100 protein-coding genes and 1 pseudogene (2 of these 101 running past the window's edge) are annotated in these 113,191 nt (G+C 74.3%); 52 read left to right on the forward strand and 49 right to left on the reverse strand.

Features of this window, described 5'->3' with window-relative positions; translation table 11 throughout:
- Positions 1-528 carry the 3' portion of a hypothetical protein gene (locus AB0C76_RS08825; protein WP_359961820.1) on the forward strand. 48 nt of this gene lie to the left of the window's left edge, so 528 of the gene's 576 nt are visible here — the last part of the coding sequence; the start codon falls outside the window, past its left edge; the stop codon is at positions 526-528.
- Positions 529-538: 10 nt separating this feature from the next.
- Here the strand turns inward: AB0C76_RS08825 and AB0C76_RS08830 are convergent, their stop codons facing one another.
- The 6 genes from AB0C76_RS08830 to AB0C76_RS08855 form a co-directional block, all read right to left on the reverse strand.
- Positions 539-1,438 carry a Gfo/Idh/MocA family oxidoreductase gene (locus AB0C76_RS08830; protein ID WP_359961823.1) on the reverse strand — a complete coding sequence of 300 codons (900 nt, stop codon included), beginning with the start codon at positions 1,436-1,438 and terminating at the stop codon, positions 539-541.
- A 26-nt stretch (positions 1,439-1,464) separates the two neighbouring features.
- On the reverse strand, positions 1,465-2,133 hold the full coding sequence (locus AB0C76_RS08835; RefSeq protein WP_359961826.1) for an O-methyltransferase: 669 nt from the start codon (positions 2,131-2,133) through the stop codon (positions 1,465-1,467).
- 92 nt (positions 2,134-2,225) lie between these two features.
- Positions 2,226-2,885, reverse strand: coding sequence for a DedA family protein (locus AB0C76_RS08840; protein ID WP_359961828.1), 660 nt, complete (start codon positions 2,883-2,885; stop codon positions 2,226-2,228).
- Positions 2,886-3,048: 163 nt separating this feature from the next.
- Positions 3,049-3,909 (reverse strand): class I SAM-dependent methyltransferase, encoded by an 861-nt coding sequence (locus AB0C76_RS08845; RefSeq protein WP_359961831.1) that lies wholly within the window; start codon positions 3,907-3,909, stop codon positions 3,049-3,051.
- A gap of 119 nt (positions 3,910-4,028) precedes the next feature.
- Complete coding sequence (locus tag AB0C76_RS08850) at positions 4,029-4,823, reverse strand: fused MFS/spermidine synthase (RefSeq protein ID WP_359962122.1); 795 nt, start codon at positions 4,821-4,823, stop codon at positions 4,029-4,031.
- Between the two features lie 53 nt (positions 4,824-4,876).
- A complete protein-coding gene (locus tag AB0C76_RS08855) occupies positions 4,877-5,848 on the reverse strand; it encodes an alpha/beta hydrolase (protein WP_359961833.1) in 972 nt (323 codons plus the stop codon).
- A gap of 274 nt (positions 5,849-6,122) precedes the next feature.
- On the opposite strand from AB0C76_RS08855, the gene AB0C76_RS08860 reads away from it, so the two are divergent.
- Positions 6,123-7,559 carry a selenium-binding protein SBP56-related protein gene (locus tag AB0C76_RS08860; protein WP_359961836.1) on the forward strand — a complete coding sequence of 479 codons (1,437 nt, stop codon included), beginning with the start codon at positions 6,123-6,125 and terminating at the stop codon, positions 7,557-7,559.
- An 18-nt stretch (positions 7,560-7,577) separates the two neighbouring features.
- On the opposite strand, the gene AB0C76_RS08865 is transcribed toward AB0C76_RS08860, so the two are convergent.
- Positions 7,578-8,543 carry a globin domain-containing protein gene (locus AB0C76_RS08865; RefSeq protein ID WP_359961839.1) on the reverse strand — a complete coding sequence of 322 codons (966 nt, stop codon included), beginning with the start codon at positions 8,541-8,543 and terminating at the stop codon, positions 7,578-7,580.
- An 82-nt stretch (positions 8,544-8,625) separates the two neighbouring features.
- Positions 8,626-9,537, reverse strand: coding sequence for a helix-turn-helix transcriptional regulator (locus tag AB0C76_RS08870; RefSeq protein ID WP_359961842.1), 912 nt, complete (start codon positions 9,535-9,537; stop codon positions 8,626-8,628).
- 174 nt (positions 9,538-9,711) lie between these two features.
- On the opposite strand from AB0C76_RS08870, the gene AB0C76_RS08875 reads away from it, so the two are divergent.
- On the forward strand, positions 9,712-10,797 hold the full coding sequence (locus tag AB0C76_RS08875) for an NAD(P)-dependent alcohol dehydrogenase (protein WP_359961845.1): 1,086 nt from the start codon (positions 9,712-9,714) through the stop codon (positions 10,795-10,797).
- A 67-nt stretch (positions 10,798-10,864) separates the two neighbouring features.
- On the opposite strand, the gene AB0C76_RS08880 is transcribed toward AB0C76_RS08875, so the two are convergent.
- The 3 genes from AB0C76_RS08880 to AB0C76_RS08890 form a co-directional block, all read right to left on the reverse strand.
- A complete protein-coding gene (locus tag AB0C76_RS08880; protein WP_359961847.1) occupies positions 10,865-11,452 on the reverse strand; it encodes a DUF6114 domain-containing protein in 588 nt (195 codons plus the stop codon).
- Positions 11,452-12,096 carry a DUF6230 family protein gene (locus AB0C76_RS08885; RefSeq protein WP_359962125.1) on the reverse strand — a complete coding sequence of 215 codons (645 nt, stop codon included), beginning with the start codon at positions 12,094-12,096 and terminating at the stop codon, positions 11,452-11,454. Before AB0C76_RS08885 ends, AB0C76_RS08880 begins: the two co-directional genes overlap by 1 nt.
- Before the next feature lie 257 nt (positions 12,097-12,353).
- Positions 12,354-13,085, reverse strand: a complete 732-nt coding sequence (locus tag AB0C76_RS08890; RefSeq protein ID WP_359961850.1) for a TetR/AcrR family transcriptional regulator — start codon at positions 13,083-13,085, stop codon at positions 12,354-12,356.
- Between the two features lie 363 nt (positions 13,086-13,448).
- On the opposite strand from AB0C76_RS08890, the gene AB0C76_RS08895 reads away from it, so the two are divergent.
- On the forward strand, positions 13,449-14,120 hold the full coding sequence (locus AB0C76_RS08895) for a Tat pathway signal sequence domain protein (RefSeq protein WP_359961853.1): 672 nt from the start codon (positions 13,449-13,451) through the stop codon (positions 14,118-14,120).
- Positions 14,121-14,259: 139 nt separating this feature from the next.
- Here AB0C76_RS08895 and AB0C76_RS08900 read toward each other — a convergent pair whose 3' ends face one another.
- Positions 14,260-14,643, reverse strand: a complete 384-nt coding sequence (locus AB0C76_RS08900; RefSeq protein ID WP_359961856.1) for a hypothetical protein — start codon at positions 14,641-14,643, stop codon at positions 14,260-14,262.
- Positions 14,644-15,086: 443 nt separating this feature from the next.
- Here AB0C76_RS08900 and AB0C76_RS08905 point away from each other — a divergent pair, with 443 nt between their 5' ends.
- Positions 15,087-15,959 carry a MoxR family ATPase gene (locus AB0C76_RS08905; protein WP_359961859.1) on the forward strand — a complete coding sequence of 291 codons (873 nt, stop codon included), beginning with the start codon at positions 15,087-15,089 and terminating at the stop codon, positions 15,957-15,959.
- Positions 15,956-17,380, forward strand: a complete 1,425-nt coding sequence (locus AB0C76_RS08910) for a VWA domain-containing protein (RefSeq protein ID WP_359961862.1) — start codon at positions 15,956-15,958, stop codon at positions 17,378-17,380. Before AB0C76_RS08905 ends, AB0C76_RS08910 begins: the two co-directional genes overlap by 4 nt.
- Here the strand turns inward: AB0C76_RS08910 and AB0C76_RS08915 are convergent.
- From AB0C76_RS08915 to AB0C76_RS08925, 3 genes are all read right to left on the reverse strand, one after another.
- Positions 17,377-18,360 carry an alpha/beta hydrolase gene (locus tag AB0C76_RS08915; RefSeq protein WP_359961865.1) on the reverse strand — a complete coding sequence of 328 codons (984 nt, stop codon included), beginning with the start codon at positions 18,358-18,360 and terminating at the stop codon, positions 17,377-17,379. The two genes, AB0C76_RS08910 and AB0C76_RS08915, sit on opposite strands and share 4 nt — an antisense overlap.
- A 133-nt stretch (positions 18,361-18,493) precedes the next feature.
- On the reverse strand, positions 18,494-21,931 hold the full coding sequence (locus AB0C76_RS08920) for a S8 family serine peptidase (protein ID WP_359961868.1): 3,438 nt from the start codon (positions 21,929-21,931) through the stop codon (positions 18,494-18,496).
- A gap of 545 nt (positions 21,932-22,476) precedes the next feature.
- Complete coding sequence (locus AB0C76_RS08925; RefSeq protein ID WP_359961871.1) at positions 22,477-23,328, reverse strand: siderophore-interacting protein; 852 nt, start codon at positions 23,326-23,328, stop codon at positions 22,477-22,479.
- A 92-nt stretch (positions 23,329-23,420) separates the two neighbouring features.
- Between AB0C76_RS08925 and AB0C76_RS08930 the strand changes: the two genes are divergently transcribed.
- Positions 23,421-24,185 carry a TetR/AcrR family transcriptional regulator gene (locus AB0C76_RS08930; protein WP_359961874.1) on the forward strand — a complete coding sequence of 255 codons (765 nt, stop codon included), beginning with the start codon at positions 23,421-23,423 and terminating at the stop codon, positions 24,183-24,185.
- Positions 24,186-24,240: 55 nt separating this feature from the next.
- On the opposite strand, the gene AB0C76_RS08935 is transcribed toward AB0C76_RS08930, so the two are convergent.
- On the reverse strand, positions 24,241-24,438 hold the full coding sequence (locus AB0C76_RS08935; protein WP_359961877.1) for a hypothetical protein: 198 nt from the start codon (positions 24,436-24,438) through the stop codon (positions 24,241-24,243).
- Between the two features lie 183 nt (positions 24,439-24,621).
- On the opposite strand from AB0C76_RS08935, the gene AB0C76_RS08940 reads away from it, so the two are divergent.
- The 3 genes from AB0C76_RS08940 (at position 24,622) to AB0C76_RS08950 (ending at position 27,136) form a co-directional block, all read left to right on the forward strand.
- A complete protein-coding gene (locus AB0C76_RS08940) occupies positions 24,622-25,929 on the forward strand; it encodes a D-alanyl-D-alanine carboxypeptidase (protein WP_359962128.1) in 1,308 nt (435 codons plus the stop codon).
- Positions 25,930-25,961: 32 nt separating this feature from the next.
- Positions 25,962-26,375, forward strand: a complete 414-nt coding sequence (locus tag AB0C76_RS08945) for a PPOX class F420-dependent oxidoreductase (RefSeq protein ID WP_359961879.1) — start codon at positions 25,962-25,964, stop codon at positions 26,373-26,375.
- 368 nt (positions 26,376-26,743) lie between these two features.
- The gene (locus AB0C76_RS08950) at positions 26,744-27,136 is read left to right on the forward strand and encodes an NTP pyrophosphohydrolase (RefSeq protein WP_359961881.1); all 393 of its coding nucleotides are present in this window, start codon (positions 26,744-26,746) and stop codon (positions 27,134-27,136) included.
- A 12-nt stretch (positions 27,137-27,148) separates the two neighbouring features.
- On the opposite strand, the gene AB0C76_RS08955 is transcribed toward AB0C76_RS08950, so the two are convergent.
- Positions 27,149-27,757 (reverse strand): hypothetical protein, encoded by a 609-nt coding sequence (locus tag AB0C76_RS08955; RefSeq protein ID WP_359961884.1) that lies wholly within the window; start codon positions 27,755-27,757, stop codon positions 27,149-27,151.
- Positions 27,758-28,008: 251 nt separating this feature from the next.
- On the opposite strand from AB0C76_RS08955, the gene AB0C76_RS08960 reads away from it, so the two are divergent.
- Genes AB0C76_RS08960 through AB0C76_RS08970 form a run of 3 tightly spaced genes read left to right on the forward strand, consistent with a single transcriptional unit; the run spans position 28,009 to position 30,898 of the window.
- Complete coding sequence (locus tag AB0C76_RS08960; protein ID WP_359961887.1) at positions 28,009-28,170, forward strand: hypothetical protein; 162 nt, start codon at positions 28,009-28,011, stop codon at positions 28,168-28,170.
- Positions 28,167-30,419: a heavy metal translocating P-type ATPase gene (locus AB0C76_RS08965; protein ID WP_359961890.1), complete on the forward strand. Its 2,253-nt coding sequence runs from the start codon at positions 28,167-28,169 to the stop codon at positions 30,417-30,419. Before AB0C76_RS08960 ends, AB0C76_RS08965 begins: the two co-directional genes overlap by 4 nt.
- Positions 30,419-30,898, forward strand: coding sequence for a copper chaperone PCu(A)C (locus AB0C76_RS08970; protein WP_359961892.1), 480 nt, complete (start codon positions 30,419-30,421; stop codon positions 30,896-30,898). The genes AB0C76_RS08965 and AB0C76_RS08970 overlap by 1 nt, the downstream gene beginning before the upstream one ends.
- Positions 30,899-30,940: 42 nt before the next feature.
- On the opposite strand, the gene AB0C76_RS08975 is transcribed toward AB0C76_RS08970, so the two are convergent.
- Positions 30,941-31,795 carry a universal stress protein gene (locus AB0C76_RS08975; RefSeq protein ID WP_359961894.1) on the reverse strand — a complete coding sequence of 285 codons (855 nt, stop codon included), beginning with the start codon at positions 31,793-31,795 and terminating at the stop codon, positions 30,941-30,943.
- A 323-nt stretch (positions 31,796-32,118) separates the two neighbouring features.
- On the opposite strand from AB0C76_RS08975, the gene AB0C76_RS08980 reads away from it, so the two are divergent.
- The 11 genes from AB0C76_RS08980 to AB0C76_RS09030 all read left to right on the forward strand — a co-directional run bounded on the left by AB0C76_RS08980 (position 32,119) and on the right by AB0C76_RS09030 (position 46,061).
- A complete protein-coding gene (locus AB0C76_RS08980; protein ID WP_359962131.1) occupies positions 32,119-33,816 on the forward strand; it encodes a GAF domain-containing sensor histidine kinase in 1,698 nt (565 codons plus the stop codon).
- A gap of 225 nt (positions 33,817-34,041) precedes the next feature.
- A complete protein-coding gene (locus AB0C76_RS08985; protein ID WP_359961897.1) occupies positions 34,042-35,574 on the forward strand; it encodes an amino acid adenylation domain-containing protein in 1,533 nt (510 codons plus the stop codon).
- 62 nt (positions 35,575-35,636) lie between these two features.
- Entirely contained in the window at positions 35,637-35,879 is a 243-nt protein-coding gene (locus AB0C76_RS08990) for a phosphopantetheine-binding protein (RefSeq protein WP_359961900.1), read from the forward strand.
- Entirely contained in the window at positions 35,876-37,204 is a 1,329-nt protein-coding gene (locus AB0C76_RS08995; RefSeq protein ID WP_359961903.1) for a flavin monoamine oxidase family protein, read from the forward strand. The genes AB0C76_RS08990 and AB0C76_RS08995 overlap by 4 nt, the downstream gene beginning before the upstream one ends.
- A gap of 71 nt (positions 37,205-37,275) precedes the next feature.
- Positions 37,276-38,976, forward strand: coding sequence for a class I adenylate-forming enzyme family protein (locus AB0C76_RS09000; RefSeq protein WP_359961906.1), 1,701 nt, complete (start codon positions 37,276-37,278; stop codon positions 38,974-38,976).
- A gap of 19 nt (positions 38,977-38,995) precedes the next feature.
- A complete protein-coding gene (locus tag AB0C76_RS09005) occupies positions 38,996-40,399 on the forward strand; it encodes a lysine 2,3-aminomutase (RefSeq protein ID WP_359961909.1) in 1,404 nt (467 codons plus the stop codon).
- Positions 40,396-41,430 (forward strand): hypothetical protein, encoded by a 1,035-nt coding sequence (locus tag AB0C76_RS09010; RefSeq protein WP_359961912.1) that lies wholly within the window; start codon positions 40,396-40,398, stop codon positions 41,428-41,430. Before AB0C76_RS09005 ends, AB0C76_RS09010 begins: the two co-directional genes overlap by 4 nt.
- Positions 41,427-42,650 (forward strand): AMP-binding protein, encoded by a 1,224-nt coding sequence (locus AB0C76_RS09015; protein ID WP_359961914.1) that lies wholly within the window; start codon positions 41,427-41,429, stop codon positions 42,648-42,650. The genes AB0C76_RS09010 and AB0C76_RS09015 overlap by 4 nt, the downstream gene beginning before the upstream one ends.
- The gene (locus AB0C76_RS09020) at positions 42,647-43,921 is read left to right on the forward strand and encodes an MFS transporter (protein WP_359961917.1); all 1,275 of its coding nucleotides are present in this window, start codon (positions 42,647-42,649) and stop codon (positions 43,919-43,921) included. Before AB0C76_RS09015 ends, AB0C76_RS09020 begins: the two co-directional genes overlap by 4 nt.
- The gene (locus AB0C76_RS09025; protein ID WP_359961920.1) at positions 43,918-44,790 is read left to right on the forward strand and encodes an SDR family NAD(P)-dependent oxidoreductase; all 873 of its coding nucleotides are present in this window, start codon (positions 43,918-43,920) and stop codon (positions 44,788-44,790) included. Before AB0C76_RS09020 ends, AB0C76_RS09025 begins: the two co-directional genes overlap by 4 nt.
- Before the next feature lie 14 nt (positions 44,791-44,804).
- Positions 44,805-46,061 carry a phenylacetate--CoA ligase family protein gene (locus AB0C76_RS09030; RefSeq protein WP_359961923.1) on the forward strand — a complete coding sequence of 419 codons (1,257 nt, stop codon included), beginning with the start codon at positions 44,805-44,807 and terminating at the stop codon, positions 46,059-46,061.
- An 18-nt stretch (positions 46,062-46,079) separates the two neighbouring features.
- On the opposite strand, the gene paaI is transcribed toward AB0C76_RS09030, so the two are convergent.
- Positions 46,080-46,493, reverse strand: a complete 414-nt coding sequence (gene paaI, locus AB0C76_RS09035; RefSeq protein ID WP_359961926.1) for a hydroxyphenylacetyl-CoA thioesterase PaaI — start codon at positions 46,491-46,493, stop codon at positions 46,080-46,082.
- Between the two features lie 70 nt (positions 46,494-46,563).
- Between paaI and AB0C76_RS09040 the strand changes: the two genes are divergently transcribed.
- Complete coding sequence (locus AB0C76_RS09040; RefSeq protein ID WP_359961929.1) at positions 46,564-46,854, forward strand: hypothetical protein; 291 nt, start codon at positions 46,564-46,566, stop codon at positions 46,852-46,854.
- A 313-nt stretch (positions 46,855-47,167) separates the two neighbouring features.
- Here AB0C76_RS09040 and AB0C76_RS09045 read toward each other — a convergent pair whose 3' ends face one another.
- The 3 genes from AB0C76_RS09045 to ctaD all read right to left on the reverse strand — a co-directional run bounded on the left by AB0C76_RS09045 (position 47,168) and on the right by ctaD (position 50,277).
- On the reverse strand, positions 47,168-47,851 hold the full coding sequence (locus AB0C76_RS09045; RefSeq protein ID WP_359961931.1) for a response regulator transcription factor: 684 nt from the start codon (positions 47,849-47,851) through the stop codon (positions 47,168-47,170).
- Positions 47,852-47,963: 112 nt separating this feature from the next.
- A complete protein-coding gene (locus AB0C76_RS09050; protein ID WP_359961934.1) occupies positions 47,964-48,497 on the reverse strand; it encodes a hypothetical protein in 534 nt (177 codons plus the stop codon).
- 91 nt (positions 48,498-48,588) lie between these two features.
- Positions 48,589-50,277, reverse strand: a complete 1,689-nt coding sequence (ctaD, locus tag AB0C76_RS09055; RefSeq protein ID WP_359962134.1) for a cytochrome c oxidase subunit I — start codon at positions 50,275-50,277, stop codon at positions 48,589-48,591.
- Between the two features lie 625 nt (positions 50,278-50,902).
- Between ctaD and AB0C76_RS09060 the strand changes: the two genes are divergently transcribed.
- Positions 50,903-52,741 carry a BTAD domain-containing putative transcriptional regulator gene (locus tag AB0C76_RS09060; RefSeq protein WP_359961937.1) on the forward strand — a complete coding sequence of 613 codons (1,839 nt, stop codon included), beginning with the start codon at positions 50,903-50,905 and terminating at the stop codon, positions 52,739-52,741.
- 13 nt (positions 52,742-52,754) lie between these two features.
- Here AB0C76_RS09060 and lanKC read toward each other — a convergent pair whose 3' ends face one another.
- From lanKC to AB0C76_RS09075, 3 genes are all read right to left on the reverse strand, one after another.
- Entirely contained in the window at positions 52,755-55,262 is a 2,508-nt protein-coding gene (lanKC, locus tag AB0C76_RS09065; protein ID WP_359961940.1) for a class III lanthionine synthetase LanKC, read from the reverse strand.
- Between the two features lie 71 nt (positions 55,263-55,333).
- Entirely contained in the window at positions 55,334-56,518 is a 1,185-nt protein-coding gene (locus AB0C76_RS09070) for an MFS transporter (protein ID WP_359961943.1), read from the reverse strand.
- A 106-nt stretch (positions 56,519-56,624) separates the two neighbouring features.
- The gene (locus AB0C76_RS09075) at positions 56,625-56,900 is read right to left on the reverse strand and encodes a hypothetical protein (protein ID WP_359961946.1); all 276 of its coding nucleotides are present in this window, start codon (positions 56,898-56,900) and stop codon (positions 56,625-56,627) included.
- 335 nt (positions 56,901-57,235) lie between these two features.
- Here AB0C76_RS09075 and AB0C76_RS09080 point away from each other — a divergent pair, with 335 nt between their 5' ends.
- The 3 genes from AB0C76_RS09080 to AB0C76_RS09090 are packed head-to-tail and all read left to right on the forward strand — an operon-like array spanning position 57,236 to position 61,768.
- The gene (locus AB0C76_RS09080) at positions 57,236-60,376 is read left to right on the forward strand and encodes an adenylate/guanylate cyclase domain-containing protein (protein WP_359961949.1); all 3,141 of its coding nucleotides are present in this window, start codon (positions 57,236-57,238) and stop codon (positions 60,374-60,376) included.
- Positions 60,373-61,227 (forward strand): S8 family serine peptidase, encoded by an 855-nt coding sequence (locus AB0C76_RS09085; protein WP_359961952.1) that lies wholly within the window; start codon positions 60,373-60,375, stop codon positions 61,225-61,227. The genes AB0C76_RS09080 and AB0C76_RS09085 overlap by 4 nt, the downstream gene beginning before the upstream one ends.
- Positions 61,211-61,768, forward strand: a complete 558-nt coding sequence (locus AB0C76_RS09090; protein ID WP_359961955.1) for a GAF domain-containing protein — start codon at positions 61,211-61,213, stop codon at positions 61,766-61,768. The genes AB0C76_RS09085 and AB0C76_RS09090 overlap by 17 nt, the downstream gene beginning before the upstream one ends.
- Here the strand turns inward: AB0C76_RS09090 and AB0C76_RS09095 are convergent.
- From AB0C76_RS09095 to AB0C76_RS09130, 8 genes are all read right to left on the reverse strand, one after another.
- On the reverse strand, positions 61,759-62,028 hold the full coding sequence (locus tag AB0C76_RS09095) for a hypothetical protein (RefSeq protein ID WP_359961958.1): 270 nt from the start codon (positions 62,026-62,028) through the stop codon (positions 61,759-61,761). The genes AB0C76_RS09090 and AB0C76_RS09095 overlap by 10 nt on opposite strands.
- A 5-nt stretch (positions 62,029-62,033) precedes the next feature.
- Positions 62,034-62,918 carry a virginiamycin B lyase gene (locus AB0C76_RS09100; protein ID WP_359961961.1) on the reverse strand — a complete coding sequence of 295 codons (885 nt, stop codon included), beginning with the start codon at positions 62,916-62,918 and terminating at the stop codon, positions 62,034-62,036.
- 131 nt (positions 62,919-63,049) lie between these two features.
- A complete protein-coding gene (locus AB0C76_RS09105) occupies positions 63,050-64,162 on the reverse strand; it encodes an AI-2E family transporter (RefSeq protein ID WP_359961964.1) in 1,113 nt (370 codons plus the stop codon).
- A gap of 95 nt (positions 64,163-64,257) precedes the next feature.
- Positions 64,258-65,337 carry a winged helix DNA-binding domain-containing protein gene (locus tag AB0C76_RS09110; RefSeq protein ID WP_359961967.1) on the reverse strand — a complete coding sequence of 360 codons (1,080 nt, stop codon included), beginning with the start codon at positions 65,335-65,337 and terminating at the stop codon, positions 64,258-64,260.
- A complete protein-coding gene (locus AB0C76_RS09115) occupies positions 65,334-66,089 on the reverse strand; it encodes a glycerophosphodiester phosphodiesterase (protein ID WP_359961970.1) in 756 nt (251 codons plus the stop codon). The genes AB0C76_RS09110 and AB0C76_RS09115 overlap by 4 nt, the downstream gene beginning before the upstream one ends.
- The gene (locus AB0C76_RS09120; protein ID WP_359961973.1) at positions 66,086-66,532 is read right to left on the reverse strand and encodes a hypothetical protein; all 447 of its coding nucleotides are present in this window, start codon (positions 66,530-66,532) and stop codon (positions 66,086-66,088) included. The genes AB0C76_RS09115 and AB0C76_RS09120 overlap by 4 nt, the downstream gene beginning before the upstream one ends.
- A 68-nt stretch (positions 66,533-66,600) precedes the next feature.
- Positions 66,601-67,017 carry a TOBE domain-containing protein gene (locus AB0C76_RS09125; RefSeq protein ID WP_359961976.1) on the reverse strand — a complete coding sequence of 139 codons (417 nt, stop codon included), beginning with the start codon at positions 67,015-67,017 and terminating at the stop codon, positions 66,601-66,603.
- Positions 67,018-67,174: 157 nt separating this feature from the next.
- Positions 67,175-68,365 (reverse strand): ROK family transcriptional regulator, encoded by a 1,191-nt coding sequence (locus tag AB0C76_RS09130; RefSeq protein WP_359961979.1) that lies wholly within the window; start codon positions 68,363-68,365, stop codon positions 67,175-67,177.
- Between the two features lie 133 nt (positions 68,366-68,498).
- Between AB0C76_RS09130 and AB0C76_RS09135 the strand changes: the two genes are divergently transcribed.
- From AB0C76_RS09135 to AB0C76_RS09170, 8 genes are all read left to right on the forward strand, one after another.
- A complete protein-coding gene (locus tag AB0C76_RS09135; protein WP_359961982.1) occupies positions 68,499-69,728 on the forward strand; it encodes an MFS transporter in 1,230 nt (409 codons plus the stop codon).
- A gap of 97 nt (positions 69,729-69,825) precedes the next feature.
- Complete coding sequence (locus AB0C76_RS09140) at positions 69,826-69,978, forward strand: hypothetical protein (RefSeq protein ID WP_359961985.1); 153 nt, start codon at positions 69,826-69,828, stop codon at positions 69,976-69,978.
- 18 nt (positions 69,979-69,996) lie between these two features.
- Positions 69,997-70,692, forward strand: coding sequence for a VTT domain-containing protein (locus AB0C76_RS09145; protein ID WP_359961988.1), 696 nt, complete (start codon positions 69,997-69,999; stop codon positions 70,690-70,692).
- A gap of 58 nt (positions 70,693-70,750) precedes the next feature.
- Positions 70,751-71,005: a DUF664 domain-containing protein gene (locus AB0C76_RS09150; RefSeq protein WP_359961991.1), complete on the forward strand. Its 255-nt coding sequence runs from the start codon at positions 70,751-70,753 to the stop codon at positions 71,003-71,005.
- Positions 71,002-71,265, forward strand: coding sequence for a DUF664 domain-containing protein (locus AB0C76_RS09155; protein ID WP_359962137.1), 264 nt, complete (start codon positions 71,002-71,004; stop codon positions 71,263-71,265). The genes AB0C76_RS09150 and AB0C76_RS09155 overlap by 4 nt, the downstream gene beginning before the upstream one ends.
- Positions 71,266-71,537: 272 nt before the next feature.
- Positions 71,538-71,930, forward strand: a complete 393-nt coding sequence (locus AB0C76_RS09160) for a cell division protein SepF (RefSeq protein WP_359961994.1) — start codon at positions 71,538-71,540, stop codon at positions 71,928-71,930.
- Positions 71,931-72,075: 145 nt separating this feature from the next.
- Positions 72,076-72,675, forward strand: a complete 600-nt coding sequence (locus AB0C76_RS09165) for a helix-turn-helix domain-containing protein (protein WP_359961996.1) — start codon at positions 72,076-72,078, stop codon at positions 72,673-72,675.
- A 73-nt stretch (positions 72,676-72,748) separates the two neighbouring features.
- Positions 72,749-74,341: an MFS transporter gene (locus AB0C76_RS09170; protein WP_359961999.1), complete on the forward strand. Its 1,593-nt coding sequence runs from the start codon at positions 72,749-72,751 to the stop codon at positions 74,339-74,341.
- Positions 74,342-74,402: 61 nt separating this feature from the next.
- Here AB0C76_RS09170 and AB0C76_RS09175 read toward each other — a convergent pair whose 3' ends face one another.
- The 3 genes from AB0C76_RS09175 to AB0C76_RS09185 form a co-directional block, all read right to left on the reverse strand.
- Positions 74,403-76,871, reverse strand: a complete 2,469-nt coding sequence (locus AB0C76_RS09175) for a SpoIIE family protein phosphatase (protein WP_359962002.1) — start codon at positions 76,869-76,871, stop codon at positions 74,403-74,405.
- 148 nt (positions 76,872-77,019) lie between these two features.
- Positions 77,020-77,640 carry a TetR/AcrR family transcriptional regulator gene (locus AB0C76_RS09180; RefSeq protein ID WP_359962005.1) on the reverse strand — a complete coding sequence of 207 codons (621 nt, stop codon included), beginning with the start codon at positions 77,638-77,640 and terminating at the stop codon, positions 77,020-77,022.
- Positions 77,641-77,710: 70 nt separating this feature from the next.
- The gene (locus AB0C76_RS09185; RefSeq protein ID WP_359962008.1) at positions 77,711-79,300 is read right to left on the reverse strand and encodes a 4-coumarate--CoA ligase family protein; all 1,590 of its coding nucleotides are present in this window, start codon (positions 79,298-79,300) and stop codon (positions 77,711-77,713) included.
- A 236-nt stretch (positions 79,301-79,536) separates the two neighbouring features.
- Between AB0C76_RS09185 and AB0C76_RS09190 the strand changes: the two genes are divergently transcribed.
- Positions 79,537-80,220: a hypothetical protein gene (locus AB0C76_RS09190; protein WP_359962010.1), complete on the forward strand. Its 684-nt coding sequence runs from the start codon at positions 79,537-79,539 to the stop codon at positions 80,218-80,220.
- Positions 80,207-80,896: a class F sortase gene (locus AB0C76_RS09195; RefSeq protein ID WP_359962013.1), complete on the forward strand. Its 690-nt coding sequence runs from the start codon at positions 80,207-80,209 to the stop codon at positions 80,894-80,896. The genes AB0C76_RS09190 and AB0C76_RS09195 overlap by 14 nt, the downstream gene beginning before the upstream one ends.
- 7 nt (positions 80,897-80,903) lie before the next feature.
- Here AB0C76_RS09195 and AB0C76_RS09200 read toward each other — a convergent pair whose 3' ends face one another.
- The 4 genes from AB0C76_RS09200 to AB0C76_RS09215 are packed head-to-tail and all read right to left on the reverse strand — an operon-like array spanning position 80,904 to position 87,375.
- The gene (locus AB0C76_RS09200) at positions 80,904-82,076 is read right to left on the reverse strand and encodes an acyl-CoA dehydrogenase family protein (protein ID WP_359962016.1); all 1,173 of its coding nucleotides are present in this window, start codon (positions 82,074-82,076) and stop codon (positions 80,904-80,906) included.
- Between the two features lie 13 nt (positions 82,077-82,089).
- The gene (locus tag AB0C76_RS09205) at positions 82,090-84,015 is read right to left on the reverse strand and encodes a biotin carboxylase N-terminal domain-containing protein (RefSeq protein ID WP_359962019.1); all 1,926 of its coding nucleotides are present in this window, start codon (positions 84,013-84,015) and stop codon (positions 82,090-82,092) included.
- 13 nt (positions 84,016-84,028) lie between these two features.
- A complete protein-coding gene (locus AB0C76_RS09210; RefSeq protein WP_359962022.1) occupies positions 84,029-85,627 on the reverse strand; it encodes a carboxyl transferase domain-containing protein in 1,599 nt (532 codons plus the stop codon).
- Positions 85,624-87,375 carry an acyclic terpene utilization AtuA family protein gene (locus AB0C76_RS09215; RefSeq protein ID WP_359962025.1) on the reverse strand — a complete coding sequence of 584 codons (1,752 nt, stop codon included), beginning with the start codon at positions 87,373-87,375 and terminating at the stop codon, positions 85,624-85,626. Before AB0C76_RS09215 ends, AB0C76_RS09210 begins: the two co-directional genes overlap by 4 nt.
- A 232-nt stretch (positions 87,376-87,607) precedes the next feature.
- On the opposite strand from AB0C76_RS09215, the pseudogene AB0C76_RS09220 reads away from it, so the two are divergent.
- Positions 87,608-87,760, forward strand: a pseudogene (locus tag AB0C76_RS09220) (Tn3 family transposase); the annotation flags it as partial.
- 193 nt (positions 87,761-87,953) lie between these two features.
- Here the strand turns inward: AB0C76_RS09220 and AB0C76_RS09225 are convergent.
- Positions 87,954-88,964 (reverse strand): quinone oxidoreductase, encoded by a 1,011-nt coding sequence (locus AB0C76_RS09225; protein ID WP_359962027.1) that lies wholly within the window; start codon positions 88,962-88,964, stop codon positions 87,954-87,956.
- Between the two features lie 304 nt (positions 88,965-89,268).
- Between AB0C76_RS09225 and AB0C76_RS09230 the strand changes: the two genes are divergently transcribed.
- The 3 genes from AB0C76_RS09230 (at position 89,269) to AB0C76_RS09240 (ending at position 91,587) form a co-directional block, all read left to right on the forward strand.
- Positions 89,269-90,642: an FAD-dependent oxidoreductase gene (locus AB0C76_RS09230; RefSeq protein WP_359962030.1), complete on the forward strand. Its 1,374-nt coding sequence runs from the start codon at positions 89,269-89,271 to the stop codon at positions 90,640-90,642.
- A 216-nt stretch (positions 90,643-90,858) separates the two neighbouring features.
- Positions 90,859-91,284 carry a hypothetical protein gene (locus tag AB0C76_RS09235; protein ID WP_359962032.1) on the forward strand — a complete coding sequence of 142 codons (426 nt, stop codon included), beginning with the start codon at positions 90,859-90,861 and terminating at the stop codon, positions 91,282-91,284.
- 78 nt (positions 91,285-91,362) lie between these two features.
- Positions 91,363-91,587: a helix-turn-helix transcriptional regulator gene (locus AB0C76_RS09240; RefSeq protein WP_359962035.1), complete on the forward strand. Its 225-nt coding sequence runs from the start codon at positions 91,363-91,365 to the stop codon at positions 91,585-91,587.
- Here the strand turns inward: AB0C76_RS09240 and AB0C76_RS09245 are convergent.
- From AB0C76_RS09245 to AB0C76_RS09255, 3 genes are all read right to left on the reverse strand, one after another.
- On the reverse strand, positions 91,584-93,173 hold the full coding sequence (locus tag AB0C76_RS09245; protein ID WP_359962038.1) for a CocE/NonD family hydrolase: 1,590 nt from the start codon (positions 93,171-93,173) through the stop codon (positions 91,584-91,586). The two genes, AB0C76_RS09240 and AB0C76_RS09245, sit on opposite strands and share 4 nt — an antisense overlap.
- Positions 93,174-93,303: 130 nt before the next feature.
- Positions 93,304-94,233 (reverse strand): Gfo/Idh/MocA family oxidoreductase, encoded by a 930-nt coding sequence (locus tag AB0C76_RS09250; RefSeq protein WP_359962041.1) that lies wholly within the window; start codon positions 94,231-94,233, stop codon positions 93,304-93,306.
- Positions 94,234-94,444: 211 nt separating this feature from the next.
- Positions 94,445-95,356, reverse strand: a complete 912-nt coding sequence (locus AB0C76_RS09255; RefSeq protein ID WP_359962044.1) for a LysR family transcriptional regulator — start codon at positions 95,354-95,356, stop codon at positions 94,445-94,447.
- A 263-nt stretch (positions 95,357-95,619) separates the two neighbouring features.
- Here AB0C76_RS09255 and AB0C76_RS09260 point away from each other — a divergent pair, with 263 nt between their 5' ends.
- Positions 95,620-96,252, forward strand: coding sequence for a hypothetical protein (locus AB0C76_RS09260; RefSeq protein WP_359962047.1), 633 nt, complete (start codon positions 95,620-95,622; stop codon positions 96,250-96,252).
- Between the two features lie 318 nt (positions 96,253-96,570).
- Here AB0C76_RS09260 and AB0C76_RS09265 read toward each other — a convergent pair whose 3' ends face one another.
- Together AB0C76_RS09265 and tdh are read right to left on the reverse strand one after the other, a co-directional pair.
- The gene (locus tag AB0C76_RS09265) at positions 96,571-97,764 is read right to left on the reverse strand and encodes a glycine C-acetyltransferase (RefSeq protein ID WP_359962050.1); all 1,194 of its coding nucleotides are present in this window, start codon (positions 97,762-97,764) and stop codon (positions 96,571-96,573) included.
- Between the two features lie 86 nt (positions 97,765-97,850).
- Complete coding sequence (tdh, locus tag AB0C76_RS09270) at positions 97,851-98,879, reverse strand: L-threonine 3-dehydrogenase (RefSeq protein ID WP_359962053.1); 1,029 nt, start codon at positions 98,877-98,879, stop codon at positions 97,851-97,853.
- 471 nt (positions 98,880-99,350) lie between these two features.
- Between tdh and AB0C76_RS09275 the strand changes: the two genes are divergently transcribed.
- Entirely contained in the window at positions 99,351-100,769 is a 1,419-nt protein-coding gene (locus AB0C76_RS09275) for a serine hydrolase domain-containing protein (RefSeq protein ID WP_359962056.1), read from the forward strand.
- 64 nt (positions 100,770-100,833) lie between these two features.
- Here the strand turns inward: AB0C76_RS09275 and AB0C76_RS09280 are convergent, their stop codons facing one another.
- Entirely contained in the window at positions 100,834-101,895 is a 1,062-nt protein-coding gene (locus AB0C76_RS09280) for an ATP-dependent DNA ligase (protein WP_359962059.1), read from the reverse strand.
- Positions 101,896-102,113: 218 nt separating this feature from the next.
- Here AB0C76_RS09280 and ligD point away from each other — a divergent pair, with 218 nt between their 5' ends.
- Genes ligD through AB0C76_RS09295 form a run of 3 tightly spaced genes read left to right on the forward strand, consistent with a single transcriptional unit; the run spans position 102,114 to position 104,666 of the window.
- Positions 102,114-103,121 (forward strand): non-homologous end-joining DNA ligase, encoded by a 1,008-nt coding sequence (gene ligD, locus AB0C76_RS09285; protein WP_359962062.1) that lies wholly within the window; start codon positions 102,114-102,116, stop codon positions 103,119-103,121.
- A gap of 28 nt (positions 103,122-103,149) precedes the next feature.
- Positions 103,150-103,800, forward strand: coding sequence for a GNAT family N-acetyltransferase (locus AB0C76_RS09290; RefSeq protein ID WP_359962065.1), 651 nt, complete (start codon positions 103,150-103,152; stop codon positions 103,798-103,800).
- On the forward strand, positions 103,797-104,666 hold the full coding sequence (locus AB0C76_RS09295) for an aminoglycoside phosphotransferase family protein (protein ID WP_359962068.1): 870 nt from the start codon (positions 103,797-103,799) through the stop codon (positions 104,664-104,666). The genes AB0C76_RS09290 and AB0C76_RS09295 overlap by 4 nt, the downstream gene beginning before the upstream one ends.
- Positions 104,667-104,982: 316 nt before the next feature.
- On the opposite strand, the gene AB0C76_RS09300 is transcribed toward AB0C76_RS09295, so the two are convergent.
- On the reverse strand, positions 104,983-106,191 hold the full coding sequence (locus AB0C76_RS09300) for an 8-amino-7-oxononanoate synthase (RefSeq protein WP_359962071.1): 1,209 nt from the start codon (positions 106,189-106,191) through the stop codon (positions 104,983-104,985).
- A 175-nt stretch (positions 106,192-106,366) separates the two neighbouring features.
- Here AB0C76_RS09300 and AB0C76_RS09305 point away from each other — a divergent pair, with 175 nt between their 5' ends.
- Positions 106,367-108,877: a DUF3516 domain-containing protein gene (locus tag AB0C76_RS09305; RefSeq protein WP_359962074.1), complete on the forward strand. Its 2,511-nt coding sequence runs from the start codon at positions 106,367-106,369 to the stop codon at positions 108,875-108,877.
- A 72-nt stretch (positions 108,878-108,949) separates the two neighbouring features.
- On the opposite strand, the gene AB0C76_RS09310 is transcribed toward AB0C76_RS09305, so the two are convergent.
- Positions 108,950-109,795, reverse strand: a complete 846-nt coding sequence (locus AB0C76_RS09310; RefSeq protein WP_359962077.1) for a hypothetical protein — start codon at positions 109,793-109,795, stop codon at positions 108,950-108,952.
- 271 nt (positions 109,796-110,066) lie between these two features.
- On the opposite strand from AB0C76_RS09310, the gene bioB reads away from it, so the two are divergent.
- The 3 genes from bioB to bioD form a co-directional block, all read left to right on the forward strand.
- Positions 110,067-111,314, forward strand: coding sequence for a biotin synthase BioB (bioB, locus tag AB0C76_RS09315; protein WP_359962080.1), 1,248 nt, complete (start codon positions 110,067-110,069; stop codon positions 111,312-111,314).
- 97 nt (positions 111,315-111,411) lie between these two features.
- Positions 111,412-112,719, forward strand: a complete 1,308-nt coding sequence (locus tag AB0C76_RS09320) for an adenosylmethionine--8-amino-7-oxononanoate transaminase (protein WP_359962083.1) — start codon at positions 111,412-111,414, stop codon at positions 112,717-112,719.
- Positions 112,716-113,191 carry the 5' portion of a dethiobiotin synthase gene (gene bioD / locus AB0C76_RS09325; RefSeq protein WP_359962086.1) on the forward strand. Its footprint extends 289 nt past the window's final position, so the window shows 476 of its 765 coding nt (coding positions 1-476); the start codon lies at positions 112,716-112,718; the stop codon falls past the right edge of the window. The genes AB0C76_RS09320 and bioD overlap by 4 nt, the downstream gene beginning before the upstream one ends.

Genomic DNA, 113,191 nt, shown 5'->3' on the forward strand with positions numbered 1-113,191 from the left:
ACCGCCCTCGCGCGGGGCAAGCGCGGCGGCTACCTCTACCGGGGACCGCACGGCACCGGCCTGCTGTTCGACCCGCCGAAGCCGCGCTTCGGCCGGATCAGCCGCAGCCGCATCATGGACCCGGCCTGGATGCTCGCCGTCGACTCCAAGACGACGGTGTGGCTGCTGGAGGACGCCGAATGGGGCCTGTGCGTCACCGTCTGCTTCCCCGGCGGCGGGTACGAGAACATGGGCTGGGCCCGCGACTGGACCCCGCCGGCCGACCCGGCCGAGTACGCCGCCCACCGGGCCGACTGGGACTCCTACTGCGGGAGGATCGCGCGCAAGGCCGGTCTCGCCGACCCGGCCGCGCTCGCCGGGCTGCGCAACGACCCGGCACCGGACGGCAGCCGGACCTCCGGGGAGGAGCTGATGCGCCGCCTGTGCGAGCTCGTGGGCGCGCCGACCGTGGTGATCGGCCAGTCCCTCGGCCTCCAAGCGGGGCCCGCCGGGCGGGACTTCGTCCGCTTCGAGGCCAAGGGACGCTAAGCCGAGGGGGTCACACCTCGACGGGCGCCGACGAATCCAGCGAGCGCTCGGCGGCCGCGAGGATCTCCACCACGCGCAGCCCGAACTCCGCGCCGCACGCGTGCGGTTCGCCCGTGCGCGCGGAGTCCCGGAGGGCGTCCAGGGCGCGGTGCAGGGCCGCGATCGGGCCCTCGCCGCGCTCCGGCAGGTGGGACACGCCGTGCTCGCCGCGGATCTCCATGCCCGTGCCGCCGGCCGCGACCGGCGCCGTCAGGCTGAGCGCCAGCGTGCTGGACGCGCCGCCCGCGTGGCGCAGCACCAGGTGGATGGTGTCGAGCGGGCCCGCGACGGCCGTCACCTGCGTCGCGTCGCCGAGCACCGGCAGCAGCACGGACAGCGCGTGCGGGCCGACGTCCCACAGCGCGCCCTTCTCCTGCCGCCACGGCGACGCCGCGTACGGGCTGCCGCTGCCGGGGGCGAACACCGAGCCGAGCCAGTCCGAGCGGCCGGTGAACCAGCCGCCCAGCGCGGCCTGTTGCTCGATCCACGGGATCTGGTCGCCGCCGAAGCGGACGGTGAAGAACACGACGGACGCGACGCGGTGCCGCTCGACGGCCCCGGCGACGCGCCGCGCGTCCGGGACGGTCAGCGCGACCGGCTTGTCGAGCAGCAGGTGGCAGCCGGCCTCGGCGGCGCGCACCGCGAGGTCGGCCTGGACGGTCGGCGGCAGCGCGATCGAGACCGCGTCCACCTCGGCGAGCAGCTTGTCGAGGTCCGCGTACCCGGGCACGCCGTGCGCCGCGCCGAGCGCCGTGGCGGCCTCGGGACGGCGCCCCCACACGCCCGCGAACTCCAGCCCGGGGTGGTCGGCGAGGACGGGCGCGTGCACGCGCTCCGCCCAGGGGCCGGTGCCCAGCAGTCCGATTCGCACAGGGTCCTCCAAGGTGTTGCGGTGGTTCAGTTCTGCACGCGCGCCAGCGTGAAGCCGTCGTACCCCTTGCTGCCGACGGTCTGCACGGACGTCGCGGTGACGCGCGGCTCGGCCGCGATCACGTCGTGCAGCCTACGCGTGGCGACGACGGCGGCGTCGGTGCTCGCGGCGTCCGCGACGGCGCCGCCGCGGACCACGTTGTCGACCACGATCAGCGAGCCGGGCCTGGTCAGCTCGAGCGCCCACGCGAAGTACGCCGGGTTGTTGACCTTGTCGGCGTCGATGAAGACGAGGTCGAAGGGCTCGCCGCCCTCCGCGCCGATCACGGCCAGCGAGTCGAGGGCGCTGCCGAGCCGCACCTCGGCCACCTTGTCCAGCCCGGCCCGGGCGAGGTTCCCCCGGGCGACCTCGGCGTGCTTCGGGTCGATCTCCAGGGTGATCAGCGTGCCGTCCGCCGGCAGGGCGCGGGCCAGCCAGATCGCGCTGTAGCCGCCGAGCGTGCCGACCTCCAGGATCCGCCGGGCCCCGACCGTCAGCGCCAGCAGGTGCAGCAGCTTGCCCTGGTTCGGGGCGACGGCGATGGGCGGCAGGCCCGCCGCGTCGGCGGCGGCGGCCGCGGCCTCCAGGACGGGGTCGTGACCGACCAGCGTGTCCGAGAAGTACGCGTCCACGGCGTCCCAGGTCGGCTGCGTCATCGGGGCCTCCAGTGCTCGGTGCGGTGCGGGCGGTGCGTGATCACACGCTACTCCGCACCGCCACTGACACAGGTGACCCCGCGGACGGAACGTCAGTCCGCCACCGGCTCCTTGACGCTCCCCGATGCCGCCTCCGCCGCCTCGTGCGCGGCGTGCGCCTTCGCGGCGCGCCGCTTCATGAACCACGCCGAGCCGGCGCCCACGACGACGGCCGCCGCCAGACCGGCCCACGAGAAGCGCGACAGCCACGGCTCGATGCTCTTGCCGACCTTGTAGACCAGCAGGGTCGTGCCGCCGGCCCAGACCACGCCACCCAGCACGTTCGCGATCAGGAACTTCCAGTACGGCATCTTCAGCGCGCCCGCCAGCGGCCCCGCGAAGATGCGCAGCAGCGCGATGAAGCGGCCGAAGAAGACCGCCCACATGCCCCAGCGCTGGAACGAGCGCTCGGCGGTGGCCAGGTGGGACGGGCCGAAGTGCTTGGGGAACCTGCGGCCGAGCTTCTCGAACAGCGGCTTGCCGCCCTTGCGCCCGATCGAGTAGCCGATCGAGTCGCCGATGATCGCCCCGGCGATCGCCACGCCGGCGATGCCCCACGGACTCACGACGCCCTTAACGGCCATCAGCGTCGCCGTGACCAGCGCGATCTCGCCGGGCAGCGGGATGCCCAGCGACTCCAGACCGATGATCAAGCCCACGAGGCCGTACACGGCCCCCGGGGGGACGCTCTCGATCCAGGCGTCGATGTGCAAGGCCAGTACCTCCGTGGCAGGTCGGTGCGGGCGCGCCCCTGTGCGGTGCGCCCGTCCCGGCGGTCTTCCGATGGCGGCACGCGGGCCGCTCCCCCTCTGAGCAGGCAGCCTAACGTGCCGGCCGGGCGTGTTCTCCCCGCCGATCGCCTGGTCTTACCCGGTCTTACGACGTACGGGCCGCGACGGAGGTTCCGGTACCTTCGGCCGATTCCCTCTTTTCGGCAAAGCGCAGTGCGACCACGGACGGCCTGCCGTTGACGCGGGCCGCGAGGGGCAGCAGCGCCCGGACGAGCCCGCGCCCGCCCTCCGGGTACACCTCGCGGACGTCCGTCACCGCCGGGTGCGCGGTGGTGAGCTTCCCTCGCTCGTCCGCGTCCATGCCGAACGGCATGGCCGGCGCCCGGTAGTGCTTGTCCCGCAGCTTCCCCCGGACGGCCCGCGCGCTGAACCAGCGCGGCACGGCGTCGAGGACGAAGGTCGCGCCGGGGAAGCGCTCGGCGCAGGCCGCGATCAGCCCGCGGACCTCGGGCGGGCGGAGGTACATCAGGAGGCCCTGGGTGCTGATCAGCACCCCCTGCGCCGGGTCCACCTCGTCCATCCAGCGCGGGTCCGTGGCGGAGCACACGACGATGCGGTGGCGCTCGTCCGGCGGGAGCAGGCGCTCGCGCAGCGCGGCCGTCTCCGGCAGGTCGACGGAGATCCAGCGGGCGCGCCCGTTGTCGACCCGCCAGGCCTGCGTCTCCAGGCCCTCGCCCAGGCAGACGACGGTGCCGCGCGGGTGCCGGGCCAGGAAGTCCGCCACCTCGCGGTCGAAGCACGCCGCCCGCAGCGCCTGGAGCTGTGCGACCGCCGCCCGGCGCCCGAACCGCTCCTCGAAGGGGAAGTCGATCCGCCCGACCAGCTCGACCGCCTTCGGATCGTGCAGGACCGCGTCCGGCCGCTGGGCCTCCACCGCCCGGTGCCACAGCGTCCACAGCGCCGTCTCCGGCACCTCCCCCAACTCCGGCCGCTCCACGCCGCCCATCGCCCACTCCCTCCGCCGTCCACCGAGCACCCGCTCGAACCCGCCGATTCTCACACCCCGGGACGACGGCCGCGCGAGCCGACGCGCGGCCGGGCCCGCCGGAGCGGGCCGGCGCCGCCTCAGCCGACGCTGAAGGCGCCGTCCGGGGGTGGCGGGGAGTCGGTGGCGTCGGCGTCCGTCACCGGGGGTGTGCGGCCGACCAGGGCGGCGAGGTCGGTGCCGTCCGTCAGGCGGGCCGGGAAGATGTCGGCGGCCAGGGCGCGGGAGAGGTCCGCGACCGGGAGCGGGGCGGCCGAGCCGGCCAGCAGGATGTTGCCGTAGCGGCGGCCGCGCAGCACCGGGGCCTCGGCGATCAGGCAGACCTCGGGGAACACCGCCCGCAGGGTCGCCGCCTGGGCGCGGGCGAAGGCCAGCGGCGGGCCGTCGGCGAGGTTCGCGGCGTAGCAGCCGCCGGGGCGCAGCGCGGCGGCTGCCAGGCGCAGGAACTCCACCGACGTGAGGTGCGCGGGCGTGCGGGAGCCGTGGAAGACGTCGGCGACGACGAGGTCCAGCGATCCGCCGGGTACGGCGGCCAGGGCGGTGCGGGCGTCGCCGACCGTCGCCGTGATGTCGACGCCCGGTCCCTGCCACGGCAGGTGCTCCTCGACCAGGGCGAGCAGGGGGCCGTCCACCTCGACGACCTGCTGCCGCGACCCGGGCCGGGTCGCGGCGACGTACCGGGGCACGGTGAGCGCCCCGCCGCCGAGGTGGAGCACGTCGAGGGGACGCCCGGCGGGGGCGAGCGCGTCGGCGAGGTGGCCGAGGCGGCGGGTGTACTCGAACTCCAGGTGCGTGGGGTCGGCGAGGTCGACGTACGACTGCGGCGTGCCGTCGAGGGTGAGCAGCCAGCCGCCGTCGCGGTCGATGTCCGGCATGAGCTTGGCGAACCCGAGGTCGGTGGGCCGCCCGACCGGCACCGGCTCGTCGGTCACGCGGGCTCCCCGACCGGCACGGCCGGCAGGTAGGCGTCGAGCCAGCGGTCGAGCTCGGCGAAGACCTGCGTGCGGGCGCTCTCGCCGGACAGGACGAGGTCGTGCATGCCGCCCTCGATCCGGACGATGGTGACGTGCCGGCCGAGGTGCGGGCCCTGGGCGGCGATGTCGTCGGCGCGCAGGACCCCGTCGGCGTGGTGCAGGGCGTTGTGCCACTTGGTGGTGGAGATCGACGCGGTGGAGGCCATGAGCAGCACCGGCACGTCGATGCCGAGCCCGCGCCGCACCCGCCGGTGCCCCTGGTGGATGGCCGCGAGCCAGCCGGCGAACAGCGGGAAGCCCTCGGGCCGCTTGAGCCGCAGGTCGAAGTCCCACTCGCCGCGGTGGTCCTTGTGGAGGCTGTGCGTGTAGTGCGGGTTCAGCGCGGACGGCAGCACGCGCGTCGGCGCGACCCGGGCGATGGCCGAGACGGCCGGCCCGCCGAAGGTCACGGCGGCGGCCGAGGCCGGCATGGAGAGGAAGGGGCTGTTCAGGAACAGCCCGTCGATCAGGCCCCGCCCGGAGCGCCGACCGGCCCACAGCGCTCCGATCAGGCCGCCGGTGGAGTGCCCGTTCAGCAGCACCTGCCGGTGCCCGTCCACCTCGCGGACGATCCGCACCGCCTCGTCGATCTCCTCGTCGTACTCGACGAGGTCGCGCACGAAGTTCGGCGACTGGTGCGGGCGCAGCGAGCGCCCGTACTTGCGCAGGTCGAGCGCGTAGAAGGAGAACCCGAGCGCGGCGAAGTGGTCGGCGAGGTTGGTCTGGAAGAAGTAGTCGTTGTACCCGTGGACGTACAGCACGGCCTTCTCGGAGCCCGGCACGAGCCGGCGCACGAGCGTCGCACAGACCTCGCCCTCGTAGTCGCGCCGCAGCGGCAGCTCGGCCGCCTCGTAAGGGGCACCCAGGATGTCTTCCCGAAACTCCATCGCTTCTCGCCGCACCTATCCGCACTCGGGCCCGCCGCAGCAGGTCTCCACCGTTCCCGAGCCCCGACGATACCGGCCGGTAGCCCCGTCCCGCGCGGCGGTGTCCACCCGGCGGGTGGTAGCCGGGTGCCCGGGCGTCGCACCACCGGACCGCTCCCCGTGCGCCTGTGGTGCGCCGGTGAGGGTGTGGAACGCTACCCGGATGCGCGTCACTTCCCGTGACCGGCAGGCGAGTTGAGGGGGCCCGTAGATGGTGCGGCAGGGTGGGGGTTCGATGGCGGGGCAGGCCGGGGCGACGGGGCACGGAGGGGCGGCCGGGCACACCGATCCGTCCTTGTACCGGTCGGCCGCGGAGGCGATCGCCGCGCCGGCCGAGACGCTGGCGTACGTCGCCGGGTTCGACCGGGCGGGGCGGCGGCCGGACGCGCTGCTGACGGTGGACGTCGACCCGGCCTCGGCGAGCTACGGGCGGGTGCTGAACTTCGCCGAACTGCCCACCCTCGGGGACGAGTTGCACCACTTCGGGTGGAACGCCTGCTCCAGCGCGCTCGCACACGCCTGCCACGAGAACCCGGAGCGGCGCTACCTGCTGCTGCCCGGGCTGCGGTCGTCGCGGGTGCACGTGATGGACACCCGGCCCGATCCGGTGCGGCCGCGGCTGGTGAAGACGGTGGAGGCGGCGGAGCTGGCGGCCAGAGCCGGGTACTCGCGGCCGCACACGCTGCACTGCGGGCCGGGCGGGGTGTTCCTGTCCTGCCTCGGCGCGGGCGACGGGACGGACGGGCCGGGCGGGGTGGCACTGCTCGACCACACCACCTTCGACGTGCTGCGCCCGTGGGAGACCGAGCGCGGGCCCCAGCACCTCGCGTACGACGTGTGGTGGCACCTCGGGACGAACGTCGGCATCACCAGCGAGTGGGGCACACCGCGGATGGTCGAGGACGGGGTGGTGCCGGAACTGCTGCTCGGGCGCAAGTACGGGCACGCCCTGCACTTCTGGGAGCTGGACTCGGGCCGCCACCTCCAGCGGGTCGACCTCGGCGACCGGTACCAGATGGTCCTGGAGCTGCGCCCGGCCCACGACCCGCAGGCGGAGTGGGGCTTCGCGGGCGTCGTGGCGAACGTCGAGGACCTCTCGTCCTCCGTCTGGCTCTGGTACCGGGACGGGCCGGCGTTCACCGCGCGCAAGGTGATCGACGTCCCGGCCGAGCCGGCCAAGACCGAGGACCTGCCGCCCGCGCTCCAGCCGTTCGGCGCGGTGCCACCGCTGGTCACCGACATCAACCTGTCGGTGGACGACCGCTGGCTGTACGTGTCGGCGTGGGGAACCGGCGAGATCTTCCAGTTCGACGTGTCGGACCCGTTCCACCCCCGGAGGACCGCCTCGGTGCGCCTCGGCGGGGTCACCGCCCGCACCCCTCACCCGGCCGAGCCGCGGCGGCCGCTCAGCGGGGCGCCGCAGATGGTCGAGATCAGCCGGGACGGACGGCGGCTCTACCTCACCAACTCGCTGTACGGCGCGTGGGACGACCAGTTCTACCCGGACGGCATCGAGCCGTGGATCGTCAAGCTGGACGCGGACACCGAGACGGGCGGGCTCACCGTGGACGAGCGGTTCTTCCCGCACGGCGAGGAGTTCCGCGGGCTGCGGGTGCACCAGACGCACCTCGCGGGCGGCGACGCCTCGTCCGACTCGTACTGCTACCGGTAGACGCTCCGGTGCACGGCACTAGCGACAGCCGCCGCCAGGGGTGAGCACCTGGTCGTGGCGGATCCGGGCGGCGGGGAGCCCGGTCGCGACCAGGAGGAGGTCACGGTCGCCTGCGGAACGGTCCTCCCCGGCCGGCAGCACGGCGCCGCGCGGCGGGCCGAGGCGCAGCGTGTCGCCGACGGCGGTGCGCTCGACGAGCGCCGCGCTGACGCCGCCGGGGCCGGTGCGGCGGACCTGGAACTCCAGCTCGTTGTCGTCGCGCGGCGCGCAGCCCATCGGGTACTGCCGCCAGGTGTGCGGAAGCAGCGGATGCTCGACGGTGCCGTACTGTCCGGCGCGGTACGGGTAGGGCTCGCCGGTGCGCACGCGCAGGACGGCGAGGTCGGGGCGGCGGCGCTCGTGCCCGGTCACCACGGCGTGCCAGTAGGGGGGTTCGGTGAGCGCGGAGTCGGCGCCGGCCGTCATGGCGTCGACGGCGAAGCGCAGCATCCGGATCCAGGCCTCCTCCGGTTCCGCGCTCCACCGGCTGCCCGCGCGGTGGCGCAGGGCTTCGCGCAGGGCCTCCTCGAATGCCTCGTAGTGCACCGGGCGGACGCCCAGTTTCCGGTGCTCACGGCCGAGTTGACGGAGCATCAGGTGAAGCTCGGCCGGGCGGTGAAGATGGTCGACGAGGTGCCGGAAGATCCGCTCCAGATGGGCCTGCTGGAACCCCATCGAGGCGGGGAAGAGCGCCCGCAGGTAGGGGCGACGGTGGAACATGACGGCGTAGAGGCGGTCGATCAGGGCGGCGAGCGGCTCGACGAGCGGGAGGTCGCGCCGGATCAGGAGCTGATCGGCGGCGCCGTCGTACCCGTGGGCCTCGGCGTTCGGTTCGAAGGAAGCCGAGGGGGTGAGGAGTTGACGCCGGAGGCGCATCGCGTGGTGGCGCGCGATCAGCCGGTCGTACTCGGCGGTGGTGGTCGTGGGGCTGCTGCTGATCTCCATAACCAGCCCAGTCAACGGCCTGCCCCGGCCCGGCCGGAAGGGCCGATGGCCCCGGGGAAACCCGGGACCATCGGACCGGACGTCAGCCCTTGGGTTCCGAGGTGCGGCTCCCGGCGACCGGACGGGACTCCCCCTCGGTCCGCGCCGCGAGCTCCGTCGCCGCCCAACTGGCCAGCAGCCGCAGGGATTCGGCCGACGCGGAGCCGGGCTCGGCGTGGTAGGTGACGAGGACCTGGTCGGAATCGTCGCCGGCCGGACGCAGCGTCTCGTACTGGAGGCTGAGCCGGCCGACCACCGGGTGGTGCATCTCCTTGGTGCCGTGCCCCTTGTCCTGCACCCGGTACGCGGCCCACATCCGGCGGAACTCCTCGCTCTTGAGGGAGAGTTCGCCGATCAGGGAGGCCAGACGCGGGTCGTCCGGGTCGCGCCCCGCGTCCAGCCGCAGGATGCCGACGACGTCGCTCGCCTTGCCCTCCCAGTTCAGGTACAGCTCGCGGGCGGCCGGGTCGAGGAAGACGTGCCAGGCCATGTTGCGCTGCTCGGGCGGCATGGCGCCGAAGTCGCCGAGCAGGGCGGTGCCGAGCCGGTTCCAGGCGACGATGTCGAGCCGCCGTCCGAGGACGTACGCGGGCACGCCCTCCATCGCGTCGAGCAGTTGCTGCAGCGCGGGCCTGACCTGCTGGATCCGGACGGCGGCGCGGCCGGCGCGGCGGCGGGCGGGCCTGGTGAGCCGGCCGAGGTGCTCGCGCTCGGCCGGGCCGAGCCGCAGTGCGCGGGCGATGGCGTCCAGGACGGCGGAGGAGACGCTCTCGCCGTGGCCCTGCTCCAGCCGCGTGTAGTACGCGGTGCTGACCCCGGCCAGCTGGGCCAGCTCCTCGCGGCGCAGCCCCGGCACCCGGCGGCGGGTGCCGAGGTCGGGCAGGCCCACGTCCTCGGGCCGCAGCCGGGCGCGGCGGGATCGGAGGAACTCGCTGAGTTCGGTGCGCTGGTCCATGTCTGCAGTATGCGGGCGAGCAGCCGCTCCGGGGGGCGGGCGAGGGTGATACTGCCGTGCGTAGGTTGCGCGCTACTACGTTCCGCTTCCGTACGTCGGGGTTGCGTACGCCCGGGTTGCGTACGTTGATCGTTGGTCTGGTTGGCCCGCGCGGCCCGGCGCAGCCTTGAGGGCATGACGAACACGGCCATCACGAACGACGCGACCCAGGCTCCCACCCGCACGGTCGCCGCCTACGCGGCGCCCGCCGCGAACTCCCCGCTCCGCAGGACCACCGTCGAGCGCCGGGCGGTCGGCGAGCACGACATCGTGATCGACGTCCGGTTCTCCGGCATCTGCCACTCCGACATCCACCAGGTCGGTGAGGACTGGGGCACCGGCATCTTCCCGATGGTGCCGGGCCACGAGATCGCCGGCGTCGTGAGCGAGACCGGCCCCGGCGTCACGAAGTGGAAGGTCGGCGACCGCGTCGGCGTCGGCTGCTTCGTCGACTCCTGCCGCGAGTGCGACAACTGCGTGTCCGGCCTGCAGCAGTACTGCACCGGCGGCGGCATGACCCCCACCTACAACGGCATCGGCCGCGACGGCCGGCCCACCTACGGCGGCTACTCGGCGGAGCTGGTCGTCGACGAGGGGTACGCGCTGCGCATCCCCGACAACCTGCCGCTCGACGCCGCGGCGCCGCTGCTGTGCGCGGGCATCACGCTGTACTCGCCGCTCGCCCACTGGGGCGCGGGCCCGGGCAAGAAGGTCGCGATCGTCGGCCTCGGCGGGCTCGGTCACATGGGTGTCAAGATCGCCCACGCCCTGGGCGCGGACGTCACCGTGCTCAGCCAGTCCCTGCGCAAGCGCGAGGACGGTCTGAAGCTCGGCGCGGACGACTACCGGGCCACCTCCGACCCGGCCACCTTCACCGAGCTCGCGGGCCGCTTCGATCTGATCGTCAACACCGTCTCGGCCGACCTCGACCTCAGCGCCTACCTCGGACTGCTGCGCGTCGACGGCACCATGGTCCAGGTCGGCGCGCCGGAGAAGCCGGTCACGGTGAACGCGCACGCGCTGCTCACCGGCCGCCGCTCGCTGGCGGGCTCCATGATCGGCGGGCTGCCGGAGACCCAGGAGATGCTGGACTTCTGCGGCGAGCACGGCATCGCCGCAGAGATCGAGCTGATCGGCGCCGACCGGATCAACGAGGCCTACGAGCGGGTGCTGGCCGGCGACGTCCGCTACCGCTTCGTGATCGACGCCGCGACCATCTGACCCCGCCCGGCCGCAGAACGCGACGCCCCGCCCTCGGTGCTCTCCCGACGCCGAGGACGGGGCGCTGTCACGCCCCGGCCGGACCGGCCGCCTCCCCGCTGCCCGCCGCCCGCCGCTCCGCCCTGCGCCGCTCACGCCGGGCCCGGCCGCGCCGCAGCGGCTGGTCGGGCACCCACCCGAAGGTGACGCAGGCGCCGATCACGCCGAGCAGCATCCCGAACAGGAAGCCGCCCATGTTGGACGTCAGCCAGCTGCCCAGCGCGGCGAGCACGGCCACGAACGAGTAGAACAGCCGCTGCGCCGGGTTGAAGACGATCAGCAGGCCGCAGAGCACCATCACCGCCGGCACGAGGTAGCCGGCGATCCCCTGCATCCCCATGTGCAGGACGACCGGCAGCGGCGCCCGCAGGGTGAAGAGGATCTCGGCGCCCCCGAGCGTCACCAGCAGACCGCCCCAGAACGGCCGCTGTCCCCGCCAGTCGCGCTTGACCGGCCGGGCGGGCGCGACGGCTGCCGCGGCCCCCGCGGTCGGTGCGGACCCGGGGGCGGGCGCGACGTCGGGACCCGGACCCGCGCTCGCCGCGGCGGGAGTGGGGGCCGTCCCCTCGGCCCCGCCCCCTCCGCCACGGGCGCTCGGCGGTGTGGGCTCCGTCATCAGCAGCCCTTCGAGCCGAAGCTCAGCTTCAGGTGCGGCAGCTTGAAGCTGGCCGCGGTGCTGGCGTAGTTGTGCTGGTTCACGTTCACGATGTCGATGGTGTCCGCCTGCTGGCCGAAGACGCCGGGCCGGCCCTGGACCCCGGCCTTGGTGTACTCGCTGGCGTCCCCGCCGATCTCGATGTTGCCGAACGAGGCGTCGCCGGACATCATGTCGGAGTCGGTGGTGAGGTTCTCCGCACTGACCGGGGTTCCGGCGTCACCGGCGTGGATCACCAGGTTGATGCCGCCGAGGTCGACGCTCTGGCAGAGGTTGGTGATCTGGGCCGACTTGATCGCCGTCACCGCGACCAGCACCTGGCCGCCGGTGTGCCCCTGGTTGGGGCTGTTCTTGATCATGTGGTCGAGGCTCCCGAACTGCTCGAAGCCGTCACCGTGGATCTTGTCGGCGGTGATCGTGAACGGCATGCCGGAGATGGAGAACTGCGTGGCGAGTACGCCCTGTGCGGTGAGCGTCATCAGCACGCCGCCCGCGATGACGGCCGGGACGGCCATCAGGGCGGCCCGCTTGAGCCGGACGCGTCCTCTTCCGGGTCCGGCCGGGGTGTCGGGTGCCTCCGCCCCGGCGGCGGCTTCCTCGGACATGGCCATGTGCGCTCCCTGGAGTGGGTGGATTGGGCAGTCACTGGCACGTTGCCCTGGCGCGGACAGCGTTCGGCGGCCGACCGGTCGGACGCCCCTCGGCAGCGGGTCGGAACCGGTCGGACCGTGGTTGGAGCAACCGTGAAGCTACTGCCCGGTATTCGCCCGGTCAATAGAAGTGCACGAAGGGATCTTCACCGAACGATCCACCCCATGAAACACTTTGAGCAAACGTCAAATGATCCTTCCTGCAACGGAATTCATGATTCCGCAGCCGAACCATCGGATTCCGGTCCGAGGCCGAGCCGCCGTGCCGCCTCGGCCGGACCGAGGAACGGGGCGAGGCAGAACAGGCTCAGCGCCGTGAGGAGTTGCGGCAGCTCGGCTGTCCGTCCGGAGTTCACCCGCCGGTAGACCGCGCTGTGGACACCGCCCACCACCGCGTCCACCAGAGCCTCCACCGCGACACCGCAAGGGAGTTGGGGCACCTCGGCGAAGAACGCCCGGAACCGCTTGAGCAGCTGCTCGCGCTCCCGGCGCCCGGCCGGGCCGACCGCCTCGATCTCGATCACCGCCATGGTCGCGAACGCCGGTACGCCGGCCAGAAGTTGGAGCATCGCCTCCAGCGCCCGCCGGATCCCCGCGCACCAGTCCGGTTCGGCCGCGAAGGCCGCCGCCATCCGCCGGATCACCACGCCGGTGCCGAACCGGTGGGCGGCGAGGAAGGCGTCCTCCTTGCCGCTGAAGAGCTCGTAGAACACCGGTCTGGTCACGCCGGCCGCCCGGCAGATGTCGCTCACGGTGGCGTGCCGGTAGCCGTGCTCGGCGACGGTGTGGACCAGCCCGTCCAGCAGCCGCTCGCGCTGGGTCGCGGCGACCACGGCCGGGGGCAGCCGGCTCGGGCCGCGCTTGATCGAACGGGCCGGGTCACGGCCGGTGCGCGCCCCCGGCAGCAGGATCACGTCGGCCCCCCGGACGGTATTCCACTCCATCACCAACTCCTGTGTCCCGTATTGACATTGATGCAACACCGGGTTTACAACACTGGCAGGTTTCCAACCGGTGGGCGATCAGCCGCCGGAGAATCCGCCAGGGCCCGCCGGCGCCGACTGCGCCACCCGGGCCCGGGACCACGGGCGGACGCACGCACGGCGGTGGCAGCCGCCGGCCTGCACCCCACTGCACCGCGCACCTCCGCACTCCTTCCGCCGCACGGCGGGCCCGTGGCGCCGGGCCCGCCCCGGCGCGGCCCGCTGGGAGCCGCACCGCCGTGCCCCCGCATCTCCCCCGCCGTGCACGCCACCACACCCGCACGCGGGCAACCCCCACCCGACTCCGTACGGAGAGGCACCTTCATGCGCATCCGCCGCACCCTCGGGACAGCCGCCCTCGCCGCCCTCGCCCTCGCCGCCACCGCCGTCGCCCCCGCCCAGGCCGACGCCACCGCGGTACTCACCACAGGCAGCCTCGGTGGCCCGGCCGCCTCGGTGGGCGACGTCCTCAACGCCAGTCTCGTCGCCGGCACCACCGCCAACTTCTACGACAGCGCCACCAGCACCAACGGCATCAGCTGCAGCACGTCCTCGTTCTCCGCGACCGTCAGCGCCAACCCTGCCGCGCCCGGCAACGCCGTCGAGTCCCTCAACACCCAGACCTTCGACAACTGCAGCTCCAGCGTCCTCGGCGTCATGGGCGTGCAGAGCATCACCGTCGACAACCTCGCCTACACCAACACCGTCGGCGACGGCGCCGGCAGCCCGGTCACCCTCTCCCCGGGCGCGGCCGGCCCGATGCAGACCACGGTGGTGCTCAACACCATCCTCGGCAGCGTCACCTGTGTCTACCAGCAGGCGACCAGCATCTCCGGCACCACGTCCAACGGCAACAACAGCATCTCCTTCGCCGCCCAGCCGTTCAACCTCACCTCCGGCTCCGGCCTGTGCTTCCAGACCGGCTACTTCACCGCCGCCTACGGCCCGGTCACCGACACCTCGGTGGCGGGCAGCCCGCTGATCTACGTCAACTGACCAGGAACACAGACGAAGCGGCGTCCGGCGACCCCGAGACCACCGGACGCCGCCCAGGTCCGCCCTGGTGCCAGATCGGCCGGGACCTGGTCCGAGGACTGCGGGATGCAGTCGAACTGGACAATGACGGATGCGGCCGTCAGACGATCATGAACGCAGCGACACAGAACACGACGAGGGAGACGAGGACCTGCGCCGTCATGGCGACGGACCAGGTGGCGTCCTCCGGCTCGCCCTCGCGCTTCGCCTCCATCAACCGCCGCGCCAGTTCCCTGCGGTGGCCGACCATGCCCACCGCGAACGCCAGCATGGCGGACGTGTAGAACACGATCACCTTCGCCTGGTCGTGGTGCCCCACGCGGTAGTAGGCGTAGGCGGTGAGCGCCCCGACGACGGGGGCCAGGGCGGTCCTGATCCGGTACTCACGGGTGGGCATCCCCGGCACCGCGACCGCCCAGAACACACCCGCCGCCAGAACGGCGATCCACAGCCACGACGCGACGCTCAGCCCCAGCGGAGTCACCGCACACCCCTTCGTTCGGGCTGCGGGGCCCACGCCGGGCGCGGACCCCGCAGCTCTGTGCCATCAGGTTCGTTCGATCACCGACAGGCTAGTCGTCGCCGGGGCGAGTTGCCCGCTCTCCTCCTCTCGCCCTGCATCCTCCGGACCATCAGAAACGGCTGTCACCAGAGCTGTTGCTGCGATGCCGAGAGGAAGCCTGTGGAGAAGACACCCGAAAGAAGGGTCCGGAAGGAGTTCCTCTTGATCGCATGCCAACTGGCCGGCTCGCGGGGGCACTCGGCTTCGGTGACATAGACACGCAACAGATCGGGCCAACTCTCGACAAAGGAGAGATTCCTCCCTCCCACCCGGTTCGTGCACCGGCCCGCCCGACCCCGCGACAGCGAAGTGACCGGCCGGTAGGGTGCTGGCGGACGGTCGGCGCGGGTGGAGGCGGAGCGGGAATGAACAGTGACGGAACCGGGTTCTTCACGTCGGTGGCGGACGCCGCAACGCAGTTGGCCGGCGTCGGGTACCTCGCGTCCACGGCGGTGGCGACGACCGTGTTCCTCGCCGACCGGCTCGGCAAGCCGCTGCTCGTCGAGGGGCCGGCCGGGGTGGGGAAGACGGAACTCGCCAAGGCGGTGGCCGAAATCGGTCGTGCCCGACTGGTTAGGCTTCAGTGTTATGAAGGCATCGACGAGTCCCGCGCCCTCTACGAGTGGAACCACGCCAAGCAACTGCTGCGGATCACCGCCGGACGCGACGAGGGCTGGGACGAGGCGCGCACCGACATCTTCGGCGAGGAGTTCCTGCTCACCCGGCCCCTGCTGACGGCGATCCGCGGCGACGAGCCGACGGTGCTGCTGGTCGACGAGATGGACAAGGCCGACATCGAGGTCGAGGCGCTGCTGCTGGAGGTGCTCAGCGACTTCCAGGTGACGGTGCCCGAGCTCGGCACCATCACGGCGAGCCGCCGGCCCTTCGTGCTGCTCACCTCCAACGCCACCCGCGAGCTGTCGGAGGCACTGCGCCGGCGCTGCCTCTTCCTCCACCTCGACTACCCGGACGCCGAGTTGGAGCGCCGGATCGTCCGCGCCAAGGTACCGGGCCTGGACGAGACGCTCGCCGCGTCGCTCGTGCGGGTGGTCGGCGCGCTGCGCGCGATGGAGCTGCGCAAGGCGCCGTCCGTCGCGGAGACGATCGACTGGGCGCGCACGCTGCTCGCGCTCGGTGCGGACACGCTGGACGAGGCGGTGGTACGGGACACCCTCGGGGTGATCCTCAAGCACCAGGACGACGTGCGGAAGGCCGCCGAGAAGCTCACGGCCGTATGAGCGCCGTGAACCCCCCGCCCCAGCAGGACGCCGCCGCCCGCCTCACCGGCCTGGTCCGCGCCCTGCGCGGGCACGGCCTGCGGATCGGCCCGGCCGAGACGGTGGACGCGGCGGCCGTTCTCGACGTCCTGGGATTCGCCGACCGCGAGCAGATGCGGGCCGGGCTGGCCGCCGCACTGCTGCGCTCGGACGGCCAACGGGCCGTCTTCGACGCCACGTTCGACCTGTTCTTCCCCCTCGGCGTCGGCACCCCGGAGGCCGCGCGCCACGTCGAACCGCAGGACGACGCACCGCGTTTCGGCCGCCCCGACCCCGTCCGGGACGAGCTGCGCGAGCGCATCGCCGACGCGCTCGCCGCCGACGACCGGGCCGCCCTCGCCGCACTGGCGGGCGAGGCCGTCGAGGCCTTCGGCCGCTACGGCTCCGGCTCGACCCCCGGCTCCGACGGTTGGTCGGCCCACCAGGCACTCGGCCGGCTCTCCCCCGAGACGCTGCTCGCCCGTGTCCTCGCCGCCCTGCGCGAGCAAAACGGCACCCGGGACGTCTCCGACCTCGTCCTCGCCGACGAGATCCGCCGCCGCATCCGGGACTTCCGTGCCCTCGTCGCCGGTGAGGCCCGCCGCCGCGTCGCCGAGCTGCGCGGCGTCGAGCGGATCGCCGAACGGGCCGTCGCCCCCACCGCCGACCGGATCGACTTCCTCGCCGCCGGCCGTGACCAGCTCGCCGAACTACGACGCACCGTGCACCCGTTGGCCCGCAAGCTGGCCACCCGCCTGGCCGCCCGGCGCCGCCGCGCCGCGCGCGGGCAGATCGATCTGCGCCGCACCCTGCGCCGCTCGCTCTCCACCGGCGGGGTGCCGCTGCGCCCGGCGTACCGGCTGCGCCGCCCGGCCCGGCCGGAGCTGGTGCTGCTGTGCGACGTGTCCGGCTCGGTGGCCGGCTTCGCCGACTTCACCATGCTCCTGGTGCAGGCGATGAGCGAACAGCTCGGCAAAGTCCGGGTGTTCGCGTTCGTGAACCGCACCGCCGAGGTGACCGACCTCCTCGCACGCGGCGGCACCGACCCGGCCCGGCTGGCCACGCGGATCCTCACCGACGCCGAGGTCATGGGCCACCACGGCAACAGCGACTACGGCTCCGCGCTGGGCGGGTTCGCCGAGCGGCACCTGGACTCGGTCGGCCCGCGCACCTGCGTGCTGGTCCTCGGCGACGCCCGTACCAACCACCGCGACCCGAACCTGGACGCGCTGCGCCGGATCGCCGGCCGGGCGCGGCGGGTCTACTGGCTCAACCCCGAACAACCCGCGCTCTGGCCGACCGGCGACTCCGCCGCGCTCGCCTACGCGGGCGTCGTGGAGATGCACTCCTGCCGCAACGCCCGCCGGCTGGGCGAACTGATCGCCCGGCTGCTGCCCGTCTAACCCTCCGAAGCCCCGTCCTCCACGTGCGCGAGGAAGTCCAGCAGTGCCGCCGTGACCTCCGCCGGCCGCTCCTGCTGCGTCCAGTGGCCGGTCTCCGGCAGCCGGACGTGCTTGTGGAGGCGGGGCGTGAACGTCGTCAGCAGGAGCTCCAGGACGTCGCGCGGGACCATCGCGTTGACGAGGTCCCGCTCACCGACCACGAACAGCGCTGGCGCCTGGATCGGGCGGCCGGCGAACGCCGCCATCAGCTCGTTGTTCCGGTCGATGTTGCGGTACCAGTTGAGCCCGCCGGTGAACGCCCGCTCCCCGTGGGTCGCGTAGTCGGCCACGTAGGCCTCGATGTCCGCCTCGGTGATCCAGGCCGGCAGCCGCTCCGGCTCCGGGACGGTGTCCATCAGCTTCCGCCCCTCGGGGACGACCCACACGACCGGCTCGGCGCCGGGGCCGGAGCCGGCGTAGACGCGGCGGAAGGTGGAAGCCGGGTCGGCCGCGAGCTCGGCGTCGGCACGGCCGGGCTCCTGGAAGTAGTTCTGGTAGAAGCCGTCGCCGAACTGCGCACGCGACTCGGCGAGCGGGCGCGGTCCGCTCGGCAGCGGCGGCACGCTGAGCCCGGCGACGCCGCGCACGAGGTCGGGCCGCAGCGCCGCCGTGGCCCACGCGACCGGCGCGCCCCAGTCGTGGCCGACCACCACGGCCTGCTCGGCGCCGAGCGCGCCGATCAGCGCCGTCGCGTCACCGACGAGGTGCAGCAGGGTGTACGCGTCGATGCGCTCGGGCTGCTCGCTGCGTGCGTAGCCGCGCTGGTCGGGGGCGACCACCCGGTAGCCGGCGGCGGCGAGCGGCGCGAACTGGTGCCGCCAGGAGTACCAGCTCTCCGGGAACCCGTGCAGCAGCAGCACCAGCGGGCCCTGGCCCTGCTCGGCGATGTGCAGCCGCACACCGTTCACCTCGACGTGGCTGTGCTTGATCGCGTCGCTCAACTCCCGCTCCCCTGTCGGACACCAGAACCGGCTGTGGCCGTTCGTTCGGACCCTGCCCAGCGGTACGGGCCGGAAACGCGGCCGAGGCCGCCCCGGGAATCCGGGACGGCCTCGACACGTGGTGCGCGGTGGGTCAGTTCACCGTGTAGCTGTACGGCAGGGCCGCCAGCACCGCACCGGTGGTGCTCACGCTGTTGTTGGCGGTGGCCACACCGGTCGGGCCGGACACCAGGTACAGGACACCGTGGACGGTGCTGCCCTTCGCGCCGGTCGGGGTGATGGTCACCTGCAGCGAGCCGGTGGCGCCGGGGGCGACGGTCACCGGGGTGGCGGCCGGAGCCGTGGCGTTGACCGACGCGGCGTAGATGTCACCGGTGCTGGAGGTCAGCGCCGGGTCGAACGCCAGGGTGTGGGCGGTCGCGGTGATGGTGGCCGAACCGGCCGGGGCGCCCGCGTTGGAGAACGGGCCGATCTGCTGGAGGAAGGTGCCCCACAGGCCGGGGACGACCGGCTGGGCGGCGCTGCCGTTGAACGTCACGACCGAGATCGTCGAGCCGTTCTGGGCCTTCTTCAGGTCGCCGAACAGGTCCGGCGACGCGGTGGCGTCGGCGAGCTCCAGCTGGGCCGGGGTCGTGGACGCGGCCACGCCGTTCAGCTTGTCGGTGCCCGGCGGAACCAGGAACGACGGGACCGAGGAGGTCAGCGACAGCGGCAGGGTGACGGCGGACGAGGCGCCCTGCGGCACCAGGTTCACGTCGGTGCGGCGGTCGAGACGGCCGTCGGCCGAGATGACCTGGGTGGCGACCGTGTTGTTGGTGTAGTTGACCTGGAAGGTCGCCGGCTTGTTGGCGGCGAGCTTGGTCTTCGCGTCGGTCGGCAGGCCCGCGGCGGTGGCCACGTCCTTGTTGAAGCCGATGGTGCCCGCGAAGTCCTGGCCGAGCTGCTGGCCGCTGACCGAGCCGATCACGTTGAACACGAAGCGCCAGCGGCCCTCGGCCGGGTTGACCACGGTGGCCGAGACGCCGGTGCCGGTGCCGGTCAGGTTGCCCTGGGCGTCGAGGAGGGCGTTGCCCTCGACGTCGGCCGGGGTGCCGTTCGGGCTGATGAGCGCGCCCTGCATGAGGAGCTTGGAGTCCTTGACCGTGACGCCGACCCGCAGGTCCTTCTGGCCCTTCGGGACGTCGAACGCGTAGGAGAAGCTCTGCGTGGGCGAGCCGCCGCGGCCGTTGCCGCCGGTGATGGTGCCGGAGAAGGCGCCGTTGCCGTTGGTGACCGGCACGAGGCTGCGCAGGATGACCGGGACGCTGGTGGTCTGGCCGTTGGAGCTGGAGACGGTGACCGCCTCGCTGGAGTCGCCGCTGGTGGCCGGGGTGGTGACCTGGACCTTGAGGGTCTTGGTGTCACCCGGCTCGATGTCGACGACGTTCGGGCCCACGGTGCCGGCCGGCTCCGCGCGCTGGAAGGTGGCGCCGAGCTGGACCGGGCCGGTGTAGCCGCCCTTGCCCTGCGGGGTGTAGAGGATCGCGGTCCAGTCGCCGGCGACCGGGTGCGGGACGTCCACCAGGCCGAAGTTGGCCGGGGTGGCACCGCCCTGCGGGCGGGTGTTGGTCTCGAAGCGGCCGCTCGGGTCGAGCAGCGTCATGCGGACGACCGGACCGTTGACGGTCGGGTTGGCCGCACCCTGCCAGGCGATCGACGCCGCGAGGCGGTCGGCGCCGGCCGGGACGGTGATCTTGACCTGCTGCTTCACCCACGTGGCGCCGTTGGTGGCGTACTTGAAGGTGTCGGTGGAGGCCGAGTCCATCTTGACGGTCTGCTGGCTGTTGCCCATCAGCGCGAAGCTGCGGGTGGCGGCGCTGACCGTCTGGGTGGTGTCGCTGGTGTTGGTGACGCTCACGTCGGCGGTGTGGGTCGAGCCCGGGGCGCCGGCGATGTCGAGCTGACCGGTGTTCACGACGACCTGGCTGCTGCCGGGCGTGCCGTCACCGTCGTCGTAGCCGCGGGCGGCCTCGACGGCGCCGCGGACGTTCAGCAGACCCGCGCCCTGCTCCTCGGCCGGGACGCCGAGGTCGGTGGCGGTGCCGGTGATGAACTTCTTCACCAGGGCCGGGGACGGCGAGTCGCCGCCGTGGGTGTCGCGGTAGGCCTGGATGACCAGGGCCGCGGCGCCGGTCACGAACGGCGCGGCCTGCGAGGTGCCGCCGAAGGACTGGATGCCCGCGGCGGTGCCGCCGAAGCCACCGCAGTCGGTGAACTTGGAGACGTCGGTCGAGCACAGGGCCCAGTCCGACTCGCCCGGGGCGACCAGGTCGACCGAGCGGCCGGCCTGGGTGAAGCCGCCCGAGGACAGCGCGGAGATGCGGTTGTCGCTCCAGGTCTTGTTGGAGAACCCGGCACCCGCGTAACCGGTCTGCTGGTAGTTCTGGTTGTCCGTCGAGGCGCCGACCGCGATGACGTTCGGGTCGGTGGCCGGGGAGCCGACGGTGCCGCTCAGGCCGGCGTCGCCGGAGGAGACGGAGACCGTGACACCGGCCTTGACGGCCTCGTCGTTGAAGAGCGAGATGGTGTCGTGGGCGCTGGAGTCCGGCGTCGGGTTGCCACCGAAGGACTCGTTCAGCACGTCGACGTGCTGGACCCGCACCGCGTAGTCGATCGCCTGCAGGATCGACGAGTTGGACATCATCTCGCCACCCGCCTTGAGGGCGACGAGGTCCGCGTCCGGGGCGATGCCCTTCACGCGGATGTTGCAGCCGGCCGCGAGCGGGTGCGCCGACTGGTTGACGAACTTCGAGACGTCGTAGACCTGGCGGCCCTGGGCGATGACCGCCGAGGCGTCACCGAAGGCCTCCGCGCCACCGGTCGGGGTGTCCCAGCCGGAGCCCGAGAAGTCCTGGTAGTCGACGACGGCGTGCGAGCCGTCGGCCCGGATGAAGTCCGGGTTGTTGGGGTCGAGGCCGTCCGCGATGTAGGCGACCTTGACCCCCTTGCCGGTGGCCAGGTCGGCCGCGCCGGCCTTGCCGTTGCCGGTGGCCACGCGGGTCGAGTAGAGACCCTCGGGCTCCAGCAGCGGCTTGCTCGGGTCGGAGGGGCAGACCGTGTTGGTCGCGTTCTCCTCGGGAGCCTGGGCGCCGTTGCTGCCCGTAACGGCGTTCGGGGTCGCGGCGGCCGTCGACGCCTTGGCGCTCTCGGCGGCCTGGGCGGCCTTCGCCTTGGCGGCGACGGCCGGGGTGACGGCGACCGGGGCGTCGGCCACCACGGTGGCGACGGCCGGGTCGGCCTGGAGCTGCGCCTTCAGGGCCGGGCTGACCGTGGCCGAGAAGGCGTTGCCGAGCACGAAGCTCTTGACGTTGGTGCCACCGTTGGCCTTGACCTTGTTCAGCAGGGGAGCCTGGGCGTGCTCGGTCTTCTGCTGACGGGCGCCCACGTGGCCGTTGTCGGCCGGGGCGTCCGCTATCTGGTCCTTGAGGATCACGATCACCGGCACCGGGGCCCCGTCCGCCGACGCCTGGGGGGCGCTGGTGGTGTCGGGGATCGGAGCGCCGAACGCCGTGGTCCCGAAACCGAGGACCATGGACGCGGCAGTGACCGTGACGGCGGCTGCTAGCTGGGATTTCCGCCAGCCGATCAATGGACATCCTTTCGTCTGATGAGACGTCAGGTTGCACGGTCCAGCCTGCGCGGATCCTTGTCGGCCGCGTGGTTGCTCCGGACCGCGCGTCCCGACAGCGGACGCATTCCAGCGCATCCGGCACGACCACGACAAGGGGGGATTTCCCCATCAGAAAGTAAAAATGACCATCGATTAGTAAAATGCAGGACGGAAATCCGGCCATCGCAGACCTTTACCCTGCTCTCACCTGCGAAGCAGTGCCTGATCACCCTCGTTCACCCCACTGGCGAACTTCGGACACTGGCGAACAACCGCCACCAGGTACCGGGCGAAATCGGACCGCACCCCGGGGTGCACTACTGACCGGTTGTCCCTCTTCCCTGTCAGCACCCCGCCAAACCGGGCCAGTTCCGGCCGGGGATCCGTCTCGGCACCCGCGCCGGGTTCGGGGAGGTCCGGGCGTTCGTCGGCGAACGCCCGGACAAACGAACCCCGACCGGATGGAATCAGGACATCGTGAGTTTTTCCTGAGCGTCGGCCAGGTCCTGCGCCGTCGGGGCGTCGTCCTGGGTGAGCCGGTAGCGCCAATAACCCGAGAAATCGACAAATTTCTTTGGCACCCCACACTCCCCCACCAGGTACCGGCGCAGCGCCCGGACGGCGTCCGCCTCACCGGCGAGCCACGCGAACGGGATGCCGGCCGGCAGCTCGGCGGCCCGGACCGCCTCGGTCAGCACGGTGCCCGGGCGGGCGCCGCCCCGGTACAGCCAGCGGACGGTCAGGCCGGCCGGGCCGTCCAGCGGCTGTCGCTCCGACTCGTCCGCGACCTCGACGAACGCGAGCGCCGCGGCCCCGGCCGGCAACGCCTTGACCAGCGTGGCGATCGCCGGCAGCGCGGACTCGTCGCCGGCGAACAGGATCCAGTCGGCGGTGGCGGCGGCCTCGGCGAGCGGGACCGGCCGGGCGTACAGCTCGGACGGGCCGACCATGCCGAGCCGGTCGCCGGGTTCGGCACGCAGGGCCCACGCGGACGCGGGCCCGGTGTCGCCGTGCAGGACGAAGTCGATCTCGATCCGCCGGGTGCCGGGGACGCGGCGGCGGACGGTGAAGCTGCGCATCGACGGGCGCTCCGCCTCGGGAACGGCCAGGTAGGCCTGGTACCAGCCGACGGGGTCGTCGCTCTGGGCGGGAAGGACCGGCTCGGCCTGGCCGGGGCGGGGGAAGCAGAGCTTCACCTGCTGGTCGGGCGAGCCGCCGACGGTGTCCTCGAGGGCGGCGGCCTCGAACGTGACCCGGGCGGTGCGCGGCGTGATCCGGCGGACGGCAGCGACCTCGACGGAGGTGACGGGCAGGGTCAACGCGGAACTCCTTCCAGTCTCGCGGATTGGTAACCTTATGCCATAAAGAGTTACCGTGACGCGGTTACTTTACACTATAAGGAGTTCCTGGAATGGTCGTGTACGCCGGGCAGGGCGACGCTCACCGCTCCCTGTCCCTGCTGTGGCGCACCCCCGGCGCCGAACCCGCCCCGCGCACCGGGCGCAGCGGCCCCAAGCCCGGTCTGAACGTGGACTCGATCGTGTCGGCGGGAATCGCCGTGGCCGATTCCCAGGGCATGGCCGCGCTCTCGATGCGGGCCGTCGGCGAACGGCTCGGCCGCACCGCGATGGCGCTCTACACGTACGTCCCGGGAAAGGCCGAACTGCTGGACCTGATGCACGACCGGGCGCTCGCCGAATTGCCGGCGGAATCCGACGGCGACGGGGACTGGCGGGCCGCCGTCACCGCCTGGGCCGAGGCGCTGCACGCCTGTTACCTGCGCCACCCCTGGATGCTCCAGGTCTCGCAGGCCCGGCCGGTCCTGGGCCCCGCCGAACTCGCCGCCATGGAGGGCCTGTTGCGCGCCCTGCGGCCGGCCGGGCTGCCGGCCCGGCGGCTGCGCGGGGCCGTCGGAGCGCTGTGGCAGTTCGTCCGCGGGATGGCCGGCGTGGCCGCCGAGGCCCGCGACGCGGCCACCGCGACCGGCGTCGCCGACGCGGACTGGTGGACCGCCCGCTCGGCCCAACTCGCCGAACTGGCACCCGACTTCGCGGATCGCTTTCCGCTCCTGACCGCCCTGGAGAGGAGCGGCGACCCGGACCCGCAGGCGCGCGACCGCGAGGGCTTCCGCAGCGGTCTCGCCGTGCTCCTCGACGGGATCGCGGCGCCCGGCTGACCCCGCTCAGCCCCAGCGGCCCCACTCAACCCCACGCGGCCCCAGGCGGCCCCGCTCAGCCCCGCCGGGCCGCCGGGATCGCCAGCAGCACGCCGAGCGCCATCAGCACCGCGTACCCGACCGTCTCGTGCCCGGCCGGGACGAGGAAGCGGACGAAGCCGAACAGCCGGAAGCCCCCGAGGTGGTCGGAGAGCAGGCCGGTCGCACCGCCGAGGATCAGGACGAAGCCGAGGTAGCCGAGCAGGGTCTTCATACCGGAAGCCTAGGAGCACCGCGGTCCCCGGTAAGTCCGACTTTCGGCGCGACTTCGGGCCACCAAAGTCGCGCCGACCCGCGCGGGAAGGCCTTGCGCAGTACCTGCGCGGGCCGGACACCGGACGGAGCAGCAGGCACGGCGGCCCGGCGGCGGCGCGGGTACGTTCGCGGTGTGCAGCAGATGTCACCGCATGCGGGCAGGCTGGCCGCGGCCTCCGCCGTGTCCCTCCTCGTGCTCGTCGCGACCGCCCCGGCCGCGGCCGGACAGGACTCCGCCTCCGTCGTCGGCGGCGAGCGGCTCGGCCGCCCCGCCGTCCAGGTCGCCCCGCTCGCCGGCGCCCCCGCACTCCCCACCGCGCTCAGCGGGCGTTCCTGGCTGGTCGCCGACGCCGGCACGGGCGAGGTGCTCGCCGCCCAGAACGCCCACCTGCCGCTGCCCCCGGCCAGCACGCTGAAGATGCTGTTCGCGGACACCGTCATGACGAAGTTCGACCGCGCCGACGTCCACCAGGTGACCCAGGCCGAGCTGGCCGACCTCGGCGTCGGGAGCAGCCTCGTCGGCGTCAAGGAGAACCTGCCCTACCGCGTCGAGGACCTCTGGCGGGGCGTCTTCCTCAGCTCCGGCAACGACGCCGTCCACGTGCTCGCCCACATGAACGGCGGCATCGCGCGGACCGTCGCCGAGATGCAGGCCCGCGCGAACACCCTCCAGGCCCGCGACACCAAGGTCGTCTCGCCCGACGGCTACGACATGGACGGGCAGGTCTCCTCCGCCTACGACCTCACCCTGTTCGCGCGGGCCGGGCTGCGCATCCCCGACTTCCGCTCCTACTGCTCGACCCGCACGGCCCACTTCCCCGGCGGGCTGGACAAGGTCACCGGGCAGCGCACCAGCTTCGACATCGCCAACACCGACCGGCTGCTGGGCAAGTACCCGGGCCTGATCGGCGTCAAGAACGGCTACACCACCAACGCGGGCGCCACCTTCACCGGCGCCGCCGAACGCGACGGCCGGACCCTCCTCGTGACGGTCATGCACCCCGAGGCCCAGGGCAAGGTGTACGACGAAGCGGCCAGCCTGCTCGACTGGGGCTTCGCGGCCGCCGGCAAGGTGCAGCCGGTCGGCCAACTCGTCGACGACACCGCACCGGTGACCGCGCCGGACGCTCCGGACGCACCCGGCACCCCGGCGGGCACCGCCCCTGCCGCAGGGGCCCGGCCGCACGCCGCTCAGGACGAGGGCCACGACCTCGGCCCCGCCGCCTGGACGGCCGCCGCCCTCGGCGCGGCCCTCGTCCTGTGGGCGGCGGGCCGCACGGCCGCGCGCCGCCGCCGCGGCGCGGTCGCCCAAGCCACCGACACCGCCACCGCCACCGCCAAACCGGCCGCCCCGGCAGCCCCGAGCACCCAGGGCTCCACCGGCACCGGCCGCCGCCGTCTGGCCCGCCGCACCCGCGCCCTCGTCCACGCCGCCCGCACCCGCCGCTGAGCAGCGGCGATCCCCCGCCCTAGACTTCCGGCATGACCACCCCTGACCCCGCTTCGCGGGACCGGCTCGCCCGGATCGTCGAGCTGTCCTCCGGGAGCTACCTGCTCGTCACCACCTACAAGAAGGACGGCACCGCCGTGCCGACCCCGGTCTGGGTGGTCCGCGACGGCGACGCGCTCGGCGTCTGGACCGTCGCGGACTCCTGGAAGGTCAAACGGATCCGCAACCGCGCGGACGTCCTCGTCGGCCCCTGCGACGTCAAGGGCCGCCCCACCGGCGACCAGTACCCCGCCACCGCCGAACTCCTCGGCCCCGAGCGGACCGCCGCCTACCGCACGCTGCTGCGCCAGAAGTACGGCCTGCTGGGCGTGCTCACCCTGCTCGGCAGCCGCATCCGGCGCGGCGAGCGCGGCACGGTCGGGATCCGGATCACCCTGACCGACTGAGCCGCGCCCGGGGTCTGTCCTCACACCCCCGCCGTCCGTCCGGCAGTCGGGGGTGTGAGGACAGACCCCGTGGGTGCGGGTCCGCGAGAACGCCGGGGCAGGCCGACGACCGTCGGGCTCCGGGCCGAAACCGCTCCTCCGGCGCAGCCGCTCGGATTCGAGGGCCGCTTCGAGAAGGTCCCCGACGGTGACGGGCGGGCCGTCGCCGAGGTGGGTGAAAGACGACGCCCGGCGGGCGGCACGATCTCCGGGACGCAGGTCGAGACGCGGTGGACGCGGCCGCCGGTCTCGTCGATGCGGGTGTGCACGGGCCGCTCCCCTCGTGGGTGCGACCGCTGGGCGGACCCGGCGTGGCAGGCTTGCGGGTCATGGGTGACAACGCGGTGCCACTGCTGGTCGTGGACGGTGCGAACGTCGTCGGATCGGTGCCCGACGGTTGGTGGCGGGACCGGCGCGGGGCGGCCGAGCGGCTGCGCGACGCGCTGGTCGCCGTCGCCGGGCGGGGGCTGCCGGGGCGGGACGGGCCACTGGACGTGGTGCTGGTGGTCGAGGGCGCGGCGCGCGGCGTCGCGCAGGTGCCCGGGGTCCGGGTGGTCGCCGCCGCCGGGAGCGGCGACGACCTGATCGTCGAGGTCGTCCGGGCGGCCAGGGCCGAGCGGCCTGACCGGGACTGCCTGGTCGTCACCGCCGACCGCGAACTGCGGGCCCGGGTCGGCGCGCTCGGCGCCGAAGTCACCGGACCCCGTTCCGTACGGCCCTGAGCGGCCGGCCGGTCAGTACTGGACGGCCTTCACCACCACCGGGAGCAGCCGCTGGTCGGTGCGGCTGCTGAACGCCACGGGGGACGCCTTCTCGTTGCTCGGGACGTTCTCGGCGCCCACGACGGTGGTCTCGACGGTCTTGCCGTTGGTGTCGGTGAAGTCGACCTGCACGGCGTAGGAGGCCGTGTCCAGGCCGTCGTTGCTGATGGTCACGACGGCGGCCGGCAGGCCGCCGGTGACCGCGAGCGGGACGCCGGTGATCGTGACCGCGCCGAGGGCGTTGCCGCCGTTGGGGACCAGGGCGAGGGCGGAGACGGCCTTGTCGTGGGCCATCGCCTGCTGGGCGGAGACGGAGGCGGCGAACGCGGCCGCCGCCGCGGCCGAGGAGGCGGCCGCCTCGGGCCCGGGGGACGGCGAACCGCTCGCCGCGGGCGAGGCGGACTCGGTGGCCGCGGCCGACCCGGCGGGGGACGGCCCCGAGGTGCGGGAGATCGACGGGTTGGTCGACGAGCTGCTGCACGCCGCCGCCAGGACGCCCCCGGCGGCCAGCATCGCGGTCAGGGCGACCATGCGGGGGGCCGTCCGGCGGCGGGGGCCCGGGTGGGTGTGGAGTTCGCGCACGGCAGGTTGCCTCTTCTCGCTCGGCGTGTCCTGCACCCCATGCTTCGGGGCGCGGCGGCGGGACGGCGAGACCTGCACGCCCGTTCGAGTGGACCTGCGGCTGCTCCCGGGCCGGCCGGCTCCACCCCCGTTCCGGCGACGGGACCGGGGCGTCCCGGGCGGTTTCCGCGGAGTTCGGACCGTACGGGAACCACTCCGGTCCGCCGTCCGACTGGTGGGGGGTGAGTGCGAAGTCGCCGGGAGTCCGGCCGTTGAGTGTGCTGGCGGGGTTCGCCCTGCTGCTGGTGGTGGTGTTCGTGGTGGCGTACGCCGTGGGCCGTCAGGCAGGGCCGGTGTCGCCGGGGCTGACGCCCGGGGTCGGGGGCGGCGGCTCGCCCGGGATGTCCGGGCACGACATGGGAGGCATGCGGTGAGCGCGGTCGCGGGGGCCGGCGCCGGGGCGCTGGTGAGCACCGACCTGGCGGTCGGCGGGATGACCTGCGCGGCGTGCGTGGGCCGGGTGGAGAAGCGGCTGGCGAAGATCGAGGGCGTGTCGGCCGGGGTGAACCTGGCCACCGGCCGGGCTCGGGTGCTGCACCCGGCCGGCGTGGCCGTCGAGGAGCTCGTGGCGGCCGTCGAACGGGCGGGCTACACGGCCGAGTCGGTGGCGGCCGGGGCGGCCGTCGGCCCGGCGGAGGAGGAGCCGGACGGGCGGTGGCGGCTGCTGGTGACGGCGCTGCCGGCCGTGCCCGTGCTGGTGCTGTCGATGGTGCCGTCGCTGCAGTTCCCGGCGTGGCAGTGGGTGTGCTTCGGGCTGGCCGTGCCGGTGGTGACGTGGGGTTCGGCGGGCTTCCACCGGCGGGCGTGGCAGGGGCTGCGGCACGCGGCGGCGACGATGGACACGCTGGTGAGCCTCGGTGTGCTGGCGTCCTTCGGCTGGTCGGCGTACGCCCTGCTGGTCGGCGGGGCGGGTGCCACCGGCATGCGGATGCCGTTCTCGCTGACGGCCGGCGGCGGCGCGGCGCACGTGTACCTGGAGGCCGCCGTCGGCGTGCCGCTGTTCGTGCTGGCCGGGCGGCTGCTGGAGGGCCGGGTGCGGCGGCGCGGCGGTTCGGCGCTGCGGGCGCTGGCCGAGCTGGGCGCGAAGGAGGTGTGCGTCCGGGAGGGCGGCGGGGAACGGCTGGTGCCGATCGGACTGCTGTTGCCGGGCCAGGAGTTCGTGGTGCGGCCGGGTGAGCGGGTGGCCACCGACGGGGTGGTGGTCGAGGGCGGTTCGGCGCTCGACCTGAGCCTGCTGACCGGCGAGAGCGCGCCGGTCGAGGTCGGCCCGGGGGACCGGGTGGCGGGCGCGACGGTGAACGTCGGCGGCGTGCTCGTGGTGCGGGCGACGGCGGTCGGCGCGGACACCCAGCTCGCCCGGATCACCGCCCTGGTGGCCGACGCCCAGGCGGGCAAGGCGCGGGCGCAGCGGCTCGCGGACGCGGTGGCCGGGGTGTTCGTGCCGTGCGTGCTGGCGGTCGCGGTGAGCGTGCTGGGCTTCTGGCTGGGCGCGGGCGCGGCCCCGCAGGCGGCGGTGACGGCGGCGGTCGCGGTGCTCGTGGTGGCCTGCCCGTGTGCGCTCGGGCTCGCGACCCCGACGGCGCTGCTCGCGGCGACCGGGCGGGGCGCGGAGCTCGGCGTGCTGGTGCGCGGGCCCGAGGTGCTGGAGAGCCTGCGGCGGGTCGACACCGTGGTGCTGGACAAGACCGGGACGCTGACCACCGGGCGGATGCGGCTCGCGGCGGTCACGACGGCGGGTGCCGAGGACGCGTTCGAGGACGAGGCGCTGCGGCTGGCCGGTGCGGTGGAGCACCGGTCGGAGCACCCGATCGGGCGGGCCGTCGCGGCGGCGGCCCGGGAGCGGTGCGGCGAACTGCCGCCGGTGAGCGGCTTCCGGGCGACAGCCGGGGTCGGGGTGGCCGGGACGGTCGAGGGGCGGGCGGTGCGAGTGGTCCGTCCGGACGCCGTCGACCTCCCGCCGGAGCTCGCGGAGGCGGTCGCGGAGGCCGGCCGGGCGGGCCGTACGGCCGTGGTCGTGGAGCTGGACGGACGGGCGGCTGCCGTCCTGGCCGTCGGCGACACCGTGCGCTCCGGCAGCTGGCGCGCGCTGCACCGGCTGCGCGGGATGGGCCTGGAGACCGTCCTCCTCACCGGCGACGGCCCCGGCGCGGCCCGGGCGGTGGCGGACGAGCTCGGTATCGAGCGGGTGCACGCCTCGGCCTCGCCCGAGCGCAAGGCCGAGGTGGTGGCCGAACTGAAGGCCGCCGGGCGGACGACGGCGGTGGTCGGCGACGGCGTCAACGACGCGGTGGCGCTGGCCTCGGCGGACCTCGGGGTCGCGCTGGCCTCGGGCAGCGACGCCGCGATCGGCGCGGCCGGGCTCACGCTGGTGCGCGGCGACATCGAGGCGGTGGTGGACGCCGTCCGCCTGGCCCGGCGCACGCTGGGCACGATCCGGGCGAACCTGCTGTGGGCGTTCGGCTACAACGTCGTGCTCATCCCGCTGGCGGCCGTCGGGCTGCTGAACCCGATGCTGGCGGCGGTCGCGATGTCGCTCAGCTCACTGCTCGTGGTGGGCAACAGCCTGCGGCTGCGCACGTGGCAGCCCGGACGCGGCAACTCCCGGAAGGGGGACCAGCGGTGATGATCGAGCGGCTCAAGGCGGTCGGCCCGCCCGTCGGAGCCGCGGTGCTGGCGCTCGCCCTGCTGAGCGGCTGGACGGCGGTCGGCGGCGCCGGGCGTCCCCGGCCGGTCGAGGCCGCCGGGGACGGGTGGGTGCTGCTGCCGACGGCGGGGGCGGCGCCGGCCACGACGGCGTTCTTCACGATCCGCAACCCCGGCGACGTACCGGACGAACTGACCGGTGCGAGCTGGGAGTTCGGCGGTCCGATCACGCTGAAGCGGCACCTGCACCAGGGCGCCGCCGGGCGGTGGGAGGCCGTGACCGCGCTGCCGGTGCCGGCGCGCGGCGAGCTGGTGCTGTCCCCGGAGGACTCCGACCTGATGATGGCCGCCCCGCCGCCGCTGCGGGCGGGCCGGTGGGTGGACTTCACCCTCACGTTCCGGCACAGCCCGGAGCTCCGGCTCAAGGCCCAGGTGCGGCCGCCGGGCTCACGGCCGTGACCGAGGGGTCGGCGGGCCGCGGCCCGCCGACCCTGTCCGGCATCACCCGTGCGGGACGACCGCCACCGGCGCCTTGGCGTGGTGCAGCACCGCGTGCGCGATGCGGCCGAGGCGCGGGCCGAGTTCGACCCTGCGGCGCCTGCGGCCCACCACCACCAGCGCCGCGCCCGCCGAGGCCTCGACGAGCGCCCCGGCCGCGCCCAGCCGGACCTCCTCGACCACCTCCACGTGGGGGTGCAGCTCCCGCTGCCCGGCCAGGGCGAGGGAGAGCATCTTCTCCTCCATCGCCTCCAGTTGGGAGATCTCCGCGGCCTGCGGCACCCAGCCGGCGTACGCGAACACCGGCGGCAGGTCCCAGCCGTGCACCGCCCGCACCCGGACCCTGCGCCGGGCGGCCTCGGCGAACGCGAAGCCGAGTACGCCCTCGTCCGGTTCCTGGGCGTCGACGCCGACCACGACGTCCGCCCCGCCCGCCCCCGCCTGCTGCTCGCGCACCACGACCACCGGCACGCTGCTGCGCGCCGCCACGGCCATGCCTACGGACCCGAGCATCAGCCCGGTGAAGCCCCCGAGCCCGCGCGAGCCGACCACGAGCAGGCCGGCGTCCTCGGCGGCGGCGACCAGGCCGTCGACGGGCGCGTCGAGCACGACGTCCGTCCGCACGTCGAGGCCAGGGTGGGCGGCGCGCAGCTCGGCGGCGGCGTCGGCGAGGACGCGCTCGGCGGCGGCCGGCAGGTGGTCCGGCTCGGCCATGGCGTTGCGGCCGTCGGTGAGCCACGGCCAGGCGTGCACCAGGCGCAGCGGCACCCCGCGGCGCTCCGCCTCCCCGGCGGCCCAGCGGGCGGCGGCGGTGCTGCCGGTCGAGCCGTCGACCCCGACGAGTACGAGTGGCGTCATGGCAAGGGGTCCTTCCCTCGGTGGCCGTTGCCGGACGGTGGGTGTGCTGACGTTCCGTCCGTTGCTCCCCCACCCTCTCCGGCCGCGCCGCCCGTGCGGCAGAGGCCGCAGGACCCCCGCGGACGGGACGAAAGGCCCGCCCGACGGAGCCTACGGGCGACCCCGGGGTGCGGCGGGGCGACACCCGGGCACTACGGTGAATCCGACGGTCCTCCCGGTCAGGGCGCTTCTGGCCTGGGGTGCGGCGGGCAACTGGAGGAGTACGGGTGGGCGGCGCGAAGGGGACCCCGGCGGACGGCACCCCCGCGGCCGGCGGCGCGCGGATGCCCCGGCTGCGGCTGGACGAGCTGCTGGAGGAGCTCCAGTGGCGCATCGACGCGGCCCGCGGCACCCAGGACCGCGTGCACAGCCTGCTGGAGGCGGTGCTCGCGGTCGGCCGGGAGCTGGACCTCGCCCAGGCGCTGCACCGGATCGTCGAGGCCGCCGCCGACCTGGTGGACGCCCGCTACGCCGCGCTCGGCGTGATCGGCGCGGACGGGCACTCGCTGTCGCAGTTCCTCACGGTCGGGATGACGCACGGGGAGATCGCCGAGATCGGCCCGCCGCCGTCCGGCCGGGGCATCCTCGGCGAGCTGATCCGCGACCCGCGCCCGCTGCGCTGCCCGATGCTGTCGGACCACCCGGCCTCCGCCGGATTCCCGCCCGGCCACCCGCCGATGACCACCTTCCTCGGGGTGCCGGTGCGGGTGCGCGGCGAGGTGTTCGGGAACCTGTACCTCACGGACAAGCGCGGCGGCCTGGACTTCGACGCGGACGACGAGGCGGTGATCTCGACGCTGGCCGTCGCGGCCGGGGTCGCGATCGACAACGCGCGGCTGTACGAGGAGGCGCAGCGCCAGCAGCGCTGGCTGCGGGCGAGCGCGGAGATCACCCGGAGCCTGCTGTCCGGCGCGCCGCGCCTGGCGGTGGTGGAGCTGATCGCCCGCCGGGCGCGGGAGATCGCCGGCGCCGAGCTGGCGGACGTGTCGATGGCGCTGGCCGAGCCGGGCGAGCGGGCGCAGGAGCTGGCGGTCGAGGTCGCGCTGGGCGGCACGCCGACCGAGCGGCTCGGGGTCACGGTGCCGGTGGCCGGCACCTTGTCGGGGGCGGCGTACGCGTCCGGTTCGCCGGTGACCAGTGGCGAGCTGGCCTGCGACGGACGGTACCCGGCGGGCCCGGCCGGGCGGTTCGACGGGCTCGGGCCGGCGGTCGCGGTGCCGCTGGGCACCGGCTCGGGGTACGGGCGGGGCGTGCTGCTGCTCGCGCGGGCGGCCGGGCAGCCGGCCTTCAGCGCGGCCGAGACGGGCCCGCTGCTGGGCTTCGCGGACCAGGCCGCCCTGGCCCTCGAACTGGCCGAACGGCGACGCGACGCCGAGCAGTTGACGCTGCTGGAGGATCGCGACCGGATCGCCCGGGACCTGCACGACCTGGCGATCCAGCGGCTGTTCGCGACCGGGATGACGCTGCAGAGCGCGGGCCGGCTGATCGACAGCCCGGCGGCGGCCGACCGGGTCGGGCGGGCGGTCGCGGACCTGGACGAGACCATCAAGATCATCCGTTCGACGATCTTCGGCCTGCGGGCCCACGGCGAGCCCGACCGCGGCCTGCGCGCGCGCACCACGCGCGCCGTCACCGAGGCACAGGCGACGCTCGGCTTCCCGCCGCGGCTGAGCATGGAGGGCCTCCTCGACACCGACGTGTCGCAGGAGCTGGCCGAGCACGTGGTGGCGGTGCTCGGCGAGGCGCTGAGCAACGCCGCCCGGCACGCCGGCGCGAGCCGGGTCGAGGTGACGCTGCGCGCGGTCGCCGGGCGGGTCTCGCTGACCGTCGTGGACGACGGCACGGGCCTGCCGGAGGGCGGCCGGCGCAGCGGGCTGCGCAACCTCGCCGAGCGGGCCGAGCGGGTGGGGGGCACCTTCGAGGCGAGCACGGCCGAGGGCGGCGGAACCCGGCTCGTGTGGTCGGCCCCCCTGGCTTCCTGACGCCCCGTCGGATCGGTGACGCTCCGTCACCGCGCCACCACTCCCCGGTCGCCCGGCCGAGACCTTCCCCGCCCGAACCACCGAAGTGCCGGGTGCGGATTCACAGTTCGCCCACACCCTCCTGGAAGAACATTCCCAACGGACATTGTCCCCACGCATGTTCGAAGGTAGAGTCGCCGTTCGCCGAGCACGGATGAGCACTTCTCAGCGTCATTTGGGGCGGGCATGTCAAATATTCGCGGTACCCTCCAGGTCGCCCCCGACCTGTTCGACGTGTTCACCGAAATGGCACGTCGATATCCCGACCGTCCGGCGATCGTCCACCGTGGACGCGCCCTGACCTACCGCCGGCTCCACGAGTCGGCGAACGCCCTGGCCATGCGCCTGGGCGCCGATCCGGGCACGGTCGCCGTACCGGCCGTGCACACACCGGAAACCGTTGTCGCGCTGCTCGGCGTCCTCGCCGCCGGCGGCACCTATTGCCCGGTCGATCCGGCATTTCCGGGGCCTCGCCAGGAGGCCATGACAGCCGCCGCCGAGTGCCGCTCGGCGATCGTCACCGGAACCGCCCTCTCACCCCGAGTCGGGCTTGCTTCGGTCGAGTTACCGCAGGCCCCGGAATTCCCCGGGGACCCGCCGGAGCCGGGCTCCGCACCACGCGCCGAGAGCGCCGCCGAGGACGCCGGGGAACGGCCGGCCTACATTCTCTTCACGTCGGGTTCGACCGGGCAGCCGAAACCCGTCGTCACTCCCCGTCGCGCCCTCGCGGCGACGGTCCCCTCCCTGCGCGAGCTGTTCGGCCTCACGCCGGACGACCGCGTGCTCCAGTTCGCCTCCCTCAACTGGGACACCTGCTTCGAGGAGATCCTGCCGACCCTCGCCACCGGCGCCGCGCTGATCGTCGACCCCGACGCGCACAGCGGCTCGTTCCCCCGCTTCCTGCGGATGGTCGAGCGCGAACGCGTCACCGTCCTCGACCTGCCGACCGCCTTCTGGCACGAACTCGTGCTCCACCTCGCCGAGGACCGACTCACCCTGCCGGAGTGCGTGCGGCTGCTGGTGATCGGCGGCGAGGCGGCCAACCCCGCCCGGCTGGCCGACTGGAGCCGCCTGGACACCGGGCGACTCCGGCTGCTCAACACCTACGGCAGCACCGAGACCACCATGATCACGCACGCCGTGGACCTGCACGGCCCGCTCGCCCCCCGCCGCGCGTGGGACGGCACCGCGCGGGCGCCGATCGGGCGGGCACTCCCCCATGTGCGCGAACGCATCGGCGAAGACGGCGAGTTGATGATCGGCGGGCCGGCCGTCGCCCTCGGCTACCGCGGCCTGCCCCAGGCCACCGCGGCACGTTTCACCACCGCCGACGGCGAGCGCTGGTACCGCACCGGCGACCGCGTCGCCGCCGCGCCCGACGGCGTCCTCTCCCACGAGGGGCGCCTGGACGGCGAGGTGAAGGTCCGCGGCGTCCGGGTCGACCCGGCCGAGGTCGAGACCCACCTGGCCGCCCACCCCGGCGTGTCGGCCGCGGCCGTCACCGCGGCGACCCTCGCGGGACGCCCGGCCCTCGTCGCCTACGTCGTGCCGCGGCCCCACGCCGACAGCACCACCCTCGACACCGAACTACTGGCCCACCTGCGGGAACGCGTGCCCGGCCACCTCGTGCCCAGCCGGGTGACCCTCGTGCCCCGGCTCGTCCTCACCGCGAGCGGCAAGGTCGACCGCGCCGGCTGCCACCGCCGGTACGCCGCCTAGCGGCGTCGCCGCACAGGTCCAGGCACCAGCCACTCCCACGACCAGGTCGAAGGAGACCTCCATTGAGCGTCGACACCACCATCCCGGCCACGCCCGACGACGTCGTGGCCATCTTCCGGCGCGTCCTCCAACGCGACGACGTCACGGCCGACTCCGACTTCTTCCAGCTCGGCGGCGACTCGCTGATCGCCACCCGGGTGCTCAGCGCCGTCGCGCGGGGCCACGGCGTCGAACTGACCTTCGAGGAGTTCCTGGCCGAGCCCACCCCGGCCGGCCTCGCCGGGAGAATCACGGGGGCGGTGTGACTCCCCGGGCCGCCGTCGTCGTCGGCGCCGGCCTCGCCGGGCTCACCGCCGCCAACGGCCTTGCGGAACAAGGGATCGACGTCACCGTCCTGGAGGCCCGGGACCGCGTCGGCGGGCGCACGCACGGCATCGAGGTCGCCCCCGGCCGGTGGATCGACGGCGGGGCCGCCTACCTCGGCGACCGGCACACCGAACTGCTCTCCCTCATCGACGAGTTGGGCCTCAAAACCACGCCGACGACGATGCTCGGCGCCAGCCGCTTCGCCCTGGGCGGCGAACACGCCACCCGGGACGGCCGGTTCCCACCGCTGAACGCCGTCGCACTCGGCGACCTCTTCGAGCAGCTGGACGAACTCACCTCCGCCGTGAGGCCAGAGGCGCCCTGGCTCACCCCCGGCGCCGAGCAGCTGGACACCCTCACCGCCGCCGAGTGGGCCGAGCAGCACCTCGCCCATCCCGACGCCCGGCTCTTCTTCCCGCTCTTCCTCGGCGAGATGATGGCCGCCGACCCGGCCGACCTCTCCGTCCTGCACATGGCGTTCTACCTGCGCTCCGGCGGCGGGCTGCGCTACCTCAACGCGTTCGAGGGCGGTGCCCAGCAGGACCGGATCGCCGGTGGCGCGCACCAGGTGTGCGAGCGGCTGGCCGACCGGCTCGGCTCCCGGGTGCGGCTGGGCGAACCCGTCCGGGCCGTGCACCAGGACGCGCACGGGGTCACCGTCCGCACCGATCACGGGAGTTACCGCGCGGACGTCGCCGTGCTGGCGCTGCCGCCACTGCTCGCCGACGCGATCGAGCACCGCCCCGGGCCGCCGCCGCACCGGGCCGGCGAGCGCACCTCGCGCGGCTGCGCGATCAAGGCGAGCCTGGTCTACCCCGCGCCGCTGTGGCGCGACCACGGCCTGTCCGGCTGGTCGGTCAACGCCCGCGGCCCGCTGCTCTCCACCGTGGACGACACCCCGCCCGAGGGCGGACCGGGCGTCCTCACCGGCTTCGTCACCGGCGCCGAGGCGCACCGCTTCGCCGCCCTCGGCCCCGAGGAACAGCGCGAGGCGGCCGTCCGGCAGGCCGCGCAGCTGTTCCCCATGCTCCCCGAGCCCCTCGCCTGCCACCTCACCGACTGGGTCAACGAACCGTACAGCCAGGGCTGTTACGCCGCCCTGCTCGGCCCCGGCGACTGGCTCGCGCACGGCCCGGCGCTCACCGCCCCGCACGGCCGGGTGCACTTCGCCGGCACCGAGACCAGCACCGCCTACTTCGGACTCATGGAGGGCGCGATCCGCTCCGGCCACCGCGCCGCCACCGAAGTCCTCGCCCGGCCCTGATCCACACCCCCTCCGCCCGGCGCCGGCTCCACGAGAGCCGCGCGCCCGGCACCGCACGTCGGGAGACCGCCATGAACGACCACAGCTCCGTCGCCCCGCTCGCCGCCAGAGAGCGGCTGATGTCCGAACCCGCCCTCGGCGCGGGCAACTTCCTGGACCACGCCCTCGCGGCCAACCCGCACCGCGCGGTCCCGTTCGTCTTCACCCACCGCACCGACCACCGCGGCGAGGTCGTGCTGCGCGGCCACAGCCTGCTCGACCTCGCCGCCCTGCGCGACCGCTACGCCGCCTGGTACCACGCCAACGGCGTGCGCCCCGGCGAGCCGGTGGCGGTCGTCGTCGGCGAGGGTCTGGAGCCGCTGCTGCACTTCCTCGCGCTCACCGCGCTCGGCGCCGTCCCCGCGCTGGTCAACGACGCGCTGCGGCACGACGTGCTGGTCCGCTACCTCGACCACGTCGGCGTGGTCGGCGTCGTCGCGGACGACACCACCCGGCTCGCCGCCGCCTACCGCGAGGACCCGCAGCGCCGCCCACGCTTCCTCGCCCTCGCCGCCGAGGTGCGAGCGTTCGACGCCGACCGGGCCGGGCTGCCCGCGGCGTACCCGCACCGGCACGGCCCGGACGACGTCGTCGCGCTGATCCACTCCTCCGGCACCACCGGCACCCCGAAGTCCACGATGCTCTCCCACCGCGGGTTCTGGGACGGCAAGCAGCCGCGCATGGTCCGCTTCCCGGCCGAGCCGTACGACCGGCTGATGTCGCTCATGCCGCACACCCACGCGGGCGGCCTGAGCTACTTCCTCACGGCCGTCCTGCTCGGGCTGCCGACCGTCGTCATGGCGGACTGGCGGCGCGCGACCGTCGAGCCGGTCATGGAGGCGTTCCAGCCGACCATGGTCGCCTCCTTCCCGCGCACCTTCGTCGAGCTCGCGACCGGCGAACTGCCCGTGCGCGGGGCCGCGAAGGTGCACTCCTGGTTCAACACCGGCGACAGCGCCCACCACGGGCACATCCGCCGCCTGGTGACGCTCGGCGAGCGGCCGGCCGGGCTGATCCGGCCCTGGCTGCTGCCGCAGGAGCGGGCCGAGCAACCCGCCCTGCCCGGTTCGCAGTTCATCGACGGCCTGGGCTCCTCCGAGATGGGCATGGCGCTGTTCGGCCAGATCACCACGCCCGAGAGCGCCCGCGACGACCGCTGCGTCGGCAAGCCGCTGGAGGTCGTCGAGAAGGCCGCCGTGCTCGGCCTCGACGGCACCGAACTCCCGGACGGCGAGGTCGGGTTGCTGGGCGTCGTGGCCCCCTCGCTGACCCCCGGCTACTGGAACGACCCCCGGCTGACCGCCTCCTTCGAGCTGAACGGCTACTGGCTCACCGGCGACGTCGCCCGCCGCGACGCCGACGGCCGCTTCTACCACCTCGACCGGACGGTGGACGTCATCGACACCGCGGACGGCCCCGTCCACAGCCTTCCGGTCGAGGAGGTGCTGCTCGCCGACTGCGCCGACCTCGTGCGGGACTGCTCGGTGATCGGCGTGCCCGCCGAGCACGGCCAACTGCCGGTCGCGGTAGTTCAGTTGCAGGCGGACGTGGCGGACAGCAGCCCCGACGAGGTCCAGGCGGCCGCCAACCGGGCCCTGGCCGCCGCCGGGCTCGCCCCGCTCGCCGCCGTCCGGATCGCCCGGACGCCCGAGGACTTCCCGCTCGGACCCACCGGCAAGGTGCTCAAGCGCGAGCTGCGCACCCGGCACGCCGCCCTCCTCGCCCGCCCGTAGCCCGGCCATGGACCACCACGTGATCCGCCAGCCGTACCAGTACACCCGCACCGCGCTCGCCGAGCCGGACTGGCGCCGCCTGCCCGGCTGGCGCGACGTGACCGCCGACCAGTGGCGCGACCCGCAGTGGCAGCGCGCCCACTCGGTCAAGAACGCCCGGCAGCTGCGGGCCGTCGCCGGTCCCCTCCTCGACGACCGCTTCTACGACGAACTCGCCGCCGACCAGGCCGGGTTCGCCACCATGGCGATGCTCCTGCCGCCGCACGTGCTCAACACCATGGCCCCGCACGCCCCGGCCCGGCCCGGCCCGTTCACCGACGCGTTCCTGGCCGACCCCGTCCGCCGCTACATGCTGCCCGTGCACGGCGACCGGCACCCGCGCTGGCCCAGCCACCCGCTGGCGGAGCGCGACTCCCTGCACGAGACCGACATGTGGGTGGTCGAGGGCCTCACCCACCGCTACCCCACCAAGGTCCTCGCCGAACTGACCTCCACCTGCCCTCAGTACTGCGGCCAGTGCACCCGGATGGACCTCGTCGGCACCTCGACCCCGCAGGTCACCAAGGCCCGCCTGGCACTGCGGCCGGCGGACCGCCAGGAGCAGATGCTCGACTACCTCAAACGCACCCCGTCCGTGCGCGACGTCGTCGTCTCCGGCGGCGACCTCGCCAACGTGCCCTGGCCGCGCCTGGAGTCCTTCCTGATGCGGCTGCTGGACCTCGGCTCGGTGCGGGACGTCCGGCTCGCCAGCAAGGCCGTGGTCGGCCTGCCCCAGCACTGGCTCCAGCCACAGGTGCTGGACGGGCTGGCCCGGGTGGCCGCGGTCGCGGCCCGCCGCGCCGTCAGCCTGGCCGTGCACACCCACGCCAACCACGTGCAGTCGGTGACCCCGCTGGTCGCCGAGGCCGCCCGGGCGCTCCTCGACGCGGGCGTGCGGGACGTGCGCAACCAGGGCGTCCTCATGCGCGGCGTCAACGCGAGCCCGGAGGCCCTGCTGGACCTCTGCTTCGCCCTCCAGGGCGAGGCGAACATCCTGCCCTACTACTTCTACCTCTGCGACATGATCCCCAACGCCGAGCACTGGCGGACCCCGCTGCACCAGGCCCAGCGCCTCCAGGAGGCGATCATGGGCTACCTGCCCGGCTACGCCACCCCGCGCATCGTGTGCGACGTACCGCACGTCGGCAAGCGCTGGGTGCACCAGGCGGTGGCCTACGACCGCGAGCGCGGGATCTCGTACTGGACGAAGAACTACCGCACGAGCGTGGAGTCCGGCGACGGGGGCACGGGCGCGCCGTTCGACCGGCGCTTCCCCTTCTACGACCCGGTGGACACCCTGCCCGAGGCGGGCCGGCGCTGGTGGTCCGGCCCGGCCACGCGGCCCGAACGGCCCGACCTTCTCGAACCGCGAGGAGCACGATGAGCGAATCCCCCACGCCCGACGGCCCGTTGCGCCGGCTGTGCTGGATCTTCCCCGACCGGGAGTCCTCCCGGATGGCCGCGATGTGGCACCCCTTCTTCTGGGACCTCTACGCCGAGTGCGCCGCCGACCTCGGCCTGCGCTGGACGAGGAACGCCCCGGAGTCCGTCAGCGTCGACGCGACCGGCCCCGGCCGCCCGCGCGTCTACGTCGACGAGGAACCCGTGACCCCCGAGGACACGCTGTTCATCACCGCGCTCTACTCGCTGCCGTACCAGTCGATGGACGTCTTCAACCAGTACGCGCTCTACGCGGTGCTCGAACAGGCCGGCTTCTACCTGCCGTTCCCGCCGCAGGTGTCGCTGATCGGCAACGACAAGCTCGCCACGCTGCTCTACCTGGCCGGCTCCCCGGTGCCGACGATCCCGACCGTCCGGATCGGCACCGGGCGCGACATCAGCAAGCACGAGTACGAGGTGGCGCTGGGCGGCATGACGTACCCGGCGATCGTCAAGCCGTCCGGCTGGTGCGGCGGGGGCGGGATCAACCTGGCCCGCGGCCCGGAGGACGTCCGGGGCCTGGCCAGCCTCGCCCAGGGCGGCGACACGACGCTCGTCGTGCAGCCGTACCTCGGGGACGGCACCATCGACTACCGCGTCTACGTCGTCGACGGCGAGCCGTACGCGGTGATGAAGCGCACCCCCGAGGCCGGCTCCCCGGTGGCCAACGCGAGCCGCGGCGGCAGCATGGAGTTCCCGCCCGTGCCGCCCGAACTCGCCGAAGCCACCCGCTACTTCGCCGAGCGGCTGCCGATCCCGTTCTTCTGCGTCGACTTCCTGTACGACGGCACGACGTACTGGTTCTCCGAACTCGAACCGGACGGCGTCATCGCCCCCGACCACACCGACCCGCAGCGCACCCTCCAGCGGGACGTCACCCGCGCCCGGTTCACCGCCTACCGCGACGGCCACGCCAAGTGGCTCGCCGACGGCGCCCGGCCGCTGACCCTCGACCACCGGACGGACCTCCGATGACCTCCTTCTCCCTCCTGCCGGAGGAAGCCGCCCCGCGCCTGTCCGTCGCCCGGCGCACGCTCGACCGCCTGCGGACCGTTCCCGGACTCGCCGGGCGCTACGACGGCCACCCGGACGTCCGCACCCTCGACGGCCTCGCCGCGCTCCCGCCGCTGGCCAAGGACGACCTGAACACCGCCCTCGCCCACCTGGAGCCGGCCGCCGAGCACGCCGCCACCTGGCTGTTCCAGAGCGGCGGCAGCACCGGTGCCCCCAAGGTCGGCTACGCACCGACCGGCTTCTACATGGCCGGCGTGCACGCCCACTGGCGGCCGCTGGACCGCTCGGACGTCTTCGTCAACGCGTGGGGCGCCGGCCGGATGTGGGGCGCGCACTTCCTCGCCTCCGCGCTCGCCGACCTCTCCGGCTGCCGGATCATCGCCCTCGGCTCGGTCGCGAGGGACGAGTACGACGGCTGGCTGGAGTTCATGGCCGCGCGCGGCGTGACGGCCATCGGCGGGACGCCCAGCGTGCTGCGGCTCTGGTTCGCGCACGCCCGCGCCGCCGGGATCCGGCTCCCCGCGCTGCGCAAGGTGCTGTGGCTCGGCGAGGCGTGGCAGCCCCAACTCGCCGAGGACCTCGCGGTGGTGGCCCCCCAGGCCCGCCGCTGGGGGATGTTCGGCAGCACCGAGACCTGGGTGGTCGCCACCAACACCCCGGACTGCCCGCCCGACACCTTCCACCCCTTGCCGGACCAGCTGGTGCACACCGACCGGGACGGCCTGCTCGACTTCACCACGCTCAACCCGCACATGCTCAACCCCGTCCTGCGCTACCGCACCGGCGACGGAGGCGAGTTGACGACCTGCCCGTGCGGCCGGCCGGGCCCGGCGATGCGCGTGCTCGGCCGCCGCGACAGCGTCGTCCAGGTCCGCGGTCTCGGACTGGACGTGGACGAGGTGATCGCCCACGCGGAGCGCGCACCGGGCGTCGCCCGCGCCCAGCTGGTGCTCACCCAACATGGCGGCCGGGTACAGGAGTTGGACGTCCTCCTGCTCACCGCCCCCGGCTCCTCGCCGGACACCGAACACCTGCGCAAGGAACTGCTGGCCGCCACCTTCACGCTCAGCACCGCCTTCCAGCACGACCCCGGCAACGTCCGGGTCCGCGCGGTCACCGAGCTGATCAGCAACGACCGCACCGGCAAGACCGCCGCCCTGGTCGTGCGGGAGGAGGCGTGAAAAACCGCCTCCCGGCCCCGCTGGGCCGCGGGTTCAACCTGTTCTGGGCCGGCCAGACCGTCAGCCTGGTCGGCGACAAGGTCACCGTCTTCGTCGTCCCGACCCTGATGATCTTCGTGCTGCACGCCTCCGCCCTCCAGGTCGGCGTCGTCGCGATGGCCCAGTACCTCGGCATCCCGCTGCTCGGACCGGTCGCCGGCGTCCTGGTCGACCGCTGGGACAAGCGGTGGACGATGCTGGGCTGCGACCTCGTCCGGCTCGCCGCCGTCGCCGCGATCCCGCTCGCGTACTGGCTGGACGTGCTCTCCACGCCGCTCCTGTTCGGCTGCGTCGCGGTGATCAGCGGCGCGACGATCTTCTTCAACGTCGGCTACCTCGTCGCCGTCCCGGCCGTCGTGCCCGAGGACGGCATGGTCCGCGCGTACTCGCGACTGGAGGGCAGCGGCTCCGTCGCCGAGGTCGTCGGGCCCTCCATCGCCGCCGCCCTCTACAGCGCGCTCGGCGTCGCGGCGCTCCTCGTGGACGCGGCCAGCTACCTCGTCTCGGCCGTCTGCTTCCGGTACATGCGGCCGTGGGGCGAGCGGACCGTCGAGGAGGGCTCGGTCCGGGAACGGCTCACCCGCGGCTTCCGGCTCAACTGGGCCGACCCGGTGCTGCGGCGGGTCGTGCTGGCGGCCGTCACGCTCAACTCGGGCGGGCCGGTCTTCGTCACCGTCCTGCCGGTGCTCGCCTACCGCGGACTCGACGTCTCCGTCGGCGAGTTCGGCGCGGCCATGTCCGTCGCGGCCGTCGGCGCGCTGGCCGGCGCCCTCGTCGCCCCGCGGCTCAGCACCCGCTTCGGCCTCGGACGCACGATGGCCTGGTCGCTGCTCCTGCACTGCCTGGTGGGCCTCGGCGTGCTCGCCGCGCCCGCGCTGCCGGCCGGGCCGGTGATCGCCGTGACCATGGGCTGCTACGGCTTCTTCATGTCCTGCATCAACGTGTGCAGCGCGCCCGCCCGGCAGTCCCGGATGTCCGCGCGCAACCAGGGCGTCATGCACGCCGCCTTCCGGACCGTCACATGGGGCGTGATCCCGCTCGCCGCGCTCGTCGGCGGCCTCGCCGTGACGCTCCTGACCGGGCCGCTCGGCATCCTCGACGCCGCCCGGACCGTCATGGCGGGCGGCACCCTGCTGGCCGCCTGCTCCTTCCTCCCGGCCCTCGGCATCCAGCCGCTGCTCGACGCGGCGGTCTGCGAGCCGGCCGCCGAGCTCGCGCAGAGCACACCGTGAGCGCCCGGGAACGGGTGCTCCTGGTCACCGGGACGTCCTCGGGCATCGGCCTGGCCACCGCCGTCGCGGCGGCCCGCGCCGGGTTCACCACCGTCGCCTCGCTGCGCGACCCCGCCCGCTCGGGCCCGCTGCGGGAGGCGGCCCGGCGGGCCGGCGTCACCCTGGACATCCGGTACCTCGACGTCACCGAGGCCGCGTCCGTCGACGACTGCGTGGACGACGTCGCGCGGACGTACGGGCGGCTGGACGCCGTCGTCAACAACGCCGGGGTCGCCAACTCCGACCCGACGCTGGAGATGTCCACCGACGCCGCGCTGCGCGCCAACCTGGAGGTCAACTTCTTCGGCGTCGCCGCCGTCAGCCGCGCCGCGATGCCCCTGCTGCGGGCCTCCGGCGGCCGGCTGGTCACCATCGGCAGCGTGCACGGTGTCATCGGCCAGCCCTTCAACGAGGCCTACTGCGCGGCCAAGTTCGCCGTCGAGGGGTTCATGGAGGCGCTCGCGCCGGTGGCCGCCGCGCACGGCGTGCGGGTCTCGATCGTCGTCCCCGGCTTCGTGCCGGACTCCTCCTTCGGCATCTTCCCGGACGTCAACCGGGAGACCCTGCACGCCGCTTCCGGCCCGTACGCGCCCACCTTCGCCGGGTACCTGGAGTGGCTCGGCTCGCAGGGGTGGGAAGCCGTGGGCCAGCCCGCGCGCGAGGTCGCGGCCGTCGTCGTCCGCACGCTCTCCGAGGAGGACCCGCCGTTCCGGGTGCCGACCGGCCCGTGGGCCTCCGAGTACCTCGCCGCCAAACTCGCCGACCGCGACGGCTCCGCCGTCCAGCGGCTCGCCCGCACCTGGCTCGGGCAACCCCAGTTCCCCTTCTGACCTGTGGAGTCGACGTGCCCGCGAAATCCGTGTCCGAGCTGGTCGCGTTCGCCCGCGCACACTCGCCGTTCTACGCCGAGCTGTACCGCGGCCTACCCGCCCGGATCGACCACCTCGGCCAGTTGCCGGTCATCGACCAGGCCGCCTTCTGGGCCGCCAACACCTGGCCCGACAACCGCGTCCTGACCGGCCCGCTCACCGACGCCGGCGTCTACAAGACCGGCGGCACCACCGGCGTCCCCAAGTTCTCCCCCTGGACCCGCGGCGAACACGCCGACTCCGTGACGGCCTTCGGCGCCGGCCTGGTCCGCGCCGGCCTCAGGCCGGGCCACCGGGTCGCCAACCTCTTCATGGCCGGCGAACTCTACGGCGGCTTCCTCTACATCGAGAACGCCCTGCACCACGCGCCGGTGGAGAACGTCCGCCTCGCCGTCGGCGGCGCGGCCCCGGACGAGGCCGTCGCCGACCTGATCGGCGGCTTCGGCGTGCACGTCCTGGCCGGGGAGCCGATGAAGCTCAGCGCCGTCGCCGAGGCCCTGGTGCGGCGCGGCGAGAGCGCCGACTCCGTCGAACTCCTGCTGTTCGGCGGCGACCTGCTCTTCGCCGACCTGCGCCCGATCCTCTCCCGCGCCTTCCCCAAGGCCGCCGTCGCCTCCGTCGGCTACGCCTCCAACGACGCCGGACTGGTCGGCTCCCCCGTGCCCGGCGACGACGTCCGGGTGCACGAGGCCTTCCCGGAGCGGACGGTCGTCGAGCTGATCGACGACGCCACCGGCGACGTCATCACCGCCCCGGGCGTGCCCGGCCGGGTCCTCGTCACCAACCTCTTCCGCACCCTCATGCCGATCCTGCGCTACCCCACCGGCGACCGCGCCGAGTGGACCGACGGCGAGTGCCGCCGCTTCCGCCTCCTCGGCCGCTCCGCCGAGGGCGCCCGGGTCGGACCGGTCGCGATGCCCACCGAGGAGATCCGCGCCGTCCTCCTCGCCGCCGACCCGGGCGGGCACATCGCCGGGATGCAGCTCGTCCAGCGCCGCTGGGACGGCCGCGACGGCCTCATCCTGCGGCTCGGCTGCACCGAGCAGCCCCCGCCGGGCCTGTCCGAGCGCCTCGTCGAGGCCGTCTACACCGCCCGCCCGCTCTACCCGGAGGAGGTCGCGCTCGGCACGATCCACCACCTCGCCGTGGAGTGGGTCCCGCGCGCCGAGCTCGTCACCAACCCGCGCACGGGCAAGCTCCAGCAGGTTCTCGACGAGCGCCCGAAGGACTGAACCACCGCGGGCGGCGGCCTACCCGGCAGGCGGCCGCCCGCCGATCACGATGCTCTGGCCGCGGAACTCGGCGACGGTCGTGCCGTCCGCCGGGCGCCGCACCGTGACGTCGTACACGCCGTTGCGCCCGACCCGCGTCCGCTCCACCGCCTCCGCCACCAGTTCGTCCCCGACGGCCGCCGGTGCGAGGAACACCACCTGCGCCGCCTGCGCGACGGTGACCGGCCCGTGGCTGTTGCACGCGTACGAGAACGCCGCGTCGGCGAGCAGGAACAGGTACCCGCCGTGCGCCGTCCCGTGCTGGTTGACCATCGCCGCGCCGACCGTCATCCGCATCACGGCCCGCCCGAGCGCCACCCCGTCCAGCGCGATCCCCAGCGCCCGGCACGTCTCGTCCCGGGCGTACTGCTCCTTCATCGCCGTCTCGTCCATGGCCGCACCCTACGGCCTGTCCGCCGAATCCCCGTTGCCCGTGCGCGAACGCCCCGGGATGATCTCCGGTATGTCCGATTCCACGAGCCCCGCGCTGACGCCCTACCCGAAGATCCCGGCGAAGCGGCCGCTCGCCGTGTCCGGGGTGCGGGAGTGGGTGGCGCTGGAGAAGGTGCACGGTGCGCACTTCGCGGTGCTGTGCGACCGGGACGGCGTGCGGCCGGCGAAGCGGCGCGAGGTGCTCGGGGACGACGACCTGGACGGGTTCTTCGGGATCAGCCGGATCTGGCCGCGGCTCGCGGTGGCGGCGGCCGGTTCGCCGCCACCGAGCGCGCCGACCGGGGCGCCGACGCGGTGGTGACGGTCTACGGCGAGCGCGGGACCGCCGCACCCGCCGCGGATAGCCGCCGTCCGGGGGAACTCCGGCCGCGCCCCTGGGCCCCGCTGCCCTAGCCTGCTCGCGTTCCCGAGCAAGTGAGGACGGCCGATGGCCCAGGAGTTGCCCGCGACGGACGGCCCACAGACATCCGCCCCGTCACCACGGTGTCGGCCGTGCCGCCGCCGACCTCGTCGTGAACCCGGCTCCCGCCCCCGTCGTCACCCATGGGCCGCATGCCAGGGCACGTCTTCGAACCCCACAGGGGTGGTGCAAACCGCCCGCGCCGGGCGGGCCGTCAGCCCCGGCCGCGGTGGTGCGGCGGCCGGTCCGGGCCGGCCGGCCGGCGCAGTTCGGTGGCGATCAGAGCCGCCTGGACGCGCCGCTCCACGCCGAGCTTGGCGAGCAGGCGGGAGACGTGGTTCTTGACGGTCTTCTCGGCGAGGTAGAGCCGTTCACCGATCTGACGGTTCGTCAGACCTTCGCCGATCAGCGCCAGGACCTCCTGCTCTCGAACCGTCAGATCCGGTCCGGGCGTGGACGGTTGGGCGGGTTCGGCCTCACTGCGGATGCGGTTGAGCAGGCGGGTGGCCGCACCCGGGTCGAGCATCGAGCGGCCGGCGGCGACGGTCCGGACGGCGGCCACCAGGTCGGTGCCGCTGATCTGCTTGAGCACGTAGCCGGCGGCACCCGCCATCACGGCGTCCAGCAGCGCCTCCTCGTCGTCGAAGGAGGTGAGCATCAGGCAGGCCAGGCCCGGCATGCGGGAGCGCAGTTCGCGGCAGACCGACACCCCGTCGCCGTCGCCGAGCCGGACGTCGAGCACGGCCACGTCGGGGCGCAGCGCGGGCACCCGCACCAGGGCCTGCTCGGCGGTCGCGGCCTCCCCGACGACCTCCAGATCCGGCTCGCCGTCCAACAGGTCGTGCACCCCGCGGCGCACCACCTCGTGGTCGTCCAACAGGAACACCCGGACCGGCATCGCGCGACTCCACCTCTGTTCTCCCCCACCCACGGACGGCGGGGCCCAGGGCATCATCGCCCACCCGCCACGGCGGTCCCAGGGCCGAACGGCCCCATTCCGACCCTCGGCCTCACCGTCGCAGGTGCCGCACGTTCCGCAGCCCGACCAGCAGGAAGGCGAGTGCCAGCGCCGCCGCGCTGCCGCCCGCCACGGCCAGGCGCGGGGCGATCGCCCCGCCGCCGGACAGCAGGATGGACGCCGCGCCGAGTGAGGCGACGGCGGCGCCCACCACGAGCCATCCGGCCAGGACGAGCGCCGCCGGGCGCGGCGAGCGGACCGGATCCCCGACGTCCAGGGCCGCCCACCGCGCGCTCGACTCCCGTTCCTCCTCCCGCCGGTGCCACAGCGCCCGCACCCGGAGCAGCACCCCGACGACCAGCCCCGCCAGCGCGAGCTGGGCGCCCGGACGCCAGTCGGGCAGGGCGAGCAGCACCCCGCCGGCGAGGGCGAGCGCGGCCCACCACACCACGCAGGCCGCGGCGGCGGTCCGCACCGAGCGGGGGCGGTCGGGGCCGGCCTGGAGGTCGGCGACGGCGGGCAGGTACCAGACGCAGCCGCACGCGGTGAGGGCGGCCGTGCCGAGGGCGAGGACGGTGTGGGACATGCCGGACCTTCCTTGGGAGTTCGCGACGGGAGCCGTCCCCGCCCGCGGGCGGGGGTTGCGGGCGGGGACGGCGGTCAGGGGTGGGTCCGCCTCAGCGCCGCGGCGGGTCGTACTTCGCCGGGGTCACGCCGGCCAGGTGCTTGGCCGGTTCACCGGTGTTCTCCAGGACGTCCAGCGCCGCGATGTCCGGGTGGTGGAGGTCGAAGGCCGGTGATTCGGAGCGGATCCGGGGCAGGGAGACGAAGTTGTGCCGCGGCGGCGGGCACGAGGTGGCCCACTCCAGCGAGCGCCCGTAGCCCCACGGGTCGTCCTCGGTGACGCGCTCGCCGTACTTGGCGGTCTTCCACACGTTGTAGAGGAACGGCAGGATGGAGAGCCCGAGCAGGAACGAGCCGATCGTCGACACGGTGTTGAGCGTGGTGAAGCCGTCCGAGGCGAGGTAGTCGGCGTAGCGGCGGGGCATGCCCTCGGCGCCGAGCCAGTGCTGCACCAGGAACGTGGCGTGGAAGCCGACGGTGAGCGTCCAGAAGCAGATCCTCCCGAGGCGCTCGTCGAGCTTCTTGCCGGTCATCTTGGGCCACCAGAAGTGGAAGCCCGCCATCATCGCGTACACGACGGTGCCGAACAGGGTGTAGTGGAAGTGCGCGACGACGAAGTACGAGTCGGAGACGTGGAAGTCGATCGGCGGCGCCGCGAGCAGCACGCCGGTCAGTCCGCCGAACAGGAAGGTGACGAGGAAGCCGACGGTCCACAGCATCGGCGTCTCGAAGCTCAGCGACCCCTTCCACATCGTGCCGACCCAGTTGAAGAACTTCACCCCGGTCGGCACGGCGATCAGGAAGGTCATGAACGAGAAGAACGGCAGCAGCACCTGCCCCGTGACGTACATGTGGTGGGCCCACACCGTCACCGACAGGCCGGCGATGGCGACGGTGGCCGCGATCAGGCCCGCGTAGCCGAACATCGGTTTGCGGCTGAACACCGGGATGATCTCGGAGATGATCCCGAAGAACGGCAGCGCCAGGATGTACACCTCGGGATGCCCGAAGAACCAGAACAGGTGCTGCCACAGCATCGCCCCGCCGTTGGCCGGGTCGAAGACGTGCGCGCCGAACTTGCGGTCGCATTCGAGGGCGAGCAGCGCGGCCGCGAGGACGGGGAAGACGAGCAGGACCAGGACGGACGTGAGCAGCACGTTCCAGCAGAAGATCGACATCCGGAACATGGTCAGGCCGGGCGCGCGCATGCAGATGATCGTGGTGATGAAGTTGACCGCGCCGAGGATGCTGCCGAAGCCGGAGAGCGTCACGCCCATGATCCACATGTCGGCGCCGACGCCCGGGGAGTGGACGGCGTCGGACAGCGGCGCGTAGAGGAACCAGCCGAAGTCGGCGGCGCCCTGCGGGGTCGCGAAGCCGGCCGCGGCGATCAGCGAGCCGAACATGAACAGCCAGTAGGAGAGCATGTTCAGGCGCGGGAAGGCGACGTCCGGGGAGCCGATCTGCAGCGGCATGATCCAGTTGGCGAAGCCGGTGAACAGCGGCATCGCGAAGAGCAGCAGCATCACCGAACCGTGCATGGTGAACGCCTGGTTGAACTGTTCGTTGGAGAGGATCTGCGTGCCGGGCCGGGCGAGTTCGGCGCGCATCACGAGTGCGAGGACGCCACCGATCAGGAAGAAGGAGAACGCCGACACCAGGTACATGGAGCCGATCGTCTTGTGGTCGGTGGTGGTCAGCAGCCGGACCACGGCCGAGCCGGGCCTCCTTGCCCCAACCACCTTGGCCCGTGCGGCGGTTGGCGGCGGCTGCGGCGGCGTGGTGTCGCCCTGTGCCTCGATGGCGCTCAAGGGACGCGCTCCTTCGGAACGTCGTGCGGATGGGATGGCGATCCATGATCGGAACACGCCGCCCGCGTCCCCTAGGGCCGTTGGGCCCGGTCGCCCGGGGCCCCTGGGCCCGCGTTCCCGGCCCCTTCCCGGGACCTCCCGCACGGCCCTCCCGGGACCTCCCGCACGGCCCTCCCGGGACCTCCCGCACGGCCCTCCCGGGACCTCACGGCCCGCAGGGGCCCCGGCGCGGCCCCGGACCTCGGGGCGCGCTCGCTCCCGCACCGACGCCCGCTCAAGAACCGCCTGAGCGCCCCAGCCCCTCACCGCGGCCTCACCGCCGCCGGGCCCCGTCCGCCACTCCGGCACCCCGCCGACTGACCTGCCCCGACGGCCCGACGGCACGCCGTACCGGAACCGCGCCTCGCCCCTGCTGCCGGCCCGTGGTGCGCGGTCGGCCCTCCGGGGAGCGGCGGCCCTCCACTAGCCTGCGCCCGTACCGACCATTCCCCGTGAAGCACCCGCACCCACGACCCGGGCAGGCAGCACCCCGCCCCCACCGCTCGGAGGTCCGCCGATGCCCCTGGCCCAGTCCGCCGACCCCGCCCGGCTGCGCTTCTCCGTGCTCGGCCCGCTCTCCGCCGAGGCCGCCGGCCGGCCGCTCGCGCTCGGCGCCCCCAAGCAACGGCTCGTGCTGGCCGTCCTGTTGAGCCGCGCCAACACGGCCGTCCCGGTCGACGTGCTCACCGAGGCGGTCTGGCCCGACGAGCCGCCGCGCACCGCCCGCAAGAACCTCCATGTCTACATCAGCACCCTGCGCACCCTGCTCGGTCGCGGCGACGGCCCCGACCGGCTCGTCCACTCGGCCGCCGGCTACCTGCTGCGCGTCGCCGAACCCGAACTCGACGTGCTGCGCTTCCGCGCCCTCGCCCGGGCCGGGCGGGCCGCCGCCGACAGCGGCGCGCTCGCCCCGGCGGCCCGGCTGCTGCGCCAGGCCCTCGACCTGTGGCAGGGCCCGCCGCTCGCCGACCTGCGCCGCTCCCCCGCCGTCGAGGCCGAGGCCGAACGGCTGGAGGCGCGCTGCCTGGGCGTCCACGAGGACTGGGCGGAGACGGAGCTGGAGCTCGGCAACGCCACCGCCGTGGCCGAGGACCTGGCCGACCTCGCCGAGCGGCACCCGCTGCGCGAGCGGCTCCAGGCCGCCCGGATGAACGCCCTGCACCTGTCCGGCCGCCAGGCCGAGGCCCTCGCCGTCTACGACCACCACCGCCGGCTCCTCGCACGGGAGCTGGGCCTGGAGCCGAGCCCGGCCCTGACCACCCTCTACCGCCGCCTGCTGGTCACCGGCCGCGCCCGCCCGGTCGGCGCCAGGACCACCGCCGCCGGCCCCGGCACCTCGTTGCTGCCCGCCGACACCGCCGACTTCACCGGCCGCACCGACGAACTCCACGGCCTGCTGCACGCGCTGGGCGGCGACGGCGGACGCGTCACGGTGCTCTCCGGTCCGGCCGGCATCGGCAAGACCGCGCTCGCCGTGCACGCCGCCCACCTGCTCGCCGACCGCTTCCCCGACGGCCGCCTGCTCGTCCGCCTGCGCACCGCCGACGGCACGCCGCGCCCGCTGCCCGACGTCCTCGCCGAGCTCGCCACCCTCACCGGGCGCCCCGACGACGGCCACCCCGGCCACGCGCCCGCCGACCCCGCCCGGGCCGCCGCCCTCTGGCGCGCCTCGCTGGCCGGCCGCCGGATGCTGCTCGTCCTCGACGACGCCCCCGGCGAGGCCGCCGTCCGCGAACTCGCGCCCGACTCCGGCCCCAGCGCCGCGCTCGTCACCTCGCGCAGCCAGCTCGCCGGGCTCGGCTCCGTGCACCGCACCACCGTGCCGTTCCTCGCCCCGGCCGAGGCCCTCGACCTGCTCGGCCGCATCGTCGGCCCCGGCCGGATCGGCACCGATCGCGCCGCCGCGGCCCGGATCGTCGAGTCCTGCGGCCTGCTGCCGCTCGCCGTCCGGGTCGGCGGCACCCGGCTGGCCGTGCTGCGCCACCTCCCGCTCGCCGAGTACGCGGCCCGCCTGGCCGATCCCACCGGGGCGCTCGACGAGCTCGTCGCCGGGGACGTCGCCGTCCGCGCGCGCCTGGACTCCGGCTGGCGCGACCTCACCGACCAGGGCCGCCTCGCCCTCGGCCGGCTCGCCGCGCTCCCGCTGTCGCTGCTCTTCACCCTCCCGGAGGCGGCCACCGCCCTCGGCCGCCCCGAACGCGTCGCCCTGCGCACGCTGGAGGCGCTCGCCGACACGGGCGCCGTGACCTCCCCGACCGGCGAGGTGGCCGCCCACGCCGCCCTGTACGGCCTCCCGCGCCTCACCCACCTCCACGCGCGCGAGCGCGCCACCGCCCTGGACGAGCGGCCGGCCTGAGCGCCCGGCCCGCTCACCCCGCCGTCAGCGCGTCCAGCAGCCCCTTGCCCCCGATCTCGTGCAGCGCCAGCAGCACCCCCGCCGCCCCCGTGTGGAGGTCGGCCGAGAAGCGCCGCAGCCGCATGCCCGGCACGAGCAACCCCTCCGGCCGCGCCACGAGGTGCCACTCCAGGTTCCGCACCTGTCCGAGCACGGTGTCCCGCACGGCCGTCCCGCCCAGCGCGTCCAGCGTCAGCAGCAGGCCCGCACGCCCGCGGAACAGCCCCGGCTCCCGGACGAACTCGGGCGCGCACACCCGCCGGACGCCCGCCAGGAACCCGTCCCAGCCCTCGTCCCCGAGCGCCGCGTACTCCTGCGCGACGAGGGCGATCCCGCTGCTCCCGCGGTCGACGTACGCCAGGTGCCGCCCGCCGTCGAGCACCTGCACCGACCCGTCCGGTGCCGTCACGCACTGCGCCCGGGCCCGCGCCAGCGCCGCCCGCCCGGACGCCAACAGCCATTCCTCGCCGGTCCGTTGGTACAGCCGGAGCTGGACGAAGGCGATCCCCGCCCAGCCGTACAGCAGCCCGGCCCCGGCCGGCGCGGCCAGCCCCGGCACGTACTCTCCCCGGACGACCGCCGCCAGCGCCCGCCCGTCCTCGACGGCGTCCGCCGACTCCCGTGCGCTGCCGAGCGCGTCGGCCAGCCGCAACCGGGCGAGCGCCGCCCCGGCCCGGCCCCCGAACAGCGCGGCGGTCGGCGCCGGCTCCTCCCCGCGCACCCGCTCGACGGTCTCGGCGGCCTCCTCCGCCCGCCCGACCCGTGCGAGCACCGTCGCCGCTCCGAGCGGCCCGTCGAAGAGCCCCCCGCCACGCGGCCGTCCGGCCCGGCGCAGGGCCGCGACCAGCCAGTCCGCGTAGTCGTCGAGGTGCGGGGCACCGACGCGGTGGAGCGCGTGGAGAACACCGGCGGCGCCGTGTGCGAAGCCCGTCCCGCCGTCCGCGAAGCCGGCCGGGTCGCCGGGGAAGAGCCGGTCCGAGCGGTCCGGCGTCGCACCGGCGTGGATCCCGGCGATCAACTCCCTGGCAATACGGCCGAGTTCCGGGCCTTCGAGCGGCGACCGGTCGACCGCCCGAACCGTCGCCGTGCCCGGGCGCACCGGCCCCGCCTGCGCCCCGAGCCCGAACCACTCCCGGGCCCGCCGCTCCAGCCCGGCGAGCTTGCCCGGCTCCAGGTCGGCGAGCTCCGTCAGCGGCATCAGCATGAACAGCCAGGTGGCCCAGAGCATGTAGCGGTCCGCGTCGGCCCCGCCCAGCCCCGCGGGCGCGTGCAGGCCGCCCGCGCCGGCCCGCGGCACGCGCGCACTCCCCAACTCGTCCGCGTACTCGAAATCGACGAGCACCACCGAACCGTCCGGCCGGAGCACGACGTTGGCCGGGTGCAGGTCCCCGTACCGGACGCCGCGTCCGTGCACCGCGTCGAGCGCCGCCGCCAGCCCGGCCACCACGCCGTCCACCCACGCCGCGTACGCGGCCAGCTCCGACGGGCCGCAGTCCTGGCGCACCACCGGGTACCGCCGGATCACCTCGCCGAACAACTGGACGCCCTCGACGTGCTCCTGCACCAGGAAGGTGTGCTCCCACACCTCCCGCACCTCGTGCAGCCGGGGCACGCAGTCCAACCCCGCCAGCCGCTCCAGCGCCCACCGCTCGCGCCGCAGCCGGGTGACGGCGTCGTCCCCGGCCGCGTCCAGCCCGGCGTGCGGGCGCGCCTCGCGCAGCACCACGCGTTCACCGCTCTCCCGGTGCTCGGCCAGGTAGATCCCGCCAGCGCTGGAGAACTGGATCACCTCCCGGACGGCGTACGGGAACGCGCCGACGGCCGCCTCCCGCGCCGCCAGGTGCGGACGCAGCTCCTCGGGCAGCGCGACCCACGACGGCACCCGGAACACCGGGTCACGCCGGTCCGGCACCAGCTCGCCGGACGGATCGCGCAGCGCGGGGACGGCCCGCCCGCTCCCGTCCCGGCACCACAGCTCGACGAACGCGCCGTAGCGCGCGTACACGGGCCCCGTGCCGATCCGCAGGTCGGTGAGCACGTACGGGCCGCAGCGACCGTCCAGAAGAACGCTCAACTCCCGTGCGAGGGACAGGAACTCGTCCTCATCGCGCGGGTACACCGTGACGAACTTCCCGCTGCTCCCCCGCCCCATGTACTTGCCGGAGACGACGAGTAGCGCGTCCGCGCTGCGCAGGAACTTGAACGCCACTCGGCGCTCCAGGCACACCCGCGCCACGTCGGCCAGCGTCGCCTCCGCCTCCGCCGGCACCGCCGACACGTGGATCTTCCAGCCCTGCTCCGGCAGCCGCCCGCCCTCGGGCCGCAGCGCCGTCCAGAGCCCGCACTCCTCGCGGCGCCACCCGGCGGGCGGCGCGCCGAGTGCGGGCCGGTAGCGGGTGGCGCGGTCGCGCAGGCGGCCGGGGGTGTCGTAGTACGTCCGGTCGGCGAGGCAGTACAGCTGGGTCTCCTGGACTCCGGCCACGGCGCAGGTCCTTCCTCGGGTCCGTCAGGCGGTCTGCGGATGCGGCCCGCGCCGGACGGGCGGCGCCCAGGTCACACGGCCGCGCACAGCGCGATGGCGAGCGCCAGCACGGCGAAGGTCCGGGTGCCGCCCAGCGCGCCCAGCAGGGCGCCGCCGGCCAGCGGGCCGAAGGGCTGGACGAGCGTGGAGAGGAAGCCGGCCGCGCTCTGCACCCGGCCGATCCGGTCCTTCGGCGCGGCGAGCAGCAGGCCGGAGACGAACCCGATGCTGGCGATCGTCGACAGGCACATGCAGGCCGCGCAGAGCAGGCCGATCAGCACCGGTGCCCGCGTGACGACCAGCACCCCGGCGGTCAGCGCGGCGGCCCAGCAACTGACCGCGACCAGGCCGCCGTCGCGCGCCCGTCCGTCCAGCCGCGGTGCGAGCAGCGCCCCGGCGAAGGCCCCGGCCGCGGTGAACGACACCACGGTGCCGCCGCCGAGGCCGGACCGTCCCCCGTCGGAGGCGACGGCGAGCGTGGTGAACATCAGCGCGCTGAACGCGAAGTTCATCCCGAGCCCGAAGATCAGCAGCAGCGTGCGCAGGTACGGCTGCCGCCAGATGAAGGCGAGTCCGGCGGTCAACTCACCCCGGCCGAAGACCGATCCGGCCTTCTTCCCGGGGTGGGACCGGGTCCGCACGAGCGCCACGCAGACGGTCGACAGCAGCAGGCCGACGCCCTCCGCGACGAAGGGCAGCACCGGGTGCCAGGCGAACAGCGCACCGCCTCCGAGCGGGCCGACCAGCCGGGCGGCGGCCCCCCGCGCCTGCATCCGGGCGGACGCGGCGCGTGCCTGCTCGGGCGGCACGACGGCGCGCAACAGGCCGCCGGCGGCGGGACCGTACGTACTGGCGATGAGCGCCCCGGCGGCGGCGACGAGCAGCACCAGCGGCAGCGGCGCGTGCCCGCGCAGGACGGCGAGCACCAGGGCGGTGACGGCGAGCAGGCTGCCGACGTCGCACAGCCGCATCAGCCGGCGCCGCTCGATCCGGTCGGCGAGCACGCCGCCGGGCAGCGTGCTCAGCAGCAGCGCGCCGATGGACACGGTGCCGATCGCCCCCGCCCGCGCGGCCGATCCGGTCTCCCGAAGCACGAGCAACGGCAGGGCGATAGAGGCGAGTTGGGCACCGAGCGAGGCGAGCAGGCCGCCGATCCAGAGCAGCCGGAAGTCGCGGTTGCCGGCCAGTGACGTGCGCTCCGGTGACGTGGGCTCCATGGCCACCCTTCGCAGTAGGGACGGGGTCCGTCGTGCCGCGGTACAAGCCCGGCCGGGGGCGGTGGTGCGCCCGCCCCCGCCGCGGGCGTCGCCGGGCTCCGCCCGGTCAGGCGGAGGTCTCGGCGCCGTGCACGTAGCTGATCAGGCTGAAGCAGGCGCCGTCGGAGGCCTCGTGCAGCATCTTCATGGCCTGGAGGTCGAGGACGTTGGCGGTGTGCGCCTCGACCTCGGCCTCCTCGCTCCCGTCGACGCCCTCGGAGCCGTCCCGGCCGTCCTCGCCGTGCGCCTCGACCTCGGAGCGCTCGGCCCAGCCGGCGCCCTCGACGCCCTCCCGACCGTCCCAGCCGTCCTCGCCGACAACCGGCTCGATGTTCTCGGCCATGGCCGATCCCCTCTCTCGGAACGAGTACCTTGTCCGACGGCCGGATCGCCGCCGCGGCACCGACGGTAGGCACCTGCACCTCGGGCCGGCTTCGGGAGCGGCATGCGGGCGGTATGGCCGCAGCTCAGCGCGCCGCCGAGGGCTCCCGCACCGCCCCGACCACGGCCGACGCGCCACCCGCACCCCTCCCCACCTGCGGCCATACCGCCTGCGAGGCGCCTGCGAACCGGGCTCTAAGCCCCGCCCGAAAACCTGGGCGTGCACCCGCCCTTTCCGCACCCCTCCCGCACCCGCTCCCGCCCCCAGTCGCGAAGGACCAGCGAAGGACTGCCACCATGCCCTGCCCGCTCTGCACCCAACTCGCCACCACCAACGACCAGTTCTGCCCCTCCTGCGGCACCCCCCGGGCCGCCGCCCTCGACCTGGCCGGCGAGGAGCGCAAGCTGGTCACGGTGGTCTTCTGCGACCTGGTCGACTCCACCGCCCTCTCGGGCGCGCTCGACCCCGAGACGCTGCGCGAGGTGATCCTGCGCTACTTCGACCAGATGCACCGTCAGATCGAGGCACATGGCGGCACGGTGGAGAAGTTCATCGGCGACGCGGTGATGGCCGTCTTCGGCGTCCCGGTGATCCGCGAGGACGACGCCCACCGCGCACTGGCCGCCGCGCTAGCCATGCTGGAGGACCTGGCGGACCTCAACACCGAGCTGGACGCCACCCTGGGCGTACGCCTGGACGTCCGGATCGGCGTCAACACCGGCCAGGTGGTGGCCGGTTCGGACGCCTCCGCGCGCCAGGCGCTGATCTCCGGGGAGACCGTCAACATCGCCGCCCGGTTGCAGACCCGGGCCGCCCCCGGCCAGGTGCTGATCGGCCCGCAGACGCTGCGCGCCGCCGGCCCGGCCGCCCAGGTGCACGAGGTCGGCCCGCTCCAGCTCAAGGGCAAGGCCGAGCCGGTCACCGCCTACCGCCTGGTCGGCCTGGACGAGGACGACCCGGAGCTGCTGCGCCGCTTCGACGTCCCACTGGTCGGCCGCGCCCGCGAACTCGCCCGTCTCGACGACGCATTGGCCCGGGTGGCCGGCGGCGAGGGCGCCGAGCTGCTGGTGGTGCACGGCGAGGCCGGGATCGGCAAGACCCGGCTGGTACGCGAGTGGGTGGAGCGGACGGGCCGGCACACCGCCCGCTGCGGCACCGGCCGCTGCCGCAGCTACGGCGGGCGCAGCACCCTGGCCCCGCTCGCGGAGGCGCTCCGCGCCCTGCTGGACGAACCGGGGGCCGGTGCGCCCGCCGAGGCACTCGCCCGACTTGACGAGGCCACCGCCGCCGGGCTCGGCCCCGAGCAGGCCTGCGCCCGCCTCGCCGCGATCCTGCGCGGGCGCACCGTCGAGCGTCCGGCCGTGCTGGTCCTGGACGACTGCCAGTGGGCCGGCCCGGCCCTGCTGGACGCCGCCGAGCGGCTGGTCGCCGCGCTCGGCCCGGCGCCGGTCCTGCTGCTCTGCCTGGCCCGCCCCGAACTCCCGGCCTCCCGGCCCGAGTTGCCCGACCTCGCGGTGGGCTGCCTGTCCTGGGACGAATCCGCCCTGCTGGCTGCCCAGTTGACCGAGCTCACCGCCCACCAGGACACCGTCCCCACCCGCCTGCTGGAGCGCGCCGAGGGCAACCCGCTGCACCTGGAGGAGCTGCTGGCCGCCCTCACCGAGGCCGAAGGGCCCGTCCTCACCGACGAACTCCCGCCCACCGGGCGGGCGCTGCTCAGCGCCCGGATCGCCGACCTGGACCGCGACGAGCGCACCACGCTGGACCTCGCCGCCGTCCTCGGCCGCGCGTTCACCGCCGCCGAACTCGCCCGGCTCGCCCGCGGCGGCAGCGACCAGGACGCCTTCGCCGACCCCGAGGACGACGTCTTCACCGGCCCGATCGTCGGCTTGCCCGGCCTGCCGGGCCCGGCCGCCGACGGCGAGGACACCCCGCCCCGCCTGCACGCCGCGCTCGCCCGGCTCGCCGAGCGCCGCCTGGTCGAACCCTTCGACGGCGGCTACCGCTTCGGCAGCGGTCTCGTCCAGGAGTCCGTCTACCAGTCGATGTCCAAGCGGGCCCGCGCCGAGCGCCACGAACGCGCCGCCGACCTGCCCGGCGTCCGCACCGCGGGCGACGCCGCCGTCGGCGGCCACCTGGAGGCCGCCCACCGCTTCCGGCTCGAACTCGGCCTGCTCGACGCCCGCACCGACACCCTGCGCACCCGGGCCGCCGCCGCGCTCGGCGCCGCGGGCGCCCGCGCCCTCGACCGGGCCGACCTCGCCGCCGCCACCGACCTGCTGGAACGCTCCGTCCGGCTGCACTACCCGAACGAGCGCACCGCGGGCCCGGTGCTGCGCCGCCTCGGCGAGGCCCGCCTCGCCACCGGCCGGGCCGACGAGGCCCTGCCCGTCCTCGCCCAGGTCCGCGACTGCGCCGCCGACCCGCTGGACGCCGCCCACGCCCGGCTCGTCCTGGCCGCCCGCGGCCTGCGGCCCGGGCCCGACCAGCCCGCCGCCACCGCCCGCGCCGTCCTGCCCGTCTTCACCCGGGCCGGGGACGACCTCGGCCGGGCCCGCGCCCTGCTGCGCCTCGGCGAGGAGCAGTTGCGGACCGGTCGGGCCGCAGCCGCCGAGCGCCTGCTCGACGAGGCCCTCGGCCACGTCTCGCGCACCGGCGCGGAGCTGGACCGCGCCGCCGTCCTCGGCGCACTGGCCGAGGCCCTGCTGTCGGGCCCGGAACCGGTGCCCGACACCGTCTTCCGGCTGCGCGCCCTGCTGTCCGAGCACGGCACCGGCCGCCGGACCGTCCGGGTCGCCCTCGGCGGACCGCTCGCCGTCCTGCTGGCCATGCGCGACCGGCCCGGCGAGGCCGAGCTCCTGCTCGCCGAGGCCAACGGCCTGGCGGGCGAGCTCTCGCTGGCCGACGCGATGGTCACGCTGCCCGCCCTGACGGCCCGCGCCGCCGCGGCCACCGGCCAGGGTGCCCAGGCCCTCGACCTGCTCGCCGACGCCGCCGAGGCCGCCCGTCGGCTCGGCACCCCGGGCGCGCTGCCGCGCCTGGCCCTCGACAGCGCCCGTGTCCTGCTGGACGCCGAGCGCCCGGCCCAGGCCGCGTGCCACCTCGACGGCCTCGAAGGCCCGGACGGCACCGCCGGCCCGGCCCCGCTGCCGCCCGTCCTCGCGATCGAGCGGGACGCGCTGCGCGGCCGGCTCCTCGCGACCCGCGGCGAGCGCGGCCCGGCGCTCGACCTGACCGCAGCCGCCGTCCGCGCCGCCGAGGTCACCGACTCCCCGCTCCTCCAGGCCGACACCGCGCTCGACCGGGCGCACGCCCTCCTGCTGCTCGACCGGCCCGCGGAGGCCTCCGTCGCCGCGGCCGCCGCGCGGGACCGCTACGCCGCCAAGGGCCACCAGCCGGGCGTCCGGCGGGCCGAGCGCCTCGGTGGCGCGCGGTGAGCGCGGCGGGGCTCACCTGGAGCCTGCGCGGCCGGGGCGCCGCCGACCTCCCGGTCCTCGCCGATCAGGGCACCCCCGCCGACGGGGCCGACGGCGGCGGGACGGGCATGGGCGTGCGCGTGTGCGTCGTCGACTCCGGCGTCGAGCCCGACCACCCGCTGGTCGGCCCGCTGGACGGCGCCTGGGCCGTCGTCAGGGACCCGGCGACCCGCGAGCTCGTCGTCCGCCCCGACCGCACCGGCGACACCTGCGGCCACGGCACCGCGTGCGCCGGCATCATCCGCCGCACCGCCCCGGACTGCGGGCTCTACAGCGTCCGGGTGCTCGGCGAGCGCTTCACCGGCACCGGCGACATGCTGCTCACCGGTCTGCGCTGGGCCGTCGAGCAGGGCTTCGACGTGATCAACCTCAGCCTCTCCACCACCCGGACCCGCTTCCTGGGGGAGCTGCACGCCCTCGCCGACGACGCCTACTTCGCCCGCACGGCGATCGTCGCCTCCGCCCACAACACTCCGGTGGAGAGCTTCCCCTGGCGGTTCTCCTCGGTCATCTCGGTCGGCAGCCACCAGGAGGACGAGCCGGCCCGCCACCTCTACAACCCGGCGCCGCCGGTCGAGTTCTTCGCCCCCGGCCAGAACGTCCGGGTGCCGTGGCTCGGCGGCGCGAGCATCCGCACCACCGGCAACAGCTTCGCCACCCCGTACGTCGCCGGGCTGTGCGCCCGGCTGCTGTCCCGGCAGCCGCGGCTGACCACCTTCCAGCTGAAGAACGCGCTCTACCTCACCGCGGCCAACGTCCGGCCCGTCCCGTCCACCCCCACCCCGGAGGCGCCCGATGACACTCAGCACTGACCCCGCCGTCGACCCGCTCGCCCGCGAGCTGCTGCAGTCCGTGGTGGACGTGGCCCGCGCGATCTTCGGCGCCGAGGCCGGCTCGGTCTGCCTGCTCGACGAGGCGGCGGGCGAGCTGGTCTTCCAGGCCGTGTCCGGCCGCGGCGAGGAGTCCCTGGTGGGCCGCCGCTTCCCGGCCGGCGCGGGGATCGCGGGCTGGGTGGCCGCCTCCGGCGAGCCGATGGTGGTCGACGACCTGGCCGCCAACCGCACCTTCGACCGCGACTTCGCCGAGTCCACGGCCTACGTGCCGGACGCGCTGATGGCGGCCCCGCTCACGCACGGCAGCCGGGTGCTCGGCGTCCTGGAGGTGCTCGACCCGGCCCCGCAGGCCCGCGCGAGCCTGCCCGAGCTGGACCTCCTCGCGCTGTTCGCCCGCCAGGCCGCCGCCGCCCTGCGCGTGCTGACCGAACGCGCCCCGGCCCCGGTGCCCGCCCCGGACCGGACGGTCGCGCTCGGCCTGCTCGCCGACCTGGAGGACCTGCTGCGGCGTCAGCCCTGAACGTTCGGCCGCCGCATGCGCAGCCGGTACACGGTGGGGTGGACGAGCCGCCCGCACAGCATGTCGTGGACCACCTCCGCGTCCGTCGGCAGGTCGCCGCTCGCGTACAGGCGGTGCACGAACGCCCGGAACTCCCGGTGGTCCTCGGTGCTGAACAGCACCTCCCACGGCCCTGCGGCGGCCCCGGCCGCCGCCCGCGCCTCGCTCTGACGACGCAGTTCCTCCTCCTGCTTGCGCCGCCGGTTCCGTTGTCCCGGCACGCGGATCAGCCCGCCAGCCGGACGAGTTCGCCGCGCTCCAGCGCCGCGTACACCGCGCCGTCCGGCCCGACCGCGATGCCGTGCGGCTCGGGCGACGGGCCGGGGAGCCGGTACGCGTCGTGGCGGCCGTCCGGGTGGAGCACGCCGATCCGCCCGGCGCCCCACTCGGTGAACCAGAGCCGGCCGGCGGCGTCGGCCGCGATCGCGTGCGGCCGGGCCGCCCGGTCGGGCAGCGGGTGCTCGGTGGCCTCGCCGTCCACGGTGATCCGCCCGACCAGCCCGCCGCCGATGCCGACGTACCAGAGGGCGCCGTCCGCCCCCGCCGTGATGCCGACCGGCGCGGTGCCGGCCGGCAGCCGGTGCACGACGACCTGGCCGTCGACGCCCACCCGGGCGACGGCGTCCGCCTGGTTGAGCGTGCACCAGAGCGCGCCGTCCGGGCCCGCCGTGATCATCGACGGGAAGGCGTCCGCGAGCGGCAGCGGAAACTCCGTCACGTCGCCGTCCAGGGTGATCCGCCCGATCCGGCCGGCGTTCATCTCGGTGAACCAGAGCGCGCCGTCCGGCCCCGCGGCGATCCCGTACGGTCCGGCCTCCGCCGTCGGCACGGCGTACGAGGACCGGCTCCCGTCGGCCCCGATCCGCCCGATCCGGTGATCCCGCATCCGGGTGAACCACAGCGCCGCGTCCGGCCCCGGGGTGATCGCCGCCGGCCCGCACGCGCCCGCCCCGAGCCCGTACCGGACGACCGTCCCGTCCGGCGCCAGCCGTCCGATCTCCCCCGCGTGCACGAGCGTGAACCACACACCTCCGTCCGGCCCCACCGCGACGCCGTACGGCCCGTCCTCCGGACCCGCGACCTCGAACCGTTCCACCACGCGCTGCGTCATCCACACCCCCGAGTCATATCGCGACTTCCGTCGCATTAGCATCCTCGCACCTCCCGCCCGCCCCCGGCAACCCGGTTGCCGGCCGGCCGACCGGCGCCCCGGGGCCCTCGCGGCACCGGTCGGCCCGTCACCTACTCCTGGACGCCCGCCCCCTCCGCCGCGCGCCGCACACCGCGGGGGCCGGGCACGCCGCGCAGGACGGAGACGATGCCCGCGCCCGCCGCGCACAGCGGCACCGCGAGCAGCGCCCCGAGGATCCCGGCGACCCCGGAGCCGGCCACCACCGCGACCATGATGGTGGCCGGGTGCAGCTCCACCGTCCGGCTCTGGATGACGGGCTGGAGGATGTTTCCCTCGATCATCTGCACCGCCAGCACCACCCCGAGCGCCCACAACGCCGTCCCGAGCCCGCCGTCCGCGAGCGCCACCAGCACCGCCATCGTCCCGGACAGGAACGCCCCGACGAACGGGATGTAGGCACCGATGAACACCAGCGCGCCCAGCCCCGGCGCACCCGGCACCCCCAGGGCCACCAGGCCGATCGTGATGAAGCCCGCGTCGATCAGCGCGATCAGCGTCGTGCCGCGCATGAACCCCGCCATCGCGTCGAACGCCCGCTCGGCGCAGGCGACCACGGTGTCGCCGCCGCGCCCCGGCAGGTAGGAGCGGATCGACTCGCCGGTGCGGTGGCCGTCCCGCAGGAAGAAGAACACCAGGGCCAGCGCCAGCACCCCGCCGGTGAGCAGCTGGGTGAGCAGTCCGAGCCCGGAGAGCACGCCGCTGCCGAGCGTGGAGACGAGCGAATTCGTCTCGCCCTTCGCGTTGCCGAGCGCGTGCTGGATCTTCTCGCCGAAGGGCCCGAGCCAGTCCGCGATCCGCCGCCCGGCGTCCTGGAGCGCGGTGGCGATCTGCGGGGCGCTGTGCACCAGCGAGTTGACCAGCAGCGCGATCACCCCGCCGACGGCCGCGACCAGCACGGCGCACGTCAGGGCCGCCGCCAGGCTGCGCCCGACGCCCCGTCGGACCAGCCACGGCACCACCGGGTACAGCAGCGAGGCCCCGAGCAGCGCCAGCACGAACGGCACGGTCGCCGCCCTCAGCGCGAACAGCGCGAAGACCACCAGCGAGGCGACGGCGATCAGGAGGATGACCGCCAGCGACCACGCCGCCGCCCGCCGCATCGCGGGCGGCAGCATCAGGTACGGCCTGCGGTGGTCCGGCGCACCGCCGGAAGGGGGTTCCACGGACACGGGACCTCCGGGTCGTCACATCAGTGCGAACCGACCCATCCCATCAGACGATCAGCCGAATTGCCCGTTGTGCGCCCTGTCGCCACCCGCTACTCGGCGACCTCGAAGCGGACGGCGCCGGTGCCCCCCGCGAAGGCCACCACCCGCTGCGCCTCGGCCTCCGCCGCCTGCCGGTCGGCGCGCCGCAGCGGCGCGAACGGGCGGACGACGACGTCCTGCCCGGCCGTCAGCTGCCACGTCCCGGCGACGGCGCCGTCCACGAGGAGGGTGGGGTGCACGAGCCCGTTCTGCGTCATGACCCGGCCCTTGTGCGCGTCGGCCAGCACCCGGGTCCGGTCGGCGTGGGAGAGCAGCAGGTTGTCGAAGGGCGCGAGGAGCCGGACCGGCGCCGGGGTGTCCGGGTCCGGGCGGGGCGCGTCCGGAAGGTCGTAGAGCACGCGGCCCTGCTCGTCGCGGTCGGTGAACAGCCGCGGGGCGAGCCCCTTGAGCACCGGCCCGAGCCGGCTGAGTCCGCACCACTTCTGCAGGTCGGCGGCGGTGGCGGGGCCGAAGGCGGCGAGGTAGCGCAGGGCGAGGTCGTCCAGCGAGGGCGCCGGGTCGAGCGGGCGGCCGAGCCAGGCCTCGGCGGTGGTGTGGGCGGCGGCGCCGCCGCGGCCCCAGATCCCGCGCGGCGGCACCTGGACGAGCGGCAGGAGGCAGCGCGCCGCCTGGGCGAGGTCGTTCGGGTCGCACTCCGGCCGGGTGGCGGCGAGCAGCCCGCCGAGCTCCTGGAAGGTGCGCGGCCGTTCTTCGACCAGCTCCCGTGCCTCCGCGGCGAGTGCGCCGAGGTCCACCCCCGGCAGACGTTTGCCGTGGTTGCTGCGGAAGCCCTGGTCCAGCATCGGTTGGAGGAGCGGGCGAAGCGTCAGGCAGTCCTCGGCGGTGACGAGGTGGATCGTGCCGCGCTGGAGCGCGATCCGGACGACGGCGCGCTCCTCGATCAGCGCGGTGAGCCGCCCGCGCTCGAAGCCGTCGATCCGGGAGAGCAGGCCGAGGTAGGGCGGCTGCGGCGCCGCCTGCGCCTGGAGCCCGACGAGGTGGCGGACCACCGCGACGGGCTCCTGGTCGGTGCGGTCGAGCAGGTGCTGGCGGGCCAGCACCGCGCGCCCGAGGGACCTCGGACCGATCACCGGCGGCCGTCCAGGACCGAGCGCAGCACGTCGATCCGGTTGGTGGTGATGGAGTCGACGCCGGTGTCGCGCAGCCGGCGCATGGTGCGGCGCAGGTCGGCGGTCCAGGTGGAGACGGCCAGTCCGGCGTCCCGCGCGGCGGCGGTGAACTCCGGGGTGACGAGCCCGAACGGCGGGTTGAGGTAGCGCGGGCGCAGGTCGTCGAGCAGGGCGCGCACGGGCAGTCGGGGCTGCTTCCAGGTGAGCGCGATCTCGGCGCCGGGGGCGACGGCGCGCACGGCGAGCATCGCGGTGGCCGGGCCGCAGAAGGCGACCAGCCCTTCGGCGCCGAGGCCGGTGACGACGGACCAGGTGGCGGCGGCCGGCCCGGGCTCGTCGAGGTCGAGGAGCAGTCGGCGGCCCCCGGGGGCGGCGGCCACGGTCTTGATCGCCTCGGCGAGGGTCGGCACGGCGAGCGGGCCGCGGCGAAGCTCGTCGAGCTGGTCGACGGTGACGCGCCCGATGTCCCTGGGGTCGCCCCAGAGGCGCTCCAGGGTGCGGTCGTGGAGGAGGACGGGCACCTTGTCCCGGGTGAGCTGGACGTCCACCTCGACGGCGTCGGCGCCGCGGACGAGCGCGGACTCGACGGAGGCGAGGGTGTTCTCGCGGAAGCGGTACGGGTCGCCGCGGTGGGCGACGGCGAGCACCGGCCGCCGGTCCGCGGGCGTGCGGCCGGCCGGGGTGCGGCCCGCGGGGGTACGGTCGGCGGTCATCGGATCAGCCCCGCGATCCAGGGGGTGAGGTCCCGCACGCCGACGCCCTCGCGGTAGGCGGGCTCGCCGGGCACGGTGACGGTCATCGTGGTGGACGGCGGGAAGGTGCGGGCCTTGACCTGCACCAGGCCGCCCCACACCGAGTTCAGGAACGCGGGGAGGCTGTCGCGCCGGACGTCGAAGGGGATGCCCTCGACGCTCACGACGGCCTCGTCGTGTGTGAACAGGCGGACGGTGACGGCCGGGCGGCCGTCGAACTCCAGCAGCGCCTCGTGCGGGATGGCGTCGAGCTCGCCGCCGGGTCCGCCGGCGCCGGCCAGTCCGGCGAAGGTCTGGTCGCGGCCGATGTCGTGCTGGGCGCGGGCCGTGCGGCCGTGCCGGCCGGCGACGGCCTCGATCGCGAGCACGGCGCTCTGGGTGGTCGGCAGGTGCGGGTGGGTCATCCCGGTCGGGGCCTCTCGTTCGGCTCGGACTGCTCTGCGGCTGTCTGCGGCTGCCTGCGACGGACGGGTCAGCGGCGTTCGATCATCACGTTGGTCGACTTGATGACGGCCGTGGCGGGGGCGCCGGGCACCAGGTTCAGCTCCTCCGCCGACTCCCGGCTGATCAGCGAGACCACCCGGAACGGCCCGGCCTGCACCTCCACCTGGGCGGCCACGTCGCCGAGCACGACGTCGGTGACGATCCCGGGGAAGCGGTTGCGCGCGGAGGACGGCCTGCCCTCCGCCTCGGCGTTCTCCGGCCGGGCCAACTCGCGGGCGAAGGACGCCAGTTCGGCGCCGGGGATGATCCGGTGGCCGTGCTCGTCCCGCTCGGCGGCGACCCGCCCGGCGTCCACCCAGCGCCGCATGGTGTCGGCGCTGACGCCGAGCAGCGACGCGGCCTCGCCGATGCGGTACGGGTTGACCGGCAGGTCGGGCTGGCCCATGTGCGACTCCTGATGGTGGTTCGGGAACGGGCGCGCGCGGGGCGCATCGCCGCCATCCTGCCGTACCGGGGCCCCGGCCCGCGAAGCGGCGCAGGTCCTCGACGCCACGGCCGGTGCCGTGGCCGGGCAGGCCCCCGCGTTGCCCCCGGGCACGGCACTACCCGAAGAGGTCCCGCCGGGCCGCGTCCCCGGCGGTCAGGACGGCCCCGGCCAGTACCGCGCCGCCGCCCGCGGTGCCGGCCCGCACCTCGGTGCGCAGCGGGGACAGCTCGGCGAGCCGGCACTCGACCCGCGAGGCGAGTTCGGGGCCGCCGGCCCGGCCGATCTCGCCGCCGAGGACGACGCAGCCGGGGTCGAGGACGACACAGACGCTGGCCGCGCCGAGGGCGATCCGCTCGGCGAGCTCGTCCAGGAACGCCCGCCCCGGCCCGTCGACGGCGTCGAGGTCGTCGAGCGCCGCGCGGACGGCGGCCTCGGCCGCCGCCGCGTCCCCGGCCGGGGCGGCGGGCAGGCCGTGGGCGCGGGCGAGCTCGCAGACGGCGGCGCTGCCGACGAGCCCGTGGAAACCGCCCTCGCAGCTGGCGGCGCTGGGCAGGCCGACGGTCCCGGGGACGGGCAGGAAGCAGATCTCGCCGGTGCCGCCGGAGAAGCCGCGGCGCAGCCGTCCGTCGAGCACGACGGCCGCGCCGACGCTGTGGCCGAGCCACATCAGCACGAAGGTGTCCCGGTCACGGGCGGCGCCGACCCGGTACTCGGCCCGGCCGGCCAGGTTGACCTCGTTCTCCAGGATCACCTCGGTGCCGGGCAGCTCGCGCAGGGCGGCGAGGAGGTCGCCGTGCCAGGCGGGCAGCGCCCCGGTGCTCTGGAGGCGCCCGGTGGCCGGGTCGACCAAGCCGGGCGCGCCGACGGCGACGGTGTGCAGCCGTTCGGCCCCGACCCCGCGCGCGAGGTCGAGCAGCGTCCCGACGATCCGGTCGGCGGCGTCGGGGGCGCCGCCGTCGTCGACCGGGACCTCGGCGGAGGCGAGGGTGCGCCCGGCCAGGTCGGCGACGACGAGGCTGACGCCGCCGGAGCGGACGTCGAAGGCGGCGAGGTGGGCCCGCGAGGCGACCAGCGCGTAGACCCGGGCGTTGGGGCCGCGGCGCTGCTCGCCGCGCTCGCCGACGACGGCGACCAGGCCGGTGCGCTGGAGGCGGTCCAGCAGGTCGGCGACGGTGGGGCGGGACAGGCCGGTGAGGTCCCGCAGCTCGGTGGCCGTGAGGGGGCCCTGTTCGAGCAGCAGGTTGAGCGCCAGCCGGTCGTTGATCGCCCGGGCGGTGCTCGGCGTGGCCGTACGCACGGTGGTCATGGACGCTCATCCTTCCAGAGTGTTTCTATCAGGGTCCCTTCCTGATAATTTATCGCCCGCCTCAGCAAACCGCCGCAGCAGCAAACCGCCGCCGCCGGCCGATCCGCCGCGTGCGACCGGGAGGGAACCCCACATGACCACGACCGCACCGCTGGACCCGCTGCCCGCGCCCCGGCGGGCCAGGGCGAGCATCGCCCTGGTGTTCGCCGTGCACGGCGCCGTCACGGGCAGCTTCGTCAGCCGGATCCCGTGGATCCAGCACCGCCTCGACCTCTCCCCCGGCCAGCTCGGGCTCGCCCTGGTGATGCCCGCCGTCGGCTCGTTCCTCGCGATGCCGCTGGCCAGCCGGTTCGTCCACCGCTACGGCGGGCGGGCCGCGGTGCGCGGGCTCGTCTCGCTCTGGTGCCTGGCGCTGGCCCTGCCCGCGCTCGCGCCGTCGCTGCCCGTCCTGTGCGCGGCCCTGTTCGTCTACGGCGCGACGTCGGGCATGTCGGACGTCGCCATGAACGCGCAGGGCGTGGAGATCGAGGAGCGCCTCGGCCGCTCGATCATGTCCGGCCTGCACGGGATGTGGAGCGCGGGCGGGCTGCTCGCCTCCGGCTTCGGCATCGCCGCCGCCCACCTCGACCTCGACGCCCGCCTCCAGCTGGCCGTCACCGCCCTCGTGCTGCTGGCCCTCGCGCAGGCGGTCTGCCGGGGCCTGCCCGACCTGCGGGCGCCGGAGGAGGCCGAGGCGCCGCCGCGGTTCGCGCTGCCGCCGCGCAGCTCGCTGGTGATCGGACTGGTCGGCTTCTGCGCCGTGTTCGCCGAGGGCGCCTCGATGGACTGGAGCGGCGTCTACCTGCGCGACGTCACCGGCGCGTCGGCCACCGTCGCCGCCGTCTCCTACACCGCGTTCGCGCTCACCATGGCCGTCAGCCGGCTGGCCGGGGACGCGGTGATCCGCCGCCTCGGCGCCGTCCGGGCGACCCGGCTCGGCGGCGCCACCGCGACGGCGGGCGGCGTGCTCGTCGTGCTGGCGGACGAACCGGCCCTCGCCATCCCGGGCTTCGCGCTGATCGGCGTCGGCATCGCGGTCATCGTCCCGCTCGCCTTCGCGGCGGCCGGGCGCAGCGGCCCCAACCCCAGCCAGGCCATCGCGGGCGTCGCCACCGTCACCTACACCTCGGGCCTGATCGCCCCGGCCGTCGTCGGCGGGCTCGCCCAGGCCACCTCGCTGACCGTCTCCTTCGCCCTCGTCACGGTGCTCGCCCTGGCCCTGGTGCCGAGCGCCGGGGCGCTGCGCCGCGGCGAACGGAACGCACCCGGCGGCCCGTCCGGCAGCGCGACCGCGTCGGCGAGGAACGACCTCTCGACGCTCTGAGGCGTCGGGCACCCGCACGTCTTCCCCCGATCGGCGCACAACTTCTCCGTGCCCGGCGCGGTCGAACACTCCGACGTCGACCACGGGGAGCGCACCGATGACCCATCGCACGAGACTCGCGACGGCCGCCGCCGCCGTCGCCCTCACCGGCGGCGTGATCGCCGACGGCACCCCGGTCATCCAGTGGGACTTCCACGCCGGGGACAACCAGTTCTGGCACTACAGCCCCGAGAAGGACCCGTACGCGTAGGAGGGCTAGGCTCGGGCGGTGCCCGCACCAGAAGCAGCCTCCGCACCGCCCGAGCCCGCACCGCGTTCGCCGTGGTGGCGCTTCGCGCTGCTCGTCCTGATCCTCGGCGCCGCCGCCGGGTCGCTGCTGCTGTGGAGCCCGACGGCGTTCCTGCGCGGCGGGCTGCCCGCCGGGGTGCCCGGGTACTGGCTCGCGCCGGCCTTCGTCACGGTCTACGCGCTCGGCACGCTCGCCTTCCTGCCCCGCCCGGCCCTCAACGCCGCCGCCGGGCTGCTGCTCGGCATCCAGCAGGGCACCCTGCTCGCCGTCCTCGGCACCACCCTCGGCGCGGCGGCGGCGTTCGGCCTGGGCCGGGCCCTCGGCCGCGACGCGCTGCGCCCCTTCCTGCGCGGAAGGATGCTGACCGCCCTGGACCGCCGCTTCACCGACCAGAGCTTCCGCAGCGTCCTGCTGCTGCGTCTGATGCCCGGCCTGCCGTTCCAGGCCGGCAACTACGGCGCCGCCTTCTCCGGCACGCGTTTCGTGCCGTACGTCCTGGCCACCGCCGTCGGCGTCGTGCCGACGACCGCGGTGTACGTGACGGCCGCGGCCAGCGCGCGCCAGCCCGGCTCGGCGTCCTTCCTGCTGTCGGCGGGCGTGATCGGGGTGTTCGGCCTGGTGACCCTGGTCTCGCTCTGGCGGGCCGCCGTCGCCCGCCGCCGCGCCACCGCCTGAGCCGTACGGGCGTTTATTCGCTCGCGATCCACCCCCGTCCGGCGCCACCATGGCGGCCATGACCAACCTCACGCCGCGGGTCGACCCGCCCATGTCCGCCGACGAGACCACCATGCTGACGGCCTGGCTGGACTTCCACCGCAGCACCCTCGCCCTCAAGTGCGAGGGCCTCACCGACGACCAGCTGCGCACGCGTTCCGTCCCGCCGTCCGGCCTGTCCCTCCTCGGACTCGTGCGGCACATGGCCGAGGTCGAGCAGTACTGGTTCCAGGGCGTCCTGCTCGGCGCGGACATCAGCACCGGTCACTACTGACCGAGGAGAACGAGGACGGCGACTTCGACGACGTCGCCACCGCGGACGTCGCCGCCGACTTCGCCACCTGGCACGCCGAGGTCGACGCCGCCCGTCGCGCGATCGCGGGCCTCCCGCTCGACACGGTGGGCAAACGGCAGCGCCGCGACGCGGACGTGACGCTCCGCTGGATCCTCGTCCACATGATCGAGGAGTACGCGCGGCACAACGGTCACGCGGATTTTCTGCGCGAGCTGCTGGACGGCAGGACCGGCGAGTGAAATCGTTTCCGCATTGTTGACAGAAGGTCAATTACGCGGCGACCACGACCGATAAGGTCTACGCGCGCAACCGTACGCGAGCCACCCGCGTCGATGTTGGTACCCGGGTTCGCCCGGGTTTCCGGCGCGGCACGACTCGTACGGGGGGCGCGAGCGGGCACGGGGCCGGTGAACAGTGCGATACTCGGACAGTTCCGACGAGTGGATGACGTGTCAAGAAGGGCACGCGCACCCGGGGGGACGCGGCCGGGGACGAGGCAGGGAGGCGCGGCATGGGAGCACTTCGCGACGAGCACCACAACGGGTGGCTGATGCCCTCGGGGCACTACCCGGCCGCCGTGTACGACGACGAGTGGAGCGAACGGGACACCGTGCCCGCGATGCCGTCGCCGGCCAAGATCGTCTCACTGCGGCCGACCGGATTCGAGGCCGCCCGCACCGTCGGCGAGCACATCCGGGCCAGCACTCCGGTGGTCATGGACCTCACCGAGATGGAGGAGGCCGAGGCCAAGCGGATGGTCGACTTCGCCTCCGGCCTGATCTTCGGCACCCAGGGCGGCATCGAACGGATCGCCCGCCGGGTCTTCCTGCTCACCCCGGCCGACGTCGAGGTCATGGTGATCGACCGCCCGCTCGACGACACCGGGTTCTACAACCAGAGCTGAGCTCCCGAGGGAGCGGTACGAGGACCGGGGACGGCAACCGCCGTCCCCGTTTTTTTTGCTGCCCGCCACCGGGCTCGGACATCCCACCTGAAGCATCGGTTCCAATTTTGAGACGTCCACGTCTCATGTGAACTACACTCGAAGCATGGCCACCGACCGCGACACCGTCCTCGAAGCCGCCGTCAGCGTGCTCTCCCGCCGTCCGACCGCCCACCTGGACGAGATCGCGCGCGCCGCCGGCATCAGCCGCGCCACGCTGCACCGGCTGTTCCCCGGCCGCGAGGCCCTGATCCGCGAGGTCGGCCTGCTCAGCCTGCATCGCTTCGCCGCCGCGCTGGACACCGCCACCGCCGGGGAGGGCGACGCCGAGGCCGCGGTGCGACGCCTGGTCGAGGTCGCCGTCCCCGACGCGATGCTCTGTGCCTTCCTGGCCGGTGAGAACCAGCTCTACGACGACGAGAACATCAACGCGCTCTGGGAGGCCCAGACCGAACGGCTCCACGCCCTGTTCCTGCGCGGTCAGCAACAGGGCGTCTTCCGGATCGAGCTGTCCGCGGCCTGGCTCAGCGAGGCGTTCTTCGACCTCGTCGCCGGCGTCGGCTGGGCCATCCAGGACGGCCGGCTCGCCCCGCGCGACGCCGCGTTCTCGATCACCGAGCTCTTCCTCGGCGGCGCCCTGCGCCGAGCGTCCTCCCCCGCTCCCACACCCTCCTCGGCCCGCTCAACGGAAACCGATAAACCATGAGTAAGCGCAGCGAGCGAATCATCACAAGGTGCGCACCGTGCGAAGCGCCTGCCGAGCGAAGCGGGGCGGGCGCATGAGCAGCACCGTCCTGACCACCTCCGGCAGCTCCGACACCTCCGGCACGACGGCTCCGAGCCGCCGCTGGAGCGGCCTGGCCGTCCTCGTCCTCGCCGTCACCCTGGTCGCCGTCGACGCGACCGTCCTCTCCCTCGCCATCCCCTCCATCAGCGAGACGCTGCGCCCCAGCGGCACCCAGCTGCTCTGGATCGGCGACGCCTACTCCTTCGTCCTCGCCGGCCTGCTGGTCAGCATGGGCGCGCTGAGCGACCGGATCGGCCGCAAGAAGCTGCTGCTGGCCGGCTCCACCGCGTTCGGCGCCGCCTCGCTGCTCGCCGCCTACGCGCCCGGGCCCGGCTGGCTGATCCTGGCCCGCGTCCTGCTCGGCGTGGCCGGGGCGACGATCATGCCGTCCACCCTCTCGCTGATCCGCAGCCTCTTCCCGGACGACCGGGAGCGGGCCACCGCGATCGGCATCTGGGGCGCCGCCGCGGCCGCGGGCGCCGCACTCGGGCCGGTGGTCGGCGGCGCGCTGCTCGAGCACTTCTGGTGGGGTTCGGTGTTCCTGCTCAACATCCCCGTCCTGCTCCTGCTGTTGGGCTTCGGTGCCTGGCTGCTGCCCGAGTCCAGGGACCCGAGGCCGGGCCGCTGGGACGTGCTGAGCGTCGTGCTGTCGCTGGCCGGTGTGGTCGGCGCCGTCTACGCCGTCAAGGAGGCCGCCGCGAACGGCGTGGCGCGGTGGGACGTGCCGCTCGCCGCCCTCGTGGGCGCCGCCGCGCTGACCGTCTTCGTCCGCCGCCAGCTCCGGCTGGACACCCCGCTGCTGGACGTCCGGCTGTTCCGCGACCGCCGGTTCACCGCCGCCGTGCTGGCCTCGCTGATCTCACTGATCGGTCTGTCCGGCGTGGTCTTCGTGACCTCGCAGTACCTCCAGCTGGTCCGCGGCTACGAGCCGCTGCAGGCGGGCCTCGCCGAACTGCCGGCCTTCGCCGGCTCGGTGGCGGGCGGTCTGCTGACCGCCCGGCTGGTCCGGCGCACCGGCGCCCGGGCGGCGCTGACGTTCTGCCTGCTGGCGATGGGCTTGGGCGTCGGCGTGCTCGGCTGGCTCCAGCAGGACACCACGTACCTGGTGCTGGCCGCCTCGTTCCTTCTGGTCGGGACGGCCGAAGGGGTGGTCTACACGCTCGGCGCCGACCTCGTGCTGAGCGCCGCGCCGGCCGACAAGGCCGGGGCCGCCTCCGCGGTGTCGGAGACGGCGTACGAGCTGGGCACCGCGCTCGGCATCGCGCTGATCGGCTCGGTCGTCGGCTCGCTCTACGCGAGCGGGCTGTCCGTGCCGCAGGGCGTGGACCGGGCCGCCGCGACCCGGGCGGGCGAGTCGCTCGGCGGGGCCGTCGAGGCGGCCCACGGGCTGCCGCTGGCCGTCGGCGAGCCACTGCTGGCGAGCGCGAAGCACGCGTTCGTCCACGGCATGAACGTCGCGGGCATCGCCTCGGCCGTGCTGCTGATCGGCGCCGCGGCGATGGCCTGGCGCCTGCTGCGCGGGCTCTGCACCCCGGCCACCGGGCCGGTGGAGGTCCGGCCGGCGCCCGAGAAGGCGGATGCCTGAACGATTCTGTGGCTCAACGGTTCTGCGGCCCCGCACCCACGAGGGTGCGGGGCCGCCGCCGTCAGTGGCCCACCCCGAAGGGCAGTTCCAGCTCGGCCCAGACCACCTTGCCGTCCCTGGTCAGTCGGCTGCCCCAGCGCTGGGCGAGCTCGCTGACCAGGAACATGCCGCGCCCGCCCTCGTCCTGCTCGGCGAAGGGGCGCAGCTGCGGGGTCTGGCCGCCGGCGTCGGAGACCTCGACGGTGAGCACGCGGTCGCGGAACAGCCGCAGGCGGCGCGGGGCGTCGGCGTGCAGGAGGGCGTTCGTCACGAGCTCGCTGACCAGCAGTTCGGCGTAGTCGGCGAGCGCCGTCAGGCCCCACCGCTCCAGGGTCGACCGGGTGAAGCGGCGGGCCTTGCCGGGCAGGCGGCCGCCGCCGGTGAGCGGGAGGGTGGCGATCCGGTCGGCGGGCAGCGGCAGCACCCGGGCCATGATCATCGCGATGTCGTCGTCGGTGCCGTCGGTGACGAGGGCGCCGAGCACGGCGTCGCAGGTCTGCTCCAGGGTGCGGCCGGGCTCGGCGAGGGTGCGGGCGAGCACGTCGATGCCGTTGTCGATGTCCTGACCGCGGCGCTCGACCAGACCGTCGGTGTAGAGGGCGACCATGCCGCCCTCCGGGAGGGTGAACTCGATCGACTCGAAGGCCACGCCGCCGACGCCGAGCGGCACGCCGGGCGGGAGGTCGACCCGGCGGGCGAGCCCGTCGGGGCCGACCCACACCGGCGGCAGGTGGCCGGCGGAGGCGACCTGGACGGTGCGTTCCAGCGGGTCGTAGACCGCGCAGATGCACGTGGCGAACTGGCCCTCGCCGATTCCGTGCGCGGTCTCGTCCAGTCGGGTGAGGACCTCCTCGGGCGGCATGTCGAGGGTGGCGAGGGTGCGGGCGACGGTCCGCAGCTGGCCCATCGTGGCGGCGGCCCGGATGCCGTGGCCCATCACGTCGCCGACCACCAGGGCCACCCGGCCGCAGGACAGCGGCACGACGTCGAACCAGTCGCCGCCGACCTCGCTGACGACGCTGCTCGGCAGGTAGCGGTAGGCGATCTCCAGGCCGAGGGTGCGGTGGATCTCCTGCGGCAGGAGGCTGCGCTGGAGGGTGAGCGCCGTCTCGCGCTCGCGCCGGTAGAGCCGGGCGTTGTCGAGCGCGAGGGCGGTGCGGGCGACGAGCTCCTCGGCGAGGGCGACGTCGGCGTCGGTGAACGGCTCGGAGTTGCGCATCCGGATGAACTCGGAGCCGCCGAGGACCATGCCGCGGGCCGAGATCGGCACCATCAGGTACGAGTGGATGCCCGCCGCGATGCCGGGGGCGACGCGCTCCTCGCTGGCGACCAGGCCGCGCAGGACCTCCTCGTCCACGTGGGCGCGCAGCAGCGGCTTCCCGCTGCGCAGGCACTGGGTGTAGCTGCGGTGGGGGGCGTACTCGGAGGTCTCGCCGACGGCGTCCACGGCGTGCGTGAGGCCGGACTCGTAGGACTCGCCGACGGCGACGGCCCGCAGCTTGATCGCGCGGTCGGCGGGGATCGCGGTGGGCTCGGCGCCGCGCAGCACCGGCTCCAGGAGGTCGACGGTGGCGAAGTCGGCGAACCGGGGCACGACGGCCTCGATCAGCTCCTCGGCGGTGCGCTGGAGGTCGAGGGTGGTGCCGATCCGGGCGGTGGCCTCGGCGATGGTGGTGAGACGTTCCTGCGCGCGGGAGGCACGGGCCTCGGCCTGGAAGCGCTCGGTGACGTCGATGATCGAGGAGGCGACGCCGAAGACCCGGCCGGTGGAGTCCTCCAGGCGGAAGTAGGAGGCGGACCACGCGTGGTCCCGCCTCGGGTCCCCGGGGACGCGGCCGTGCGAGCGGGCGTCCACGACGGGCCTGCCGGTCCTGAGCACCTGTCTCATGGTCTGCTCGATCTCGGCGGTGTTGATGCCGGGCAGGACGGCGGATATCCGGCGGCCGAGGTGGGCGGCGGCCGGGACGCCGTTCATCCGGGCGAGCGCCTCGTTGATCCGCACGTAGCGCAGCTGGGTGTCGTACACGGCCATGCCGATCGGCGAGCGGCCGAAGATGCCGTCGAGGACGGCGAGGTCGGCCTCGATCTCGTGGATGGCGCCGGTGTCCGAGGCGGTGGCGAGCAGCAGGAGGGTGCCGCCGGGGCCGGCGATCGGGTAGGTGCGGAACTCCAGCTCGACCCGGTGGCCGTCGCGGTGGCGCACCGGGAAGACGAAGGAGGTGCCGGTGCCGTCCATGATCCGCTGGAAGATCGCGAGCACCTCGCCGCGGTCGCTCTCGTCGGTGAGCAGCCGGGCGGCGTAGCTGCCGACGGCCTCGTCGGCGGTGAAGCCGAGCAGGGCCTCGGCGTCCTCGCTCCAGTGCAGGATGAGGCCGTCGCCCTGGACCAGGACGGTGGCGAGCGGGACCAGGCGGTGACCCTCGGGACGTGCGGGGGTGGCGCCCGGTGCGGGGCCGGCGGCGTCGGTCGCGTCCCACTCGTGTCCGTGCATGATCAGGCAGCACCCCGGTTCGGCTCGTGCCCGGCCGGGTGGGCCTCGCGGTCGGTGCCGGCCGGGATTCTTCTCCAGACTGCACGGACATCGGCCGCCCGGCGACCCCTTGGAGGGGGCCGTTCCGGTCGCTCCTGTTGTGCGGGCGTCATGGGCGTACCGGGCGCAGCGTACTCTCCAGAAGGCCCGCCCACTGCCGGATCACTCCGGATCGTCGGGCGCTGTCGTCGGTGAGCAGGTTGGCCAGGCCGAGGCCGCGGGCGAGGTCCAGGGTGGCCTGCACCGATTCGCGCACGCCGGGACGGGTCTCGTCGGCGTCCAGGAACTCGACGGCGGCCCGGTGGGCCTCGCGGCCGACGTGGCCCTCCAGGGCGATGATCCGCTCGCGCAGCGGCTCCTCGGTGGCGGCGGCCGTCCACAGGTGCAGGGCGGCGCGGAAGAGCGGGCCGGTGTAGAGGCGCACGATCATGTCGACGACGGCCCCGGTGCGGTCGGGGCCGGCGGCCGGCAGCTCGTCCGCGTGGGCGCGGACGGCCGCCAGCCGCTCGGCGGTGACGTGCTCGACGGCCGCGGTGAACAGGTCCTCGCGGGTCGGGAAGTGGTGCTGGGCGGCGCCCCGGGAGACCCCGGCGCGTTCGGCGACCACGGCGACGGTGGAGCCGTGCCAGCCGCGTTCGGCCAGACAGTCCACGGCCGCCGCGAGCAACCGGGCGCGGGTGGCACGGCTGCGGTCCTGCCGGGGGGTGCGGACGGCGGGGTGGCTGGTCATCGGTGCTGGCGGTTCCTGTTCCGGTGGGAGCTCGGCGGGTCGATCCTCACAGATGCGCCCTGCGTGCCGGTCAGCGGGCCGCCGCCTCGCGGGCTCGCAGTTCGCGGCGCAGGATCTTTCCGGCGGGGGACTTGGGGACGGCCTCGACGAACTCGACCGCGCGCACCTTCTTGTAGGGGGCGACCTGGCCGGCGACGAACGCGGTGACGTCCTCGGCGCTGAGCCTGCTGCCGGGCACCCGGACGACGAAGGCCTTGGGACACTCGGTGCCCTCGGCGTCCGTCACGCCGATGACGGCGGCGTCGGCGATCTGCGGATGGCCCAGCAGGACGGCCTCCAGTTCGGCGGGGGCGACCTGGTAGCCCTTGTACTTGATCAGCTCCTTGACCCGGTCGACGATGTGCAGGTAGCCGCGGTCGTCGACGAAGCCGACGTCGCCGGTGTGCAGCCAGCCCTCCTCGTCGATCACGGCGGCGGTCTCGGAGGGACGGCCGAAGTAGCCCTTCATCACCTGCGGGCCGCGGATCAGGAGCTCGCCGGGCTCGCCGGGCCCGAGGTCCGTCCGGGTGCCGTCCAGGGCGGTGACGCGCAGCTCGGTGGAGGGGACCATCCGGCCGACGGCGCCGGGCGAGGGGTCGGTGTCGTGCGGGGAGACGACGTGGGTGACCGGGGACAGTTCGGTCATGCCGTAGCCCTGGAGCAGGTGCGGCAGGCCGAGGCGGCGGGCACAGGCGGCGGCGAGCTCGGTGTCGAGCGGGGCGGCGGCGCACAGCAGGTACTCGACGGAGGACAGGTCGAAGCGCTCCACCAGCGGGTGCTTGGCGAGGGCGAGGGCGATCGGCGGGGCCACGATGAGCGCCTGCACCCGGTGCTCCTCGATGGCGCGGCAGAACTGCTCCAGGTCGAAGCGCGGCAGCACGACCACCGCGGCGCCGCAGCGCAGCGGCTGGTTGAGCAGCGCGGCGAGGCCGTAGATGTGGAAGAACGGCAGGACGGCGAGCACCCGTTCGCCCGGCTCGGGGCGGTACAGGGCGTCGACCTGGCCGAGGTTGGTGGCGATCGAGCGGTGGGTGAGCATGACGCCCTTGGGCAGGCCGGTGGTGCCGCTGGAGTACGGCAGGACGGCGACGTCCTCGCCGGGATCGATCGGGACGTCGGGCACCGGAGCGGTGGTGGCGAGCAGGTCGGCGAGCGAGCGGTGGCCGTCGGCGCCGTCCAGCACGACGATCTCGCGCAGCGGGCGGCCCTCGGCGGCGAGCAGCTCGGCCGCCCCGGCGGCGGTGGGCAGGAAGTGGGAGACGGTGACCAGCCAGCGGGCGCCGCTGTCGCGCAGCTGGCCGGCGAGCTCGTTCGGGGTGGCGAGGGAGGAGACGGTGGTGACGGTGGCGCCGGCCCGGGTGGCGCCGTAGAACGCCATGGGGTAGGCGATCGTGTTGGGGCTGAAGAGTGCCAGCACGTCGCCCTTGCGCACGCCCGCATCGGCCAGGCCGGCGGCGACCCTGAGCACGGACCCGGCGAGCTCGGCGTGGCTGACGGTCCGTCCGGTGAGGCCGTCGATCAGGGCCGGCCGGTCGCCGTACCGCTCGGCGTCGCCGAGCACCGCGTCGTGGATCGGCAGATCGATCGTCGGTACGTCGGGGAAGTCGCTGAGGAACACCAAGGTAAGCCTCCACTAAGGAAGTTGAGGTGGATTCTGGACCGGCGACAGGTCTCGGGGGCGGGCCGGCCGGGGGCGCGTTCAGGAGCATACGGACAGTGGGGGGACACTGGGCCATTGTGGGGAAGGACGGCCGGAGCACGCGTGGCACAGTTGCCGCCGGGGGGCGCCCGGCCGGACGGTGTGCACCACGGCCGCCCGCCCCCGGGAGCGGCCCCGGACCCTGGAGCACCCCAACCGTGAGAGCCACCTCCCATCCCCTGCCGCGCGGCCGCCGCCTGCTCGCCGCCGCCACCACCGCCGTCGTCCTCGCGCTCGGCAGCGCTCCGCTCGCGTTCGCCGCGCCGGGCGACAACGGCGACGTCAAGATCCACGCCAGCACCACTCCGGTGAGCGACCCGCGGGACGAGCCCAAGGTCTGCGTGTTCTACCTGGACGCGTTCAACTTCGACACCGTCCAGCAGGTGAACTGGACGATCGAGCAGCAGCCGCCGACCGGCACGGCGCAGGTGCTCGCCGGGTCGATCACGCTCACCAACGGCACCGGGAACACGGGCGACCTCACCCTGCCGAACGGGCACTACAAGCTCGAATGGACGTTCGTTGGCGAGACCGGGACGGCCAAGCAGAAGGTCTTCGACGTCTCGTGCGCCTCCTCGTCGCCGTCGCCCTCACCCTCCTCCTCGCCGTCACCGTCGCCGTCACCGTCACCGAGCGCCTCCCCCAGTGCGTCGCCCGGCCACTCGCACTCGCCCAGCGCCTCCCCCGGCGGCGGGCCCCACGGCGGCGTGCCCACCGGCGGCGGCGGCACCTCCGGGGCCAACGCCGCCGAGGTGATCGGCGGGGTCGCGCTGCTCCTCGGCGCCGGCGGCCTCACCATCCGCGCGATGCGCCGCCGTCCCGGGACCAATGCCGAGTCCTGACCGCCCCTTCCGCGTGCCGCGCGGCGGCCCCGGCCCGATCACGGCCGGGGCCCTCGCTCTGGCGCTCGCGGCGGGCGGCATCTGGCTCGTCCACGCCGGCACCGACGGCCGGGACGGGCCGCCGCTGCCGGCCCCGGCGCCCCCGGCGACCGCCACGGCGCCAGGCCCCGACCGCCCGCCGGTGGCCGCCCCCTCGCCACCGCCCGGCCACCCGCCGCTGCCCGCCTCGCCGCCGACCAGGATCCGGATCCCCGCGATCAAGGTCGATGCCCCGGTCGTCGGCCTCGGGCTCAGCGCCTCCCGGCAGCTGAACCCCCCGCCGATGGACCAGCGCAACCTGGCCGGCTGGTACCGCGACGGCGCCGCGCCGGGGGCGGCCGGCAACGCCATCACGATCGGGCACGCGGACAACCGCACCGGGCCGGCCGTCTTCTACCGGCTCGGGCTGCTGCGCCCCGGCGACACCGTCGAGGTGGCCCGCAAGGACCGGCGCACGGCGGTGTTCACGATCGACTCCGTCCGGGTGTTCCCGAAGAAGGACTTCCCGGACGCCCTCGTGTACGGCGCCACCGAGCGGGCCGAGCTGCGGGTGATCACCTGCGGCGGCAAGTTCGACCGGAAGACCGGGTACGAGTCGAACACCGTCGTGTTCGCCCACCTGACCGGCGTCAAGTGATCCACGGTCAGTACGACTTCGGCAGCCCGAGGGTGTGCTGGGCGACGTAGTTGAGCACCATCTCGCGGCTGACCGGGGCGACCCGGCCGACCCGGGTGGCGGCCAGCAGCGCGCCCAGTCCGTACTCCTGGGTCAGGCCGTTGCCGCCGAGCGTCTGCACCGCCTGGTCGACCGTGCGGGCGGCGGCCTCGCCGGCCGCGTACTTGGCCATGTTGGCTGCCTCGCCGGCCGCGAGGTCCTCGCCCGCGTCGTAGAGCAGCCCGGCCTTCTGTGTCATCAGCCGGGCCAGCTCGATCTCCACCGCGCACTGCGCCAGCGGGTGGGCGAGGCCCTGGTGGGCGCCGATCGGGGTCGACCACACCGTCCGCGTCTTCGCGTACTCGACGGCCTTGCCGAGGGCCTGGCGGGCGAGGCCGAGCGAGAAGGCGGCGGTCAGGATGCGCTCGGGGTTGAGGCCCGCGAAGAGCTGGAGCAGGCCCGCGTTCTCGTCGCCGACGAGCGCGTCGGCGGGCAGCCGCACGTCGTCCAGGAACACCTGGAACTGCTTCTCGGGGGCGACGAGCTCCATCGGGATCGCCCGGAACTCGAAGCCCGGGGTCTCACGCGGGACGACGAACAGGCAGGGCTTGAGCTTGCCGGTGCGAGCGTCCTCGGTGCGGGCGACGAACAGCACGTCGTCCGAGTGGTCGATGCCCGAGACGAACACCTTGCGGCCGGTGAGCAGCCAGTCCTCACCGTCACGGCGGGCCACGGTGGAGATCCGGTGCGAGTTGGAGCCGGCGTCCGGCTCGGTGATGCCGAAGGCCATCCGGCGGGTGCCGTCGGCCAGTCCGGGCAGCCAGCGGCGCTTCTGCCCGTCCGTCCCGTACCGGGCTATGACCGTGCCGCAGATCGCCGGGGAGACGATCAGCAGGAGCAACGGGCAGCCGGCGGTGCCCAGTTCCTCCAGGACGATGGCGAGGTCGGTGATGCCGCCGCCCCCGCCGCCGTACTCGGCGGGCAGGTTGACGCCGAGGTAGCCGGCCTTGCCGGCGTCGGCCCACAGTTCGTCGGCGGGCTCGCCGGCCCGGGCCTTGGCGAGGTAGTACGCGGAGCCGTAGCGGCGGCCGAGGTCGCCGACCGCGCGACGCAGGGCCTGGCGTTCGGGGGATTCGAGGAGCTGACTGCCGATGGCGGACATGCGGGGTCCTTCCTCAGACCTCTTGGGAGGGTTTGACGACGGCGAGCAGGGTGCCGAGTTCGACCTGCCGGCCCGGGGTGGCAAGGAGTTCCACGAGGGTGCCGTCGGCGGGGGCGACGACGCGGTGCTCCATCTTCATCGCCTCCAGGAACAGCAGTGGCTGCCCGGCGGTGACGGCGTCGCCGACGGCGGCGGCGACGCGGCTGACGGTGCCGGGCATCGGGGCGAGCAGGGCCCCCGGTTCGGCCTGCGCGGTGGGGTCGGCGAAGCGGGGGACGGCGGTGAGGGCGGTCGTGCCGTCGGAGGTCTCGACGAAGACCTCCGTGCCGTAGCGGGCGACGCGGTAGGTGCGGCGGATCGTGCCGTGGCGGAGGGCGACGCTCTCCGGCGTGTGCTCGACGAGCTCCGTGTCCGGGTGGCCGTCGGCCTGCAGACCTTGCCGGGTGAGGCGGTAGCGCACCTGTGACTCGCCTCCGTCGGAGGTCCGGTAGCGCTTGACCTGCGGCTGGGACGGGAGGTTGCGCCAGCCGGACGGCAGCGGGGTGCGACGCTCCGCCGCGTCGGCGAGGGCGGCGGCCAGGGCCGCCCGCGCGGCGCCCTTGTCGTCCGGTGCGGTGAGGTCGGCCGCGTGCTCGGCGAGGAATCCGGTGTGCAGACGGCCCTCCAGGAAGGCCGGGTGGCGCAGCGCGCGGACGAGCAACTCCCGGTTGGTGGTGGGCCCGTGGAGCCGGGCGCGGGCGACGGCGTCGGCGAGGCGGCGGGCGGCGGCCGCGCGGGTCGGGGCCCATGCGATCACCTTGGCGAGCATCGCGTCGTAGTGTGGCGTGATGGTGCCGCCGCTCTCCACGCCGGAGTCGAGCCGCAGGCCGCGCCCGTCGAACTCCTGGTGCGGGACGGTGAGTTCGAAGCGGTGCAGGGTACCGGTGGCGGGCCGGTGGTCGTGGGCCGGGTCCTCGGCGTAGAGGCGGGCCTCGATCGCGCAGCCGTTCGTCGGCGGGGGTGCGGCGGAGAGCTTCTCCCCCTCGGCGACGGCGAGTTGGAGCGCGACCAGGTCGAGTCCGGTGACGGCCTCGGTGACCGGGTGCTCGACCTGGAGGCGGGTGTTCATCTCCAGGAAGTGGAAGCGGCCGTCCTCCGCGAGGAGGAACTCGGCGGTGCCCGCGCCGACGTAGCCGATCGCGCGGGCGGCGGCGACGGCCGCCCCGTGCAGCGCGGTGCGCACGGCGTCGGGGAGCCCGGGCGCGGGGGCCTCCTCGATCACCTTCTGGTGGCGCCGCTGCAGCGAGCAGTCGCGGTCGCCGACCGCCCAGACCGTGCCGTGGGCGTCGGCCATCAGCTGGACCTCGACGTGGCGGCCGGTGGGCAGGTAGCGCTCACAGAACACCTCGTCGGAGCCGAAGGCCTTGGCGGCCTCGGCCTTCGCGGCTTCGATCTCGCCCGGCAGCTCTGCCAGCGAGCGGACCACGCGCATGCCCCGGCCGCCGCCGCCCGCGGCCGCCTTGACCAGGAGCGGCAGGTCCGCCTCGGTGGGTTGCGCGAGGGCGTCGAGGACGGGCACGCCCGCCTGCGCCATCAGCCGCTTGGCGGCCGTCTTGGAACCCATCGCGCAGATCGCGGCCGGCGGCGGCCCGACCCAGACGAGGCCCGCGTCGAGCACCGCCTGCGCGAACCCGGCGTCCTCGGAAAGGAATCCGTACCCCGGGTGGACGGCATCGGCGCCCGCGTCCAGGGCTGCCCGGACGATGAGGTCGCCGCGCAGGTAGGTCTCGGCGGGCGCGGCGCCGGGCAGCCGGACGGCGGCGTCGGCCTCGCGGACGTGCGGGGCACCGGCGTCCGGGTCGGAGTGCACGGCGGTGGTCGCGACGCCGAGGGCGCGGCAGGTGCGGAACACCCGGCGGGCGATCTCGCCGCGGTTGGCGACCAGCAGGTTGGTGATCATTCCAGGTCCCCTTCTACATCCGGAAGACGCCGTAGCCGCGCGCGCCCTCGACCGGCGCGTTGTGGATCGCGGACAGGCAGAGGCCGAGCACCGTCCGGGTGTCGCGCGGGTCGATCACGCCGTCGTCGTAGAGCCGGCCGGACAGGAACGCCGGGAGCGACTCCGCCTCGATCTGCTGCTCGACCATCGCGCGGATCGCGGCGTCCGCGTCCTCGTCGTACGGCCGCCCCTTCGCGGCGGCCGACTGACGGGCGACGATCGACAGCACGCCGGCCAGCTGCTGCGGGCCCATCACCGCGGACTTCGCGCTCGGCCAGGCGAACAGGAACCGCGGCTCGTACGCCCGCCCGCACATGCCGTAGTGGCCGGCCCCGTAGGAGGCGCCCATCAGCACCGAGAGGTGCGGCACCGTGGAGTTCGAGACGGCGTTGATCATCATGGCGCCGTGCTTGATGATGCCGCCCTGCTCGTAGTCCTTGCCCACCATGTAACCGGTGGTGTTGTGCAGGAACAGCAGCGGGGTGTTCCGCTGGTTCGCCAGCTGGATGAACTGGGCGGCCTTCTGGGACTCCGCGCTGAACAGCACGCCCTGCGCGTTCGCGAGGATCCCGACCGGGTAGCCGTGCAGGCGGGCCCAGCCGGTGGCCAGGCTCGGGCCGTACAGCGGCTTGAACTCGTCGAAGTCGGAGCCGTCGACGATCCGGGCGATCACCTCCCGCGGGTCGAACGGCACCTTGAGGTCGCCCGGGACGATGCCGAGCAGCTCCTCCTCGGCGTACTTCGGCGGCTCGGCGGACGCGTCCGGGCCCGGGCCCGGCTTGCGGTGGTCCAGCCGCGCGACGATCCGGCGGGCGAGGCGCAGCGCGTCCGCCTCGTCGACGGCGAAGTGGTCGGCCAGGCCGGACGTGCGGGCGTGCATCTCGGCGCCGCCGAGCGACTCGTCGTCGGCCTCCTCTCCGGTGGCCATCTTCACGAGCGGCGGGCCTCCGAGGAACACCTTGGCGCGTTCCTTGACCAGCACGGTGTGGTCGGACATGCCCGGTACGTAGGCGCCGCCGGCCGTCGAGTTGCCGAACACCACGGCCACGGTGGGGATCCCGGCGGCGGACAGCCGGGTGAGGTCGCGGAAGAGGGCGCCGCCGGGGATGAAGATCTCCTTCTGGCTGGGCAGGTCGGCGCCGCCGGACTCGACCAGGTTGACCAGCGGGAGGCGGTTGTCGAGCGCGATCTCGTTGGCGCGCAGGGCCTTGCGCAGGGTCCACGGGTTGCTGGCGCCGCCGCGGACCGTCGGATCGTTGGCGGTGATCACGCACTCGACGCCCTCGACGACGCCGATGCCGGTGACCAGCGCGGCGCCCACCGGGTAGTCGCTGCCCCAGGCCGCGAGCGGGGAGAGCTCCAGGAACGGCGAGTCCTCGTCGATCAGCAGCTCGATCCGCTCGCGCGGCAGCAACTTGCCGCGGGCGCGGTGGCGTTCGACGTACTTGGGACCGCCGCCGGCCAGCGCCTTCGCGTGCTCGGCGTCGAGGGCGGCGAGCTTGTCGAGCATCGCGGCGCGGTGCTCGGCGTGGTCGGGCGCGGCCGGGTCGACCCGGGTGGGCAGGACGGTCACAGCGGTGGCTCCGATCCGGCGGGGAGGGTTTCGGGGACGTCGAGGAGCGCTTCGGGGACGTCGACGTGGCGGGAACGCAGCCACTCCCCCAGCGCCTTGGCCTGCGGGTCGAAGCGGTGCTGGGCGGCGACGCCCTCGCCGAGCAGGCCGGTGATGACGAAGTTGAGCGCGCGGAGGTTCGGGAGCACGTGCCGGCTGACGGGCAAGTCCTGAGTCTCGGGCAGGAGTTCGCGCAGCCTGTCGACCGTCAGGGTGTGCGCGAGCCAGCGCCAGCCCTCGTCGTCGCGGGCCCAGACGCCGAGGTTCGCGTCGCCGCCCTTGTCACCGCTGCGGGCTCCGGCCACCAGGCCGAGCGGGGCCCGGCGGGTCGGGCCGGCGGGCAGCGGCTCCGGGAGATCCGACGGTTCGTCCGCGCGGGCCGATCGGGGGCTGATCTCCACAGGGGGGATGCTCAGGTGACGGCCGTCCGGGAGGACGGCCGTGTGCTCGACGGCCTTCGCGTCGACGTACGCGGCGGTGAACACCCCGTACGGTGCGCCCGGCCCGGGAGGCGCGGTGAGATGGAAGCCCGGGTAGCCCGCTAGGCCCAACTCCACTGCCACCTTGCCGAGTTCGCGCCCTACCTTGGACGGGTCCGGGTCCCGGGCGGTCAGGCGCAGCAGCGCGGAGGCGCCCTCCTCGGTGGGCGCGTCGGGGTGGTCGGTGCGGGCGAGGGTCCAGGTCAGCTCGGCCGGGCGCCGGCCGGGCGGGATGGCCGCCTCCAACTGCCGCCGCACCAGCTCCGACTTGGCCTCGATGTCGAGCCCGGTGAGGACGAAGACGACCTCGTTGCGGTGGCCGCCGAGGCTGTTGAGGCCCACCTTGAGCGTGGCGGGCGGCGCCTCGCCGCGCACGCCGTCGATGCGGACCCGGTCGGGGCCCTCCTGGGCGAGGCGGACGGTGTCGAGCCGGGCCGTGACGTCCGGCCCGAGGTAGCGCGAACCCGTCGTCTCGTACAGGAGTTGGGCCGTGACGGTGCCGGTCGTGACGGCGCCGCCGGTGCCCGGGTGCTTGGTGATCACACTGGAGCCGTCGGCGTGCAGCTCGGCGATCGGGAAGCCGGGCCTCGTCACGTCGTGCTCGCGGAAGAACGCGTAGTTCCCGCCGGTGGCCTGCGCCCCGCACTCCAGGACGTGACCGGCGACGACGGCGCCGGCGAGGGCGTCGAGGTCCGCCGGGGTCCAGCCGAAGTGGGCGATCGCCGGGCCCGTCACCAGGGCCGCGTCGGTGACCCGGCCGGTGACGACGACGTCCGCCCCCTCGGCCAGGCAGGCCGCGACGCCGAACCCGCCGAGGTAGGCGTTGGCCGCCAACAGACCTTCCGGCAGGCCGAGTTCGGCGATGCGCGGGAGCAGGTCGTCACCCTCGACGTGGGCCACGGCGGCGGCGATCCCGTACCGCTGGGCCAGCTTGCGCAGTTCGCCCGCGAGCCGGGCCGGGTTGAGCCCGCCCGCGTTGACGACGATCCGCACCCCGCGCTCACGGGCGAGGCCGAGGCACTCCTCCATCTGCCGCAGGAACGTCCGCGCGTACCCCAGTGACGGGTCCTTCAGGCGGTCCCTGGCCAGGATGAGCATCGTCAGCTCCGCCAGGTAGTCCCCGGTCAGCACGTCCAGCGGCCCGCCGGTGAGCATCTCCCGGACCGCCGCGAACCGGTCGCCGTAGAACCCGGAGGCGTTCCCGATCCGCAAACCCGCACGTGCGCGCACCAATGCGCCTCCCCTGCCGGTGAGTTGGCGGCCGCCTGACGGCCACCGCCGGGCAGCAGCGTGGCACCGGCCGGAGAAAAAAGCAATCACGCATGCTTGTTTTCGCCCCCGCCCGATCGGCCGGGGGCGCAGCGGCTGTTGTCCGTTCTCGGGTGACGTGGCGGAGTCCCAGATGATCTGGAAAGACATCTGGCGAGTTCTCACCCGATCTCGGCGAGCCTGACCGCGTCCGTACCGCCCGGACGACACCCCGCCCGGCTGGCCGGCGCTCGGTGCCTCGCTGACGCGGCCGATCCGCTGGGAGCCGATCGAGCAGCAGTACGACCAGATGGTGAAGTACGCGACCGCGCTCCGGCTCGGCACGGCCGAGGCCGAGCCGGTGCTGCGAGATGTCCGCCGACCGCTACGGCCCGCTGTTCGCCACGGACCTGGAAGGGGTGTGCCCTGATACGCCAGAAACCCGCCAGAACTTGATCCTGGCCTGCTGAGTGCCTGACGAGGTCGGGGATCTTGGCGATGGCGGTCGGCCATGCCCTCGACATCTCAGTCTCCAAGATCCCCGACCTCGTCACCCGCGGTCAGCTCTGCGTCTCCTCGCGGCGTCCAATAGCGGCCGCATCGGGTACGACGAGCAGCTTGCCGGTGGTACGCCGAGCCTCCAGATCGCTGTGGGCCTGGGCGGCCTCGGACAATGCGTAGCGGGCCGTTACGGTGGCCTCGAGCGCCTTGGAGCGCACCCACTCGAACACATCGGCGGCACGTCGGAGCAGTTCGGACCGATCGGCGATGAAGTGCCCGAGGCTGGGCCGGATCAGGGTCAGCGAACCGCCGTGGGCGAGCCGAATCGGATCGAACGGCGGCACGGCACCGCTTGCCGCGCCGAAGAGCACGAGATGGCCGCGGGTTCGCAGGCTGGCGAGGCTCGCGTCGAAGGTGTGCGCGCCGACGCCGTCGAAGACAACCGGCAGTCCCTGACCGCCGTTGAGCCGCCTCACCTCGGCTGCGAGATCGTCGACTGCGGAGGAAAGGATCACCTCAGCGGCCCCGGCACGCTTCGCCAGCTCGGCCTTCGCCGTGGTCGACGTCGTGCCGATCACCCTGCCGCCGAGATGGGTGATGAGCTGGGTCAAGAGCAGCCCCATGCCACCAGCAGCCGCATGCACGAGCACCGTGTCGCCCCTCTGAACCGGGTAGGCGTCCTTGACGAGATAGTGCGCGGTCATGCCTTGGAGGAGCACGGCGGCGGCTGTCTCGAAGCCGATGTCGTCGGGCAGCGGCACCAGCCGGGAGGAGTCCACGACGGCCCGCTCGGCATACGTGCCGGGAATCTCCACCCAACCGACCCGGTCCCCGACTGCGACGTCAGCGACGCCGGGTCCAACCTCGACGACCGTGCCGGCGCCCTCAGCGCCCGGGGTGAAGGGCAGCGGGAGGCTGTACCGGCCTTCGCGGTGGTAGACGTCGAGGAAGTTGACCCCGGATGCGGCGACCTCCACGACCGCTTGGCCCGGGCCCGGCGTCGGTTGATCGATATCGACCAGTCGCAGCACCTCGGGACCGCCCACTTCGGACACCTGAATCGCTCGCATTGACCCCTCCTGAAACGGCAGACTTCCCTCACCAACTCCACTCGTGGCGATCCTATTTCCGCTCGCGGTGAGGTGTCGTGGCCGTCACGTTCAGGTCAGCGACATGAAGCCGGCCGTGCCGCGGCAACTGCCCTAGTCGTACTGCCCAGGCAGGTTGGTTGAGTCTGTGCGACGACACGCCGGTCGCCGCGCCCCGGAGGCCCTGGAGGCGACGCGGCCGGCCGTTGAGCGCGGCGCCGGTTTGACTGGTGGTGATCATCGGACAGTAGGATCGCTCCGCAACACGACGCGAAGGGGAGCCTCGGTGGCGCGGGTTGCAGTGATCGGTGGCGGTATCAGCGGGCTGGGGACAGCGCTCATGCTGGGCCGGCAGGGCCATGTGGTGACGCTGTTCGAACAGGACGCACGGGCGGCCGGCGAGGACCTCGACCGGGACTTCTACGACTGGGCCAGGCCCCGGGTGCCCCAGGCCGACCAGCCCCACTCGTTCCTCGCGCCGGTGCGCACCGTGCTGCTCGCCGAGGCCCCGGACGTCTACGCCGACCTGCTGGCGCGCGGTGCCCACGAGTACCACGACTTCGACTGGTTCGACGAGCACCCGCCCCGGCGGGACGGCGACGAGGACCTGATAACCCTGCGCACCCGGCGCATCGTGCTGGAGGCCGCCCTGACCGCAGCCGTGCAGCGGGAGGCCGCCGTCGACGTGCGGCGCGGCTGCCGGGTGCGGGGCCTCACCTTCGCGGCGGACCCGCACACCCGCGTCACCGGTGTGGAGACGGACGCCGGGACCCACCCGGCGGACCTCGTCGTCGACGCCGCCGGCCGCCGTTCACCGGTGCCCGGCTGGCTGACCGCGGCCGGTTGCCGCCCGTTTGCGGTCGAGAGCCACCGCGCCGGGATCGCCTACCTGTGCCGCTGGTACCGCCTTCGCCCCGACGGCCCGCGCGACCCCGGGCGGGTCAGGACGGGTTCGTCCACGACCTTCGCGATGGCCGGCGTCTTCCCGTCCGACAACGACACCTTCGCGGTCAGCATGGTGCTCTCCACCGCCGATCCGACCCGCGGCGCGCTCACCGACCCCGCCGTGTTCGAGGCCGTGGCCCGCACTTTCCCCGCCTGCGCCGCCTGGCTTGACCTGGCCGGCGAACCGCAGTCGCCCGTCCTCGCGATGGCCGGCCTGGACAACCGCTGGTCCTCCCTCGTCGACGAGGACGGGCCCGTCGCCACCGGCCTGGTCAACGCCGGGGACAGCCTCGTCCACACCAACCCCACCCTGGGCCACGGCGTCGCCCTCGGCCTGCTGGCCGGCCAGTACCTCGCCGCGCACGCCGACGAGGTCGCCGCCGACCCCGCCGGCTACCACGCCTGGACCACCCGAACCCTCCGCCCGTGGTTCGACGCCCAGGTGAAGGCCGACCAGAGCAACGCCCAGCGCCTCGCCGACGCCGCGCCCGCCACCGACGTGCGGGCCGCCGCCGTGGCCGCGTGCGCCTTCGAGGACCCCGTCGTCATGCGCGCCCGGGCCCACGTGCGCCACCTCGTCCACACGCCCGACACCGCCTACGGCAACGACGAGGTGGACCGCCACGTCACGGCCTGGCTGGCCGACCGTCCCGACTTCGCCCCCGCGCACGACGGGCCGACCCGCGCCGAGTGGGACGCGCTGATCCCCGCTTGAGAGCTCGTCGGGGTCACTTCGGCTTTCCGTCCCAGGCGGTGACGGTGAGCCGGAGGGGCCGACGCCGGAGGGAACGGCCTTGACCCCGAGGAAGACCGTACGTCCCGTGCGACTCCCGCTCCCGCTCCGGCGTTCTCGGACCACCGTCGATGATCAAGGACGACGGTACCGACCCGGCGGCGCTGCCCGGGCCGGGCGGTGAGCTACGGTCAGCGCGTGGAGGAGCTCAGGGGTGGGCCGTTCCCGCCGTTCCCGCCGTTCCCGGTGCGGGGTGTGCGGGCTCGGTACGTGCGGCAGGCGGGGTGTCCGTCGGACTTCGCGGACGTGACGGTGGACTTCGAGCCGTGGGAGGACGGGGTCCTCCTGGAGGTCGCACGTGAGGCGACGGTCGTCGGAACGATCCCGGCGGACGAACTTCGGCTGTGGCACGAGGCGTTCGTCGACGGTGTGCGCGAGGAACTGGCCGCGCGCGGTGTGGATGGCGTGGCGGCGGCCGTCGTCGTCCGCCGTACGGTCGTGCACGACGTGGATTCGAGTGCGCACTCGTTCCGCGCCGCCGGGCGGGTGGCCGTCCGGGAGGCGTTCGTCCGGATCGACGGTCCGCCGCCCCGAACCAAGCGCAGGCGCACCCGATTGACCTGAACCACGTGGCGTGAACCGCGCCCGTCGGGAGGAGGAGCGCAACCCCGCCGATCGGCGCGTGGTCGGGGCACGAACCTGGTGTCAGGTTCCGCGTCGTGGGGCTACGGACCGCGGGCCGCCGCCGAAACCGCGCGCGAGCAGGAGGTGGCCCTGCTGCTCGTGCGCGGCTGTGACACCCGTGAGGTGGCGCGGACGCTCGCGATGGCGCCGTACACCGTGCAGGACCACCTCAAGTCGCTGTTCGCCGAGACCGGGGTGGCCAGCCGGCGGGAGCTGGTCGCCCGGATCGTGCTGGGCTCCTAGCGGACCGGGACGGAGACGTCCGCCGGGCCGAAGGTCACCGTGCTGCCCTTGGGCGTCTCGCCGCCGTACAGGTCGTCCCGGGTCCCGAGCACGAGCGCGAGGCGGTGGCCGGCCGGGACGTCGTAGGCGGTGGGGAACAGCGTGACGTCGAGCGGGAAGGGCTGCCCCGCCGGGCGTCCGGCCCAGCTCTGCGGGGCGTGCGCGACCAGGCGGCCGACGCCGAGCGCGTCCACGTCGTAGAGGTAGGCGACGGCCGTGCCCTGCGACGCGGAGCTGGTGACGGTGGTGTGCACGCGGGACGCGCCACGCACCCGCAGACCCTGCCCGTACGGCTCCGACTGGCGGACGGCGGCGGCCGAGCGGTCGAGGAACGGCACGGCGACGGTCGGCGGCTGGTGCAGCCACTGGTCGACCATGCCGGAGAGCAGGACGACGCCGCCGCTCGCGCCGGAGGACTCGTCGCCGCGCACGGTGGCGGTGCCGCCGAACGCCAGTTGCTCGGTGCGGGAGCTGACGGAGCTCCAGTCCGGGTACGCCTCGTGGACACCGGTCGGGCGGACCTCCAGGTCGACGCCCTGCGGCTGAGTCGTGTTGCCCGCGCCCGCCGGGCCCATGAGGTAGTGGTCGAGCCAGCCGCGGGCGTTGTCCCAGGTGGCGTTGGAGAAGCCGAGCAGGCCGGTGAACTCCTGGCTCGCGTGGTCGCCCGGGCGCAGTTCGAGGCGCTTGGGGACGGTCAGCCGCTGGTAGAAGTCGGCCATCTGGCCGGGGTTGAAGAAGCTGTCGCTCCACCCGTTGGCGAGGTAGATCGCGGCGCCGTTGGCGTTGATGCGGTCCAGGTAGGTGGCCGGGGAGCGGACGCCCGCCCACTTGATCACGTCGGGCAGGTCGTGGTCGCCGAACAGGTCGTCCAGGGCGGTCGCGAACTCCGGGCTCTTGCGGCCGGTCAGGTGCTCGATGTTCTCCAGCCTGGTGGCGGCGGCGGTGTGCCGGGTCTGCCCGCTGTACAGCGCGTCGGTCAGGTCCGCCCAGCCGCTCAGCGAGGCGACGGCCTTGATCCGCGGGTCGAACGCGGCGCCGAGGAGGGTGAGTCCGCCACCGAGCGACAGCCCGATCATGCCGACCCGGTCGGGGTCGGCGGAGGTGTGGGCGAGCGCCCAGTCGATCACCGTCGAGATGTCGGCGACGTCCTTGGGCCCGGCGACGTCCACCTGCCCGCCCGAACCCCAGAACCCGCGCACGGTGTACGTCACGACGACGTACCCGGCGGCGGCGAACCTGTGCCCCTGGGCGACGTACTCCAGGTCGTTCTGCCCCCAGCTCGCCGGCTGCACCACGACCGGGTACCGCCCCTGCGCGTCCGCTCCCGGCGTCCCGGCCGGCGGGGTGAAGACGTCGGCCTTCAGCACGACCCCGTCCGAGGCGGTGATGCTCGCCAGCCGGAACCCGCCGAGCGCCGACGCCGACGCGGCGGCCGCGGGGGCGGCGACGGCGGAAGGTGCCGCCGCGGCCCCCGCTCCCAGCCCGAGCGCCACGACGAGCGCGACGCTCACCGCCCGGTGTCCGCCACTGCGGTGGGGTCGTGCCATCACGCTGTTCTCCCTACTGCTCACACGATCCGATCGCAGGGAGCATAACGATCTGACACCGCATCAGACGAGACGATGATCAGCCAAACTACTGGCCGGTAACCTCCGCCGCCCCCTCATGCCGCACAGTTCAGGGGCCCTCGATGCGGTCCACGATCAGTTCGCACAGCTCGTGGGTGCGCAGGGCGTCGTGGGCGTCGAGGGGTTTGCCGGTGCGGTGGGCGTCGAGGAAGGTGAGGACGCACTGCTCGATGCCGCGCTGGCGGGCCACGGAGACCCAGTCGCCGCGGCGACGGGTGGTGGGCTGGCCGCGGTGGTCGATCACCTCGGCGAGGTTGTGGACCTCGCGCTTGGAGTCGGCCCCGGAGACCTGGAGGATCTCCTCCGTCGAGCCGCTGCGGCGGTTCATGATGCCGAGGGCGGTGAAGCCGTCGCCGGACAGGGTCAGGACGACGTGCTCGACCAGGCCCTCGACGCGGCGGGCGCGGACGTCCACGTGCTCGATCTCGCCGGGCACGAGGAAGCGCAGGGTGTCGACGACGTGGATGAAGTCGTCGTAGACCAGGGTCCTGGCGGCTTCGGGCAGTCCCTCGCGGTTCTTCTGGAGGACGATCAGGTCGCGCGGGCGCTCCAGGGCCTGCACGTAGCCGGGGGCGTGGCGGCGGTTGAAGCCGACCATGAGGGAACGCCCGGTGCGGTCGGCGAGGTCGACGAGGCGGCGGGCGCCGTCGAGGGTGTAGTCGAGCGGCTTGTCGACGTAGACGTCCACGCCGGCGGTGAGCAGTTCCTCCACGATCGGGACGTGCTGGTCGGTGGCCGCGTGCACGAAGGCGGCGCGGATGCCGCCCTTGATCAGCTCGTCGAGGTCGGTGTGGCGGTGGGCGGGGTCGATGCGGTGGGTGTCGCCGATGCGGTCGAGCTTGGCGCGGTCGCGGGTCATCAGGCGCAGATCGAGGCCGGGCAGGGCGGTCAGGACGGGGAGGTAGGCCTTCTGCGCGATGTCGCCGAGGCCGACCACGCCGACGGGGAGTGCGGATTCGAGGGCGTCGGGCCTGCTCACGGGGTCTCCGTTCGAGTGGACGATCATCGGCCCCAGCCTATGCCGGGGGACGGGGAGCGGCGGCGGGACCTCCCGCCGTGACGACCGAGTGACGGTCGGTGACGACCCCGGTCGGTGCCGAGCCAATCGTCCGCGCGCCGGAAGGTCAACGTCCGACTTCGCACACCGGCTCGAAATCGCCAACTTCCCCGCAGGTCACGGGATTCCGGGATCACGCCCCGGTCGTGGCGGCCGCCGCCAGGGCATCCAGCACCGGGCGGATCAGCGGGTGTCCGTCCGCGCCCGCGCGGACGGCGGCGAAGACGCGGCGGGTGGCGAGTTCGCTGTCCACCGGGCGGACGGCGACGTGGCCGAGGTCGACGCCGCGCAGGGCCGAGCGCGGCACCAGGGCTACACCCGCGCCGGCGGAGGCGAGGGCCACGACGGCCCGGAAGTCGTCCGAGGAGTGCACCAGGCGGGGCTGGAAGCCGGCGTGCTCGCAGGCCAGCAGGACGACGTCGTGGCAGGGGTTGCCGGGGTAGGGCCCGATCCAGGGCTCGGCGGCCAGGTCGGCGACGGCGATCGGGCCGTCGTCGGCGGCCAGCGGGTGGCCGAGCGGCAGGACGGCCTCGAACGGCTCGGCGTACAGCGGCACGCGGGTGAGCCGGGCGTCGTCGGCGCGCGGGGCGCCGCGGTACTCGACGGCCACGGCGAGGTCCGCGCGCCCGTCCAGGACCATCGGGAGGCTGGCGTCGCCCTCGGCGTCCAGCACCTTGAGCCGCACGCCGGGGGCGCGCTCGGCGAGCAGTCCGATGGCGGGGGCGAGGACGAGGGCGATGCCGGTCGCGAAGGACGCGACGGTGACCTCGCCGGCGGCGCCCGCGCTGTACGCGGCGAGGTCCGCCTCGGCGCGTTCGAGCTGGGCGAGGACGGCGTCCGCGTGGCCGAGCAGGATCTCCCCGGCAGCGGTGAGGCGCACACCCCGGCCCTCGCGGGCGAGCAGGTGGTGGCCGGTCTCCTGCTCCAGGGCGGCCAACTGCTGGGAGACCGCGGAGGGGGTCAGGTAGAGGGCCGCCGCGGCCGCGGTCACGGTGCGGTGGTCCGCCACGGCCCGGAGGGTCCGCAGCCGTCGTGCGTCGATCACACCCCCAATTCTGCCAGCGCGCCGGGGTGATCCCGGCCGGGCGGCGGGCCGGGACCGCCCAACCGCCGGGGTGATCCCGACCGGGCCGGCCGGGCGCCGACCGACGGCAGCGCGGATTCCGTTGTGCGGTACGGACGTTGGCCGCTTTTGCGTCAATCTTCACGCTCGGACGTTGACCTTCCGCCGGAAGCCCGGTCGGCTCGTCCCGGCCGGCCGTGGGGGTGCACAGGACGGCCGGCTCGTGACCAGGGGAGGAAACCCGCATGACCACGAACCGTTGGCTCCTGCGCGCCGGCGGCACCGTACTGGCCGTGGCGGTGCTCGCCGCGGTCGCCGCACCAGCCGAGGCAGGGACGGCCTCGCCCCCCACCCGGGGCGGCACCGCCCGGGTGAGCGTCGGCCTCGACGGCGCCCAGCCGGACGGCGACTCGACCGCGCTCGGACTGAGCGCGAACGGCCGCTACGCGCTCTTCTCGTCCCGGGCCGCGAACCTGGTGCCGGGCGACACCGACAACGCCTCCGACGTCTTCCTGCGCGACCTGCGGGAGGGCACGGTGACGAAGGTCAGTACGCCGCTGCCGGGCACCACCACACGCGGCTCCTCGCAGGAGCCGGCCATCTCGGCGGACGACCGCTACGTCGTGTTCAGCTCGGACGCCGACAACCTCGTCCCCGGCCTGACCGCCAACCCCGGCAGCGTCCTGCGCCGCGACCTGCGGACCGGGCGCACCGAGGTGGTCAGCACCGCCGGGGACGGCTCGGTGAGCCAGGGCGGCTCGTCCTACGGGCCGTTCGTCGACGCCGAGGGCGGCAAGGTGCTGTTCAGTGCGTTCGACGGGACGCTCGTCCCCGATGACACCGACAACTCCTCGGAGGTGTTCCTGCGCCGCATCTGAGCCCGGCACCACCCGCTACCGTCAACCCCTTTATCCCGCAAGGGGATTGACGTCAGCACCAGGTCACCTCGACGAACGAAGACGACGGCGGTGCGACGTCGACCCGAAGCCTTCCGCACCCACGCCCGCGAGCTGGGCCGCCGAAACCGCGAACGGGAGGGGGAAGCCGCGGGGGGACGGCTTCCCCCTCCCGGGCGGGAGGGTGGGGCAGGTGGTTCAGGGGCCGCACGGGCGGCCTTGGAGGCCCGTGGCCGGTCCGGTTCCGAGCGGACCGGCCACGGGCGGCTTGGGGATCACCGAGGGGGTGACCCGGGGGGGTCACTCCCCCAGCGCGGCGCGCGCGTCGACGAAGGCCGCCACGGCGCGCTCGACGTCCTCGGTGGAGTGCGCGGCCGACAACTGCACCCGGATGCGGGCCTGGCCGTGCGGCACCACCGGGTAGGAGAAGCCGATCACGTAGACGCCGCGCTCCAGAAGGAGCTCGGCGAGCCGGCCCGCCTTCGCCGCGTCGCCGATCATCACCGGGGCGATCGCGTGGTCGCCGGGCAGGATCTCGAACCCGGCCTCGGTCATCTTCGTGCGGAACAGCGCGGTGTTGGCCGCGAGCCGCTCGCGCAGTTCGTTCGAGTTCTCGACCAGGTCGAGCACCTTGAGCGAGGCGGCCGCGATCACCGGGGCGAGCGAGTTGGAGAACAGGTACGGGCGCGAGCGCTGGCGCAGCAGGGCGACGATCTCGCGGCGGGCTGCGACGTAGCCGCCGGAGGCACCGCCGAGGGCCTTGCCGAGGGTGCCGGTGATGATGTCCACGCGGTCCATCACGCCGTGCAGCTCGGGGGTGCCGCGGCCGCCGGCGCCGACGAAGCCGACGGCGTGCGAGTCGTCGACCATGACCATCGCGTCGTAGCGGTCGGCGAGGTCGCAGATCTCGCGCAGCGGGGCGACGTAGCCGTCCATCGAGAAGACGCCGTCGGTGACGATCAGGCGGCGGCGGGCGTCCTGGGTCTCCTTGAGCTGCTGTTCCAGGTCGGCCATGTCGCGGTTGGCGTAGCGGTGGCGGCGGGCCTTGCTGAGCCGGATGCCGTCGATGATGCTCGCGTGGTTGAGCGCGTCGGAGATGACGGCGTCGTCGGCGTCGAGGAGGGTCTCGAAGACGCCGCCGTTGGCGTCGAAGCAGGAGGAGTACAGGATGGTGTCCTCCTGGCCGAGGAACGCCGAGAGGCGGCCCTCCAGCTCCTTGTGGACGTCCTGCGTGCCGCAGATGAAGCGCACCGAGGCCATGCCGTAGCCCCAGCGGTCCAGCGCGTCCTTGGCGGCGGCCACCACCTCGGGGTGGTCGGCCAGGCCGAGGTAGTTGTTGGCGCAGAAGTTGAGCACCTCGCCGGGGCGGCCGCCGCCGGTGACGGTGACGGCGGCGTTCTGCGGGGTGCCGATCACCCGCTCCGGCTTGAACAGGCCGGCCTCGCGGATCTCGTCGAGGGTGGCGGCGATGTCGGCGCGCACGTTGTCGAACACGAACGGTCTCCTAGTCGATTCGGCGGGGCTCAGGCGGTCCGGCGGGGCTCAGGCGGTCCGGCGGGGCTCAGGCGGTCCGGCAGGGCTCAGGCGGTCCAGTCGAGGATGATCTTGCCGCAGTTCCCACCGGCCGCGTCGTCGAAGGCGGCCTCGAAGTCGTCGGCCGCGTAGCGGCCGGTGATCACCGGGCTGAGGTCCAGGCCGCCCTCCAGCAGCACGGACATCGCGTACCAGGTCTCGAACATCTCACGGCCGTAGATGCCCTTGATGGTGATCATCGAGGTGACGATGCGGGCCCAGTCGACCGGGAAGTCGTCGGCGGGCAGGCCGAGCATGGCGATCTTCCCGCCGTGGGTCATGTTGGCGATCATCGACTGCATCGCCTCGGGGCGGCCGGACATCTCCAGGCCGACGTCGAAGCCCTCGCGCAGGCCGAGCTTCTGCTGGCCGTCCTCGATGGTGTGCTCGGCGACGTTGAGCGCCAGCGTCACGCCGACCTCGCGGGCCAGGTCGAGGCGGTACGGGGAGACGTCGGTGATCATCACGTTGCGCGCACCGGCGTGCTTGGCGACGGCGGCGGCCATGATGCCGATCGGGCCGGCGCCGGTGACCAGCACGTCCTCGCCGACCAGCGGGAAGGACAGGGCGGTGTGCACCGCGTTGCCGAACGGGTCGAAGATCGCGGCCACGTCGAGGTCGACCGGCACCCGGTGCACCCAGACGTTGGAGGCGGGCAGGGCGACGTACTCGGCGAACGCGCCGTCGCGGTTGACGCCCAGGCCGATCGTGTTGCGGCACAGGTGGCGGCGGCCGGCCAGGCAGTTGCGGCACTTGCCGCAGACCAGGTGGCCCTCGCCGCTGACCAGGTCGCCGACCGAGATGTCCGCGACGCCGGCGCCGATCTCGGCGACCTCGCCGACGAACTCGTGGCCGATCACCATCGGGGTCCTGATGGTCTGCTGCGCCCAGCCGTCCCACTTGCGGATGTGCAGGTCCGTACCGCAGATGCCGGTCCGCAGGACCTTGATCAGCACCTCGCCGGGGCCGATCTCGGGCTTCGGGACGTCCATCAGCCAGAGTCCGGGCTCGTTCTTGTGCTTGACGAGTGCCTTCACGGGCTTCGGCTCCTGACGTGCGAGTGGGCGGGCCTGCGGACGTGGGCAGGCCGAGGCGGCCCGCAGCGGCCGTTCCTGGCGACCACACCTCCGGGCAGGCAGAAATCTGCCTGGTGGGGAGGGGTGCGGTCCATCGAGGAATTCTTAAGGGCGGCCACAGCTGGGCTAAACGATCGTGCCCGAGCTGGGCCCCGGCGCGGGTGCGGCGTGCCGTCGGCCACCCGTTCGGCGGAGCGTGCGGCGGCCACGGCGACACCAACCGGGCGGCTGGACGGGGTACTTGACAGCGCGCCGCCAGTCCGATTGGAGCACTCGGCTGACGGCGGGCCCGTTCGGATCAGCCGGAAGTCGGCCCGCGCGCGGCCGGGCGGCAACGGTGCTTACGGTGGCGCTGCTCCCGTGCGGCCCTGTGGAGCAGCGGCTCCGGGGCCCTCCGCCCCAGAGACCCGCCCCAGAGAGGCGCCTCGACCCATGACCAAGACCCGACGGCCGCGCCAGGCCGTTCCCCGGTCCATAGCCGTCCCCCGGTGCGCCGCCACGCCCCGCCCGGTCCGCCGGGCGGGCGCCGCCGCACTCGCGCTGACCGGTCTGCTCTCCGCCGCCGCCTGCTCCGGCCCGTCGTCCGGGAAGCAGGCCGCCGAACCGGTGATCACCGCCGAACCGGCCGCGCTCAGCCCGTCCTACGGGTCCGGCTCCCCCTCGGCCTCGGCCAACGGGGTCGTGCCGCTCACCCCGGACGTCACCGCCAGGCTCGACGCGGCGATCCAGCGGGTGCTGAGCCAGACCGGCGTCCCCGGCGTCAATGTCGGGATCATCACGCCCGGCGGGACGTACCTGAAGTCCTTCGGCGTCGCCGACAAGACCACCGGGACGCCCATGGACCCCTCGCTCCACCTGCGGATCGGCAGCGAGACCAAGACCTTCACGGCGACCGCCGTGCTGCGCCTGGTCGACCAGGGCAAGGTGGGCCTGGACGACCCGATCTCCGCGTACGTGGACGGCGTCCCCGGCGGCGACGGGATCACCGTGCGCCAGCTCGGCGAGATGCGCAGCGGGCTGTTCCCGTACAGCTCCGACCCGGACTTCGTGAACACGCTGATCAACGACCCGAACCACGTGTTCACCCCGGACCAGTTGCTCGCCTACGGGTACAAGCACCCGGCCGTGTCCCCGCCCGGCACCCAGTTCCAGTACAACAACAGCAACTACATCATCCTGGGCAAGCTGGTCGAGAAGCTCGGCGGGCTGCCGGCCGGCCGGTTCATCACGGACCAGGTGATCACGCCGGCCGCGCTGGGCCAGACCAGCTTCCCCACCGACGGGACCATGCCCTCGCCCTACGCCCACGGCTACACCGAGCAGACCCCGAGCGGGGCGATCGCGGACGCCACCAACTGGAACCCGTCCTGGGCCTGGACCGCCGGCGCGATGATCAGCACCGTGGCCGACCTGGAGAGCTGGGCCAGGACCATGGCCACCGGCGCCCTCCTGAAGCCGGCCACCCAGGCCGAGCGCCTCAAGACCCTGCCGACCGGCGACCCCGGCGTCGGCTACGGCTTCGGGCTGTTCGACAACAACGGGTGGATCGGCCACAACGGCTCGCTGCCGGGCTACGAGAGCGTCGCGGTGTACCTGCCGCAGGCGCAGAGCACGCTGGCGCTGCAGCTCAACACCGATGTGCTGTACCAGGGTTCGGAGCCGTCCTCGCTGTTCGCGAACGAGATCACCAAGATCCTCTCGCCGAAGCACGTCTACTCGATCCCGCCGGCGTCGGCCGCGCCGTCGACACCGGCGTCGGGGTCGGCGTCCGGACCGGCCCCGGGTGCCACGTCCACCGGGAGCCCGCCGTCACTTCCGGCGAGCAACTCGCCGTCGACCGTGCGGACTTGATCGCATCCACCTCATGGCGGAGGCCCGACCCGGCGGCGGGTCGGGCCTCCGCCATGAGGTGTCGTCACGTGCCCAGAACCCGGGCCAAGTCGTACGACACCGGCTCCTCCAGCTGTTCGTACGTGCAGCTCGCCGGCGTGCGGTCCGGGCGCCAGCGGCGGAACTGCGCGGTGTGCCGGAAGCGGGTGCCCTCCATGTGGTCGTACGCGACCTCGACCACCCGCTCCGGGCGCAGCGCGACCCACGAGAGGTCCTTGGTGCCGGTCCACCGGCTGACCGCCCCCGGCAGCCTGCCCTCCGCGTGCGCGGCCTCGTCGGCCCAGGCGCCCCAGGGGTGTTCGGACAGGTCCGTCGTGCGCAGCGGCGCCAGCTCCTCGGCCAGTTCACGGCGCCGGGCCATCGGGAAGGCGGCGCACACGCCGACGTGCTGGAGCCGGCCCTCGGCGTCGTTGATGCCGAGCAGCAGCGAGCCGACGACCGGGCCGCTCTTGTGCTCGCGGTATCCGGCCACCACGCAGTCGGCGGTGCGCTCGTGCTTGATCTTGAACATGGTCCGCTCCCCCGGCCGGTAGGGCTGGTCCAGCGGCTTGGCCACCACCCCGTCCAGCCCCGCGCCCTCGTACTGCGCGAACCAGGTCTGCGCGAGGTCGCGGTCGGTCGAGGCGGGGGCGGTGAACACCGGGTCGACGGCTCCGGCGAGCGCCGACTCCAGCGCCGCCCGGCGCGCCGACAGCGGCTCGTCCAGCAGCGACGCGTCGCCGAGCGCCAGCAGGTCGAAGGCGACGAACGAGGCGGGCGTCCGCTCGGCCAGCAGCTTCACCCGGCTCGCGGCCGGGTGGATGCGCTCGAGCAGCTCCTCGAACCGCAGCCGCCCGTCCCGGGCGATCACCACCTCGCCGTCGACCACGCAGCGTTCCGGCAGCTCCCGCCGCAACGCCTCCACCAGTTCGGGGAAGTACCTGGTCAGCGGCTTGCCGGTGCGGCTGCTGAGCTCGACGTCCGCGCCGTCGCGGAACACGATCGTGCGGAAACCGTCCCACTTGGCCTCGTACTGCATCCCCGGCGGGATCTTCGCCACCGACTTGGCGAGCATCGGCGCCAGCGGCGGCATCACGGGCAGGTCCATGGGCCTCACGGTAAGCGCGCCGCGTCCGGCGCGCGCCTTTTCGAGTTGTGCGCGAGGATCGGAGCCGTGAGTCCACCCGCCACGGAGGCGGCAGGCTTCCTGCGCCGGCGGCTGGGCCACCGCGCAGAGGACCAGCCCGGCCCTGTCGAGGACGTCTCCCTGGCCCCAGACCCGCTCCTCTGTCGCCGGCGCCTGTGCCCCTCTCGAAGGAGGACCCGATGACTTCAGCCGTGGAACTGGAGGTCGCCGGGCGCAGCGTCCGCCTGTCCAACCCGGACAAGGTGTACTACCCGGAGCGCGGGTTCACCAAGCTCGACGTCGCGCAGTACTACCTGGCCGTCGCCGACGGCGTGCTGCGCGGACTGCGTGACCGGCCGACCACGCTGCAGCGCTTCCCGGACGGCGTCGAGGGCGAGTTCTTCTACCAGAAGCGCGCCCCCAAGGGCCTGCCCGAGTGGTTGCCCACCGCCCGCATCAACTTCCCCAGCGGACGCTCCGCCGACGAGATCTGCCCCACCGAACCCGCCGCCGTCCTGTGGGCCGCGAACCTCGGCTGCCTCACCTTCCACCCGTGGCCGGTCCGCCGCGCCGACACCGACCACATCGACGAGCTGCGCATCGACCTCGACCCGCAGCCCGGCACCGACTTCCACGACGCCGTCCGCGCCGCCCACGAACTCCGCGCGCTCCTGGAGGAGTTCGGGCTGCGCGGCTGGCCCAAGTCCTCGGGCGGGCGCGGCCTGCACGTCTACGTCCCGCTGGAGCCGGAGTGGACGTTCACCGACGGCCGGCACGCGGTGATCGCGCTCGGCCGGGTGCTGGAGCAGCGCATGCCCGGGAAGGTCACCACCGCGTGGTGGAAGGAGGAGCGCGGCGAGCGCATCTTCGTCGACTACAACCAGATGGCCCGCGACCGCACCATCGCCTCCGCCTACTCCCTGCGCGCCCGCCCCCGCGCCACCGCCTCCACCCCGTTGCGCTGGGACGAGCTCGACGACGCCTCCCCCGAGGACTTCGACCTGCGCACCGTCCCCGCCCGCTTCGCCGAACTCGGCGACCTGAACGCCGGGATGGAGGGCGAGGCGTTCCGCCTGGACGCGCTGCTGGAGCTGTACGACAAGCAGCTGCACGACGAGGGCCTCGGCGAACTCCCGTACCCGCCCGACCATCCCAAGGCCGCGGGGGAGCCGACGCGGGTCCAGCCGAGCCGGGCGAGGAAGAAGTGACGTGACGTAGGGCGCTAGGCTCGCCGGCATGGACGCACGGGGGCTGGCGGAGATTCTGGTGGACGCGGCGGGCGGGGTCTTCCCACCCCCGGACGGAACGGTGACGGTCGTCCCGCAACCGTCGGAGCGCGAGGCGGGTGTGGTGTCGTTCTCCGCGCACGCGGTCGTCTTCACCGACGAGGACCCGGCCTGGGTGCACGAGACGCTCGCCGCCGTGCCCGGTGATCCGCTCGCCGCGCCGCTCTGCCCGCCGTTCCTCACCGCCTTCGCCGCACGCACCGGGCGCGTGGTCAACAACATCGACCTGCTCACCGTCGCCACCCGCCTGCCCGGCGGGCCGCCGCTCCCGCTGGCCCCCGTCGAGGACCGGGAGCACCCGCGCGTCGTCCGCGCGCTGCGGTACCGCGAGGACGTCCGCGTGTTCACCGCCGAGGGCGGCGTGCTCGTCCTCGGCTGCGGCGTCGCCGGCCGCTGGGAGGCCGCCGTCGAGGTCGACCCGCAGGCCCGCGGGCGCGGCCTCGGCAGGGCCCTGGCCACCGCCGCCCGGCACCTGCTGCCCGAGGGCGACGTCCTGTGGGCGCAGCAGGCGCCCGGCAACGCGACCAGCGTCCGCGCGTTCCAGGCTGCCGGGTACAAGCCCGTCGGCGCCGAGTCGCTGCTGGTCGTGGGGCAGCCGTGACGGCCCCGGCGTTCGTTCCGGAGGACGTCCGCACCCGGTTCGCCGTCCGCTTCGGGCCGTCGGCGGAGGCGTGGTGCGACGCGCTCCCGGCGCTCGTGGACGGGCTCGCGGCCCGTTGGGGCCTGAGCGTGGTCGCGGCGGGCGGGGGCGGGACGGCCCGGGTGTTCCGCTGCGCGGACGGCGCCGGCGCCGCCGTCTGGCTCAAGCTCACCCCGGACCTCCGGGTCGCGGCCGAGGAGGCGGCGGCGCTGCGGGCCTGGGCGGGCCTGCCCTCCGTCGTCCGGCTGCTGGCGCACGACGACGCGACGGGCGCGCTGCTGCTCGCGGGCGTCGCCCCGGGGACGACGCTGCGGCAGCGGGCGTGGCGGCCGGAGGAGGTCGCGGGGGTGCTGTCGGCGCTGCGGTCCGTCCCCGTCAACGGGGTGGCCCTGCCGTCGCTGGCGCAGCGGGTGGACTTCCTCTTCGACCTCACCTCGCGCCGTGCCCCCGGGCTGGTCCCGGCGTCGGCGCGTGCGTTCGCCCTCGCGCTCGCGGCGGACGGCCCCGTCGCCCTCGTCCACGGCGACCTGCATCCCGGCAACGTCCTCGACGGCCCGGACGGACCGGTCGCCATCGACCCGCGGGCGACGCTCGGCGACCCGGACTTCGACCTCGTCGACTGGGTGCTCGACGGGGTGACGTCCCGCGCGGACCTCGACCGGCGCATCGCCGGCCTCTGCCCGCTCGTCCCCGGCTCCGACCCCGCCCGCGTCCTCGCCTGGTGCCGGGCGATCGCGCCGATCGTCGCCGCCCCGCGCCTCGCCGCGGGGCGGGACGACGCGGGCACGGCGTTCCTGGCGGAGCTGGGTGGGCTCAGAGGCCGGTAGCCCCGAGGCCGAGCCACAGCAGCAGCACCCCGACCAGCGGGGCGACCACCCGCCGAAGCGCCATGCGCCCACCCCCGCCCAGGGGGACGCCCCTCGCGAGCCCCCGGTTGCCATCACCCGATCGGGTGCGGTTCACCCGGTCCGGGCACAGCGAGGCGGGCGCCTTCGTTCCCAGGCCCCGAGCACGCCGAGCACGCGCGGCGCCTGGCCGGAGCGCTGGCCGGGTGACCGGACCGCATGCAGACCTCGACGAGGCCGCCGCCCCGGGGCCGTCCCGCCCTCGCGAGTCGGCCGCCCGGCGCCACCGGCCCGGCGTTCAGCCCAGCCGGGCGCCGGCCGGGGCCAGGTCGGCGATGGTGCGGACGGCTTCGGCCACCTGGGCATCCGTCAGATCTCCGCGAGCGGTGAGCCGGAGGCGGGAGATGCCGTCCGGCACGGACGGGGGACGGAAGCAGCCGACGGCGAGGCCCGCTCGGCGGCAGTCGGCGGCCCAGGCGACGGCGGCCTCGGGGCCTGGGGCGCGGACGGAGACCACGGCGGCGTCCGGTTCGCAGGCGTGCAGGCCGACGGCGGTGAGGCGGGCCGCGAGGGCTCGGGCCACCTCGCGGGTGCGGTCGGCGCGGTGGGGTTCGGCGCGCAGGAGACGCAGCGCGGCGAGGGCCGCACCGGCGGCCGCGGGGGCGAGGCCGGTGTCGAAGATGAAGGTGCGGGCCGTCTCGGTCAGATGGCGGATGACACGGCGCGGGCCGAGGACGGCGCCGCCCTGGGAGCCGAGGGACTTGGAGAGCGTCACCGTCGCGACGGTGTCGGGCTGCCCGGCGAGGCCGGCCGCGGCGAGGGCGCCGCGGCCGCCGGGGCCGAGGACACCGAGCCCGTGGGCGTCGTCGACGAGCAGCGCGGCGCCGTGCGCGCGGGCGGCGGCGGAGAGGGCGGGCAGCGGGGCGGCGTCGCCGTCCACCGAGAACACGGAGTCGGTGACGACCAGCGCCCGCCGCTGCGTGCGCTCGCCGAGCGCCCGACGGACGGCGGCCGGGTCGCTGTGGGGGGCGCGGTGGACGTCGGCGCGGGCGAGGCGGCAGCCGTCGATGAGGGAGGCGTGGTTGTAGGCGTCGGACACGATGACGGTGTCCGGGTCGGTGAGCGCGGTGAGCGCGGCGAGGTTGGCGGTGTACCCGGAGGAGAAGACCAGCGCGGCCTCCACCCCGCAGAACGCGGCCAGCTCCTCCTCCAGTTCGGTGTGCAGCGCCGTCGTGCCCGTCACCAGCCGCGACCCCGTCGACCCGCCGCCCCACCGCAGTGCCGCGTCGGCCGCCGCCCGGGTCACCACCGGGTGCCGGGTGAGCCCGAGGTAGTCGTTCCCCGCGAGGTCCAGCAGCCCGTCCTCGGCCTCCCGGCTGCGCAGCGTCCGCGTCAGCCCGGCGTCGGCGCGCAGCGCGGCGGCCTCGTCCAGCCAGTCGAAGACCCCCGCCGGGGCGAGGGCGGTCGAGTGCGATTCGGGGGCGTCGGACGCGAGAGGGTGGGCCATGCCCGGCACTCTGGCATGCGCCCCGACGACCGGGCAATGTGCGACTCGGCACATGATCGGCGCCCGCGGCTGTGCGCGCCCTGCAGAACGCCGGCGCCCCGATCGTGCGCCCACCGTGCCGTCGTGAGGAGGGCGGGCTTTGCCCGGGGTGGCGGCCAGCAGGCAAGATAGCCGGGTGACCCTCCTAGATCTGATGCCCAAGCCCGCCACGCCCGATGCGCTGTTCGAGACGTTCGCCGCCTGGGCGGAGGAGCGTGGGATCACGCTGTACCCGGCGCAGGAGGAGGCGCTGATCGAGTTGGTGTCGGGGAACAACGTCATCCTCGCGACGCCGACCGGGTCGGGGAAGAGCCTGGTGGCGGCGGGGGCGCACTTCGCCGCGCTGGCGGAGGGGCAGCGGACGTTCTACACCGCCCCGATCAAGGCGCTGGTGTCGGAGAAGTTCTTCGACCTGGTGAAGATGTTCGGCACCGAGCAGGTCGGCATGATGACCGGCGACGCGAGCGTGAACCCGACCGCGCCGATCATCTGCTGCACGGCCGAGGTGCTGGCGCAGATCGCGCTGCGCGACGGTGCCCGGGCGGACATCGGGCAGGTCGTGATGGACGAGTTCCACTTCTACGCGGAGCCGGACCGCGGGTGGGCGTGGCAGATCCCGCTGCTGGAGCTGCCGCAGGCACAGTTCCTGCTGATGTCGGCGACGCTCGGCGACGTGCGCCGGTTCGAGGAGGACCTGACCCGGCGCACCGGGCGGCCCACGACCGTGGTGCGCAACGCGACGCGTCCGGTGCCGCTGTTCTACGAGTACCGCCGCACGACGATGCACGACACGCTGGAGGAGCTGCTGAAGACCGGCCAGGCGCCGGTCTACGTCGTGCACTTCACGCAGAAGGAGGCGGTGGAGCGGGCGCAGTCTCTGATGAGCATCAACATGTGCTCGAAGGCGGAGAAGGACGCCATCGCCGACCTGATCGGCAACTTCCGCTTCACCACCAAGTTCGGCCGCAACCTGTCCCGGTTCGTGCGGCACGGCATCGGCGTGCACCACGCGGGCATGCTGCCGAAGTACCGCCGGCTGGTCGAGCGCCTCGCGCAGGCGGGTCTGCTGAAGGTCATCTGCGGGACGGACACCCTCGGCGTCGGTGTCAACGTGCCGATCCGCACGGTGCTGTTCACCGCGCTCTCGAAGTACGACGGCACCCGGGTGCGGATCCTGCGCGCCCGCGAGTTCCACCAGATCGCCGGGCGGGCCGGGCGGGCCGGGTTCGACACGGTCGGCCAGGTGGTGGCGCAGGCGCCCGAGCACGTGATCGAGAACGACAAGGCGATCGCGAAGGCCGGGGACGACCCGAAGAAGAAGCGCAAGGTCGTCCGGAAGAAGGCCCCGGAGGGCTTCGTCGGCTGGACCGAGGAGACCTTCGAGAAGCTGATCGCCGCCGACCCGGAGCCGCTGGTCTCGCGGTTCAAGGTGAGCCACGCGATGCTGCTGTCGGTGATCGGCCGCCCGGGCAACGCCTTCGAGGCGATGCGCAAGCTGCTGACCGACAACCACGAGGACAGGGCGGCGCAGCGCCGGCACATCCGCACCGCGATCGCGATCTACCGCTCGCTGCTGGAGGGCGGCGTGGTCGAGCGGCTGCCGGAGCCGGACGCCGAGGGCCGGATCGTGCGCCTGACCCTGGACCTCCAGGAGAACTTCGCGCTCAACCAGCCGCTGTCGACCTTCGCGCTGGCCTCCTTCGAGCTGCTCGACCCGGCCTCGCCGTCGTACGCGATGGACGTGATCTCCGTCGTGGAGGCCACGCTGGACGACCCGCGCCAGATCCTCGCCTCGCAGCAGAACAAGGCGCGCGGCGAGGCCGTCGGCGAGATGAAGCGGGACGGGATCGAGTACGAGGAGCGCATGGAGCGGCTCCAGGAGATCACGTACCCGAAGCCGCTGGAGGAGCTGCTCACCCACGCCTACGAGGTGTACCGCCGGGCGCACCCGTGGATCGGCGACCACCAGCTGGCGCCGAAGTCCGTGGTCCGCGACCTGTACGAGCGGGCGATGACGTTCTCGGACTACGTCGGCCACTACGAGCTGGCCCGCACCGAGGGCATCGTGCTGCGCTACCTGGCGGGCGCGTACAAGGCGCTGGAGCAGACCGTCCCCGAGGACGTGAAGACCGACGACCTCAAGGACGTCATCGCGTGGCTCGGCGAGCTGGTCCGCCAGGTCGACTCCAGCCTGCTCGACGAGTGGGAGCAGCTCGCCAACCCGACCGAGCCGCAGGCCGCCGAGGTGACGCTGGAGGACAAGCCGGCGCCGGTGACGGCCAACGCGCGGGCGTTCCGGGTGCTGGTGCGCAACGAGATGTTCCGCCGCGTGGAGCTGTGCGCGCTGGAGCGCTGGGACGAACTCGGCGAGCTGGACGGCGAGTACGGCTGGAACGCGGACCGCTGGGCGGACGCCATGGACGGGTACTGGGACGAGTACGACGACCTCGGCACCGGCCCGGACGCGCGCGGCCCGAAGATGCTGATCATCGAGGAGGAGGACTCCGCCTGGCGGGTCCGCCAGATCTTCGACGATCCGGAGGGCGACCACGACTGGGGGATCAGCGCGGAGGTCGACCTGTACGGCTCGGACGAGGAGGGCCGCGCGGTGGTGCGCGTGACCGCGGTGGACCGACTGGGCGGCTGACGGTCCGTCAGGACATGGCGAAGGGGGCCCGCTTGGGCAAGCGGGCCCCCTTCGGCGCGCTGCGGTGCCGGGCTACATCCAGACGAACTGCGCGCCCGCCGTGTACGACACGGCGCGCGTGGCCTCGTCGAGGACCTGCTCGGGCGTGGGCGCCGGGGTCCCGGACGCCGACGGGCTCGCCGCGGGCGCGGTGCCGGGCGCGGTGCCGGGAGTCGTGCCCGGCGCGTGGGCGTCGGCCGCCGGGCGCGAGCTGGTCACCGTCACGTAGTGCCCGACCGCCTCGACCCGCGGCTCGGTGCCGGGCTTGGCGGCGGCGCCGGCCGGGGAGCTGTCCACCTCGGCGTTGGGGAGGATGAAGGCCAGCGCGCCCGGCTTCGCGCGCAGCGCCTCCGCCGCCCGGCCGGCGGCGGCCTGGTCGGCGAAGCGCAGGATGGTGATGCTGCTGAGCACCGGCTTGTCCTGGCCGGTGACGCTGACGGTCAGGTAGGCCTGGCAGCCGCTGTCCTTGAGCAGGTCCTGGGCGCGGTCCTGCTGCGCCTCGACGCAGTTCTCGCCGCGCCGCGCGCCGTTGCGCTTGCCCTTGTAGGCGCCGAGCTCGATCAGCCGCTGGGACGGGAAGTACGTCTCGACGTTGAGGGCCTCGGGGTCGGTGGGCGGCGGCGGGGCGCCGACGACCGGCGGGGTCCTGGCCGCGTCCTTGGCGGACGGGCCGAGCCCGGGTATGTAGTCGCCGGGATTCGGCCGGGTGATGATCCAGCCGCCGGCCACGACCACGCCCACGACGACCGTCCAGCCGATCAGCCGCCGGGCGGACGGCCGCCTGCCCCGGTAGGCGCCGGCGCCCCCGCCGAACCGCTGTCCTGCCTGGCCGGTCTGGCCGTCTCCCGGAGTCGGGGTGCGCTCCCCCTGCGTGGTCATGGCGCAGATTCTAAGCAACGGCCGGGTGGTCCAGATCACGGGGTCGGCGCTTGTGGATCACCACTGGCTACTGACGGGTAACGTCCCGCCACGCACTGCGTTCGGCGGCGAACCAGCCGCTTGCGGGCCGTCCGGGCGACCGGCTCGCCGCCGACGTGACCCGCGTCACTACCGTGAGCTCCGACACTGTGACAACTCGCACATCCTCCCGCCGATCTTCTGGTGGGTTTGCTCTGGCGTCGGCCGAACACCAGCAGGCAGGATCAGGCCCATGGATCTGCTCGATACCCTCACCGCCAAGGGCCTGCGCGGCGAAGTCCCGACCCGCGAGGAGGCGCTGGCCGTCCTCGCCACCACCGACGACGAGCTGCTGGACGTCGTCGCCGCCGCCGGCAAGGTCCGCCGCAGGTGGTTCGGCCGCCGGGTGAAGCTCAACTACCTGGTGAACCTCAAGAGCGGGCTCTGCCCCGAGGACTGCAGTTACTGCTCGCAGCGGCTGGGCTCCAAGGCCGAGATCCTCAAGTACACCTGGCTGAAGCCGGAGCAGGCCGCGGACGCGGCGCGCGCCGGCGTGGCGGGCGGTGCCAAGCGCGTCTGCCTGGTGGCCAGCGGCCGCGGCCCGACGGACCGCGACATCGACCGCGTCACCGACACCATGGCCGCCATCAAGGACGCCGACCCCGAGGTCGAGATCTGCGTCTGCCTGGGCCTGCTCTCCGACAACCAGGCGGAGCGGCTGAAGGCGGCCGGCGCGGACGCGTACAACCACAACCTCAACACCTCCGAGAGCACCTACGGCGACATCGCCACCACCCACACCTACGCGGACCGGGTGGACACCGTGCAGAAGGCGCACGGCGCCGGGCTCTCCGCCTGCTCGGGCCTGATCGCGGGCATGGGCGAGAGCGACGAGGACCTGGTCGACGTCGTGTTCGCGCTGCGCGAGCTGGGCTCGGACTCCGTCCCGGTCAACTTCCTCATCCCGTTCGAGGGCACGCCGCTCGCCCAGGAGTGGAACCTCACCCCGCAGCGCTGCCTGCGCATCCTCGCGATGGTCCGCTTCGTCAACCCGGACACCGAGGTGCGGATCGCCGGCGGTCGCGAGGTGCACCTGCGCTCGATGCAGCCGCTCGGCCTGCACGTCGCCAACTCCATCTTCCTCGGCGACTACCTGACCAGCGAGGGTCAGGCCGGGCAGGCCGACCTCGACATGATCAAGGACGCGGGCTTCGAGGTCGAGGGCGCCGGCGAGGCCACCCTGCCGCGCCACCGGGCCGACATCGCCGCCGCCTCGGGCTGCGGCTCGACGGCCTCCGGCGCCGCCTCCGGCTGCGGTTCGGCCGCGTCGGCCTGCGGCAGCGGCGGCGGCTGCGGCCCGTGCGGCGGGCACGGCCACGCGGAGCCCGCCGGGGCGGCCGTCGCGAACGAGGCCGCCGCCGAGTCCGCCGACGGACTGCGCAGCGACCTGGTCAAGGTCCGCCGCCGCGGCGCCGGCACCGAACTCGCGCCCAACGCCTGACGGTTCTGCCGCCACCGGGGCCGCGCGCCCGCCGCGCGGCCGTCCGGCCGGCACCGGACCCACGCTCCACGCCCGACAGTCCAGGAGAACCCTCGTCATGCCGTCCCAGCTGTCCGCGGACACGCTGCTCTCGCTCGACCGCGCCCACGTCTGGCACCCGTACGGCCCGATGCCCGGCACCGCCACCCCGTTCGTGGTGGAGTCCGCCTCGGGCGTCCGGCTGCGGCTCGCCGAACCGGTCGCGGGCGGGCGGCGGGAGCTCGTCGACGGGATGTCGTCCTGGTGGGCGGCCGTCCACGGGTACCGGCACCCGGTGCTCGACGGGGCCGTCCGGGACCAGCTGGGGCGGATGAGCCACGTGATGTTCGGCGGACTCACCCACGAGCCCGCCGTCCGGCTCGCGGCCCGGCTGGTGGAGATCACGCCCGAGCCGCTGCAGCACGTGTTCCTCGCCGACTCCGGCTCGGTCGCGGTCGAGGTCGCGATGAAGATGTGCCTCCAGTACTGGCGTTCCACCGGCCGCCCCGAGAAGCGCCGGCTGCTGACCTGGCGCGGCGGCTACCACGGCGACACCTTCCACCCGATGTCCGTCTGCGACCCCGACGGCGGCATGCACCACCTGTGGGGCGGGGTGCTGCCCGGCCAGCTCTTCGCGCCGCAGCCGCCGGCCGGGTTCGACGAGCCGCTCGACCCCGGGTACGCGCGGGAGTTCGAGGCGCTGATGGAGCGGCACGCGGACGAGCTCGCCGCCGTCATCGTCGAGCCGGTCGTCCAGGGCGCGGGCGGGATGCGCTTCCACTCCCCCGCCTACCTGCGGATGCTGCGCGAGCTGTGCGACCGGCACGGCGTGCTGCTCGTCTTCGACGAGATCGCGACCGGATTCGGCCGCAGCGGCGCCCTGTTCGCCGCCGACCACGCGGGCGTCTCCCCCGACGTCATGTGCCTCGGCAAGGCCATCACCGGCGGGTACCTGACGCTGGCCGCCGCGCTCTGCACGAGCGCGGTCGCCGACGGGATCAGCCGCGGCGAGGTGCCGGTGCTGGCCCACGGGCCGACGTTCATGGGCAACCCGCTGGCCTGCGCGGTCGCCAACGCCTCCATCGACCTCCTCCTCGGGCAGGACTGGGAGACCGAGGTGAAGCGCATCGGGAACGGCCTGAAGGACGGGCTCGCGGCCGCCGCCGACGTACCCGGCGTGCACGACGTGCGCGTCCAGGGCGCCATCGGGGTGGTGCAGTTGGACCACCCGGTCGACGTCGCCGCCGCCACCGAGGCCGCCGCCCGCGAAGGCGTCTGGCTGCGCCCGTTCCGGGACCTGATCTACACCATGCCCCCCTACGTGACGCAGGACGAGGACGTGGCCCGCATCGCGGCCGCCGTGACCGCCGCGGCGGTGGCGGGATGAGCGCACGTCGCCGCGGCGGTGGCGGGATGAGCGCGCGGATCCTGTTCGTCACCGGGACGAACACCGACGTCGGCAAGACGATCGCCACGGCGGCCGTCGCCTCGGCGGCCCTGCGCGGCGGCCTGCGCGTCGCCGTGCTCAAGCCCGGACAGACCGGCGTCGCGCCCGGCGAACCCGGCGATGCGGCGGAAGTGCGGCGCCTGGCGGGCGATCTGACGATCCGTGAGCTCGTCCGCTACCCCGAGCCGCTGGCCCCCGACACGGCGGCCCGCCGGGCCGGGCTGCCACGCCTGGCCCCATCCGATGTCGTCGCCACCGTCCGCGAGCTGGCGGCGGAGCACGACCTCGTCCTGGTCGAGGGCGCGGGCGGCCTGCTGGTGCGCTACGACGACGAGGGCCGGACGCTCGCCGACCAGGCCAGGGCCGTGCTGGACGCCGGCCTGCCCGCCGAGGTGCTGCTCGTCGCGTCGGC

The organism is Kitasatospora sp. NPDC048722 (assembly GCF_040650235.1).
GTDB lineage: Bacteria > Actinomycetota > Actinomycetes > Streptomycetales > Streptomycetaceae > Kitasatospora.

Bases quoted from the DNA above. Each gene is read 5' to 3' on its own strand.
- AB0C76_RS08835 (WP_359961826.1), bottom strand. From the start codon at position 2,133: ATGACGCAGCCGACCTGGGACGCCGTGGACGCGTACTTCTCGGACACG.
- AB0C76_RS08845 (WP_359961831.1), bottom strand. From the start codon at position 3,909: ATGGGCGGCGTGGAGCGGCCGGAGTTGGGGGAGGTGCCGGAGACGGCG.
- AB0C76_RS08850 (WP_359962122.1), bottom strand. From the start codon at position 4,823: ATGCCGGACATCGACCGCGACGGCGGCTGGCTGCTCACCCTCGACGGC.
- AB0C76_RS08855 (WP_359961833.1), bottom strand. From the start codon at position 5,848: ATGGAGTTTCGGGAAGACATCCTGGGTGCCCCTTACGAGGCGGCCGAG.
- AB0C76_RS08860 (WP_359961836.1), top strand. From the start codon at position 6,123: ATGGCGGGGCAGGCCGGGGCGACGGGGCACGGAGGGGCGGCCGGGCAC.
- AB0C76_RS08865 (WP_359961839.1), bottom strand. From the start codon at position 8,543: ATGGAGATCAGCAGCAGCCCCACGACCACCACCGCCGAGTACGACCGG.
- AB0C76_RS08870 (WP_359961842.1), bottom strand. From the start codon at position 9,537: ATGGACCAGCGCACCGAACTCAGCGAGTTCCTCCGATCCCGCCGCGCC.
- AB0C76_RS08875 (WP_359961845.1), top strand. From the start codon at position 9,712: ATGACGAACACGGCCATCACGAACGACGCGACCCAGGCTCCCACCCGC.
- AB0C76_RS08880 (WP_359961847.1), bottom strand. From the start codon at position 11,452: ATGACGGAGCCCACACCGCCGAGCGCCCGTGGCGGAGGGGGCGGGGCC.
- AB0C76_RS08885 (WP_359962125.1), bottom strand. From the start codon at position 12,096: ATGTCCGAGGAAGCCGCCGCCGGGGCGGAGGCACCCGACACCCCGGCC.
- AB0C76_RS08890 (WP_359961850.1), bottom strand. From the start codon at position 13,085: ATGGAGTGGAATACCGTCCGGGGGGCCGACGTGATCCTGCTGCCGGGG.
- AB0C76_RS08895 (WP_359961853.1), top strand. From the start codon at position 13,449: ATGCGCATCCGCCGCACCCTCGGGACAGCCGCCCTCGCCGCCCTCGCC.
- AB0C76_RS08905 (WP_359961859.1), top strand. From the start codon at position 15,087: ATGAACAGTGACGGAACCGGGTTCTTCACGTCGGTGGCGGACGCCGCA.
- AB0C76_RS08910 (WP_359961862.1), top strand. From the start codon at position 15,956: ATGAGCGCCGTGAACCCCCCGCCCCAGCAGGACGCCGCCGCCCGCCTC.
- AB0C76_RS08920 (WP_359961868.1), bottom strand. From the start codon at position 21,931: ATGGTCCTCGGTTTCGGGACCACGGCGTTCGGCGCTCCGATCCCCGAC.
- AB0C76_RS08930 (WP_359961874.1), top strand. From the start codon at position 23,421: ATGGTCGTGTACGCCGGGCAGGGCGACGCTCACCGCTCCCTGTCCCTG.
- AB0C76_RS08935 (WP_359961877.1), bottom strand. From the start codon at position 24,438: ATGAAGACCCTGCTCGGCTACCTCGGCTTCGTCCTGATCCTCGGCGGT.
- AB0C76_RS08940 (WP_359962128.1), top strand. From the start codon at position 24,622: ATGTCACCGCATGCGGGCAGGCTGGCCGCGGCCTCCGCCGTGTCCCTC.
- AB0C76_RS08945 (WP_359961879.1), top strand. From the start codon at position 25,962: ATGACCACCCCTGACCCCGCTTCGCGGGACCGGCTCGCCCGGATCGTC.
- AB0C76_RS08950 (WP_359961881.1), top strand. From the start codon at position 26,744: ATGGGTGACAACGCGGTGCCACTGCTGGTCGTGGACGGTGCGAACGTC.
- AB0C76_RS08970 (WP_359961892.1), top strand. From the start codon at position 30,419: ATGATCGAGCGGCTCAAGGCGGTCGGCCCGCCCGTCGGAGCCGCGGTG.
- AB0C76_RS08975 (WP_359961894.1), bottom strand. From the start codon at position 31,795: ATGACGCCACTCGTACTCGTCGGGGTCGACGGCTCGACCGGCAGCACC.
- AB0C76_RS08980 (WP_359962131.1), top strand. From the start codon at position 32,119: ATGCCCCGGCTGCGGCTGGACGAGCTGCTGGAGGAGCTCCAGTGGCGC.
- AB0C76_RS08985 (WP_359961897.1), top strand. From the start codon at position 34,042: ATGTCAAATATTCGCGGTACCCTCCAGGTCGCCCCCGACCTGTTCGAC.
- AB0C76_RS09000 (WP_359961906.1), top strand. From the start codon at position 37,276: ATGAACGACCACAGCTCCGTCGCCCCGCTCGCCGCCAGAGAGCGGCTG.
- AB0C76_RS09010 (WP_359961912.1), top strand. From the start codon at position 40,396: ATGAGCGAATCCCCCACGCCCGACGGCCCGTTGCGCCGGCTGTGCTGG.
- AB0C76_RS09015 (WP_359961914.1), top strand. From the start codon at position 41,427: ATGACCTCCTTCTCCCTCCTGCCGGAGGAAGCCGCCCCGCGCCTGTCC.
- paaI (WP_359961926.1), bottom strand. From the start codon at position 46,493: ATGGACGAGACGGCGATGAAGGAGCAGTACGCCCGGGACGAGACGTGC.
- AB0C76_RS09040 (WP_359961929.1), top strand. From the start codon at position 46,564: ATGTCCGATTCCACGAGCCCCGCGCTGACGCCCTACCCGAAGATCCCG.
- AB0C76_RS09045 (WP_359961931.1), bottom strand. From the start codon at position 47,851: ATGCCGGTCCGGGTGTTCCTGTTGGACGACCACGAGGTGGTGCGCCGC.
- AB0C76_RS09050 (WP_359961934.1), bottom strand. From the start codon at position 48,497: ATGTCCCACACCGTCCTCGCCCTCGGCACGGCCGCCCTCACCGCGTGC.
- AB0C76_RS09060 (WP_359961937.1), top strand. From the start codon at position 50,903: ATGCCCCTGGCCCAGTCCGCCGACCCCGCCCGGCTGCGCTTCTCCGTG.
- AB0C76_RS09070 (WP_359961943.1), bottom strand. From the start codon at position 56,518: ATGGAGCCCACGTCACCGGAGCGCACGTCACTGGCCGGCAACCGCGAC.
- AB0C76_RS09075 (WP_359961946.1), bottom strand. From the start codon at position 56,900: ATGGCCGAGAACATCGAGCCGGTTGTCGGCGAGGACGGCTGGGACGGT.
- AB0C76_RS09080 (WP_359961949.1), top strand. From the start codon at position 57,236: ATGCCCTGCCCGCTCTGCACCCAACTCGCCACCACCAACGACCAGTTC.
- AB0C76_RS09090 (WP_359961955.1), top strand. From the start codon at position 61,211: ATGACACTCAGCACTGACCCCGCCGTCGACCCGCTCGCCCGCGAGCTG.
- AB0C76_RS09100 (WP_359961961.1), bottom strand. From the start codon at position 62,918: ATGACGCAGCGCGTGGTGGAACGGTTCGAGGTCGCGGGTCCGGAGGAC.
- AB0C76_RS09115 (WP_359961970.1), bottom strand. From the start codon at position 66,089: ATGACCGCCGACCGTACCCCCGCGGGCCGCACCCCGGCCGGCCGCACG.
- AB0C76_RS09120 (WP_359961973.1), bottom strand. From the start codon at position 66,532: ATGACCCACCCGCACCTGCCGACCACCCAGAGCGCCGTGCTCGCGATC.
- AB0C76_RS09125 (WP_359961976.1), bottom strand. From the start codon at position 67,017: ATGGGCCAGCCCGACCTGCCGGTCAACCCGTACCGCATCGGCGAGGCC.
- AB0C76_RS09130 (WP_359961979.1), bottom strand. From the start codon at position 68,365: ATGACCACCGTGCGTACGGCCACGCCGAGCACCGCCCGGGCGATCAAC.
- AB0C76_RS09135 (WP_359961982.1), top strand. From the start codon at position 68,499: ATGACCACGACCGCACCGCTGGACCCGCTGCCCGCGCCCCGGCGGGCC.
- AB0C76_RS09140 (WP_359961985.1), top strand. From the start codon at position 69,826: ATGACCCATCGCACGAGACTCGCGACGGCCGCCGCCGCCGTCGCCCTC.
- AB0C76_RS09150 (WP_359961991.1), top strand. From the start codon at position 70,751: ATGACCAACCTCACGCCGCGGGTCGACCCGCCCATGTCCGCCGACGAG.
- AB0C76_RS09160 (WP_359961994.1), top strand. From the start codon at position 71,538: ATGGGAGCACTTCGCGACGAGCACCACAACGGGTGGCTGATGCCCTCG.
- AB0C76_RS09165 (WP_359961996.1), top strand. From the start codon at position 72,076: ATGGCCACCGACCGCGACACCGTCCTCGAAGCCGCCGTCAGCGTGCTC.
- AB0C76_RS09170 (WP_359961999.1), top strand. From the start codon at position 72,749: ATGAGCAGCACCGTCCTGACCACCTCCGGCAGCTCCGACACCTCCGGC.
- AB0C76_RS09175 (WP_359962002.1), bottom strand. From the start codon at position 76,871: ATGCACGGACACGAGTGGGACGCGACCGACGCCGCCGGCCCCGCACCG.
- AB0C76_RS09180 (WP_359962005.1), bottom strand. From the start codon at position 77,640: ATGACCAGCCACCCCGCCGTCCGCACCCCCCGGCAGGACCGCAGCCGT.
- AB0C76_RS09195 (WP_359962013.1), top strand. From the start codon at position 80,207: ATGCCGAGTCCTGACCGCCCCTTCCGCGTGCCGCGCGGCGGCCCCGGC.
- AB0C76_RS09200 (WP_359962016.1), bottom strand. From the start codon at position 82,076: ATGTCCGCCATCGGCAGTCAGCTCCTCGAATCCCCCGAACGCCAGGCC.
- AB0C76_RS09205 (WP_359962019.1), bottom strand. From the start codon at position 84,015: ATGATCACCAACCTGCTGGTCGCCAACCGCGGCGAGATCGCCCGCCGG.
- AB0C76_RS09225 (WP_359962027.1), bottom strand. From the start codon at position 88,964: ATGCGAGCGATTCAGGTGTCCGAAGTGGGCGGTCCCGAGGTGCTGCGA.
- AB0C76_RS09245 (WP_359962038.1), bottom strand. From the start codon at position 93,173: ATGGCACGACCCCACCGCAGTGGCGGACACCGGGCGGTGAGCGTCGCG.
- AB0C76_RS09260 (WP_359962047.1), top strand. From the start codon at position 95,620: ATGACCACGAACCGTTGGCTCCTGCGCGCCGGCGGCACCGTACTGGCC.
- AB0C76_RS09275 (WP_359962056.1), top strand. From the start codon at position 99,351: ATGACCAAGACCCGACGGCCGCGCCAGGCCGTTCCCCGGTCCATAGCC.
- AB0C76_RS09280 (WP_359962059.1), bottom strand. From the start codon at position 101,895: ATGGACCTGCCCGTGATGCCGCCGCTGGCGCCGATGCTCGCCAAGTCG.
- ligD (WP_359962062.1), top strand. From the start codon at position 102,114: ATGACTTCAGCCGTGGAACTGGAGGTCGCCGGGCGCAGCGTCCGCCTG.
- AB0C76_RS09290 (WP_359962065.1), top strand. From the start codon at position 103,150: ATGGACGCACGGGGGCTGGCGGAGATTCTGGTGGACGCGGCGGGCGGG.
- AB0C76_RS09300 (WP_359962071.1), bottom strand. From the start codon at position 106,191: ATGGCCCACCCTCTCGCGTCCGACGCCCCCGAATCGCACTCGACCGCC.
- AB0C76_RS09310 (WP_359962077.1), bottom strand. From the start codon at position 109,795: ATGACCACGCAGGGGGAGCGCACCCCGACTCCGGGAGACGGCCAGACC.
- bioB (WP_359962080.1), top strand. From the start codon at position 110,067: ATGGATCTGCTCGATACCCTCACCGCCAAGGGCCTGCGCGGCGAAGTC.
- AB0C76_RS09320 (WP_359962083.1), top strand. From the start codon at position 111,412: ATGCCGTCCCAGCTGTCCGCGGACACGCTGCTCTCGCTCGACCGCGCC.